Source organism: Thermaurantimonas sp. (assembly GCF_046299575.1).
Taxonomy (GTDB): Bacteria; Bacteroidota; Bacteroidia; order Flavobacteriales; family Schleiferiaceae; genus Thermaurantimonas.
In genome coordinates, this window is the sequence record NZ_JBKBHX010000008.1 from 57,179 (window position 1) to 172,521 (window position 115,343).

A 115,343-nucleotide genomic window follows, 5' to 3' on the forward strand; every position below is an offset into this window, starting at 1 on the left:
GGAGTTCGAGCATGATGTGGCCGGCGCGTATGTCTTTTTGCATGCGCTGATAGGCCTCTTGTACAAGAGCTTCGTTTACTGTGTTATCTACAAAGTAAGGCTTTGCCAGAGACGCTCTGTAGGTGTTAAACTCGTTTCGGTAGTTTTCTGAAGTGTCAAGGCCTTGAGTGCGAGCTTCTTTTACTTTGAGTTTAAAATCAATGTACATCCTGAGGTATTCCTCCGGACTTTTTGGATCGAGTTGCTGACCTATGTCTCTGTTTTTGCGATAGATGGCTAAAAATTCATCGGCATAAACCTGCTCATTGTCTATGGTAAAGAGTATTTTAGAAGAGTTTTTTTGTGAGAGTGCGGAAAAAGTGATACTTACAAACAAGAGTACTGTTGTAAGGAGTTTTTTTGTCATCTTTTTGCTTTTAAGTTTTGGCAAATATAGAACGATGGCTTTCTTATCGGCTGTAGTTGGGAGCTTCGCGGGTAATGATCACGTTGTGCGGATGACTCTCAGTGACACCGGCCTGTGTAATGCGCACGAAGCGTGCCGTCTTCTTTAGAGTATCTATGTCTTTAGCGCCACAGTAGCCCATACCTGCTCGTAAGCCGCCGATAAATTGATACACCACTTCAGAGACTTCCCCCTTGTAGGGTACTTGACCGACGATGCCTTCAGGCACCAATTTTTTCACATCGTCTTCTACATCCTGAAAGTAGCGGTCCTTAGAGCCTGATTGCATGGCTTCGATAGATCCCATGCCCCGGTAGGTTTTGTATTTTCTGCCTTCGTAAATGATGGTTTCTCCAGGGGCTTCTTTTGTACCGGCCAACATGGAGCCGAGCATTACGGAATCAGCGCCTGCGGCCAAGGCTTTAACTATGTCGCCTGTGTAGCGGATGCCGCCGTCGGCTATTACGGGCACATCGGTATCGGCAATGCTTTCTGCCACGTACATCACAGCGCTGAGCTGTGGAAATCCAACACCTGCCACAACGCGTGTGGTACAAATCGAACCGGGACCTATGCCTACTTTAACTGCATCAGCACCAGCATTTACCAGATAGCGAGCAGCCTCAGGGGTAGCAATATTTCCGACGACCGCATCCAGTTCCGGGTATTTTGACTTAACTTTTTTCAATGCCTCTACTACCCCCTTCGAATGTCCATGAGCTGTATCGATCACGATCGCGTCAACAAATGAGGCAACAAGAGCATCAACGCGCTCAAGTATGTCGGGCGTTACTCCCACAGCTGCAGCTACACGAAGGCGCCCGAGTTTATCCTTGCAAGAGTTGGGTTTTACTTTTAATTTATTCACATCTCGGTAAGTGATGAGTCCTACCAATACCCCTTCTTTATTTACTATGGGGAGCTTTTCAATTTTATGGTTTTGTAAGATAGATTCTGCTTCTTGTAGGCTTGTATTCTCGCCTGCAGTTACTAGCCTTTCGCGGGTCATCACCTCGCCCACCATTTTCGAGTCGTCGTTTTCAAAGCGAAGGTCCCTGTTGGTTAAGATACCAATCAAGTGCTTGTTTTCATCTACGATGGGTATGCCGCCAATTTTGTATTCGCTCATGATCTTTTTAGCCTCAAGAACAGTAGCATCAGGGCGTAGTGTAACCGGATCCACGATCATACCGCTCTCAGCCCGTTTTACTTTGCGCACTTCAATGGCTTGCTGCTCTATAGTCATGTTTTTATGCAGCACCCCGATACCTCCTTCCTGAGCTATTGCTATGGCCATAGACGATTCGGTCACAGTGTCCATAGCAGCACTTATGATCGGTATTTTCAGCTCTATGTTTCGTGTGAATCGCGTGGTAATATCAACTTCTCTAGGAAGTATTTCTGAATAGGCTGGTACGAGGAGAACGTCGTCATAAGTATAGCCCTCGTACAAAATTTTACCTAAGTCCATATGCTGCAACTAATAAAGTTGCGCACAAATGTACTGTTTTTAAGGAGTTCGTTTGGCTAATGCCTTTGATTAACTTTGCTTTAATTCGCTTATATCTATTTGTAACTCACTCAGTATTCAAATGATTGATTCAAAAATTGAAATTAATCCTTTGATTATCAGGTTTAAAATTTCTTAATAAAAAACTAAGATTCACGATCTTCTTTTATTTTATTGTTAAGAAAGCCGAATGACATCCGATTTTTAAAGTACTTTGTAGCAAATTTTCAATGTATGAAAAAAATTCTACTTGCGTTTTTTTCGCTCGTAACTTTTGGTGTAGTTGCTCAGCAACCAACGCCATTTAACCTTAGCACAGGTGCTTTCACCTTCAACCAATGGTCGGCCGCAGCTCCGGCAGGTACCTTCCCAAACAATATGATGTTTTACTTCAGCAATGACCCCACATCAGCTACTTACGACAGCACTGCTCCTGGAACTGGTGTGTGGAACTGTGCCTACAACCTGACAGCTCGCAACCGCATCAACGGTGGTGGCGACAGTGGAATCTTCTTCATAGCTACCGGCTCAGCCCTGTGGGACAATTGTGTAAGTGGTAATGCGGCAAGCACTCGCTTTGTGGGTAGCGCAGTGGCAGCTCTCAATGCCCTTGGCCGTGAAAACATCACAGTTACGTTCAAAGCTCAAACAGCCACACCGGGCGACGGCAATGGAAATGCCAGCAATCCGCGCGTATTTAGATTGAGATTACAGTATCGCCTGGATACTACTTCCAATTTCATCAATGTACCAGGTAATGCCTTCTATACCACTTCAACTGTAGCAGGCGACTCTGCCATCATCACGGCTACCTTGCCTGCGGCTTGCAACAATCAACCTCTCGTACAGGTGCGCTGGGTGTACTACCAATCAGCCGCCGGGGCAGGTGGTTCTCGGCCGCGTGTAAGGTTAGACGACATCACAATTACCAGCACTCCACAGGCAGGTCCTGGATTGCCAATTTATCCCATCTCTGCGCTCAAAGGTGTGAATGCCAATGGGGTAGCCGATTCGCTCAACGTATCATGCCGCATCGAAGGCCTTGTATCTGGCGGTAATCTCAGAACTCCCGCACAGGGCGGGGTTGAATTCTGGTTCATTAGCCCCAATAACGACGCAGGTTTGCTCGTTCGCCAGACCAACTACAATTCATATACCGTCACAGAAGGCGATTTCCTCAGAATCACCGGTACTGTAGGGCAATTCAACGGCTTAATACAATTTTCAGTTGACACCATCATCGTTTTGTCACAAAATAATCCACTTCCTAATCCAGCTGTAGTAACCAAACCAACTGAAGCTACAGAAGGCCGCCTGATTCGCATCGATAGCCTTCGCCTCGTAACGGGCACTACCTGGAACTCCTCAGGCTCCTTTAATGCCAGCGTGTACAATACCGTAAACGATACATTCATCCTTCGCATCAACGGAAACACTACTGCCTCAGGTACACCTCAGCCTACAGGCTTCTTCAACGTGATCGGCCACGGCAATCAGTTTGACAATACTTCACCCTTTACATCAGGTTATCAGATTCAGCCTCGCAGAGCTTCTGACATTACTACAGCTACACCTCCGCCTCCTCCTCCCACAGTTATTCCTACTTACAACATTGCTCAACTGCGCAGCGTAAATGCTCAGGGCGTACTCGACTCGTTGAATGTGTACTGCCGAATTGAAGGAATAGTTTCCGGTGGAAACCTCCTGAACCCCACCCAGCAAGGTGCACAGTTCTGGCTGGTCAATGACAACAACACTGCCGGCTGTATGGTGCGAAGAGTAGGTCCTGCACTCGGTTCTTTCGTGCCAGTCGAAGGTCAGCGCCTGCGCCTTGTTGGCAAGGTTACTCAGTTCAGAGGCCTATTCCAGTTTGAACCCGATTCTCTTACCATCCTCTCAACTGGAAATCAATTACCTGCACCTGCTATCGTTACACAAATAGGTGAAAATGAAGAGGGAAGAATTATTGAGCTTAAAAACTTGACATTAGTCGATCCTGCTCAATGGCAAACACCAAGTACCACTGGCCTCAACGTGCTGGTAACCAACGGTACTGATACCTTCCTCCTCCGCATTAATCAATGGACTACCCTCAACAACGAACCGGCCCCTGTAGGTACCTTCCATTTGAGGGGTCATGGTAGCCAGTTTACTGCTTCAGCCAATCCACCGTTTGTAGGCGGCTATCAAATACAGCCCCGTTACAAGGAAGACCTCATTCCTGCTGTCAATATCCCGCTGCCTAAGCTCACCATCAGCGAGGTGATGTTCAACTCCATCAGTACAAACTCAGATCTGAACGCTGATTGGTTCGAAATCAGAAACTACGGCAGTACTCCAGTGTCGCTCAACGGTTTCTCTTGGGACGACGACAAGCAGCGCGTAGGTGTTAATGTGTTCCCCAACGGTATAACCATAGCACCTAACGAAGCCATCGTAGTATGGGGAGGCTTGCAAGCAAACAGAAACGCCTTCGCTCAAATGTGGAAAATGCCAGCCAATGCTGTGCAAATCCTCTGCCGCGATCAATTTACAGGCACTGGCGGCTTCCCGGGTCTAGGCACAGCTGCTGATATGGTAGTGCTCTATGACAGCCTCGGCCGCGAAGTAAAAAAAGTAAGCTGGTCCAACGGTACACCAGGTTTCACTTTCAATTTTGACACTGCCGGCGTTAATTTGGGTCTATCAGTCAATGGCGTAAACGGTGCCTACACTTCACTCGACGGCGATGTGGGCAGCCCTGGCAACTATCCGGTATCCATTAAAGAGCTCACCCTCGAAATCGGCCGTATTTATCCCAACCCCGCCTCATCGCTTCTAAACATTGAATTTACTCAGCCCGCTCAGGTAGAGGTAATCAACCTGCAAGGTCAGAAGGTTGCCAATTTATCTGTAAGTGAAAGAGCTACTCTAAATGTTCAAAGCTGGCCTGCTGGTGTTTATGTGTTCAGAATAACCACAGCATCAGGTACCTACACCACACGTATTATGAAGAAGTAACTTTCAATAAGCCAATTCAAAAGCCGTCTCCTACAAGAGGCGGCTTTTTTATTTATTACTTCTTCGGCGCGCCCCTTACTTACCTCGCTTCGCAAAATCGTTTGAATTTACCCAGACAGGATGCTAATAGCCATCTTCGTCAGGGTCAGGTTTATCCAGATAAATCAGCTCTTGCTGATTTCGTCTGTGACTCTCCGCTCATATTCACCTTGTGGCCGGGGGGAAAACATTCGGCTGCCTCGTCTGCCCTGCTGGCCTTTGCAGATAAGGCAGCGATAGCTTGCTGGGCCATCCAGCCTCGCTCAATGTAACGCAGTACTCCACCAGCTGTGGCTCATATCCGATTCGATTTTTTATGCAGCTAAAGCCTTAGGAAGCGTGTGATATTTTCGAATCCAATTGTTTTTTCTACATCATTTACCAGACTGCACACCTTTTCCATTCAACCTCAAATAGCAAGAAAATCATTGCTCTGCAAAAAATACATGAACTTATCCCAATTACCACATTTAGCAAGTTTACGGGTATTTTCTTTTGCAGCGTACAACAGCCATGAAAGTAAGTAGCGCACTTTTTTTAGCGATCCATGCTTCAGCCATTCGGCAAAAGCACACTTTCGCAGCGCTGTTAATGATATGCATCTCTCTCTCTGCCTCTGCACAAGACCCAATTCTATCCCAGTTTTACATCAACCGACTTTACCTCAATCCTGCATATGCTGGTGTAAATCGCGACCTCACCATAGGCGTCGTAAATCGCCAGCAATGGACTAATTTACCTGGCCCACATAGCATTACACTCGCTACAGCCGATATCGGTTGCCCTACATCGGGCCTAGGTTTTGGCCTAAGACTTTTCGACCATATCGTTGGTCCGGCAGGCTACCACAAGACCGATTTTGCTACTTCCGTATCTGTAAATATACCTGGCTTCTTTAGCCGAAATTGGCCTTTTCGCCAAATGCGTAAGGCTAAATACCTGATAGGCGCCGGCCTTCAGTATGGCCTTGCTCAAAAGCGCATCGACTGGTCTAAGCTCGTCTTTTCTGACCAAATCGATCCCTTTCAAGGTATTGTATCGCCAACTTCAGTACTCAACATTGGAAACGACGTCTCAAACCTTACCCACGACCTTTCTGCAGGCATACTCTTTCGCGGTGAGCTCTCACGCGAGGGTTCTTTTTTTTCCCTTGGGTTCTCAGGTTTCCACCTCAACAGACCTCGGGAAACCATGATTGGTCTAGACCACAGAATCCCAACACGTTACACGGCCCATTTTTTTACCCATTTTTTACTTAGTTCACCCTATCGCAATCGCAATCAACACTACCTCTCACTCGGTTATGTACGCCATTGGCAAAGTACTCTGGCCAGCAATGCCGTTCATCTAAGTACAAATTTTGGTGATCACGTACTTGTTGGCTTAGGCTTGCGCTCAGAGCTATATCCGCTCGTCGATCGCCGTGTTGAATCTTTGATCTTCAACCTTGGCTATCAGTTTACAGGTTTTACCCTCACATACAGCTACGATATTGTACTCTCGGCCCTTGGCCCGCAGAATACGGCTGGCACCCACGAATTTGGCCTTGTTTATCGGTTTGAAAATGTCTATTTCTGTCGCGAACGCAGCATCCGCAAAAAAGCTCAGGCGCGCTGCCTATTGATCGACCGACAAACAAGAGGGGCATTTGACCTGTTTAATTTTTAGTACATTTTTGCTTTAATATAAACATTTTCTCATCGCTAATTAATTACTTTTGTCCATAACAGATTTTCAATATTGTAATAATATGCTTACAAATACAATTTTTTCATCAGCCGAAGCGATTGAACTTGAAAAAAAATATGGCGCTTACAATTACCATCCCATCCCCGTGGTGCTCGATCGCGGGCAGGGCGTGTTTGTATGGGATGTAGAAGGAAAGCGCTACTTCGACTTTCTTTCTGCCTACTCTGCTGTAAATCAAGGTCACTGCCACCCTAAAATTATAGACGCCCTCATCACACAAGCTCAAAAACTCACCCTTACTTCACGCGCTTTTTACAACAGTGTTTTGGGCAGATATGAAAAATACATGTGCGAGCTCTTTGGCTACCAACGCATACTGCCCATGAATACCGGCGTCGAAGGTGGTGAAACAGCCATAAAGCTCGCTAGAAAGTGGGCATATGAAGTAAAAAAAATACCTGAAAACAAAGCTGTTATTCTCTTTGCCGAAAACAACTTCTGGGGTAGAACCCTCGCTGCCATCAGCTCATCTACCGATCCTGAGAGCTTTACCAATTTTGGCCCTTACATGCCAGGTTTTAAAGTCATTCCTTACAATAACCTGGAGGCACTCGAAAAAGAACTGAGCAGCAATCCAAACATTGCCGCCTTCATGGTAGAGCCCATTCAGGGGGAGGCGGGTGTAGTGGTTCCTGATGAGGGTTATTTGGCTAGTGTTCGAAAATTATGTACACATTATAAAGTGCTCTTTATAGCCGATGAAGTGCAAACCGGCATTGGCCGCACAGGTCGTATGCTCGCAACTGATTACGAAAATGCTCGGCCTGATATCTTGATACTTGGCAAAGCTTTATCAGGTGGGGTGATGCCTGTATCAGCCGTTTTGGCTGATGATGAGGTGATGCTTACCATTCGCCCAGGCCAGCACGGTAGCACCTTTGGTGGAAATCCCCTTGCTTGCTCTGTGGCAATGGCAGCACTTGACGTGGTGGTCGAAGAAAACTTGCCTGACAACGCTTATCGCATGGGCATTATCTTTAGAGAAGAAATGGAAAAGATAAAAAACCTTCGCCCTGATCTAATAGCTACAGTACGCGGAAAAGGCCTGTTAAATGCAGTCGTAATAAACGATACTCCTAAAAGCAAAACAGCCTGGAACATTTGCTTGGCCCTTAAAGACCACGGTCTACTTGCAAAACCTACTCATGGAAATATCATCCGCTTTGCTCCACCACTTGTCATCAACGAAGAACAAATGCTGGAAGCAATCAGTATTTTGAGTAAAGTTTTCATGGAATTTCAAAAATGATTCAACTCGAAACCGACAGAAAACAATGGCTGGCTGCCAAGTTGAAGGTATCAATGTCTTTCGAAGATTATCTCAAAGACGTTGAAATACAAGTAAAAGAGGCAGGAACCTCAGGTCTAAATCAATCATCCGATTATGTCGAATACACCAAAATGGCCTACCAACGGATGACCCGATGGCTAAAAACGCTTAATCCAGGCCATTTCGTTTTTGACTTTACAGTTGAGAAAAAAATCACCATGCTCACCCTCACCGAGAGCTGGTGTGGCGATGCAGCTCATATTTCTCCGATACTCTACTACATCTCGTTACAAAATGGCCTTTCACTCCGCTTCCTCTATAGAGATCAGCACATCGACTTAATGGACGAATACCTTACTAACGGTAGCCGAAGTATTCCAAAAGTAATTTTTGTAGATGATCAGCTCAACGAAGTAGCTTCCTGGGGACCTAGGCCAGCTCATGCACAGGAACTGTACCTACGCCTAAAAGCGACTGGTGATGTTCAAAAAATTATTCACGGCTTGCAGATGTGGTATAACAAAGACAAAGGTGCTTGCACAAAAATGGAGATTGAAACCATAATCAGAAATCTCAACTAAGTTTAGCCAGATACTGATCTGGTTTTTCTAATTGATTAAGGTATTCAAATCCCTCCCTTTCCAGCACTTTCTTACGAAGAATAGAACGAATTACTGGAAGTGTACCAATTAAGAGAAGCGCATAAGCTTTACGGAGTGATGGGTAATTAAGAATACTGAGCAAAAGGTGTTTGAAAAATTTTTTATTGTTAGGTACATAAAAAAAATAAACGCGCGCCAGGCTGTAATGGTAATTGGCCATTCGAATTCGAAAAGAGGTTTTTTTGTTTTTTGGTCTGAATTCGGTTGTAACCGAGTGGGGTACGATGCGATATTTTACAAGTGCTACTGGCAGATTAACCGCTTTACCTTTTGCACATAAAACTTTCATTAATTCGTAATCAGCCAAATATTGATGCACAGCAGTGTTGTAACCGCCGACTTCTGCTGCAGCCTGCCGACTATATACTACCGAACTGTGCGTAAAGAGATTTTTCTGTTGAATCAATCTAGTAATAGTTAACCCGTCGGTGACTTTGGGTTCGATGTGCAAATGATTCCCATCCTTATCGATTATCTGCGCAAAAGAACCCACCAGGATGTACTCTGGGTGCTTTTCAAGATATTTAAGTTGAATCTCAAGTTTTAAAGGATTCCACACATCATCAGCGTCAATTATAGCTATCCAGCGACCACGAGCTTTTTCAAGCAAGTAATTTTTTGCCCTTGCAACCCCTGAGTTTTCAATTTTAAACGCCCGGATCCGACCGTCTGAATAGTGCCCGATTATTTCCCAAGAGGCATCGGTTGATCCATCATCTACTATTAAAAACTCAAAATTTTTATAACTCTGCCCGAGCACGCTTTCAATACATTCAGCCAAATAAGGCTGGGCATTATACACGCTGAGAATTACAGAAACTTCAGGATTCACGCTTTGGAAAAATGTTGTTTGAAGGCATGCGAAAGCCACCGCCAAGAGATTAGCACGTAAAGCATATCCATGATCGATCGGAAACCAGCTCCCCCCGCGGCTCCATAGTGTTTTATTGCGGCATAATTACCAGCAATCGATATAACCATCATTACAAAAAGCACTTTAAAGTGCAAATCGTCGCGTTTCAGGTGTATGAAGGCTTGATACACAATTAAATTTATGAAAACTCCTGCAACCAGTGAAGGAATAAACAGGTCAAACAGAGAGTAGGCGTGCAAAAAATCTTCACCAAAAAGCACCTTAAAGATTACGGGCGACATCATGTATAAAAAAGCAGATGCCAAGGAGGTAGCAAGTAAAATCCATTTTAAATACCGAAAAAATGTCTTTTTGTAAACATCAAAACCTTCTTTCATTTTTTTTGATAAATAAGGTAGAAGCGTCATTTGTACCGGATAAAACATCATGCTTTGTACGACCATAAACAACTTGTGAGCTGCACTAAATTGGCCGAGTTGAGCTGCGTTAATTAAGGTCCCGGCCCAGTACATTCCTGAGAGCGCATAGAACTTATTGGCCATACCTGCTGAGAAAATGTAAAATCCATTTTTAATATTCCGAATGATTAGCTTGAAACCCGGATAGTACACCCTGAGCTCAGGAATAAGCCGAAAGGCATACCAAAATGTGAGAATAGAAACTAACACATAGCCGATGGTGGTGCTTACAGCTACCAGATAGTAATCAGTTTCTCTTTTGACGAAAATAAAGAGAAGAAATGCGAAGATGAGTTTCAACCCCACATTTGCTAAAGCTACAACGCCCAATTTCTGAAGGCCCTGAAAATACCAATTTTGACTTAAGACAAAAGAAAATGTGATGAAATAGTAGCTTATTAAGGGTAATGTATACCCTCTGAGGGTACTACTTACTACAAGTAGTAGAGTAAAAAGTGCAGTGCTAGCTGCCCATAAAATCATTTTGCTCCAGAAGACCGTACTGAAAAGCCTGGAAACCAATATGGGGTTATGGCTTATTACTGCCATTCGACGCGTAGCGGTGATGTCGAAACTGTATTCTACCAGTTGAATAAAATACAAGACAATAGAATACGAAAATTCGAGCCAGCCAAATTTTTCCACGCCTACCACTCGACTTATGTAAGGAATGGTAATCAACGGAATCAAATAGTTAGCCGCTTGAGATAAGGTGATGTATGAAAAATTGCGAAACAAAACACCCGACATGGCGTCAAAGATACCATGCCGGGAGGGGGATATTAAGGTTGTTTTAAAAAGCTCAGTACTCAATCAATTTCCTTCTGAGCGTATTTCCTTCGATATCATCGATTTCAATTAAGTAAAACCCACTTTTAACGCTTGATAATTTTAATATGCCATCAGAAAATTCCCGGATTTCTAATACAATTTTACCTGAAGCATCCAACAATCGAAGAGATTGTATAGGACTTTTGTATTGTAAGAAAACTTCTGACATAGCTGGATTTGGATAGATGCGTAAGGCGCTTATCTCGTTATCATTTAAAGAAAGTCCTGACACAATCCAAGCATTTTTATTGTAAGTAAATTGGCAGCTGTCTTTGTAAAGAATCACAGAGATCTGAATGCTGCCAAATGCAGCAGGCATGCTGTAAGTGAAATTTCCAGTCACAGTTGATTGGATCAGAACACCACTAGTGGTATGTGTTATTGAAACAAGCATAGAATCAGCTGTGCCAATGGGTATTGTCAGATTAGTAGCAGGTACAAAAGTGTCTTGAACTGTAGTCAAAGGATTTGGCAAAGGCAAAATCTGATTGACCACGATAGAGTCGATTATTGCACAACTGCCACTTGAGTAAATTACTGTGTACACTCCTGGCTGAAATATTGAAACATTTGGCAGATTGGAGTATGGGTTCCCATTTAATAACCATTGAACTGCAATACCTGCTGACGGAGTTAGACTAATTTGAATTGTATCATTTCCGCACAGGGTAAAGGAGGCACCATTTATACCAGGTGATGATGCTAAAAAGGAATATTTAAAGTGTTTCGAATTGTTAGAAAGTGATGAATCATTAGAAAATACTGTAGCAAACAAACTGTCGCCATTGGAAATTGCAATAGGTGAATTAACAAGCGAAAATACATAATGTGATTCCGGAGCCACTGTTTCATACACTGTGCGATGAATGAATCCTGCAGGCGTATGCAATCTCGATAATATCGGGTAGTGATCCACTTTAGTGCTGTTAAAAACTACAGCTTCCGGACTATCAGCAGTTACAGGCTGGCATGTAGAATGATAGTTGATCGAGTCAATACGTATATCGTAGGGGGCATTTATCACTCGTATATCATCTATAAGCCATAGTCCATTCACAGCATTAGTACCTGAAATAATAAACCTCAATTGAATTCCAGTTTGATTGGGCAATGGAAGTCGGGCACTACGTCTGGCAGTATTCTTTAGTTTTGGTGAGGCTGCTAAAGACACGAAAGAGTTTCCGTCCATAGGACCATTAGACTGGTAGATGGTATTCCATTGTCCGTTTGAAAATGCCTGGATGTACATAGTCATTGTACCTGAAATAGGTGGTTGCACATACTCATTCCACTGCACGAGTGGCAACATGGCTCCCACCGTGCTAAATGAAGGAGTTGTAAGTATTGCACTATCGGTCCCCGATCCAAAAAAGCCACTTTGATATGCTGCAAATGGGGGTATAAATTGGCTCGCCACATTCTGGCTGATGGGGAAAGGATTGTTGAATCGCCATACTCTGTTGGTAAAAGGTGAGGAGTTTGACCAACCTACGGGAGGCTGAATGCTATCAGTAAAAGCGCAAAAATTTTCCTGAAAAAGCGTGGGGTAATCGCCATCGTAGGGAATAGTGTACACCAAACCCTGATTGCCGGCAATATAAATTCGATCTCGGTATTGATAGACAACCCTCATGGCTTGTGAAGTATTGAGGTTTACAGCCGCGCCATTACCGGCAGAGTCTGCCTGAAATGCAGCACCACCATTTCCTGCCAACAGGTAGCGCCAGGGTTTTAATAACTTACCGCCGTTGTAAAAAGTGGTTTGATTTACATTAACAGTTGTCCATGAGATACCGCCGTCTTTTGTTTTATATACTACGCCGTTTTGTCCGCAGATCATTCCATTTACATTGTCAAAAAAGTCAACTGACGAAAGTGTGCCAGTGAAAGGTCCGGTAATGGCGGTCCAAGTGAGCCCCTTGTCGGTCGAGCGATATACGATGCCCTGAACACCGCAAAGCACATAGGTATTATCAGTCACTTTAGCAATACTAAACGGTGATGCTGGTAGGTTATTCACTACAGTTGTCCAGGTGAGTCCGTAGTTATTCGACCGGATGACCACATTTCCACTGGCAGCTCCACCTCCTACAGCGATTACAACTGAGTCGTCTGCGACTACGTCAAGTAAGCCTGCTGATGTGCCGGATGTAATCGATGTCCATGTATTTCCATGATTGGTGCTGCGCAGCATTGTACCGCTTACTCCAACGACGATTCCGATGCTGTCTCCTGTAAATGCGATGGCACGTAATCCTGAGGTAGTAGGCGATGTTACTGTGTTCCACTGAGGAGTACAACCTGCGTTTCGTTTTATAATTATTCCATTATTGCCTACCATAAATAGTTCTCCTAGATTGTTTTCAGCAGCTCCCCAAAGTCCTTGTGTCGTTGGTGTTGGTTCATTTTGAACTTGTGCTCTGAGTAGTAATGTGAAAATCAGGAAAAGAGGTAATAGAATCTTTCTCATTTTTTATTTAGATTAATTCTAAACAAAGGAATTTCTCCTTTATTTTTTCAAAGTTAAGCAAATATTAAAAGGGTTTTTTCCATTATTTTATGAGATTTGGAAAATATTTGAGAATTTCAACCACAGTAGATCTTCTATCTGATGTGTTTGAGAGTTGAAGTTGATGCCGATTTTGTGGAGGTGATTGCCGGAGTCTTTCTGTAGAAGCTTTTGAGCACACTGTGCTTTTTTCAAGCCAGGTGGAAGCCATCCTTGTCAAGCTATTCAATCAGAATAACCCCTTCTGGTCCATTGTCATTTTGCTGCAATTTAATCAGTTCGCTAAACTTTACCGATGGGCTCTGACCAGTAAGTGAGTGGCCATAGCTCAGAACTATGCGATCGAGTTCGTGGTTGAGGGCTTTTGAGAGCAAAATCTCGCGATAGCCGATGCTGGCAAAGGGAATTTTAATGACCGGATACTCCTGAAAGTTCTACCTGTCGAAGATGAAAAGGCCCTCGAAGAGATCTCTTCTGCCCCGGAAGGGGTACTTAATGGCACTGAACAGAAATGACTTGCCAAACCTGCGCGGGCGTGAGGGGAAGTAATACTTGTGTAGGTGTAGAGCCTGTAGATGTATAATTTTTTGTCCATATACACCTTAGAATCGTCTAACTTCACTGAAGTCTAGAATGCTTATCAGGGATCGGGCGGAGTTCATTTCAGGAGGTTTTTTTGGAAAAGGTAGATTTATAGAATACTATGAGTTATCATAAGTAGCCTAAATAGTGAAAGTTCGTTTTTTGGAAATGTTTTGATCTAATGCTCGATTAATGTTTTTGCGAACGATATTTTATGCATGCATAATATTTTTTTGTCTATTTTTGACCTATTCTTAATCGACACTTCTCATTGCATATGAATACACCAAAAAACCGTTGGATTCGCAAAGTTGCCGTACTTGGCTCTGGTATAATGGGTTCTCGCATTGCCCTGCACCTTGCTAATGCAGGAATACCATCGTTGTTGCTGGATATTGTACCCAGAGAGCTCACTCCTGAAGAAGAGAAAAAAGGATTGACTCTACAAAGCCCGGAAGTCCGAAATCGAATTGTAAATCAAGCGTTAGCCACTGCAGTTAAGAGCAATCCTTCGCCAGTATATTCTCAGCGCTATGTGTCAAGAATAACAACAGGCAATTTTGAAGACGATTTTCCAAAAATCAAGGAGTGCGATTGGATTATTGAAGCTGTAGTAGAAAGACTTGATATAAAAAAGAGCATTTTTGACCAAGTAGAAAAATATCGCAAGCCGGGAAGTATCGTTAGTTCCAACACCTCAGGTATTCCTATTCACATAATGGCCGAAGGAAGAAGCGAAGATTTTAAGCGAAATTTTCTCGGCACACATTTTTTTAATCCTCCACGCTATTTACCTCTTTTAGAAATCATTCCAACCCCTTATACTGACCCGGCTATTACAGATTTTTTCCTACACTGGGGCGATCGTTATTTAGGTAAAACCACAGTACTGTGCAAGGATACGCCTGCATTTATAGCCAATAGAGTGGGAGTGTTTGGCATTATGGCGATTTTCCATGCCATTCGCGATATGGGCCTTACCGTTGAAGAGGTCGATAAACTTACTGGCCCAGTGCTCGGGCGACCAAAATCAGCTACCTTCCGCACTGCTGATGTAGTAGGTCTCGATACCCTGGTGCATGTAGCCAACGGCCTCTATCATGCTCTGCCTCATGACGAACAGCGTGAGCTCTTCCGTTTGCCCGACTTCATTCAGAAAATGATGGAAAACAAATGGCTGGGCGATAAAACTGGTCAGGGTTTTTACAAAAAAGTAAAGAATGCTGATGGTACTTCAATAATCCTAAGCCTCGATCTCAATACTTTAGAATACAGAGAACAGAAAAAAGCAAAATTCCCGACGCTGGAGCAGACGAAGACGATTGAAAACCTCGCTGATCGCTACAAGGTACTCATAGCCGGGCAGGACAAGGCGGGAGAGTTTTATCGAAAGTCGTTTGCAGCCTTGTTTTCGTATGTAGCACATCGCATTCCTGAAATATCTGACGAACTTTACCGTGTAGATGCAGCCATGCGCGCGGGCTTCGGATGGGAGCACGGTCCTTTCGAGATTTGGGATGCTCTCGGTATTCGAAAAGGTATTGAGCTCACTGAATCACAAGGTTACAAAGTGCCTCAATGGGTAAAAGATCTACCCGAAAAAGGAATAGACAAGTTTTATCAAACATCCGGAGGAACACAACAGTACTTTGACATACCGACTGCCTCTTTTAAAATCAGACCCGACCTCTCAGGAATCATCATTCTCGACCATCGTCGAAATACCTCTACCGTGTGGAGCAATTCCGAATGCTCAGTGATCGACCTTGGCGATGGGATTTTAAACATCGAGTTTCGCTCAAAAATGAATACCCTGGGATCAGGTGTTTTGGCAGGAATTAATAAAGGAATCGAACTTGCTGAGCGCGATTTTCGAGGGGTGGTCATTTCCAATCAGGGAGCGAACTTCTCTGTAGGCGCTAACCTTATGATGGTGTATATGATGGCAGTAGAGCAAGAATATGACGAGCTAAATTTTGCCATCAAATACTTTCAAGACACAGTGATGCGCGTGCGTTACAGCCAAATTCCAGTAGTAGTAGCTCCTCATGGAATGACCCTCGGCGGAGGTTGTGAACTGGTGCTGCATGCCGATGCTGTACAAGCAGCTGCCGAAACATATATGGGTCTTGTTGAATTTGGAGTAGGCGTGATACCTGGCGGAGGAGGCACAAAGGAGTTAACCCGTCGCAGCGCTTTGCGATACATTAAAGATGACATTGAATTGAATGTATTACGCGAATATTTTTACAAGATCGCGACAGCTAAAGTAGCCACTTCAGCTACTGAGGCTTTTGAATTTGGATTTTTGGTAGAGGGGCGCGATCGAATTTCGTTAAACAAAAACAGACTTATCTCAGATGCGAAAAATTTGGCCATTTCACTGGCTGAAAGTGGCTACGTAATGCCAACACGCGATAAGTTTAAAGTACTTGGCCGCTCAGCCTTGGGAATGTTTGCCGTAGGTATACATCAAATGGTTGAAGGCGGCTATGCCACAGAATACGAAGCCCATATGGCCAATAAACTGGCTTGGGTAATGGCTGGTGGCGACCTTTCAGAACCTGCTCAAGTGAGCGAACAATATCTACTAGATCTTGAGCGCGAAGCCTTCCTACATCTATGTACCCAGCGAAAGACCCTTGAGCGAATCCAACATATGCTCAATACAGGAAAACCTTTGAGAAATTAATTTCACTACTTTACAACTCAAACAAAAGCCGCAGACTTCCCTGCGGCTTTTTATTTGCAATTATCCCGAGATTTTTGCTGAGTTACTACCTTATTAAAAGCGAAATTTGTCAAACAATAGGGTATCGAGTTGAATAGAAATTTTTTTGATCTTAACCTGAAACTTAAAAACTTTCTTTCTAAACACAGTACTTTTTTTGTTATACTCTTAGGGGTAACTATCTTGGTGATTTTTAACCATTTAAACCAAAAAGAACTACCCGGTGCGACTACGTACATCGAGGTAAAGCAGCTTCCCAGGATCTACTTGGCCGATTCATCGAAACTAAAAGTTGAAATATTTCACCTCAATTCAAAAAATAAGAAGAACATTCCTCGAATACTCCAGGTAAATTTTCACTCGTTTAATTTTCATACCCCTTCCAATCGCTGGTATTTGACCAAAAACGATTTTCAGGAATTTCTGCGCGAGCATACTATAGTGCGCATTATACCTGATACTGTTTGGTTTAGCCCGTGGTTTTCAGCAGTAAAAAAATTACCGGTACGCCTTGACTTCGAAGTTCCTGAGCCCTTTGAATTAATAGATGCGCAAATTTACCCGGAACACATTCCACTTTTACATCGCGAAGCTAACGATTTGCAAGTTAAGGAAATACACTTGGGTACTCTTAAACTTAAGAGAGATAGAAGAATTCAAGAAGTGGAAATAAGGCTCAAACCTCACTTACCTGAGGGCACCGTTTCAAATGTGCAGATTATCAAAGTTTTAGCTGAAATCGGACAATGGAAACCTGAAAAAATAACCTTAAGGCGCCGATTAAATGGAACATATTATGATTTTTCCTTATCGTTCGAAACTCCGGTAACCGATCTTTTAGATCAATTAGACAAGTGTATATGGATTCGCCGTGTAGAGAACGTGGGTTTTAAGGCAGAATTACGCAATGGCAAAAAGTGCCGAAGAATTCGGAACTTAAAAATCTCATCAGTGAATGAAGTCAAGTGAGCGACTTCCATACTGTGTGGGCTTAACAGGTGGAATCGGAAGCGGAAAAACTACTGCTGCCCAACTGTTTCGGCATCTAGGAGTACCCGTTTATATAGCCGATGATGAGGCAAAAAGATTAATTGACTCAGACCCGGTTATTCGCAGAAATATCATTGCCCATTTTGGTACCGAGGCATATACTTCTTCAGGGCTTAATAGGCAGTATATAGCACAGAGGGTCTTTACAAATCCAGAAAAATTAGAATTGCTCAATTCACTTACACACCCAGCTGTGAAAGAGCATTTTAAAAAATGGATAACCCTCCAAAATGCGCTCTTTGTGATCAAGGAAGCTGCGATTCTTTTCGAGGCTGGCACCTATAGAGAATGCGATTTGATTATCAGTATCGTAGCTCCTGAAAACACACGTCTAGAGCGCATTCAAAGGCGGTCGGGTTTGAGCATAGAAGAAATCAAAAGCCGTATCGCGCGCCAATGGACAGATAAAAAGCGCCTTCAACTATCTGATTATGTGGTTTTAAATGATGGAAAACATTCACTTATAAAACAAATTTTACACATTTATGAAGATATTATCCGCCGAACAAATCCGGGAAGCAGACCGATATACTATTGAAAATGAGCCTATTGCTTCTATTGATTTAATGGAGAGGGCCATACACGCGTGGGTATCGGAGTATATACAATCGCCCTTTTTTGAATACAAAAAACCGATAACAGTACTCTGCGGCCCAGGTAACAATGGGGGTGATGGACTCGGTATAGCTCGAGCACTAAAAATTTTTCATCCTGTTTCGGTTTATGTTCTCCCCTCCGAAAAGTATTCTGCAGACAACACCATCAATCAAAAAAGAGCCCTGGAGGCGGGAATTGAACTATTTTCTATTCAAAAACCGGAAGATATCAAGGTAACAGGCGATGCTGTGATTGTGGATGCCCTTTATGGCAGTGGCTTGAGTCGACCTCTCGAGGGGTTAGCTGCCGAAGTTGTTCAATTCATTAATCGGCTGCCAAACAAAAAAATTGCCGTTGATATTCCCTCAGGCATGTTTGCCGACGATAACGACAACAACACATTAGATACAATCGTCTCGGCCGACTTGACAATAACCTTTCAATTGCCTAAACTTTCTTTTCTGATGATGCCCACGGGGCCTCTCGCAGGCGAATTGCGTATTGCTGACATTGGACTCCATCCTGAATTTTTAAAAAATGTACCGACAAATCACTATCTACTTGAAAAAAGTGATGCAGCTAAGCTCTACAAGCCACGCAGTGCTTGGATACACAAAGGTCAAGCCGGTAGAGCACTGTTGATTGGTGGCATTGGCCATACTTCCGGAGCTGCAATTTTGTCGGCTACGGCTGCTCTGCGGGCAGGCGTAGGGTTGCTCTATGTGGCCTGTGGAACGCGGGCTGCACAGGCATTGCCCATCGCGCGGCCTGAGGTTATTTCTTTTGACTTAAATGAACTAAATATCAACGACTTAATATCAGGCATTGAGCCTCATGCCCTTGCTATAGGACCGGGATTAGGTGCCAGTTCAGCAGCTGCCGAATTGCTTGATCAGATTTTGGAATACGACATTCCTACTGTGCTAGATGCAGATGCGCTCAATTTAATTGCCATGCATCGCTGGCAAAAACGAATTGGAAAACAGCATCTCATCACACCTCATCCGGGTGAAGCCACTAGGTTGTTTGGAAACAGTAAACCAATGGAATTTCATCGATCCTTGATAAGTTTTGTACAATCATCGGGCTGTACAGTAGTTTATAAAGGTAAATACTCGCGCACATACACTCCTGAGGGTAACGTTTACTTTAACCCCACCGGCAATGCCGGAATGGCTACTGCGGGTTCGGGCGATGTGCTCACCGGAATTTTATTGGCGCTTGTGGCTGGCGGATATTCTTTGGAAAATGCTGCAAAGCTCGGTGTGTACCTTCATGGGCTATCGGGCGATTTAGCATTGAAGTGGAGAGGCTGCGAAGAAGCTGTGCTCGCCAGTGATCTGTGCGAAAAGCTCGGAAATGCATTTGAAGTGTTGAAGAAGGAAGTTGAATAGTTAGTGTAAAATACAACATAATTTTGAAAATTGTGATTTTCCGTGACTATCGGACATTAGTAAGCCAACTTTTAATTTCTCATAGAAAAATTAATTTTCAATCTAACATTGTAGATTACAATACTAAGACTATCTTTGCAGCCCGATTGAAAAAAGGGTTATTTGCACTGAAATTTGTTAAAAGACTCCGATCAAATATTCGTAAATAAATGAAAAGAACATTTCAACCATCGAACCGCAAGCGTGTAAACAAGCACGGATTTCGCAAGCGCATGAGCACTGCAAACGGTCGCAGAGTATTGGCTGCCCGCAGGGCACGTGGCAGAAAGAAACTTACTGTATCTGACGAACCATATTACAAGGGTTAATGCATAGTATTGATGAAATAACAAAAGGTGTTGCCACACGGTAACACCTTTTTTTTTATCCTTTTTTTTAAACAGTATTATAAACATGCCAAAAGACACCAGTATAAAATCGGTACTCATTATAGGATCGGGACCTATTGTGATCGGTCAGGCTTGTGAATTTGATTACAGTGGATCGCAAGCAGCTCGCTCTCTGCGAGAAGAAGGCATAGAAGTAACGCTGATCAACAGCAATCCGGCCACAATTATGACCGATCCGGTTACGGCCGACCATGTTTACCTCTGGCCTCTAACGATTGAAAGTCTGGAAAAAATTCTGCAAGAGCGCAAGATCGATGCTGTATTGCCCACAATGGGAGGTCAAACTGCCTTAAATCTCTGTATTGAAGCCGATAAACAAGGCCTATGGCAGGAATATGGTGTCAGAATTATCGGTGTAGACATAGAAGCCATTCATATAACTGAAGATCGAGAGCGCTTTCGACAGTTTCTCGATCAACAAGGCATTCCATATGCCCCATCTAAAATTGCTACCTCTTATTTGAAAGGAAAGGAAATTGCCCAGGAATTTGGGTTTCCGCTCTGTATAAGACCCTCTTTCACGCTCGGCGGTTCAGGAGCATCTATTGTTTACCATAAAGAGGAATTCGACAGCTTACTGAAGCGCGGTTTGGAAGAGAGCCCTATACACGAGGTGCTGATCGATAAGGCTTTGATGGGTTGGAAGGAATTTGAGCTGGAGCTGCTGCGCGACAGCAACGACAATGTGGTAATCATCTGCTCTATTGAGAATTTCGATCCGATGGGGATTCACACGGGCGACTCGATCACTGTAGCTCCAGCTATGACGCTGAGCGACCGCACCTTTCAACGCATGCGCGATATGGCCATTAAGATGATGCGAAATCTGGGCAAGTTTGCTGGGGGATGTAACGTGCAATTTGCAGTAAGTCCGGATGAAAAAGAAGATATAGTAGCCATTGAGATTAATCCGCGGGTATCTCGTTCATCGGCTCTAGCCAGTAAAGCCACAGGCTATCCTATTGCTAAAATTGCCGCTAAACTGGCACTTGGATATCACTTGACAGAGCTGGCCAATCCCATTACAGGGGAAACATCAGCCTATTTCGAACCCACACTCGACTATGTTATTGTAAAAATACCCCGCTGGAACTTTGATAAATTCGAAGGAGCAGACCGTAGGCTTGGTCTGCAAATGAAGTCAGTAGGCGAAGTAATGGGCATAGGCCGTAGCTTTCAGGAAGCTCTGCATAAAGCGGCTCAATCGCTCGAAATTAAACGCAACGGATTGGGTGCTGACGGCAAAGGGCTTACCAATCAGGACCTTGTACTCGAAAAGCTGGCTAATCCAAGCTGGGACAGAATTTTTGTGATTTACGACGCTATACAGTTGGGCATTCCACTTCGCAAAATCCACGAAATCACTAAGATCGATATGTGGTTTTTGCGTGAAATCGAGGATCTTGCCAATACCCAGAGGCGTATCGAAGAACATACCCTCGAGTCTCTTCCACCTGAATTGCTATTTGAAGCAAAGCAAAAGGGTTTTGCTGACAGGCAAATTGCCCACATGCTGCACAGGCTCGAAAGTGAAGTGTTCAACAAACGAATAGAGTACGGCCTCAAGCGGGTATACAAACTTGTGGATACCTGTGCAGCTGAGTTTCCGGCAAAGACACCGTATTATTATTCCACTTTTGAGATGCCAGTGATGCGACCCGATGGCACACTGGAAGTAAAAAACGACAGCAAGGTATCAGACCGAAAGAAGGTGGTGGTGCTCGGCAGTGGCCCCAATCGCATTGGACAAGGAATCGAATTTGACTATTGCTGCGTGCACGGTGTACTGGCTGCCCGCGAGTGTGGCTACGAGACTATAATGATCAACTGCAACCCTGAAACTGTATCGACAGACTTCAATGTGTCTGACAAGCTTTATTTCGAGCCGGTTTTTTGGGAACACATTTACGAAATCATTCTGCACGAAAAGCCCATCGGAGTGATTGTACAGCTGGGTGGACAGACAGCCCTAAAACTAGCCGAAAAACTTCATCGGTACGGAATACCCATCATTGGTACCAGCTTCGAATCGCTCGACCTGGCTGAAGACCGCGGAAAGTTCTCGAACCTACTGAGAGAGCACAACATTCCTTATCCAAAGTTTGATGTAATTACTGACCCAGACCAGATCTACGAAGTGGCTGAGGAGCTTGGTTTTCCGCTGCTTGTGCGCCCCAGTTATGTATTGGGCGGACAGGGCATGAAGATCGTGATCAATATGGAAGAGCTCGAACACCATGTGGTGGAGCTGTTCAAAGACTTTCCGGGCAACAGAGTGCTGCTCGATCATTACCTGGATGGTGCAATCGAAGCTGAAGCCGATGCCATAGCCGATGGCGAAGATGTGTATATCATCGGAATAATGGAGCACATTGAGCCCTGTGGAATCCATTCGGGCGATAGCCATGCCGTACTGCCGCCTTTTAACCTCGGGCCGCTAATAATTGAGCAAATTCGAGAGCATACCATCACCATAGCAAAAGCGCTGAAAGTCAAAGGGCTAATCAATGTGCAGTTTGCTATCAAAAACGATGTCGTGTATGTGATCGAGGCCAATCCAAGGGCCAGCCGTACGGTACCATTTATTGCAAAGGCCTATGGCGAGCCTTATGTGAACTACGCAACGCGCTTTATGCTGGGTGAAAACAAAGTAAAAGACTTTGAATATAAACCTCAGCTGGATGGATATGCGATTAAGATACCAGTGTTTTCATTTAATAAATTCCCAAATGTAAACAAAGAGCTTGGGCCGCAGATGCGATCAACAGGTGAGGCAATACACTTCATTAAAAACCTGCGCGACCCAATGTTTAAGAAAGTGTATAGTGAACGAAACTTATATTTGAGCAGATAATTTATTTACTTAGGTCAATGCGCTTTTTTTTAATCTTACTTGTTCTAACATATTTAATTATAGTGGTGTATAGATATTTTGTTGGGCCTTTTTTAGAAGGTTATAACAAAAAGTCGTCATCTGCAGGTAAGAAATCACCGGCTGAAAAAATCAGAATCATCTACGACCCCGATCAATTGAAGCAGTCAAATAAGAACGTGGGGGAGTATGTAGATTATGAAGAAGTAAAAGATTAATGGCTGGCCCAGACGCAGCCAGCTATTTCTGTCTTGCCTTGGCAGGCCCGAAGCTTCCTATTTTAGCATTCAACGAGGTGTACGCCCAGGTAAGAAAGTGAAAAGAAAAACGGGGGCGCTTACGGCCCCCTTTATTATTCAAAGGTAAAAACGCTCTACTGAATTTGAACGCGTATGCCGGCCAGTACGCTAAAAGGCATGCCGGTACGCACGCCTTGAGGTAAGTTTGAAACGATTGCAAGATTGTTGAAGAGATTATTGATTAGGCCGGTAAAAGCTACTTTAGATGTTAGGTAGTAGTTTCCTGATAGATCGAAAAACCAGGTGCTGCGGACGGCGTTTATTTGGCTGAGGTCTGTGACCTGATTGGGAAAGATAAGCTCACCCTGCCCCGGCCTTACGCGCATAGACGATGTGTAGCGGGCGATGAGGGTAAAGTTCCAGCGATCGGGCTGTTCGATACCCACCATAGTAGTTAGGATGTGGGGGTTGATGAAGGGAATGATATCGTTTGCGTTGATTTGGCCTGTACCCCAGTCACCGCCCTCGTTGATGAAGGTTTCGCGGAAGCGAGAGTCGCTAAAGGTGTATGCGATGCGGCAGGGCAGCTGGTATGTTGATTTTGGGGTGAATAGGTACATCAGGTCAGTTTCTGCAGTAAATTCGAATCCAACAGTAGTGGCGCGGCCAGCGTTGTACAAATTGCCTGTACCCATGCCTCCGGTAGATGCGGCATCAGAGCCAAGAATGTTGATATAATCGTTGTAGAAGGCAGTTGCTACAAGTTGAATCCTTTCGCTGCTGATTCTATAGCCCAATTCATAGTTGATAGCTGTTTCTGCCTTGGCTTGTTGCACTGAGTCAATTCTGGGCGGGCCTGGAGGTGAAAAACCCTTGTAAACACCACCAAACAGGTGGCTGCCGAGGCCTGTTTGGTAATTAAATCCCACACCAGGTAATAAGACAGTAATGGAGTTGGAGGCTGTTTTGAGATTAGCACCTGTGCGGGCGTTGTCTTGCGTGCCGTAGTCGAACACTTGGAGTACTACATCTTCGATGCGTAGGCCTGCTGATACGAGGAGTCGGCCAATTTCAGCGTCATAGTTTACAAATCCAGAGAGGGCTTCTGCTTTTCGGATTTGATTTTCTGCATTACCGGTAACGCCTGCTTGAGTGAGGATGAGTTTTCCTTCGGTCATTTGGTAGATAGATCGGGTATTTCGACGGTCAGATTCGTCGGTATGGTATCTGATCCCGGCTGTAATTGTGTTTTTTACTTGGCCGAAGTCGAAGAGGTATTTTACTTGTGATTGAATGCCATTTGAGAGATACGTTCGGGGGGCACTTTGGTATTGAACCTGGCCATCGGCCTGGCCGGTGAGGATTTGATAGGGAATAGGAAAGGCTGATTGATTGTTAATGATGTTAAGCACCGATTGACCGCCGGCACTTGCTGCCCGACCCCATATGCGGTAGGTGTTGTTGCGATAAGCCTGAACGGTAATTAATACATCTTTTGAGGGCTGAATGGCGTAGTGAAGTGAGATGTGCTGGTGGTTCATGTCGAGCTTGTCGAGTTGTGAGGAAGCATACCGACGCAAGGGATTTGTCTTCCAATCTTGATAGGTGAGGCCCTGATAGGTTTCGTTGCTGTTTTCGGTCATTGCCTCAAATTTGAGCATTGCGGAATGGCGGATTTTTGCTTCTAATGGGCTCTCAAAGCGTATTTTACCCATGAAATCGCGACGCTCAAAGCCGGTATTGCCTCCGTTGTCGAGTTGCCGAAATCCATCGGTTGCCCATCGACCCGCGTCGAAAACGTAGGAGAAGTTTCCTTTGGTATCGCCTGCTGTAATGCGGAGCTGACTCGTATTAAAAGTACCATAGGTCGCTGTAAGGGTGGCTTTAAAATTGTCGGGGATGGAAGTAGACAGGAGATTGATAGCGCCACCTATGGTGTAAGGACCATATTTAATTTGGCTGCTGCCTTTCAGCACTTCTACACCTTCCATGCGCATAAAGGTAGGGAAGTAGTAGGCTGGAGGATCGGCGTAGGGCGTCGGTGCAATGAGGATGCCGTCTTCCATTAAAGTAATTTTACGGCTGCGGTCAACACTTGTGCCGCGCATACCGATGTTTGGCCGTAGGCCGAATCCCTCTTCATCGCGAATATTTACACCGGGTACTAAACGCAAAACCTTTGTAAAATCGGGTTGATTGAGTTTGAGAAGTCTTTCGGAAGAAATCTGCTCTCCCGAACCGGTAATGCGCTCCATGCGACTACCTATGATTGTTACTTCATTTAGATGGGTAGTATCGGGATCAGCATATAAGCTGATACCAGTAAGCATTAATCCGAAAAGATAGATTTTTTGCATTCTTATTTTTAATTAGAATAAATTTAGATAAGGCAAAAGTATTTAGAAAAATTCTAAACAAGGTTGACAAAAGTTATTTTTTTGCTCAACGTTGATTAAATATTGTTTAATAAGAAGTTAAGTGTTAAGAATAAATGTTTTGAAATAGTGAAAAAAGAAATATCGCTAAGTGAATGATTTTTAAATTGATACGCTTAATGTATTTTAAATAAAAAAGGAAGATGGGATTTTTGCGTAAATTTCAAGTTCAGGGTATGCTTTTAAGTATGGAGTTGAAATACAACTTTTAGGAAAGATTTATTAAAGTGGAAGGTTACTGGTCTTTAAAAGTTAGGTTAGGTGAATTACTTTTTATTGCTATTGGAGGCGAAAAGCAAAAAACAAAAAAGCCCGAAGTCGGGCTATGAAATCAATTTTTTCTGATTTTTTCGTCTTTTACAGATAGTTAATTTTCGAAACTATTAACTTCCTGATTTTCGGCTCCCCCTCCAGGGCTTGAACCTGGGACCCCCTGATTAACAGTCAGGTGCTCTAACCAACTGAGCTAAGGAGGAATGTTTTTTAAATTTCGGGCTGCAAATTTATGGGTGCAGATTTAAATAATACAAGACTTTTTCAAAAAATTTTGTTTGAAAAAATAAAAAGTCTTCTTTGTTAAATAGGATATTTCTTTTGAAACTTTAACTGCCACATTTGTTCAAATTACTCGAATGGACATTTACCTGCGCGACATAACATTTGGTTACAATGCTGATCGTAAGATTTTTGAAAATTTTTCAGCCCATTTTGAAAGCAAAAAGACTCATGTAGTTTTAGGAAAAAGCGGTAGTGGAAAGTCAACCCTCCTCAAGCTACTTGCAGGGGAACTTTTGCCCGAACATGGTACCATAGAAAGCAAAGGATGGGTATGGAAACAGCTGGAGGAGTCGCCAATACCGGGATTTAAGCATGTGGCATTTTTGAATCAAGAGTTTGACTTATTACCTTACAGCACAGTAAAAGAAAATATCCGCCGGCGTTTGCACGGATATAGTCCGCAGGAAGAAGAGGACATAATACGTGATGTGGCATTAAAGCTTGACATATCGGAAATACTTGAGCGCAGGGCGGTCGATGTATCAGGCGGTCAGAAACAGCGGGTGGCCTTTGCAGCTGCTCTTGCCAAACGACCTCAAGTGCTTCTGATGGATGAGCCGCTGAGCAACCAGGACTTTAAAAATGCTGAAAACATAAAAGATATTATTCAGTGGCTTCGCGGACATAAAACTCTTATCATCGCAACACACGAGGGCAGTGAGGCACTTCAATTAGCTGATTTCATCAGTGTACTTCACGATGGAAAAATCGTTCAGAAAGGTATACCGAGAAAAGTGTATGAGTCACCTGCTAATCAATACGTGGCCGGCTTACTCGGGCATTACAATCTGGTGCCGAGACAATGGTTAGCAAAGAATCTTGGCTTTCGAATAGGAGCAGAAGATTCTGAAAACGTTTTATTAAGGCCTCATAAACTCATCCTTAGCCGCACACACGGAATACCCTGTCGAGTGATACGGGCCGAATACTTTGGAATGTATTACTTAGTGCTTATCGAAGCAGATGGGTATTTGCTCTATGTGTATTATCCTCACAACCATTTTGAGCCCAATGAGCGTTGGAAAATAGCTCTTCATAGTCACTGAGTGACAATGCGCTGCGATTTTCGGAAGATGAGCTGCCAGCCTTTTCGAGATTTTTTGTAGTGCTCTTCGTAGCTTAGGGGTATAGAAATGTCTTTTCCGTCTAAGGTTACATGAAAGGTGCCCCGGCCTTTTACGATAGCCTTCATACCTTTTTCACGTACGGAAATTGATTGTATTTCTACTTGTCTGTAAATCAGCTTTCCTGACCGGATATTTTCGAGTACTTCGTCGCGCGATTCAATCCAGCCGTTGGAGTGGATGTACTGGAGCTTTGGGTGTAGGAGCATAGCAAGCGAGTCGAGATTGCGCTCGATCATCCAGCGGAATTTTACTGCGTGCAAGGTGGGCACATCGCCTTTAATTTGTGCCTTTAGCGATATGCTAAAAAGCCATGCCAGAAGTAAATAGTTGAAATTAGCGCAACTTTTCATTGGAATGGTGGCGATCATGGTCTCTCTTGGTTTTCTTGTCCATGCGACGTTCGAAGGCTGCTTGTAAGTCGGTACCGGTTTGATTGGCTAAACAAAGAACCACAAAGAGCACATCGGCAAGTTCTTCTCCCAGGTCTTTTTGTTTATCTGATTCTTTTTCGCTTTGCTCACCGTATCGGCGGGCTATGATACGAGCCACCTCGCCAACCTCTTCCGTGAGTTGAGCCATATTGGTCAATTCGTTGAAATAACGAACCCCGTGATTTTTAATCCATTGATTTACAATTTCTTGTAATTGAGAAATAGGTTTATCTACGTTCATAGATACTAAAGCACTTTCAGTGGGCGAAAGATACTTTTGATTCCTGCAAACCGTTTGGCGGTATCTGTTTAACCTACGGCCAAAATGCCTTTAGAGTAAAGTTCAGAATGCAAATCCATTTTCATCAGAATTTTTACTAAAAAAATTAACCCATCGACCTTTTGAATCATATTACTTCAAAAAAGTATTTTAAGAATTTTAGTGCATTTATACCTTAAAAACCTATTAAATGTTTCCTTTCTTTCATTCAGCTAAGTGTATTTTTGACACCCATTACATCACTTAAAATTCCCTTAATCCATGATTTATTTGGCTGAAAGCGGCTCTACAAAATGTGACGCCGTACTGCTCAACGACGACGGCTCTGTGTTTGAAGAGATAAGACACATGGGTTTTAATCCCTTCTTCCATTCAGCCGATGTGGTGCACACCGAAATGTCGAAAATTGATCTCATCAAGCAATATAAAGACGAGGTTAGTAAGGTGTATTTCTACGGAGCAGGTTGCTCGTCAAACTTCTACAAAGACATCATCGCTACAGGTTTGCGACGTGTGTTTCCAAATGCACATGTGCACGTTGACCACGATCTGGTTGCTGCTGCTTATTCAACGTATACCGGCAAGCCTGAAATCGCTTGCATCATTGGCACAGGATCAAACAGTTGCTACTTCGATGGCCAACAGATTTATGAAGAAGTACCTGCCTTAGCCTACATTCTCGGCGATGAGGGTAGTGCCAGTTGGCTTGGTAAAAAGCTACTTGCCATGTATTTGTACAAGCAGTTGCCAAAGGAGGTAGCTGACGACTTTTTCGAAACTTATCACTTGACTAAAGACGATATCTTTCGGAAGGTGTACAATGAGCCTCATGCCAATGTGTTTTTGGCTAGTTTCAGCGTATTTGTGCACAAGCACATTCACCAACCGATCTTTCAGCAAATGGTTAAAGAAGGCTTCGAACTCTTTCTTAAAACCCATGTGCTTTGCTTCAAAGATGCTCGTTCGCTCGAAATCAATTTTGTAGGTTCCGTGGCCTATCACTTCCGTCGTTATTTGCTCGAGGTAGCTGATGCTCTTGATCTGAAAATCAACAATATCATTCAAAAACCTTTAAAAGGTCTTATTCACTACCACATACACTATTTAAAAATTTTGGAAAAATCAGCCGTATGAAAAAAATTGCTGTGATTGCACATGACAAGCTCAAGCCCGTACTCTGTGATTTTCTCAAAGAGCGCAAAGACTGGCTCTGGGGTAAATCATTGGTCGCCACTGGCCGCACAGCCGACGCACTCGAAGCCAGTCAGCCCGGTCTGAACATTCTGCATGTAAACAAAGGCGAAAGCGGTGGCTACATCGAAATCACCCGTATGATCGAAAAAGGCGAAATCTCCTTCGTCATCTTCCTTCGCGACCCCTCCATCAAGCAATCCTATCATCAAGACATACAAAATCTGCTCGACGCCTGCGATTACCACAATGTACCCATCGCCACCAATACAGGGGCTGCAGAGCTCATCATTCTGGGCCTTATCAAAAAAGAAACTTCCCGTCGCGCATGATGAAGGAAATCAAGGCCTTTATCTTCGACCTCGACGGAGTGATCACTGACACGGCCAAATATCACTACAAAGCCTGGCGACGTATGGCCAACGAGCTGGGATTTGATTTCACCGAAGAGGAAAATGAGCAGCTAAAAGGTGTAGGCCGTATGGAGAGCTTGGAAAAAATCCTTCAATGGGGAGGAATCACTCTGCCCGAAGAGGAAAAAAAACGCCTGGCCGACCAGAAAAACCAATGGTATCTCGAATACATCCAGGACATTTCACCCAACGACCTGCTGCCAGGTGCCCGAGAGTTTCTGTTGGCTACACGCGATGCAGGTATTAAAAGCGCTCTCGGATCCGCGAGCAAAAATGCCATCCCCATTGTCGAAAAACTCGGCGTACTCCACTTCTTCGACGCTCTGATCGACGGCAATAAAGCCCCCAAATCAAAGCCCGATCCTCAAGTATTTCTGCTCGGGGCCGAAGCGCTCAACGCAAAACCCGAAGAATGCATCGTATTTGAAGATTCGCTGGCCGGAATTCAGGCCGCTAAAAACGGAGGAATGCATACCGTCGGCATCGGATACATGCTACCACCGGATGTAGCCGACTTTCACGCCGGCTCTCTGGAGTTTCTCACACCATCCATTGTAATCACCGAAGTTTTAAAACACTCTACATAAAAAACTCCCGCACACCATGCACAGAAAATACATCATCACCGACGAATGGAAAATCATCGAACGCGGTTTTGATCCCGCCCTACATCCCTGTTCTGAAAGCCTCTTTGCCCTTGGTAATGGTCGCATGGGCCAGCGTGCCAACTTCGAAGAACAATACACCGGCCGCACCATGCAGGGCAGCTACATCGCCGGCGTCTATTACCCAGACAAAACCCGTGTAGGCTGGTGGAAAAACGGCTACCCCGAATACTTCGCCAAAGTAATAAACTCCGTCAACTGGATAGGCATCGACATCTTGATCGACGGTCAGCCCCTCGACCTCGCCAAAGTAAAGGTCACAGACTTCTACCGCGAGCTCAATATGAAAGAAGGCTACCTACTCCGCCGGTTCACCGCTCACTTTGGCGACATGCAGCGCCTGGAGGTCGAGGCTCTGCGCTTTCTGTCCATGAAGCGCGACGAAATCGGAGCCATCCGCTATTCCATCACCCCAAAAGGCTTCTCGCCCACCATCACCTACACACCCTATCTCGACTTCGACGTGCACAACGAAGACTCCAATTACGGCGAAAAATTCTGGGACGAAGTCCACACCTCCGTCGCCTCCCAGAAAGCCATCAACGTAGCTTCCACCAAAAAGACCAATTTCCACGTAGCCGCAGCTATGCGCTATGAGCTGGAAGCTAACGGCCGACACATCACCCTCTATCCCGAAAATATCCGTCGTGAAAAGTATGTGGCCAACCGCTTCGAAATCAAAGCCGAAGACGGCACCACCTACACCCTCTACAAGTACGCAGCCATCACTTCATCCCTGAATTACCCGAAAGAAAAAATCGCCGAAGAAGCCGATCAAAAAGCCTCTGAAGCCATGCGCACAGGCTTCGATACCCTATTGCGCGAGCAGGCAGAGGCCTGGGCACGCATCTGGGAAACCTCTGACATCGTCATCGAGGGCGACCCCGAAGCCCAGCAAGGCATCCGCTTCAACATCTTCCAGCTCAACCAGACCTACACCGGCGAAGACCCCCGCCTCAACATCGGCCCCAAAGGGTTCACCGGCGAAAAATACGGAGGCGTCACCTACTGGGATACCGAAGCCTATTGCTTCCCCTTCTACCTCAGCACCCGCCGACCCGACGTAGCGCGCAACCTCCTCCTCTATCGCTACCGCCACCTGCCCAAAGCCATCGAAAACGCCCAAAAACTCGGCTTTACCGGCGGTGCAGCCCTCTACCCAATGGTGACCATCAACGGCGAAGAATGCCACAACGAATGGGAAATCACCTTCGAAGAAATCCACCGAAACGGCGCAATGGTCATCGCCATAAAGCGCTATGTCGAGTACACCGGCGACATCCGCTATCTGGCCGACTACGGCCTCGAAGTCATGATCGCCATCGCCCGCTTCTGGGCTCAGCGCTTCAACTGGAGCGAAGACAAGCAGCAGTACGTCATGCTCGGCGTCACCGGCCCCAACGAATACGAAAACAACATCAACAACAATTTCTACACCTCCTACATCGCCCGCTGGTGCATGCAATATACCCTGCACACCATCGAGCTGCTTCGCACCCACTACCCCGACCAGCTCCAACAAGTACTTCAAAAAACCAACTTCGACACCCAGAAAGAACCCACCCACTGGCAGCAAATCATCCAAAACATCTACTTCCCCTACTCCGACAAGTACCAGATCTACCTCCAGCAAGAGGGCTACCTCGACAAAGAGCAACGCCTGGCCTCAGAGCTGCCGCTCAGCGAGCGCCCCATCAATCAGCACTGGTCCTGGGACCGCATCCTCCGCTCCTGCTTCATCAAGCAAGCCGACACCCTTCAGGCATTCTACTTCTTCGAAGACGACTTCACCCACCAGGAGCACGAGCGCCACTTCGACTTTTACGAGCCGCGCACCGTACATGAGTCATCGCTCAGCCCCTGCGTACACGTCGTGCTCGCAGCCAAGCTCCGCAAAATCGACAAAGCCTACGAGCTCTACCTCCGCACCTCACGCCTCGACCTCGATGACTACAACAAAGAAGTCCACGAAGGCCTCCACATCACCTCCATGGCAGGCACCTGGATGAGCGTCGTCGAAGGCTTCGGCGGCATGCGCGTCCGCAACCAAAGGCTCTACTTCGACCCCGTACTGCCGCGCCACTGGCAGCGTCTGAGCTTTAAAATCATCTTCGACGGCCGCATCCTCGAGGTCAACACCACCCCCGAAGGCACCCACATCCACCGCCACACCGGCGAGCCCATCACCCTCACCCTCCACGGCCGCGAAATCACCGTATAGATTTCTTTCTTTTAGATTATTTGGGCGTGCCCCCTGACAAGGCGCTCAAAGCGCCTTCGTCAGGGGTCGGGCTATCCGCTCCTATTCGCCTTGCGCGTGGGCGCGGCACATCGGGCTGTGGTGGCTTCACCTGTCGCCTCCTCGCCCTGTGTGCCGCCTGCCCACCCGCAGCGGCTCATATCCGCTTCTATCCCTCACGCGGCACCGGCCTCTGGCCGATCCATTTTACATATAAGTAGACTTTTAAATCATACCTAAATCATTTTCGCTCTTTTGTTTAACATCAATCCTAAGAATCTATAAACCAATGAGACAGCTTCCAATACTGCATTATTTCATTTCCAGCTTTTTAAGTAGAATTTTGAGTAAATACTTATTGGGCTTGTCAATAGATATTAATTTCAGCATCTTATTGACCTTTTTCTTAAAAATCTATCGAAATGGTTAAGTGTAATCAATGTCAGTAAATTGAATCTCTGCGCTTGGTAGCCTATGAGCAAATAACCTATTTTCAACGGCTGAAATTTTTTTACTAAAGTCATTAGTAAGTATCACAAATTCAAATATTTAGAATCATGAGTATCGATAAAGAGGCCAAACTGAAAGCCCTGAAGCTGACGCTTGAGAAGATGGATAAGACCTACGGCAAAGGTGCTGTAATGCGCATGGGCGATGCGCCGGTTGAGCAGCTGGAAGTGATATCCACAGGCTCGATCGGACTCGATGTGGCTCTGGGTGTGGGGGGCTATCCGAAGGGTAGAATCGTTGAAATCTTTGGTCCGGAATCGTCAGGTAAGACGACATTGACCCTGCACGCTATAGCCGAGGTACAAAAGCAGGGCGGTATAGCGGCCTTTATCGATGCTGAGCACGCTTTTGACCGCTTTTATGCTGAAAAATTAGGCGTAAATACCGATGACCTGATTATATCTCAGCCTGACAACGGAGAGCAGGCTTTAGAAATAGCCGATAACCTCATTCGTTCGGGGGCCATTGATTTGATCGTAATTGATTCCGTGGCAGCCCTCACTCCTAAAAGCGAAATCGAAGGCGAAATGGGCGACTCAAAAGTAGGTTTACAAGCCCGTCTGATGTCACAAGCCTTGCGCAAATTGACCGCCACCATCAGCAAAACCAACTGCTGCTGCATCTTCATCAACCAGCTTCGCGAAAAAATCGGCGTAATGTTTGGCAACCCCGAAACGACCACCGGCGGTAATGCGTTAAAATTTTACGCTTCAGTGCGCATCGACATTCGCCGTAGCACACAAATCAAAGACGGAGAGAACATCACCGGTAACCGCGTGAAGGTTAAAGTGGTGAAAAATAAAGTGGCTCCACCCTTCCGCTTTGCTGAGTTTGACATCATGTATGGCGAAGGAATTTCTAAAGTGGGCGAAATCATTGACTTGGGTACTGACTTCGGCATTATTAAAAAGAGCGCGAGCTGGTACTCTTATGGCGATACACGCCTTGCCCAAGGACGCGATGCCGTAAAGCAACTTCTTATGGACAATCCTGAACTCTGTGAAGAACTAGAAGCCAAAGTTCGCCAGAAACTTAAAGAAATTCAGGAAGGTAAAGCTGAATAACAGTCACATAAAATCTCCTTACATGCTCGTACTTCAAGATATACGCGACCATAAAGACCGCATTGTTGCTGCACTGAAAAAACGCAATCTGGATGCTGATAGACTAATAAATCAAGTAATTGAGGCTGATGCCCGCAGGCGTGCTATTCAAACGGAACTCGATCAAAACCGCAATGAAGCAAACTCCATCGGAAAACAGGTAGGTCAGCTCCAGCGCGAAGGGCGCAAGGAAGAAGCACAGGTTCTTATGCAGCGCAGTGCTGTGCTCAAAGATTCCATAAAACAACTAACCGATCAGCTTCGCGAGGCCGAAGAGCACTTGCGTGAGCTGTTGCTCGCCATACCTAATGCGCCATCAGTTCTCGTAAAGCCCGGCAAATCAGCTGACGACAATGAGATCGTAGCATCATGGGGCGACCCGGCTGCTCTTCCTGACGACGCCTTGCCCCACTGGGAAATCGCCAGAAAACTCGACATCATCGACTTCGAACTCGGGGTGAAGGTGACAGGCAGCGGATTCCCGGTGTACAAAGGCAAAGGTGCGCGATTGCAAAGAGCTCTAATTAATTACTTTCTCGACTACAACACCCGGGCAGGCTATCAGGAAGTGCAGCCCCCACATTTTGTTAACGAAGCTTCGGGCTTCGGCACAGGTCAGTTGCCAGATAAAGAGGGGCAGATGTATTACATCGAAAAGGATCAGCTTTACGCTATTCCTACAGCTGAAGTGCCGGTGACTAACTTTTATCGCGATGTCATTCTTCAGGAGGGAGAGCTTCCTCACAAGCTCACAGCCTACACTCCTTGCTTTCGTCGGGAGGCAGGCTCATACGGTGCCCACGTACGAGGACTGAACAGATTGCACCAGTTTGATAAAGTGGAAATCGTCGCAATCAGCCATCCCGACCACTCCTACAACTTGCTTGATGAGATGGTAGAGCACGTGGCCGGACTGCTTCAGTCCCTCGGTCTAACGTACAGAATTCTGCGCTTGTGCGGAGGCGATATGGGTTTTGCCAGCGCGATGACCTATGACTTCGAGGTATGGTCAGCTGCTCAAAAGCGTTGGCTGGAGGTTAGTTCAGTTTCCAATTTTGAAAGCTTTCAGGCCAACCGCCTCCAGCTGCGTTTTAAAGATTCCGATGGTCGCAACCGACTCTGCCATACGCTTAACGGATCATCGCTGGCACTGCCCCGCGTAGTGGCCGCTCTGCTTGAAAACAACTTCGATGGCCAGCGCGTACACCTGCCTGAGATATTGCACAGCTACACGGGTTTTTCCGTCATAGGTTAATGTTATGCACCTATTGCTGGTGGGCCAGGGAATTGCAGGTAGTACCATAGCCCTGCAAGCCGAAAGATCGGGAATTCAAATTACAAACATCTCCCTCCCTCTGCTCAGCAATTCATCCCGGGTTGCTTCCGGACTTTGGAACCCTGTAGTGCTCAAGCGGATGACGCTGGTATGGCGTGCCGGTGAAATGCTCGACGCCCTGGAGCACTTTTATCCATGGGCTGAAGAGGTCACAGAGGCTTTTTTCTACCATCCAATGCCTATTTTCCGACTTTTTCACAGTGTGGCTGAAGTGAATGATTGGCAAGCCAAATCAGCCCAGCCGCTCTGGGACACGATACTTGAGCCAAATGTCGTCGAGCTGCCCGAATACATACAAGCGCCATATGGTGCCGGGCGGATGAAGCGCACCGGCTGGGTAGATACGCGTGCATATATGGAGGCCGTGCACAGGAAGTTGCAATTTCAGGAAAAGGTTTTTTTTGAAGAATTTCATTACGACCGGCTTAAAATACTTGATTCAGGAGTAGAATATGCCGGTATTCGGTACGATGGGGTCATCTTTGCCGACGGCATACACGGGTGGCAGCGCAATCCGTGGTTTCCACGCACCTTCATGCGCCCTACACGTGGCGATGTGCTTACTCTCAGCGATTTGCCTGACAGTTGGGATTTTGTATTGCACTTTAGCCACTTTGTACTACCCATCGATGCTGGCCGGTGGAAGTTGGGCGCTACATACGACTTCCGTCACCTTTCACCTCACCCCAATTTATTGATGGCTAAAGAAATGCTCAGGGATCTGAAAAAAATCGCCCAGGTGCAACCCGAAATAATAGAGCTCAACGCCGGCCTGCGCCCAAATACCAAAGACCGTCGCCCTTTAATCGGCTCACATCCTCAATATCCACAGCTCTATTTTATTAACGGTCTTGGCAGCCGTGGGATACTGATGGCTCCCAAATTGGCTGAGTGGCTTTTGGATTACATACTTCGTGGAAGTCCTATCCCAGCTGAAACAGATTTAAAAAGATGTTTTGACCAGAAGAAAAATTGATTGAGCAAAATATAGTAATTGCTTGCTTACTCAATCTGCTGTAATCTGGAAAAAAATCTCGCTCTACACGAATTACCTATCGGAATGAAGTACTTATCCGCACAGATAGTATCCTGATCCACCCTTCTGATGAATTTCATGGATACCATATAGCTTTTGTGAACGCGTACAAACAATTCTGGCAGGCAGCCGGTCATTTTTGTTGCCCAACGGATGGAAGGTACAGGTTGCACTGGAAGTATTCCGCTACATCAATGGTCAGGTTTTAGAAGGAATCGGATATACACCTGAAGTGGTTTTGCCCTTGGATGTTCAGCAACTCGTAAACACTGGAAAAGACAATCAACTGGACAAAGCAATCGATTTATTGAAATAATTAATTGAGTTGAGTATAAAAAAAGCCGCGTTCTTCACAACGCGGCTTTTTGTTTTGATGTTAAAACTCATATCATTTCTGTATCACCACTTTGCGGCTGAGGATTCCGGCGGTGGAGTGGATGCGCATCATGTAGGTGCCCGCCGGTAAGGAGTGCAGGTCAAGCCGCTCGTGATAGTGGCCGGCGGCACTCTTCCAGATGTCTCTGTAAACTGCCTTTCCTGTTAGGTCAAGAATTTCCACCGGCAGCTCAGCTACATCATCGCTGAAGGTCACCTCAAAGATTCCTGCATTTGGATTCGGATACACTTTTAGTCGGTTTTGTAGAGCTAATTCGTTGAGGCCGATGCTAAACTTCAGTGTATCGCACTTGGTGGCTGTACCGCAGGAGTTGAAGGCTGTCACACACACTGGATACACTCCGTTCTGCGGGAAGGTAAATGTGGGATTCTGCTGACTGCTGTTGCCTGCACTGCCAAAAGTCCAGTATACCGAATCTGCGTCAGTAAATGTACCGGTGAAGCTTACTGTGTAGTTGTTAGTTGTGAAGGTGAAATTAGCAGTAGGAGCATTTTTAATAGTAATATTCACCGGAGTACGAACGTCTGAACATGCTGACACTCCGAAGTGTATGTACCCGTTAAAGTTTCTCGGAGAGAAGGTTGATCCGAAGGGGTATGACTTGCCGATGCCTTCTTTCACATCAATACGCGGATGTGTTGCAAGGATGTTTCCTACTGCAGTACCATTGGTGTAATTTACGGATCCGCTTGTGCGGGTTACGTAAAATGCATGCGTACCTGGTTGCAATGTAATAGGTGTGGTAAACATCAGCTTGGTATTAGGACCAGCAACAGTTACGTTCACCGTGAAGGATTGAAGAAGTGTCCAGCCGGTGGCTGAATTTTCAAAACCTACATGTGTACCAGGGCGATGATAGATTTCAAAAGTAGTCTGGCCGGTTGTGTTTGGAGATACAGTAAACCCTGTAATAGCCAGTGGCGCACCTTTGATTTCAACATCAAACATATTACCGCTTTGAGAATTTCCTCCGGCTATTGTAGTCAGCAGGGAATCAGCAGAGGCTTGATATTTCAAATAATAGGTGGCCGATAAATTGGTGACAATAAGGGTATCGCTAAGCGAGATAGGTGTTCCCCCTGTTGGCACGTTATACCATTCATATCCTACGCCGGGTAGAGGCTTGGCGATCAGCTGGGCTGAGGTAGCACCTGCACAGGCCTGAGCAGGTAAAGCCTGTGGAGTAGGGGGTATAATGACTGAATTTCGAACGATTGAGTCGTTAGTCGGAACCTGATCACCTGTTAGATTCACATATGCTACAGCCTGAACTATTCCACCATTGGCTGTATTAATTGTTGCGACTGTAATGGTATCGGTACCATTTTTTGGAATGACATTGGTGTAAGTTCCGGTAATGTTTTGATTGATGTCACCGGTTAGCGTAAGTCCGTACGGCAAATTATTAATGGGCCCAAAACCATTGTTTTTCACTACAATACGAACCTGAGTATTTGTAGCACCACAAAAATTCGTATTAATTCCTAAAAGAGCCTGTATTTCTGCATCAAACTGAATCGGTGTACAAATCTGAACCGGACCTGTCCAGGCACTGAAACCATTGTTGCAAACCTCCCGAATGTAAGCGTGAAAACATACTCCTACTGGTAGGGAAGCGAGATTGTAAGATTTTGTGGTGATGTTGTTAATAAGAGTACCCTGAGCAGAGCCGGGTACAAATCCAACTGGACCCCATTCAATCTGAAAAGTATCTGCCGAAGATTGCCAGCTCAGGAAAGCTCCGGTGGGATAGACGCTATCGGCTTTAAAGGACCAGGCACCAGTACATGGTAGCGGTGCAAATTCGATAGCTCCGGGGTCAGGGTTTGTAGTGCGCGGTAAACCGTTAATGTCCGTTGGCACAATGGATAAAAGATTTGCTCCTATGTTATTGATAGCTCCAGATGTAGGAGTGTAATTTCCGGTGGCAGGGCTTACAAAGCTCGGATTTGCAAACACGGAATTTTGATCTTTTCCTGTAGCCTGCCAGTCGGCGAAAGTGTTAAGCGAAGTTCCGTGGAAAAATACACCTGTCATTATATCGCTGAAATATGCATTGTTGTTATAGGTAATACCCGTATTCGCTGTTGCTTGATAGACAAGGTGTTTGGTACCACCGTTAGTTCGAGTATTTACGAATAGATTATTCCGAACATCAACGCTGGTAAATGTGCCTGAGAAGTAAGCAACAGCATGTGTACCTGTTCCGGCGAACTTGGCATTTTCAATTACTATCGTGTTGTGATAAACGTCCCAGTGCTGGCTGCTTATCATGTAGAGAGCATAGATCAATCCACCGCCGTTCATATTGTATACCAGATTGTTAAATAAGCGGTTACGCTGACCGGCAGTGGTACTGCCACTGATGTAGATCGGATACATGGAGGCAGTGTTTGAAGCTGTCGTCGCTGTGTGAGAATCTCTTATTTTGTTGTTTGAGAAGCGACAGTTGTTCATCCATGATACGGTAAAAATGCCGTAAAAGGTCGTAACTGTAGTTCTGTTGGCTCTTGAAATATCGTTGTTGTGGAAAATCAGGGAATCTTGTCCTCTGATGTATGTACCGTAAACATAAAAATCTTCTATAAGGCAATTTTCAATGCGGTTGCCTATTGATAGTTCGTTATCTGCTGTTCCTCCGCCAAGACTAAGTCCGTAGTATCCACCGATGATTTGTGAATTTGTTATCTCAATGTAATCACCACCTTTACCAGTAGTGGTGGGCGATGATTCGCTTGTACCGATTATTACAGGGTTAAAGTTTGTAGATGTTGAACTCGTAGTTACTTCAAATCGGCATTTGTTGAATTTCAGTCTCAGTGAATTACCCGTAACAAACAAAGCAGTTCCAAACTGAGATGTAGTAGTACCAAGGCTTAGAACATTCAGGCTATCTACTTCTATAAAACGGCAGTTATTAAATGTAAGGGTTGAGCGCTGATTGGTGTTGGTGGATGTAAACTGAAGAATATTGCCGTTACCGTTAATCACAATTTTATTAGTGGCAGTGGTAGAAGTAATGTTATTAAATGTTACTTGCTCTATGTAAGGTCCTGAAAAAGGAACCACGTTTACCGTCACAGCTCCACAGACACCGGATGTTGAAATTGCATTGGCAAAGTCAGAAAAACTAGTAAAGTTTGTTGCAGATGGTAAAGCAAGGGCATTGATGGTATAAGTGCCTGATAATCCTCTTCTAACTCCTTGCAGTTGTATGGTGTTATTTGATGGATCTGTATCTACACCAGGCCCGCTTGCGGTGATAGTGGCTGTGATGTTGTAAATAGTAGTGCTGTTTATTGCAAATTTTCCCAGCGTAATATTGACAAAATTTCCTGTCGTCAGAAGTCCGGTCCAGGTTACAGGTGTTTGATTTACATTATTTATTGACCAACTGATGGTAAGAGTGGTAACTGAATCCTGTCCGATATTGATGGCTCTGACTACTACATCTGCTGAATCCCCACAAAGCGTTCCAGAGGGTTGAACAAAAGTTTGTAATCCAGGATTAGGTCCGGGAGGTGGATTAAATTCATAAACGCCTGGGTCAGGCAGGAAGGAACGTGGGAGAGAGTCGAAATCAAAAGGCACCTGGTTACCTAAATTCATTCCCAAAGAATTCAACTGAGGTGCCTGAGGTCTGAAATTGTTGTTGATGTTTACAAACTGAGGGTCGATAAATATGCTGTTTGAATCAGCACCGGCATTCTGAAAATCAGACAATGTATTAAATGCACTGCCCCTGAAAAATGTAGGCGCTGTCATTCCGATATTAGGGTTTTTGAAATACCCGTTGTTACTTGTTCTGATAGCGTTTGTATTGCTTGTAAGATATGTCAGGAATCGTTCGCCACTGCCAGGTCTGGAGAGATAAAGTAAATTGTTTCTAACCTCACAACCTGCTGTAGGAGTACCTGAAACCCAAATGAGACGTGTGGCGCTGGATGATGAAGAAGTGGCATTAAATACTATTGTGTTATGATAAATTTTGGTGTGATCGGTTGTACCTGATAGGTATATTCCATAATAAGTTCCATTGGTCTGAATGTCATAAATCAGGTTGTTCGCTATGATGTTTGGATTGGTTGCAGTACCGGCAGCCGTGGCGATCCATATCGGATAGGCTGTAAATGTGTTGGTATATGGAGCAGCTCCGTGAGCATTGAAAATACGGTTGTTAAAATATCTGACACCTGAGCCACTTGTGCCCTGATAAATTCCATAGAATGTACTTATTGTCGTTCGGGTAGGTCTGCTGATATCATTGCCAAATACTTCGAAATTGTCCTGGTTAAGGGCGTAAATTCCATAAATATAAAAATCTCGGATGTTATTTCGACGTATGATATTGCCGGTTGCGCGCAGTGTCGAAGAGCTTCCGGTGATCGAAATACCGTAATAGCCTCCGATGATGACGTTGTTTTCGATGATGTTGTTGTTTCCGTTATCACCAGTGCTGGTTGCGGATGTATTGTTACTTGAGAAAGCTATAGCAGCATAAGCAGTACTGGTAGAGGTTGTACTTGTAATGATAGAACACCTGCGAATTACATTCCAATTTGCCTGGGATCGGAATAAAATACTGAATCCTTGAGCACCACTATCACTGCGAATGGTGAGCGAGTCTATAATCATGTACTTGGTGCCGTTCAAGTCTAATGTTCCACGGTCATTGGTGTTGGGTGAGAAAAAGTTTAACACAGCACCATTTCCATTGATAGTTATGGTATTAGTGGCTGAAGCACCGTTAATATTTCCAAAAGCCACCTTTTCTAAGTAAGGACCTGAACCGGGAGCTACATTTACTACTACCGGACCGCAAACTCCCGCAGCATTCAATATATTGGCAAAGGCTGTAAAAGATTGAAAGTTGGTCCCACTTGTAGGCAAGGCCGAGTTAATGGTGAAGGTACCCGATATAGCTGCTGTTAATACTAAAGATAGTGTGTCGTTATCGTTGAATGGGTCAGCAACTCCGTTGGGATTCGACGTCCAGAATTTGAAGTTGTACGAAGTATTGGCCAAGAAATTCCAGGAACCAAGGAGTACTTGCCTTTGATTTGGTCCTGTACCGCCAACAGTGTCAAGAAACTGAGTCAATAGTACGGGTGTTTGCAAAACATTGTTTACAGACCAATTGACCGTTACGGAATCAATTTTATTTGTTCCAAAGTTTGCTACGCGTACCCTGATATTATGAACGCCGGGGCAGAATGCCTGTGGTGAATCTAATGCTGCAACACCTGCGTCGTTTGGTAAAGTAGGAGCAGAAATAATCTCCCATTCGCGGAAATTGGGGTTAGATTGCTGCCCAGGGCCGGTCATCTGAAAGGAGGTAATCCGAACTCGTGTGGTAGTTACTTTCGGAAAACTCACTTGATTGGAGCAGGCCGGAGGAAGGTTAGAGAAGGTATGGTGATTTACCCAGTTGCTGCCATCCCATCGTTGAATCAACCCCCCGGTAAGTAGTCTGGCATTATTCTGAGCGTGATGAATAATGAATTTATCGAATGTCTGAGGAGTCGTCCATTCAAACATAATCCAATCGACTCCTGGGGTTGATGTGGGAGGAGTAGAGGTAGGTATCCACATCTGCTGGGTGCCACAGGTGCCGAAGTTTAGGTCATTCAATGTGCTACAGGGTCCAGTATTACAGGTACTGGCTGAAGCAACAGCCAACGGGGCAATATTTATCTGAGCATTTGCTGTAATCAAGCTAATAGACGCTACAACAAATAGTAATACTTTTCTCCTTTGGGTTGCAGGTTTGTGTTCAATACAAACTTGTATTTTATTTCAATAATTCCTTAAAAAATTATAAAATGAAAAATCTTATAATAATTAAATTAATTTTCATAAAAAATACAAAAAAGTATTGATATTTTAAATATATTTAAAAAATTATAAATAAAATCGAAATGCATTAATCTTAACAATTTGGTAAAAAGGTGAAATTTTGAATTTTAAACTTAGATTTTTTTTCATGAAATGTCAAATGTGAATAAATAAGTTAAAAAAAAACCTGCCTTATTCACGGGCAGGTTATTATATGATAAAAATTTAAGTCGTCTTATAGAATGCTTTTGATGATAGACTCGAGCATTTCAATAGGTGGATTGACGGCTGCTATGTTTCCATTTTTATCCACTAAAATAGTGAAAGGAATGTTTTCGATACCAAACTCATTAACGATGCTTGAGTTCCAGCCCATGAGTTCACTTACGTGGTAAGGCCATTCGAGCTTATCGTCTTTAATGGCTTTTTGCCAGGCATCGCGCGGTGAGGGTTGGCTGGGTATACCGTCGAGCGAAACGCTGTATACAGTAAATCCTTTGTTTTTAAATTTTTTGTAAAGATCTACGATTTTTGGATTGTTAGCGCGGCATGGACGGCACCATGCAGCCCAGAAGTCAACGAGTATGGTTTTGCCTTTAAGAGATGAAAGTTTAATAACTTCACCGGCATCGTTGGCTAAGGCGATTTCGGGCATGGGATTGCCTTCTTTTATGCGGGCAGCATTTTCACGGCGCTTGCGCTCTACTTCGATCGCTTCTTTAATCTTTTGATTGCGATTGGCAAAGTAGATGGTGTGCATGTTGTTTGGATACTTGTTCTTTAAGCCTTCTTCTACTTTTTCAAAAAGCTCAAATTTCTCCATAGGGCTTATGAGTGGAAACTGGCCAAGGCTCTGGTAGAAAGCAAATATCACAGGCAATTTGTTGTAATATTTTTCAATAATGGCGTAAAGGGCATTTTGGTGCTCTTTCACGCGCTTTTCGTACATAGAGTCGAGTCTGGTGCGTATTTCGCTATTAAAAGTGCCTTCGCCTTCAGCTTTCGAGAGCTCTTGCTCGAGGCTGTCGATCAGTGCAAAGGATTTGAAGTTTTCTTCGTTGATCTGGTTGAGTATATCAACACCTTCTGAACCAGTAATTTTATCTGCCTCATAGTCAGCAGTAGCATCAGCTTTAATGGTGATGTAGTCGCCTGGCTCGAGGTAGAGGGGTATGCGCTTGCCTTGCAGTAGGTCGAGTACGTAAAAGCCTGGTTCAGACAATTTTATTTTGTACGTGAGGCGGCCTGAGGCTGGTATATCGAGCGAATCGATGGAAATGGCTTGTACTGTGTCGGCCAGCAGAATGGCAATTTTTCGGGTGTTTGCGATAGTCATGTTCAGCACTGCTTGCTCTTTTGGTGAAAAAAGGCTGCAGGCTACAGCGGAGACAGCTAATGCTAATGCTGCCAATAGTGATTTGATTTTCATTCGATTGGGTATTGATTATTTTTGGTTGTTTAACAGTTTCTGGAGAATGGCAGAAGCCAATTTAGGGTCGGCCTTGCCTTGAGTTCGCTTCATTACTTCGCCCATAAAAAGGCCGAGCAAACCGGTTTTTCCGGCCTTATATTGAGCGACCTTTTCTGGCATGGCTTCTAATACTTCTTTAGCTGTTAGAGCTAAGAGATCTTCGTTTCGCTCTTGAAGCAGGTTGTGCTCTCGGGCGAGTTGCTCAGGGTCGGCATCGGGATTTTCGATGAGTAGAGGAAAGAGTTTGCCTTGAGCCACGGAGTGGCTTACAAGCTCTGCATCGACCAGCTGAATCAGTTCAGTGAGTTTTTTGGGTGAGAGAGGGAAGGCTGTGATTGAGAGAGCTTTGTCGTTCAGAAACGAACGAACTGGACCAAGGATGTAATTGGCTATGTTTTTATAGCTTGAGCTATGTTTTGTACACTCCAGGTAGTACTGAGCTTCTTCTTTGAGTTCGCAGATTTGGGCAGCATCATAGTCAGAGAGTCCGTGCTGAGTAGTGAGTATTTCTTTCACTTCCCACGGCAGGGTGGGCATTGCGCTTCGCACAGATTGGATGAATTCTTCGGTAATCACTAATGGTGCAAGATCTGGCTCGGTGAAGTAGCGGTAGTCGTGGGCATCTTCTTTGGTACGCATCACGCTGGTGGTATTTTTTAAGGGGTCGTAGGTACGTGTTTCTTGGGTGAGGGTTTCGCCTCTTTCAAGGCACTCGACCTGACGGATGATTTCGTAGTCGATGGCTTTCTGCACGTTTCGGAAGGAGTTCATGTTTTTGATTTCCACTTTTGTTCCAAATGTGGTATCACCGATTTTGCGTACAGAGATGTTTACGTCGCAGCGCAGAGAGCCTTCTTCCATATTGCCGTCGGAGATGTCGAGGTAACGCACCAGTTTGCGCATTTCGGCCAGGTAGTTGTAGGCCTCTTGGCCATTTCTGAAGTCGGGTTTACTCACAATTTCTAGCAGTGGAGTACCGGCGCGGTTCAGATCAATGAGAGTGTAAAAGGGGTCGATATCGTGAATGCTCTTGCCTGAATCTTCTTCCATATGAATGCGGATAAGACCTACTTTTTTGTCCTTGCCATCGGCATCTTTGATCATTACATAGCCGCCTGTACAGATGGGTGTATCGTATTGAGATATTTGATATCCTTTTGGCAAGTCAGCATAAAAGTAATTCTTGCGGGCAAACTTGTTGAAGCGCGTAATTTCAGCATTGCAGGCAAGGCCAAGACGTATGGCGTATTCTACTGCTGCTCGGTTTAAAACGGGCAGTGTACCCGGATGGCCGAGGCTGATGGGGTTGACTTGCGTATTTGGTTTAGCACCGAAGGATATAGGGTCTGATGAGAATGCTTTGCTACAGGTCTTGAGCTGTACGTGAATTTCAAGACCGATGATGGCTTCGTATCCTTTATAAATCATTTACAACGAATCACAAAAAATTATGTGCAAAGATAGAAGGCTACACTGCTAAGCACACGTCTGAATAGACACACAGTACTTAAGAAAACATTAATAAAAAACCACCTCAAGGGGGTGAGGTGGTTTTGGCTGCCTGTACCTGAGGCCGGAATCGAACCGGCACACCTTGCGGTACACGATTTTGAGTCGTGCGCGTCTACCAGTTCCGCCACTCAGGCATCAAAATCGGGCTGCAAAAATAGGGCGTTATTTCTTTTTTCGCGAAAATTTTGTTATCAAAAGTGGTAACATTTGCTTTACCTTTGTTTTTCAAGAAAATAAATGATGAAAAAGATATTACATAGTTTTTTAGCATCTGTCTGTTTGCTTTTTACACAAGCGCAGTCTTTGCAGATTGTTAGTTTTGATTCGGTAGTGATGGGTAATGCTTTCAATAGCGATGATATTTACGCTAAAGCTGCAATTAAGAACGTTTCTTCGTCAGCTAAAGTAGTAAAGGTAAAGCGCTATTACAATGTAAATAATGCTTTGGTAGACAGCAATGCTATTTGCTGGGGTTTTTGTTTTGAGCCTAAGGTGAGTATAAGCCCAATTGGAATAAGTATTGCAGCCGGAGCTACCAACAGCGTTGATTTTTCAGGTCATGTGTACCCTGATAAGGATGGAGTGGCACGCTCAGGTCAGATAATGTATACTTTTTTTGTGGATGAGAGCCCTAATGACTCAGTATCTATTCTCGTTACATTTGAGGTGACTCCAACCTTTAGCGTCGCAAAGTTTCTAACTGGCAGTCGAATAGGTAGTCTTTATCCGAATCCTGCGAGTGAGTTTGTAGAATTGCTGTTGGAGCTTAAGGGGTACGAACAGGCTAAAATTGCTTTTACCGACATTACAGGAAGGATCGTTAAAGCTGTTCAGCTGTCGAGCGCTGAAGCTGTGCACAGAATCAGCGTGCAGGACCTTAAGCCCGGGGTATATCTCTACACAGTTTATATAAATGATAAGGCTGAAGTGACTCGACGATTGACTATACGTAGATAATTACAAATTTCGTTGATTAATCCTGCATGATTTATATCTGTAAGATATGTTGATTCAATTGTAGTCAATTGAATATCAAGAGTTTTTCAATTTAAGGGATTGACTTTTCTCAAAATCAAGGTTTTGAACCCTTCTTTCGAGGTTCTATGATTGCCAGATTGATCTTATAAATGGATAACTTTTTTACGACCGTAGTAAAAAGAATTGTACGGGATAAGAGAAATGTTCGCGTTTGAAGTCAGCTACTGCTTCCATCTCTGGGCAAGCCTGATCAGCTGACTCTCAGGCAGGCTGCAAGTGACACATCACTTATTTATAACTAAAGACTAAAGAGAGCCGTCTTTAGCTACTTTGCGAATGAGGGTGAATAGCTTGTCTTCGTCGCCGGGAATGTAGCCCGTGTGTTGCCAGAGCACTTCCCCTTTGCCATTGAGCAGAAAGGTGTGAGGGATGTTGTTGACGTTCATGGCACGACGTAAATCGGAATTTTCGTCGATGTAGATGTCGTATTCCCACATTTGGCCTTTGACAAAGGGCTTTACGCGGGTAGCATTACGGGGGTCGTCGATGGAGATGGCAATTAGCTTGACGCCGGTTTCGGCTTGCCACTCTTCATAAACTTCTTTAATGGCATTGAGCTCAGTGACGCAGGGTTTACACCATGTAGCCCAGAAGCTGAGTATAATGGGTGCATCGCCGTTTTGTATTACATCGGTAGATGTAACGGTTTGGCCGCTTAGGCTTTTAATTTCGACAGTAGGTATTTTTTTGAAGTTGCCGGATTGGGCGAAGGTTGTAATAGTAAAGCAAAAGACGATGGCTGAGAGAAGGTGTTTCATTTTTGATTAGGATATAGGATTTAGAACTACACTATATATGGTAATAGAGTTTGGATCGCGGCCGTAGTAGAGTTTTTCGATGGCTTCGAGTATGTCTTTAGCACGGAAGTAGGACGTGTGCAATTCGTTTTCGCCGGTAATTGTCCATTGGATGGTATAAGAATTTTCTTTCGTTCGATAGTTTTTTACGTAATCGAGCATTTTCACAAGGCAATCTTTTTTGTCAATGCCTTCGGTGCTGTGGAACAGGAAGCTTTGGTTATGACGAGGGTTGATGGTGATTACGTAGAGTTTTACGTGGCCATTGCGCTCTTTGTATTCGAAGATAATGCTGGTATTACCGAGATTCAGATAGCTTTCAATTTCTTTTTGTAACCTGGCTACTTCCAGATTGATGTCGTCCATAGTCAAAAGGGATTTTTTGAATTAAAACAACAAAAGTATGCCAAGAGAAAATACGAATAAGCCTGTGAGCATTATAAAAAATGAGTAGCCTATAAGGTCAGAGGCTTTAATACGGGTGATGTAGAGCAATGGAATTGCCCAGAAAGGCTGAAGCATATTGGTAAGCTGATCGCCGTAGGCAAAGCTGAGAATGGTTTTTTCAGGCGCTATGCCGAGCAGCGACCCTGCTTCGAGGATGATTGGACCTTGTACTGCCCATTGCCCTCCGCCACTGGGAATGAGTAAGTTAACAAGCGAGGAGCTTATAAATACGGTCAACGGGAAGAGATTTTGGTCAGCGAGCGATACAAACCACTGAGTAAGGTCATGTGTGAGGCCACTGTAGCGCAGCAGACCAATAATGCCGAAATAAAAGGGAAAGAGCAATAAAACGCCAGAAGCACTTTGCACAGCACGGTCGATGGAGAGCATGTATGCTCTAAGGCTGCCATGCAGCAAGAGACCTAAAGCCAGCAGAAGGGTTATAACTACATTGGGAGTAAAAAAATTAAGACTTGTTTCAATAGCAACTCTGCTAAACAGATAAAAGATAAGCAATGCAGCTGTGGTGATTGCGGGCCAGCGCTGAAATTCGAGCACTTCAGCCCCTGAGGCTTTTTCACCGTCAAGTTCAATGTCTGGTTGGAGTGGGGGAATGTTAAATGGAGTTGAATTCGTAGGAAAGCGAAGAGCCAAAAGTGCTATGAGAGCGAGTATGCTGATACTGGCTAAGAGTGTTATTAATGAATTATGTAGGCTGAAAATAGTGTCTGTCACAGCTACCGCATCCGGCAAAGAGACGTTTGCTGATACTAAGCTTTTGAGGTGTCCGCTCTCGGCTGCTTTTAGTGGAGCAGAGCCCGATAGCCCTCCATGCCAGATCATCATACCCGAGTAACCGGCTGCACCAAGCAGTGGATAGTTAAAGACAATCTGGCGTCGCTGCAGAGAGTGGCCCAAAAGGCGCACATAGATTGCACCAGCTACAAGTCCAAGGCCCCAGTTGAGCCACGATGCGGCCATTGATACAGTGCCGGCCAATATGGTTGCCTGCAAGCCCGAAGAAGGGACTTCAGCAATTTTTTTCAAGTATTGATACACTCGAGGGCTTATGGCTATAGAATAGCCAAAGACCAAAATCAGAATCATCTGTAGCGTAAAAATCATGAGATTGCCGTCCCAAAAACCCTTTTGCCAGTGTTCTAAAGTTGTGATGAAACCGCCTATATTTAGACCGTTATTGCTTAAAGCAGCAATAAAAGCTACCGCTGTAATGACAAATGCTAATCCGAACTGACCAGGTATTATTTTGTGAAAAAGCCTTTCAGCCAACACATTCGACCGCATCGTAGCTAGGATTTTTGTGTTAATTTTCTGCAAAACAAATTATTATCATGATTTAAAAAAAAAATTCATCGCTTCTTAATGCCACAAAAAGTAAATCGATGAAACCCTATCAAGCAGATATTGGCGAAATTTTCAGAGAATTTGGCACAAGTGAGCAAGGTTTATCTCATGCTGATGTAATTGAACGGTTAGAAAAATTTGGATACAACGAGTTGCCTGAGATGGATCGCGTACCAGCATGGAAGCGCTTTTTGGCCCAGTTTCACAACTCATTGATTTATGTGTTGCTGGCTTCTTCTGTACTTACTGCTTTGCTTCAAGATTGGCTCGATACTGGTATCATCTTAGGTGTGGTCGTCATCAATGCTATTGTGGGCTTTGCTCAGGAAGGCAAAGCCGAAAAGGCTCTTGAATCCATTCGAAAAATGGTGAAATACGAAGCTACTGTGGTGCGCGGAGGGCTGATTAAAAATGTAGATAGCAGGGAGTTAGTACCCGGCGATGTGGTGATACTGAAATCAGGCCAGCGGGCAACTGCAGATATTCGATTGTTTGAGAGCCACTCCCTGAAAATGGAAGAAGCAATTTTGACAGGCGAATCGGTGCCTGTAGAAAAGCACACACAACCTCTTGAGGGCGATATGCTGCCTGGCGATCAAAAAAATATGGTTTTTTCGGGCACTTATGCCACATTTGGCAGAGGTAAGGGGGTAGTAGTAGCTACAGGTGCTAACACGCAATTGGGCCAAATCAGCACTTTGCTCACTGATATTTCGAAAAGCACAACACCGTTACTTCAGAAAATTGAGGATTTTTCAAAAAAATTGTCCTTCTTTATACTGGCCACGTCTATTTTGTTTGGAGTCTTCTCCTGGTATCTACATCGCTTTGGGCTTCAAGACATCTTGGTTAATATAATTGGAATCATTGTAGCTGCCATACCCGAGGGTTTGCCTGCTATTATTACCATCACCCTTGCACTTGGGGTCCAACAGATGGCGCAGAACAAAGCGATAGTGCGCAAACTTCCTGCTGTAGAGACCTTAGGATCAGTAACCGATATCTGCTCAGATAAAACTGGCACACTTACCAAAAACGAAATGACCGTGTTAGAAGTAATCACTGATGCAGAAACCATTTCTTTCGACGGCTCAGGTTACGACATCAAGGGAGCTGTAACCGGCAATATTGACCATCCGGCGGTGCGTGATGCATTTCTAATTTTCGATCAATGCAACGATGCCCAAATTCGTTTTGAATCTGATCAGACAATTTTAAATGGAGATCCTACTGAACTTGCCCTGAAAGTTATGGTGCTAAAAGCTGGGATACATCTGCCGGCGTTAGAGCGTTTGGCCACTATTCCCTTCGAATCAGCCCACAAGTACATGGCCGTAAAAGTGAAAGATGGGGATTCCATTAAGCTGCTGGTAAAAGGGGCACCAGAAAAAATTTTAGCGCTTTCAAATCTTTCGGAAGAATCAAAGGCCAAACTCAGTGCGGTGTTTAATCAAAAAGCGTCAAATGGCTATCGGCTGATAGCAGCTGCATGGAAAGAACTAATGGACCAGAGTCGCACCCTCCCGGAGGGCGAAGTAGCAAATCTCATCTTTGCAGGTATTGCCTGCATCATTGACCCACCTCGGCCCGAAGCTGCAGAAGCGATTGCAAAATGCCATCAGGCGGGTATCACAATAAAAATGATTACCGGCGACCATATCGAAACTGCGGGAGCTATAGCTAAGAGCCTTGGCCTGAAAAATCCGGAGAGTAAAATCGACGGCCAAAGCCTTGAAAAACTCACTGATGAAGAATGGAAGAAAGTGGCAATGGAATACAACGTCTTTGCACGTACTACTCCATGGCACAAGCTCAAGCTGGTAGAGGCCCTGCAGTCACAGCAGAGAATCGTAGCCATGACAGGCGATGGCGTAAATGATGCCCCGGCACTTAAAAAAGCAGATATCGGTGTAGCTATGGGCATTAAAGGTACTCAAGTAACCAAAGATGTTGCGGACATTATACTCACCGATGACAACTTTGTGACGATCTCTAATGCAGTAAGATTGGGTAGAGGCATTTTTGATAACATCCGAAAAGCCATAATCTTTATACTGCCTACCAATGCTGCTGAGGCACTCTCGATTTTGGTGGCTCTTGTTGTAGGTGGCACCTTGCCAATATCAGCTCCCCAAATTTTATGGATAAACATGGTAACAGCGGTTACCCTGGCCATTTCACTCGCCTTCGAACCTGCTGAGGAGAATGTGATGAAACGTCCGCCTCGCAAACCCGCAAAACCTATCCTCGATGCCTATTTGGTGTGGCGTATCTTCTTTGTTGGAGCTGTGTTGGCTGCTATTGTCTATACCTTGTTTTACTATGCAATTTTTACGTACAATTCTCTTGAATTAGGACGTACTATAGCTGTTAATGCCTTGGTGGCTGGTGAATTATTCTATTTGCTCAACTGCAAACACATTCGACACAATGTATTCTCTAGGGATTTTTTCAACAACAAGCACGTTTTTAGAGCCATTGGCACATTAGTGCTCTTGCAAATTGCATTCACATACCTGCCCGTTTTTCAGAAAATATTTCGCACGGTGCCATTAGAAATGTATCACTTTGCCCTTGTTTCAGCCGGTGGTCTATTGTTGTTTTTAATTGTTGAGCTTGAAAAATTTATAGTAATTCGAGCATTTAGAATAGGAAAATAGTTTTCACAAAGCTTTTTCAGCTTGTTATTTACAATGTTGAAAAATAAGCTTTGAACCATTCAACAAATTGTAACTTATTTTGAAGCTGGGATATCCTTACAATGATAGATACTGAACGGCATAAAGGAAAACGCAGACTGCTACTCGATTCTTTAAGGGAAAAAGGTATCTGGTGCGAGCGAACACTCGAGGCAATGATGAAGGTGCCGCGCCACGTTTTCCTTGACTCGAGCCTTGAAGACCTTGCCTACAGCGACCAGGCACTGCCTATAGCTGCCGGGCAAACCATCAGCCAGCCATTCACAGTCGCTTTTCAAACGATGCACCTCGACATACAGGCAGGCGATAAAGTGCTCGAGATTGGTACAGGATCGGGTTATCAGGCTGCCGTTCTCTTTCACATGGGCGCTAAAGTCTTTACCATTGAGCGCCAACTTGAGTTGTTTAATTTTTCAAAACTCATTCTCACCAAACTTGGAATCAGATATACAGGGAAGTATGGTGATGGCAACGAAGGTATGCCGGCATATGCTCCATTTGACAAGATTATTGTAACAGCCGGTGCGTCGCGTATTCCTCCGCAACTCCTCCACCAGCTCAAGCCCGGTGGACGGCTCATCATTCCAATTGGCGAAGGCGTTCAAAAAATGACCTTGATATACAAAAAGTCTGATAAAATCTACACTGCAAAGGCGTTGGGCGATTTCAGGTTCGTACCTCTGTTAGAAGATAAAACTGTTTAATAGCCCCTTTTAATTTCATAAAGATAAGAATAGCAGCATGCTGAAAAGAAGGATACTGACCGCATTGAGCAATAGCCCTGCCTTCATCATTGTCATCATTCGAATTTTTCCTGAACCAAAAGCCACTGCATTGGGCGGGGTAGCAATCGGCAGCATAAATGCGCAGCTCGACGCCATTGCCACCGACATACCCGTGTAAAAAAAGATGCGCTTATCGCCGGAAGCCAAAGCCGCAACTACAGGCATCATCAGCCCTGTGAGTGCTACGTTTGACATAAATTCCGTAGAAAACACTGTAAAAGCTACTACTAATACTGTCAGCAACACTTTTGAAGACCCCGATTGCTTAAAAAAGTCGCTTATTATAGCTGAAAGTCCTGTTTTTTCGAACATTGACGCCATTGTGAGTCCGGCACCAAATAGCAAGAGAATACCCCAGGACAATTCTTTTGTGTCTTGCCATTCAAGCAATCTCGGGGATAATTTATTGCCTGATGGCAGCATGAACAGTACGACAGCACCAGCTATAGCTGTGGATGTGTCGTTTAGCACAGCTACTTCAATAAATGGAGCGATAAACCACAGCAAAGCAACGATCGAAAAAATAATCAAAACCCGCTTTTGAGCCCTATTCATCTTAGGTAGCCTTTTATAATCAGCCCTTATCCGTTCGCGAATTTCTTCTTTAAAAAGCTTTTTATCGCCAGGTACTAATATTATATATAAGATGATGAGCAACAGAACACTTAAAGGAAAACCAATTAAAAACCAGTCGATGAAACGGATGGTTTGATGAAACGTTTCATTGAAAAACCCTGAAAAAACAAGATTGGGAGGTGTACCTATTAAGGTAGCTATACCGCCGATGTTTGCCGAAAAAGCGATGGTTAAAAAAATTTTTTCTTCATCGCGATCTGCTATGGGCATTTGTGAACGAATAGTCGAAACAAGTGCAGTGGCTAATGGCAGCATCATAATAGCGGTGGCTGTGTTGCTCATCCACATGCTCAAAAAGTAAGAGGATAAGGTAATTGCCAAAAAAACCGATGGAAGATTCTTATTGAAATTTGACAAAAGCCACAAAGCAAGTCTTTTGTGAATGTCCCATTTCTCCACGGCCAAAGCCAACAAAAAGCCACCAAAAAACAGGTAAATCACAGGATTGGAGTAATTAGTTGTCACCTCTTTAAGTGATGCTACTCCAAACAGAGGTAAAACTACAATGGGTAGCAGAGCAGTGACGGAGTAATGTACCACTTGATTTGTCCACCATAGCAGCATCCATACAAATAAAGAAATAACCACTGACTGTGCGGAAGAAAGATGACCCTGAAGAAGGGCGTAAACAATACCAAAACCCAAAAAACCTGCCCAAATATTTAACAAATTCTTCATCGTAAAAGATAATAAATCAACATTGCAAGATTGCGCTAAAACCCTGATTTAAAAAAAGACAACCAATTTGTTTAGACTGATTTTAAATTGTAAAAGCCAAATTAAACCTGCAACGAAAAAAAATAGTTAAGAATATAAATTTGCCAGCAGAGTATTAATGTACCGAAAGACATTATGAAAATTATGAAAACAAGTTTTAACAGGCTCAATATGTTGCTGTTGGTAGCAATGATGCTGTGGAGTAGCCTGTCTTTGTTTGCACAAGACGGCGCAGCAAATTTGCCTGGCGATCCGGAGTTAGGAAAGAAGCTTTTTAATGCTCAGTGTGCCGCCTGTCATAAGCTTGATAAGAAGTTGGTAGGTCCGGCAATGGCTGGAGTGACAGAGCGCAGATCACAAGAGTGGCTTATCAAATGGATCAGAAACAACGCAGAACTTCGGGCAAGTGGCGATAGAGATGCGATAGCCATCTACGAAGAGTACAACAGATCAGCAATGCCCGCCTTCCCGTTGCTGTCAGATCAAGATATTCTCAACATTCTGGCATACACCATAGTTGGCGACAAGCCAGCTGCAGCTCCTGCCGCTGATCAGGGCGCGCCTGCAACTGGTGTGGCTCAGCCAAAAGAAGGATTAAACATTTGGGTATTGGTAGCCCTTTCCTCTTTCCTTCTTGTTTTGCTGCTCATTCTTGTTAAAGTTAAGAACACCCTTAAAGTTATAAAAGGTGAAGAACCCACCAGCGTTTTGGAGGATTTTTCAAAAGGTGTTCAAGTAGCGGTCAAGAATCAAAAGCTAATAGTTTTCCTCACCATTGTTGTCTCTGTATTTCTTTTAAAAGAGCTGTACTGGGGGCTGATGTCTATCGGTGTAGAGCAAGGATATATGCCAGAGCAGCCAATAGCCTTCTCTCACAAGATTCACGCCGGCGACAATGGCATTGATTGTAAGTATTGCCACTACGGTGCTGAAAAGGGCAAGCATTCGAATATTCCTTCAGCCATGCTGTGCATGAACTGCCATACATACATTCAAGAAGGTCCTAAATACGGTACAAAAGAGATCGATAAAATCTACGCGGCTGTAGGATTCGACAGAGAATCAAACTCTTACATTCCAGGCTACGAGCAAAAGCCTGTAAAATGGGTGCGCGTTCACAATCTTCCCGACCTTGCCTATTTTAATCACGCTCAGCATGTAAATGTTGCCGGGCTTGAATGCCAGACATGTCACGGACCCGTGCAGGAAATGGAGGTACTTTATCAATATTCAGAGCTCACTATGGGCTGGTGCATAAATTGTCACAGAGAAACAGAAATCAATGTTGAAAACGGTTACTACAAAGACTTACACGACAAGCTGAAGGAAAAATACAAGTCTAAAAAGGTAACCGCTGAAATGATTGGCGGTCTGGAATGTGGTAAGTGTCATTACTAAAAAATTTAAGGCTACATCATGGCATCTAATAAAAAGTACTGGAAATCAGAAGAAGAGCTTCATAATCCCTCACTTGTAGAAAATCTTGCGGCCAATGAATTTCCGAATAGCACAGAATCCCTCTTTGCCGCTTCAGAAAAATTGTTGAATGCTACAACCACCACAAGGCGTGACTTTTTAAAATATCTTGGTTTTAGTACCGCTGCTGCTACACTTGCTGCTTGTGAAGCGCCTGTGATTGAATCTATTCCCTACGTCACAGCTCCCGATAAACTCGTTCCGGGTATAGCTACATATTTTGCTTCGCTCTACGACGATGGAAATGACTATGCAGCTATACTGGTGAAAACCCGAGAGGGAAGACCTATAAAATTCGAACCCAATAAGGACGCCAAGATAAATTCAGGTACTAACGCCCGCGTGCAGGCGGCCGTACTCAACCTGTACGACGGCACACGTCTTAGAAATCCAAAAAAAGACGGCAACGACATCGATTGGGATCAGTTTGACAGAGAGATAGTTGATGGCATTAAAAAAGCCGCTGACGCCGGAAGGATCTTTGCATTAGTCACACCTACCATCAATAGCCCTGCTACCCGTTCTTTGATTGAAAAATACAGGAGCACATACAACAACTTTACACATATTGAAATTGATGCCTTTTCAGCATCAAAAGCTCTGGATGCATGGGAACAGGCAACTGGTGTTCGCAAGTTTCCGTTGTACCATCTCGACAAGGCTGATGTAGTTGTTTCTTTTGGCTGCGATTTTCTTAACGGAATTCATGGTCAGTCTGTGGAATCTGACTATGCTTCCAGAAGAATTCCTGGTCCAGAGATGTCAAAGCATATCCAGATCGAAGCCAACATGTCGCTAACCGGTGCTAATGCTGATAAGCGCATCAAACTTAAGGCTTCTGAAAACACAGCAGCATTACTTGCACTATACAATGCCATTGCAAAAAAATTAGGCGCTGAGAGCGTTAAAACCGTCTCTACATCCATTGACGGAGAAATAGGAAAAATTGCTGAACTTCTTGTTTCTAAAAAAGGTAAATCTTTAGTTTTAAACGGATACAACGACAAGGAAGCAGAAATGGTGGCCATAGCCATCAACATGCTGCTCGAAAACTTTGGATCTACACTTTCAAAGTCGCAATACAACAACCTCCGCACCGGAGATGACAAAAAGTTTATACAGCTGGTTGAAAATATGGAAAAAGGCCAGGTAGGTGCGGTGATTTTTGCTGGTGTAAATCCTGCTTATAACAAGATCAATGCAGGCAGGCTGAAAAACGCCTTGGCTAAGGTGCCGACTACAGTGTGCTTTGCTGATAAGATGCACGAGACTGCTTCAATAGTGCAGTATGTAGGCGCAGCCAATCACATGTGCGAATCTTGGGGCGATGGTTCACCATGTACCGGCATTACGCACTTTATGCAGCCTACCATAAACAATTTGTTCAATACCCGTCAGTGGCAGCAGTGCCTATTGAGCTGGCTGGGACAAGACCCAAATTACTACGCGTATCTCAAGTCTTTTTATTCAAACTACAATTTCAATGAAGTTCTGCACGACGGCTATTACATTTCCAGCGAAACGGCTTCAATCAATATCAATCTTTCTCCGGTTGCATTAGCATCAGTCGTTCTCCCAAAAGCCGCTTCTAACGGATTGGAATTAGTCGTTTACCAGAAAACATCACTTGGTACCGGCGAACTCGCCAACAACCCATGGCTTCAGGAAATGCCTGACCCCATCACGCGTGCATCTTGGGACAATTATGTGACTATGAGCCGCACAGATGCAGAAAAGTTGGGCGTTATTAACCGAAATGTTTCGAATGGTGCCCTTAATGGCAGTTATGTGACCTTAACATACGGCGATGTAAAACTTGAAAAAGTGCCTGTGATCATTCAGCCCGGTCAGGCCGAAGGCACAATCGGATTAGCCGTAGGTTATGGTCGCACAGGCATGGGCAAGGTGGCTGATGGTGTGGGAGTAAATGCCTATGCTCTGACTGGAACTGAGCATTATCTTACAGGTGTAATTATAGAAAAAGCTGAAGGCGAGCATGAATTTGCATGTGTGCAGCTACATCATACTATGATGGGCCGCAACATTGTAAAAGAAGTTTCTCTTGAAGATTACATCAATAAACCCGCTCAAGACGGAGGCAACGGTTGGAATGAAAAGCCAAAATTTGAAACTTATAAAGGCCCGTTAACTGCTAAAGAGACCAATCTCTGGACAGAATTTGACCATGAAACCGGTCATTTCTGGAACATGTCGATCGACCTAAACCTGTGTACAGGATGTGGTGCATGCGTTATCGCCTGTCATGCCGAAAATAATGTGCCCGTTGTAGGTAAAAAAGAGGTTCGGGTATCTCGCGACATGCACTGGCTGCGCATTGACAGATACTATTCGAGCGATATGACTGAGGAACTTGCAGAGGAGAAAGGTCTCTCTGCTATTAAGAAGTTTGAGGAAATGGAAAAACCCTCAGACAATCCTCAGGTAGTTTTCCAACCTGTGATGTGCCAGCACTGTAACCATGCACCTTGCGAAACCGTTTGCCCGGTAGCCGCCACAACCCACAGTGCCGAAGGTCTGAACCACATGACTTACAACAGATGTATAGGTACGCGCTACTGTGCTAACAACTGTCCGTATAAAGTTCGTCGCTTTAACTGGTTCTTGTACAGCGAAAATCCTGAACAATTTGAAATAAACTACGCAATGAACGACGATCTGGGTAAGATGGTACTCAATCCAGATGTTACCCTTCGTTCACGTGGTGTAATGGAGAAGTGCTCTTTCTGCATTCAAAGAATTCAGCTTGGCAAGCTGCAGGCAAAGAAAGAAGGCAGAAAAATTATGGACGGCGAAATTCAAACAGCTTGTATGAGCGCTTGCAGCACTGGTGCCATTGTATTTGGTGATGCCAACGACAAAGAAAGCCATGTAGCTGCACTCAAAGCTGATAAGAGAATGTACCACCTTCTCGAAGAGGTTGGAACCAATCCATCAGTCTTCTATCAGACTAAAGTCAGAAATCTTGTTTAACAATTGTAACGCGAAGAGGAAATATGCACTACGAATCATCCATTAGAGAACCTCTTATCTTAGGTGATAAGACCTATCACGATATTACAGTAGAGGTTGCTCGTCCAGTAGAAACGAAAGCTCCAAAATCCTGGTGGATCGTTTTTTCAATTTCTTTGTTTGCCTTCCTGTGGGGCGTCGGATGCATTCTCTACACCATTGGTACAGGTATCGGTGTATGGGGGCTCAATAAAACGGTAGGTTGGGCCTGGGACATCACCAACTTCGTATGGTGGGTTGGTATTGGTCACGCAGGTACGTTGATTTCTGCAGTTCTGTTGTTATTCCGCCAGAAATGGAGAATGTCTATTAACCGTTCAGCTGAGGCTATGACAATTTTTTCAGTCATACAGGCTGCGCTCTTCCCAGGAATCCACATGGGTAGAATATGGTTAGCCTATTTTGTATTCCCCATTCCTAACCAGTTTGGACCGCTCTGGGTGAATTTCAATTCACCACTTCTTTGGGATGTATTTGCAATTTCTACCTATTTTACAGTTTCGCTTGTCTTCTGGTACACAGGATTGATTCCAGATTTTGCGATGCTGAGAGATAGAGCTGTTCGTCCAGTTCAAAAGCATATTTACAGCATCCTGAGCTTCGGATGGGGCGGAACGGCAAAGAGCTGGCAACGTTTTGAGGAGGTTTCGCTTGTACTTGCCGGTCTTGCTACCCCTCTTGTGCTTTCAGTACACACCATAGTGTCTATGGACTTTGCCACCTCCGTAATTCCGGGTTGGCACACCACTATCTTCCCACCCTATTTCGTAGCCGGTGCTATTTTCTCAGGTTTTGCAATGGTGCAAACACTGCTCATCATTATGCGTAAGATGTTCAAAATGGAGCACTACATTACTATTCAGCATATCGAGCTCATGAACATCATCATAATGATCACAGGCTCTATCGTGGGTATAGCTTACATCACAGAGCTCTTTATCGCCTGGTACTCAGGGGTTGAATACGAACAATATGCCTTCTTAAACCGCGCTACCGGCCCTTATTGGTGGGCATATTGGAGCATGATGACATGCAATGTGATCTCTCCACAAGTAATGTGGTTCAAAAAAATCAGAACGAGCCTGATTGCTTCTTTCATCATTTCAATAGTTGTAAATATCGGGATGTGGTTTGAGCGCTTTGTAATTATTGTAACGTCTCTGCACAGAGACTACTTACCCTCCTCTTGGACCATGTTTAGCCCCACATTTGTCGATATTGGTATATTTATAGGCACAATTGGATTCTTTTTCGTTCTATTTTTATTATACGCCCGTACATTCCCCGTAATTGCTCAGGCAGAATTGAAAACTATTTTGAAATCTTCATCTGAAAAGTATAAAAAATCTCACCTGAAGTATGAGCACAGCCACACAGACACACACTAAAACAATCGTATCAGCTTTGTTTGACGATGACGATGTTCTGCTTCATGCCGTAAAAAAGCTGAGAGGCAAGGGCTATTACATCAGAGAAGCATATACACCCTTTCCAGTTCATGGCCTTGACCATGCCATGGGATTAAAGCCTACAAATATTGGTACAGCGGCCTTCTTTTATGGTTTAATGGGTTTGTCGCTGGCTATCTGGCTTACCTATTATACCATGATCCATGACTGGCCAATGAATATTGGTGGAAAGCCTAGTTTTACATGGGGCAAAAACATGCCAGCTTTTGTACCGGTAATGTTTGAGCTTACTGTGTTTTTCGCTTCGCATCTCATGGTGTGGACATTCTTTGCTGTAAATGGATTATTTCCCGGACGTAAAGCCATTAACCCAGATCCACGCACCACTGACGATAAATTTATGATTGAAGTGGAAGCTAATGGAGATACCGATGCAATTATTGAGCTTTTGAAAAATGAAGGTGCTATTGAAATCAATAAAAAGGAAGAAGAAACCAATGGAAATCACCACTAAAATGAGGACTGCACTCAAACTTTTGATTGCAGGTGGACTTTTAATAACTGTATCTTGTAAAAGAGATCCCTCTCAACCGGGGAGAGAATATATGCCAAACATGTACAGGGTGGCTTCTTACAAGACTTATGAACCAAATCCAAATTTTAAAGATAGCCTGGGTGCTCGCCCTATAGTGCATGGTACTGTTCCACGAGGCTATTTCGTGTACGACGCACCAAATACTCCCGAAGCCTATGAAGCCTCTTTAAAAATCACAGAGTTTCCAGAAAGATACAAGACTATTTCTGAAAAAGATTTTGAAGAAGGTAAAAGGCAATTTAATATTTATTGTGCTGTTTGTCATGGTGAAAAAGGCGATGGCAATGGAGTGCTTGTAGAAAAAGGCAAATTTGCAGGAGTACCTTCGTATTCATCAGCCAGCAGGCCCGGACTCACTCCTATGTCAATTTACCACGTAATTACCCACGGGAAAGGCGTCATGGGCTCTCACGCAGCTCAAGTATTGCCGCACGACCGCTGGAAAGTGGTTCACTATGTCTTACATCTTAGAAAAGAACTTGACAACAATAACTAATTCAAGGTCAAATGAATTTCAAATTACATCCTACCCTTCGCAATATTGGAATAGCTCTGCTTGTCGTAGGTATAATTTCACTGGTTTATGCCTTTGTTATTGCTGATTACAGTCATGCAACCCAACACGATGGCATAGCTCATGCAGCTGGTGATCACGCCAGTGAGCATACTGACCACAGTGCACATAACAAACCTTGGGCTGCACTCATGGTCAATACCTTCTTTTTCCTGGCAATATCATTAGGTGCTTTGTTCTTCCTGGCCATCCAATATGCTGCACAGGCTGGTTGGTCTGTTGGAATAAAAAGAGTCCTCGAGGCCATAGCTGGCTTTCTGCCGGTGCCAGGAATTGTAATGCTAATCATTGTAATATCTGGTGTACTTCTTCACAAGCACCACATTTGGCATTGGACTGCTGAAGGGATTTCTGATCCTAATAGCCCGAACTACGATGCTATAATTGCCGGAAAGACACCTTATCTGAATGCTCCTTTTTATTTATTCAGAACCGTAGTTTACATCGCTGGATGGTATATTTTCTTACATTTCCTGAAGAAAAATTCTTACCTCGGCGATCAATCAAACGATTGGAATTGGTGGCGCAAAAACTGGAAGTTGTCTGCCGGTTTCTTGGTATTCTTCGCAATTACTTCTTCTACATCAGCATGGGATTGGATCATGAGTATTGATACTCACTGGTTTAGTACACTTTTTGGCTGGTATGTATTTGCTGGTATGTTTGTAACTTCTGTTACCGTCGTTACACTTACGGTTCTGTACCTTAAAGGCCAAAATTACTTGAGTTGGGTGAATGAAAACCATCTACACGATTTGGCTAAATTCATGTTTGCTTTCTCTATTTTCTGGACCTATTTATGGTTTAGTCAATATATGCTCATATGGTATTCTAACATTCCTGAAGAAGTTACGTATTTCATGCCTCGATTCACTATATATAAAGTACCTTTTATCACCATGCTTGCTCTAAACTTCGTGTTCCCTATTCTCGTAATTATGTCGAGAACTACGAAGCGAATCGGAGCATTTGTTGTGATTGCGGGTATTTCAATTTTGATCGGTCATTGGCTTGATACTTTTAATATGATCATGCCCGGTACAGTTGGTGAAAACTACTCTTTTGGCATTGCCGAAATAGGAATCTTTTTAGGATACGCAGGCGCCTTTATTCTCGTGGTAGGTCGAAACCTTGAGAAAGCACCGCTGCTCATGAAGAATCACCCAATGCTGTTGGAAAGTAAACATCATCACATATAAAAATTAATTTTTGATAAAATGACGATACTTGCAATAATTACTGCTTTATTATTCATTCTAGTTATCTGGCAGCTTATCCGTATCAATGAATTATCTGCAGCAATTAAAAGAGAAGATGTAACAGGGCTCCCAGATCACAAAGAAAACGATACACAAGGCAAACTCTTACTGGGTTTTTTAGTGTTGTTTATGATAGGATTTGTTTACACAGTGGTAGAATGGGGACCACGTGTACTGCCTAAACCTGCTAGTGTTCATGGAGAAAAAACTGATTTTCTCTTTTACCTTTCTCTTGGTATCATTACTCTTGCCTTTTTGATTACTCAGCCATTGTTGTTTTATTTCTCCTACAAATATCGCGGAATCAAAGGGCAAAAGGCTTCTTATATGGAGCACAACAATAAACTCGAATTGATTTGGACCCTTGTACCCGGTTTCGTACTTGTAGTTCTGATTTCTTATGGTTTATCGACCTGGGTAAAAATTATGAACCCCAAGTTTGAGGAAGATCCGATAGTAATCGAACTCTACGCAAAGCAATTTGGCTGGACCGCTCGCATTGCAGGTGAAGATAATAAACTCGGCTATGCTAATGTGCGCTATATCGAAGACGTGAACATTTTGGGTATTGATAAAAATGACCCGAATGGCCTTGATGATATTGTTGTTCAAAACCTTATCAAAATACCGGTAAACAAGCCCATAAAGTTAAAAATGAGGTCTCAGGATGTAATCCATTCAGCTTATTTGCCTCACTTTAGAGTGCAGATGAACTGCGTTCCTGGCGCTGTTACCGAGTTTTCCTTTGTACCGAATAAAACAACTGCCGAAATGCGTCAGGATCCGAAAGTGATCAAGCAAATAGAGCATATCAACAAGTTGAGAGAATCCAGAGGTGAAGACAAATATGAATTCAACTACATTTTGCTCTGCAATAAAATTTGTGGATCTGCCCATTATAACATGCAGATGATCTTTGAAGTTGTTTCTGAAGACGAATACAAAAACTGGCTTAAAGAACAAAAGACTTTTGCTCAAAGTTTATAGTATAAAATTCTAAATATATTCCTATGGCTCATGAAGTTATGACACCCGAAGTAGCTCACCACGAGGAGCACCACCATCACAAGGAGACATTTCTGACAAAGTATGTCTTCTCCATGGATCACAAGATGATTGCCAAGCAATTCTTGATCACTGGCATAGTGATGGGGACAATCGGTATGCTGATGTCGATTTTATTCCGTTTACAGCTTGCCTGGCCAGAACAACCATTTCCTATACTAAAATTTTTCTTAGGCAAATGGGCCAGCGAAGGGGTAATGGATCCATCGATGTATCTCGCGCTGGTTACTATACATGGTACCATTATGGTATTCTTTGTATTGACTGCTGGTCTCAGTGGTACTTTTTCAAACCTTTTAATTCCGTTGCAAATCGGTGCAAGAGATATGGCCTCTGGCTTTCTGAACATGCTTTCTTACTGGTTCTTCTTTGCCAGTAGCCTTGTTATGGTCATTTCTCTTTTTGTACCTGATGGACCTGCAGCTGCAGGTTGGACTGTATATCCGCCATTAAGTGCTCTGCCGCAGGCTATGCCTGGTTCAGGTATGGGTATGACCTTATGGCTCGTATCGATGACTCTATTTATCGTATCATCTCTCCTGGGCGGTATTAATTACATTGTAACAGTGCTCAACATGAGAACAGAGGGTATGTCTATGACAAGATTACCTCTTACAATTTGGGCATTTTTTGTAACTGCTATCTTAGGCGTTCTCTCATTCCCTGTGTTGCTTTCTGCAGCTCTATTACTCCTTTTTGACAGAAGCCTTGGAACTAGCTTTTACTTGTCAGACATTATGATTCAGGGCGAGGTGCTTTCAAATACAGGTGGTAGTCCGATTTTGTATGAGCACTTGTTCTGGTTCCTCGGTCACCCTGAAGTTTACATAATCTTATTGCCAGCATTGGGTATCACTTCAGAAGTGATTTCTACCAACGCTCGTAAGCCCATCTTCGGATACAGAGCTATGGTGGGTTCAATAATGGCTATAGCCTTCCTTTCCTTCATTGTGTGGGGCCACCACATGTTTGTAACTGGTATGAATCCTTTCTTAGGTTCAGTATTCACCTTTACAACCCTTTTAATTGCAATTCCATCTGCAGTTAAAGCGTTTAACTACCTTACAACCCTGTGGAAAGGTAATCTGCAGTTTACACCAGCCATGTTGTTCTCTATTGGTCTGGTTTCAACTTTCATTACGGGTGGTTTAACTGGTATCATTTTAGGTAATTCTGCCCTGGACATCAACGTTCACGACACTTACTTTGTAGTGGCTCATTTCCACATCGTGATGGGTCTATCGGCCATCTTCGGAATGTTTGCCGGAATCTATCACTGGTTCCCCAAACTCTTTACCAGAATGATGAATCGTAAGCTTGGATACTGGCACTTCTGGCTAACATTTATTTCCGCCTATGGTGTGTTCTTCCCAATGCACTTCCTCGGAATGAGTGGTTTGCCAAGACGATATTACACTAATACTGCCTTCCCAATGTTTGATAATTTGGCAGATATAAATGTGGTAATATCTGTTTTTGCAATAATAGGTGGAATAGCTCAATTGATTTTCTTCTATAACTTCATTTACAGCGCCATCAGAGGTCCGAAAGCTCCTCAGAATCCCTGGAGATCAAACACACTGGAATGGACTGCCCCTGTAGAGCATATCCACGGCAACTGGCCTGGCGAAATTCCGAAAGTTCATCGCTGGGCGTATGACTACAGCAAGCCTGGTGCTCCGGAAGATTTTGTACCTCAAACAGTGCCGCTGAGCGAAGATGAGAAAAATACTTTCCATCATTAAGAAAGATTAAACGAACTTTAAACCCGCCTTGTGGCGGGTTTTTTTATTAAGAGATTTATGAACGAAGGAGAGTTAAAGAGTGCTTTACTAACAAAGGGTTTCAAAGGCGAAATATTTGATGATATTCTGCACAAAGTGCTATATGCTACAGATGCAAGCATCTACAAAGAATATCCATTAGCTGTGGTTTATCCGCGCGATGAGGAAGATGTAAAAATTCTTGTGGACACATGCAGAGAAAAAAATATCCCTATCATTCCTCGTACAGCAGGTACCTCACTGGCGGGACAGTGCGTCGGCAGTGGTGTTGTGGCCGATACATCGAGATATATGACCCGGGTGTTGGACTTTGATTTGCATATTGGAATTGTTAAAGTTCAACCCGGAGTAATACGCGATTCGCTCAATGAAATGCTCAAACCTTACGGCTGGTTTTTCGGCCCAAATACATCTACATCTAATAGATGTATGCTCGGTGGAATGGTCGCCAACAATTCTTCTGGCTCAACTTCGGTCAAGTATGGAGTAACGCGTGATAAAGTGTTGGCCATCAGAGGGGTGCTCTCTAATGGTGAGATTATAGAACTTTCGGAGGGTAAAGCTCCTCATTCAATCCTGAGCTCTATGCTCGAACTTCTTTCTGATTCAGCATTGGTAGACGCTGTTCAAAAAAATTACCCTAAAAAAACAATTCACCGCAGAAATACTGGATATGCTCTGGATGTTTTACTCGATCAAATCGACCTTGGGAAAAGAACAGATCGGCTAAACCTTGCAAAACTGATCTCAGGTTCAGAGGGCACATTACTGTTTATAACAGAAATTCTTCTGAAACTGGATCGGCTGCCGCCGAAAGAAGTTGCAGTGATTTGTGCGCATTTTTCTACCATCCGGCAGAGTATGGAGGCAGCCAGAGAAGTCATGAAAGTGAGCCCTTTTGCCTGTGAATTGGTTGACAAAATCATACTTGATTGCACGAAAGAAAATTTAGAACAACGAGAAAACCGATTTTTTATAGAAGGCGATCCTGAAGCGATTTTAGCAATAGAGCTGAGAGCTGATGAAATAAGTGCGCTGCAAAAAGCAGTAGAAACCACTATTGCGCACCTTAAAGAAGCAAATCTCGGCTATGCATTTCCGGTATTATGGAATGACGATACTCAAAAAATTTGGTCGTTGAGAGCTGCCGGCCTCGGCCTACTTTCAAACATCCCCGGACCGGCTAAGGCAATAGCTTGTATAGAAGATACAGCTGTAGACATAGAAGACCTGCCCGATTACATCGACGAATTTGACCAAATGATGGAAAAATTTGGCCAACGATCGGTGCATTACGCACATGCCGGGGCCGGGGAGATTCACTTAAGACCCATCCTCAATCTGCGAGATCCACAGGGATTTAAGCAGCTGCGGCAGATCAGTACAGAGTCAGCCAGATTGGTGAAAAAATACAATGGGTCCTTATCAGGAGAGCACGGAGATGGACGTGTGAGGGCCGAGTTTATTGAAGAGTTTTATGGTCCTCAGATATATCAGGCCTTTTTAAGAGTCAAGCAAATTTTTGATCCGCACAATTTGTTCAACCCCGGAAAAGTAGTGAATGCCCCGCCAATGGATACCTCCCTGCGCGAGGATCCAACAACGCCACTTCAGACCATCGACACCTTCTTTGATTACGGAAGGGAAGGAGGATTTCTGGCAGCTGTAGAAAAATGCAATGGGTCGGGAGACTGTCGAAAGCCCTTTTCGACCGGAGGCACGATGTGTCCTTCGTATCAAGCCACTCTCGATGAAAAAGATACAACCCGTGCGCGAGCAAACGCACTGCGCGAATTTGTTTCGGGTGCTGCTAATGGGCAGAAGGGTTTTGCACATCCTGAATTGAAAGAGGTGATGGACTTGTGCTTATCATGCAAGGGCTGTACGCGCGAATGCCCTAGTAATGTGGATATGGCATCTATGAAGAGCGAATGGCTCTATCAGTACCAGAAAGTACACGGCAAGTCATTGAGCACACTGTTTTTTGGTCATTTTGACCGTCTTGCTCGTTGGGCAGCCCTGTTACCAAGATTTTCAAATGCTCTGCTTGAAAATCGATTCATTGGAGATTTAATTAAGAGATCAGTTGGAATTGCAAAGGAAAGGAAATTACCCGCATTTGCTAAAATACCTTTCCACAGACAGATCAATGAAGCACTTCTGAAAAATCCACATGATCCTGTTGGTTCAGTTTATCTCTTTCTGGATGAATTTATCAATTACAATGAGCCGCACATTGGTAGTAAAGCTATTGAGTTGCTGCAGCAGCATGGGTATGAAGTAAAATTTGTGAAACACGCTTCGAGCGGAAGAGCTATGATCTCTAAGGGGTTACTACCGGAGGCTAGAAAAGTGGCGGAACAAAATGTGGAAATTTTCTCAGAGATTGTGTCTGAAAATGTGCCGCTGGTAGGCATAGAGCCATCGGCCATTTTATCGTTCAGAGATGAATATCCGAGGATAGTTCGCGTACAATTCAGGGAAAGAGCGAAAAGATTAGCTCAAAATGTTTTGCTGCTGGATGAATTTTTTGCCCGAGAGATCAAGTCAGGAAGATTGAAAAAACAGGACAAAGAGAAGGAGGTAAGAACGGTGCACGTACATGGGCATTGTCATCAGAAGGCGTTGAGCTCGCTGCGATATACGCGTGAGGTTCTGGAGTTTTTTGGTTATAAGGTAAAAATTATTCCAAGCGGATGCTGTGGAATGGCGGGCAGCTTTGGCTATGAAAAAGCGCATTACAAACTGAGCATGAAGATTGGTGAGATGGTTCTATTTCCTTATTTGCGCGGGTTAAAAGAAAAGGAGCTGGTGGTGGCGGTTGGAACTTCGTGCAGGCATCAAATTGACGATGGAGTGGGTAGAAAAGCGCTACATTGGGTTGAGATCCTGAAATGAGACATGCTTTGCGCAATCTGAGAATTTTGAGATGAGTTGAATATTGCTATGGAGGTGAATATGTAGACAGATGTTGGATATAAAGAAGAAGAATTGTAAAAGCGTGCTCGATTAGATCACAAACCAAAAGAACGCAGAGCTATCAGTAAGATTAAAACGATTTAAGCGAATAAATGCATAAATGTAGATGTCTCTATCACGAAGCTTTTCGGATAGAGTTTATTTCAGGAAAAATAAATCACTTCAACTTATGGTGCTACAATAAGACGATCTAATGAAGTATGATCAAAGACCGATTCGAGAGCGGAGGTGGTTGAAAAATTCATAGATTACTATGCCGGCGCATACAGAAATGTTGAGCGAATGCTTTGTACCGTATTGCGGCAATTCCAGGCAATAATCGCACCTGTCGATGGCTTCCTGACTTACTCCTAACACTTCGTGACCAAAGATGAGAGCAAACTTTTGATACTGAGCACAAAGGTTTGGTAAATCTGCAGGGGTAATGGAATCTGTGGCTTGTTCGACGGCTATAAGATTATAGTCTTCTTCTTTAAGAATCCTTATGGCATGAAGGATGTCGGGAATGTAAGCCCAAGTGACCGATTCGGTGGCGCCAAGGGCGGTTTTGTGAATTTCGCGATGGGGTGGTGTGGGGGTAGTACCGCAGAGCAGAATTTTTTCAATGCGATAGGCATCGGCTATTCGGAAGATGGAGCCTACATTGTGCATGGATCGCACACTGTCTAATACGATGGTCAGTGGTATTTTTGGAGCCTGTTTAAATGCATTTATATCTAGCCTGCCCAGGGCTTCGTTTGGAATCTTCTGCATATTAGAAACGCTGAAACATTGAGCAAAGGAGCTGACACCCCGCTGATGAAGCAATATTACAGCATCAAGGCAAAATACCCGGATGCGATATTGCTCTTTAGAATAGGTGATTTTTATGAGACGTTTGGCGAAGATGCCATAAAAACGGCACGAGCACTCGATATAGTGCTGACTAAGCGGTCGAACGGAGCAGCAGCTGAGGTAGAGTTAGCAGGTTTTCCACACCATTCGCTGGAGGTGTATCTGCCGCGACTGGTGCGTGCTGGCTATCGCGTGGCCGTGTGCGACCAACTGGAAGACCCCAAGCTGGCCAAAAAAATTGTGAAGCGGGGCGTAACTGAGCTTGTTACTCCGGGCCTTGCACTAAGCGATAATTTTTTGCCTTCGCGGTCAAACAATTTTTTGGCTTCAGTTGTGGCAGGTGAAGATGAAATTGGTCTGGCCCTGGTCGATATATCGACCGGAGAATTCTATTACGCTCAGGGCACCGGCAGCGATATAGAAAAAATTCTTTCATCGACAAAGCCCGGAGAAATCTTATATCCGAAAAAAGCCTATGAAAAACTGGAATCGCTGATTTTGCTGGTGGGCTTTCAATACGGTCTTGACGATTGGATCTATAGAGGTACCTATGCCGAGGAACAAGTGCTTAAGCAGTTCAAAGTAAGTACTTTAAAAGGCTTTGGCTTAGACCAATATCCTGCTGCTGCGCTGGCCGCCGGTGCTGCCCTGCACTATATGCGCGAAGCACAGCAGAAAGATCTATCCCACATTACGGCTATTCAGCGTATTGCGAATGAAGATCACCTTTGGCTTGATCGATTTACCTTTAGGAATTTGGAGATTTTTCAATCTCTGTCGTCCGATGGTACGAGTTTGCTCGATGTAATCGACCACACGCATACACCGATGGGTTCGCGCATGCTGAAGCGCTGGTTGTCGTTTCCGCTTAAAAACACAGACAAAATCAACGAGCGGCTCGATTTGGTAGAGTGGTTTGTACAACATGTGGATAGCGTTCGGCAGTTGGGAGAAAAACTTTCGAAGTTAATTGATATCGAGAGAATTGCTTCTAAGATTGCCACTCAGAAAGCCACTCCAAAAGAGCTGATGATCCTGGCTCGTAGCTTAGCAATAGCTGAAGAAATCACTTCTCTTCTTTGTGTGGATGGCGCAGCCACTCAACGTCTGGCCAGGCGAATGCCAGATACCTCTGGTATTCGTCATCTTTTGTTAAGCCGCCTGCACGAAGATGCTCCAGTAGCTTTGAACAAGGGCAACGTGATCAAAGAGGGTGTAGATGCGCAGCTCGATGAACTTCGAAAGCTGCGCGAAAATGCCCAGAACTTCTTGCTAGACCTGCAGCAGCGCGAAAGTGTAGCTACCGGGATATCGAACCTCAAAGTGGCTTTCAACAATGTGTTTGGCTACTACATCGAGGTGCGAAATACACATAAAGACAAAGTGCCTGCACATTGGATTCGCAAGCAAACACTGGTGAACGCAGAGCGATACATTACAGAGGAGCTGAAAATCTTTGAAGAAAAGATCCTGACAGCGGAGGAAAAAATCGTCACCATCGAATCTCGGCTATTTGCTGAGTTGCTCGAGCAACTGACACTTTCCTTACCGGCATTACAACAGTGTGCACGGGTGTTGGCAGAAACAGATATTTATGTGGCCCTGGCCCATTTGGCACTCGAAATGAATTATACCCGACCTCTGCTGACGGAGAACGAAGTGATTGATATAAAGGCGGGACGCCATCCGGTGATTGAGCAAAAACTGCCACCCGGTAAGGATTACATACCTAACGACGTGCTGCTCGACAAAGAAAAATGCCAGCTGATGATGATTACCGGACCGAATATGTCAGGTAAATCAGCCTTGCTTAGGCAAACGGCATTAATTTGTCTACTTGCACAGATTGGCAGCTTTGTCCCCGCTGAAAGTGCAGTACTTACGCCATTAGACAGAATTTTTGTGCGCGTAGGTGCTTCTGACAACATTTCACAGGGCGAGTCCACCTTTATGGTCGAAATGATAGAAACTTCGCTTATTCTCAACAATATATCCGAAAAATCCCTAATCTTACTCGACGAAATAGGACGAGGTACCAGTACCTACGACGGCATTTCAATCGCCTGGTCGATAGCACGTTACCTGCACGACCATCCGTTCAGGCCCTACACCATGTTTGCCACTCACTACCACGAAATGAATGAGATGGAGAGCCAATTTAAGCGCATTAAAAATTTTTCTATCAGCGTAAAAGAAGCAAAGAATACCATCGTATTTCTTCGCAAGCTGGTACCTGGGGGCAGCGAGCATTCTTTTGGAATTCACGTGGCGCAAATGGCCGGATTACCCGCGTTGGTTATTCAGCATGCCCGCCAGATGCTTGAAAAACTCGAAGAGCGGTCAAAAGAACAAAACAAACAGATGCCTCGAGAAATTCAACTTTCGCTTTTTCAATTAGAAGATACTGTTTTAGAAGAAATTCGCGCATCCCTACGCAACCTTGATCTGAATGCCATCACACCTATAGAAGCATTAATTAAGCTGAATGAAATAAAAAACATTGTGCTCAAAAAGTCATAGTGTAGAACTATTCTAAATAAAACCAATTAATAGGCTTCACGGGCGTTGAAAAGTACTTTTGACAATAAAACAAAAAAATCATGGACAACCTGAATATCATTGGAATAGACAAGCAAAAAGCAGAAGTTTTAGCTGAAAAACTCAACAAGTTGTTGGCTAATTACTCTGTTTTTTACATGAATGTACGCGGATATCACTGGAACATACGAGGTGAAAAGTTTTTTGAACTGCATCAGAAATTTGAGGAATTATATAACGATTTAATTCTAAAAATCGATGAAGTAGCTGAGCGCATTCTCACCCTTGGTCATACTCCATACCATTCGTATGCAACTATTTTAAATAATGCAATTGTACGGCCTCATGAAAATGTAACCGATGGCAGAGAGTGTGTAAAAGGAATACTTGATGCACTGAAAATACTCATCACCAGTCAGCGTGAACTGCTCGACCTCTCCGCTGATGCTAACGACGAAGGCACCATTGCGCTGATGAGTGATTACATTCGCGAGCAGGAAAAACTCAGCTGGATGTACTCAGCCTATCTCAACAAGCAATAACCCCCCAAAACACAAATAGACTATGGAAAACAATGACATCTTCGGCATAGTACGCGAGTTGCCCACGTCTTCGGGCACTGTTAAGTACTATTCTCTCAAAGCATTAGAGGAAGCAGGCCACAAAGTTTCTCATTTGCCGTATTCGATCCGAATCTTATTGGAAAATGCTCTACGCAATTACGACGACTTTGGCATCACTCGCGAGAATATCGAAACCATTCTCCACTGGCAACCCACACCGCCTGACAAGGAAATCCCATTCAAGCCTGGCCGTGTGTTGATGCAGGACTTTACAGGTGTTCCGGCAGTAGTCGATATTGCCTCCATCCGAGATGAAGTTGCCCGTCGCGGCAAGTCGCCTGATACAATAAACCCGCTCATTCCGGTCGATTTGGTTATTGACCACTCGGTGATTGTGGACTATTTCGGAACAAGCTATGCCTACAAGAAAAACGTAGAAGTAGAATACGAGCGCAACCGCGAGCGCTATCAGTTGCTTAAGTGGGCACAGAAGTCTTTCAAAAACTTCTCTGTAGTTCCTCCGGGCATGGGCATATGCCATCAAGTAAATCTGGAATACCTGGCCACTGGCGTAATCGTGCGCGACGGCGTAGCCTTCCCCGATACCTTAGTTGGTACAGACTCGCACACCCCAATGGTGAACGGTATTGGTGTAGTTGCATGGGGCGTGGGAGGTATAGAAGCAGAAGCTGCTTTGCTTGGTCAGCCGATTTATTTCATTACTCCTGAAGTTGTAGGCCTTAAACTTACCGGTAGCTTGCCTGTAGGTACCACTGCTACTGACCTGGTGCTTACTATCACCGAGCTTCTCCGTCGCCATAAGGTAGTCGGCAAATTTGTAGAAGTTTTTGGCCCAGGCCTTGCTAATCTCTCTGTACCCGACCGAGCTACGATCTCCAATATGTCGCCAGAGTTCGGCTGTACCATAACTTACTTCCCCATTGACGATCGCACGCTCGAATACATGCGAACCACCAACCGCAGCGTAGAAACAGTGAAGTTAGTGGAAGACTATTGCAAAGCTAATCTCCTCTGGCGCGACGACAACGCTCAAATCCAATACTCTCAACTCATTGAGCTAGACTTATCTACTATTGAGCCTACTGTTTCTGGACCGAAACGCCCGCAAGACAAAATCTTGCTCAAGGAATTTAAGAGTAAATTCATCTCACTTCTAGAGACCAATTATGGCCGAAAGTATCTGCCGGTAGAAGAGCGAGGTGAGATGGAGGTAGAAGATGCTGACGTAGCTGTAGCTGAGGAAGTAAAAACCCTTCGTACAGCTGCAGTTAGAATTGGTACTGAAACCGAACAAATCTCTGACGGCAGTGTGGTTATAGCCGCTATCACATCTTGCACCAATACTTCCAACCCCTCTGTAATGATAGGTGCAGGTATCCTCGCACGCAAAGCCCGTGAGCGCGGTCTGAACGTAAAGCCCTGGGTAAAGACTTCGCTGGCTCCCGGTTCGAAGGTGGTGACCGATTACCTCGAGCGCTCAGGTCTGCTCACCGACCTGGAAGCGCTTCGTTTCCATGTAGTAGGCTACGGCTGTACTTCTTGCATAGGAAACTCCGGCCCGCTCCCGGCACCAATAGCTAAAGCCATTGACGAGAATGACCTTGTAGTAGCTTCAGTACTCTCAGGCAACCGAAACTTTGAAGCCCGGGTACACCCTCAGGTCAAGATGAATTTCCTGATGTCGCCCATCCTGGTAGTAGCCTATGCTATTGCCGGAAGAGTGGACATCGACCTGATGAATGAACCCATAGGGTACGACCCCAATCTCGAGCCAGTCTACTTGCGCGACATCTGGCCATCAGAAGATGAAATCCGAGCTACCATTGCGCGCGTAATTACACCCGATGATTTCAAGCGCAGTTATTCTACCATCTTCGAAGGCGATGAGCAATGGCAAGCCCTCGATGCACCCACTGGTAAAACTTTCCAGTGGGATAGCTCATCAACCTACATCAAGGAAGCACCCTTCTTCAAAAACCTGCCCGATAAACCTTCTACTCCAACAGATATCGAAGGTGCACGCGTGCTCTTGTGGTTAGGTGATAGCGTTACTACCGACCATATTTCGCCCGCTGGTTCTTTTAAGGAAGATTCTGCCGCCGGCAGGTACCTCCTCTCTCGCGGAGTAGAGAAGAAGGACTTCAATTCATACGGTTCACGTCGCGGCAACGACGAAGTAATGGTGCGCGGTACTTTTGCCAATGTACGCATCAAAAACCGAATTGCAACGCGCGAAGGAGGATACTCAGTACATATACCCTCAGGTGTAGAAGACACAGTATACGATACTGCTATGCGTTACAAAGCTGAAAATACGCCTCTCATCGTGCTTGCTGGTAAAGAGTACGGTTCTGGTTCTTCGCGTGACTGGGCAGCTAAAGGCACCTATCTGCTCGGTATACGCGCTGTGATTGCCGAGAGCTACGAGCGCATCCACCGCTCAAACCTGGTTGGAATGGGAGTGATGCCACTTCAATTCCTCGACGGTCAAAATGCTGACTCCCTTGGCCTTACAGGTCGTGAAAGTTTTACTATATCTGGCATAACGGAGGGTCTTACACCGGGAAAACTCCTCACCGTAACGGCTACTGATCACACCGGAGCTCAAAAGACCTTCCAGGTCATTTGCCGTCTCGACTCAAAAATCGAAATCGCCTACTACACGCACGGAGGCATCCTTCAGTACGTACTCCGTCAGTTCTTGGCAAATTAATTCACCAATATTTTTCTAAATTTATGCCGCTTTGCGATGTTTCGCAAGGCGGTTTTTTATTTGGACATCTAATGCATTTTCCAGCTTGCGGTTTATGGCCGAGCCTATCTCATGAAGAGGGTCTTATGCCTACTTGCACCAGTAATTGATTGATTCTGCATTTTTTTTGTGTAGTAAGAATTTTAATCTTTTGATGCTAATTAAGTAAAGTTGTAAATAAGCTATTACCTACAAAAGAGTTTTAGTGCCTAATTCTGTCGATTGATCATCTGTTTTTTAAACATAAAACAATTAAGTAGCATCACCAACCATGCATCAATTTACTAAGTGAGTCAATGATACGCAATATATTGATTTATTTTTTTAATCAAATAGCCCAAAGCGCATTTGTTTAAAACTGCTGAGTTTTTAAATAAAAAAGGTGCCCGAAAAGTTTCGGACACCTTCTAAATTGTTAGCTTTTTACTTCAATTACATTACAACAAACTTACCTTTCATCATGCCGTAATGACCGGGGAAGGTGCAAATGAAGTCGTAGATTCCCTTTTCAGGAGCATCGAACTCAATAGTAGTTTCTTGACCACCGCCGATCATATCTGTTTTTACAATTACTTGATCTGCTTTGGCAGGGTCGATGTATCCGTTGTCTTTGTGGTTGATAGCTGCAGTTGCGAATTCAGCCACATCAGTACCTTGCTTTAGAAGTACCCAGTTGTGACCCATTGATTCAATAGGCAACTGACCTACGTGCTTGAGGGTGAGTTTTACTTTTTGACCTGCTTTCACATCAATTCGATCCAGGTTGTACTTCATTTGGTCGTTGGCCTCAATCACCACTTCTACCATTGTGGGTATTTCTTCCTGAACTGCTTGCTCTTCTTGAGCATTAGCTGCTTCCTTCTCTGCCCCTCCGCCACATGCAGCTGCTAGGGCTAAAAATAAAATGGCTAATCGGTTGGTCTTCATTTTTCGATATTCTATTTATGGATTTTTTATTTTCAACTTAGTTAGAGGCAATATGTTTAGGAATTTCACCAGTAAGACTGCGCAAAAATGCTACAATGGCATCTGTCTGTTCGTTACTTAGGTCACGACCTAACTGGGTTGTGGCCATAATGCGTACAGCTTTGCTAAGGTCGGCCACACTGCCGTCGTGGAAGTAAGGCCAAGTTTTCTCTACGTTGCGCAGTGAGGGAACTTTAAATACATACATATCTGCCTCATTCTTAGTAACAGCGTATCGACCTACATCTTGGCGCTCTGAGCCGGTGTATTCCCAGTAGGGGCCTTTTACCAAACCAAATTTTTGATACATGTGTCCACCCAGATTCACACCAGTATGACAAGTGATGCAACCGGTTTCAATAAAAGTCTTAAGACCTTCGCGCTGCTTAGCATCAAGTGCAGCGTAGTTTCCTTTAAGGTATTCATCAAAAGGTGAAGGGGTCAACAGTGATTTTTCGTATTCAGCTATAGCCAATGCAATATTGTGATATGTGATAGGATCTTTTTCGCCCGGAAAGGCAGCTTCAAACAAAGCTTTATATTCAGGAATAGCCTTAATTTTAGCAACAGCCTCTTTTTCGTTTCTCAGTCCCATTTCCACCGGATTTAGGATGGGGCCTTTGGCTTGCTCTACGAGATCAGCAGCTCTGCCATCCCAAAATTGGGCTATGTGCAAGCTTGCGTTATAAGAAGAGGGGCTATTGCGCTCGCCACGAGCTTTTTTGTCAAAACTTGGCGATGTAGGCTCGTTGTCGACACCATAGTTTGCTACTTGATGGCAGGTGTTGCAGCTCATTTGGTTGTTGGCTGAAAGAGCAGTTTCGTGGTACAGCTTTTCACCCAACTTGAACAATGGGGATTCTAAATCTACCTCGATTGATGGTAGAGGCTTGAAAATGTTTGAAGCAGTTTTCCAAAGGGTTGAATCTTCTGCGGTGAAGGCTGCTTCTGCTTCAGCAGCGCTCTCTTTTTCGGTTGACTGATTACAAGCCTGGCTTGTAATGAGAGCAGTGATCACTGCAGCTGATACGATTAGTGTGTGCTTTTTCATAGGCCTTATTGTTTTGAACAAAAGTAGTGAAGTTATATTTATTATAAAAATCTAACAATATTTATTTTTGATAGAAAAATACTATAAAAAAACATCACCTTTTTATCTGATGCAAATCATTTGCGAAGCTTACTGCTTGAGTACCTTTGTAAAGAAAATAAAAAATCAATGAACGTCTTAACAGCCAAGGACTTTGCGAGTGATCAGGAGGTAAGGTGGTGTCCTGGTTGCGGTGATTACTCCATATTAAAGCAAGTTCAGAGCGTACTTCCTGAAACAGGTTTGAGACCAGAAGAAATTGTCTTTGTAAGTGGTATTGGTTGCTCATCGCGCTTTCCCTATTACATGAATACCTATGGCATGCATGGTATACATGGCAGGGCTGCTACTATTGCAACCGGTCTGAAAATGACTCGCCCTGAGCTGAGCGTATGGATCATTACTGGTGATGGCGACGGCCTCTCCATCGGTGGAAATCACACTATGCATCTGCTTCGAAGAAATCTGGACGTTCAGGTTTTACTCTTTAACAACGAGATTTACGGACTTACAAAAGGACAATACTCGCCTACTTCAGAATTCGGAAAGAAGACAAAATCTTCACCTTTCGGCACTATTGATCATCCTGTGAATCCAATTGCATTGGCACTTGGTTCACAAGGCTCTTTTGTAGCTCGCACCATTGATAGAGATCCCCAGCACTTGCGCTATATACTGCGCGAGGCCATTGCTCACAAAGGCACATCCTTCATTGAAATCTACCAAAACTGCAATGTTTTCAACGACGGTGCTTTTGAAATTTTTTCAGATAAAACACACAAAGCTGAGAATACTATCAATCTTGTGCCTGGTCAACCATTGATCTTCGGTGTACATCAAGATAAAGGAATTCGTCTAGATGGATGCACACCTCAAATTGTCACATTAGGAGATAAATTTACTGCAGACGATCTTTGGATTCACGACCCAAAAGATTTGACAAAGGCATGGATATTGGCTAACTTTTTTGAGATGCCTGGCGATGAAAACTTCTTCCCACGACCTTTTGGAATTTTCTATCAAACCAGTCGCCCTACCTATGAGTCGCTGGCTAATGAACAAATCGCTCAGGCAAAGGCAACGAAAAAAGACCTTTCACTCGATAAGTTGATAGCCGGTTCACAAACCTGGGTGGTGAACTGAAATAACAATACATTGTGGATAACCCCAGCAGCCGCATAACTTGGGAATAGCGCTGTTTACCTTTCTTTGTATTGGTTAAAATGAAAAAGGTACTCAACAGCATCAGAGAGCTTATAAATCATCCTTCACTTGTATGGATGAAAAATCGATATGTGCTCTCAGGTGTTCTTTTTTTAATATGGATGCTTTTTTTAGATACCCATTCTCTTAAAATTCATTACAAACTTTATAAAGAAATACAGCAAACTCGAAGAGCCATCGATTTTTACAAATCAGAAATTGAAAAAGATAAAAAGCTGATTCAACAGCTGGAGAGCAATCCAGATATGCTTGAGCGCTTTGCCAGAGAACAGTACTACTTCAAAAAGCCAAATGAGGCGATTTTTATCGTAGAACTCAATGAGTAATTTTTGTAAGAAGTTTTTAAGTAATTGATTTTCATCATTATACTATTTTTGCCAAGCTATTAAAATACCAAGTAAAAATTCACATTAGAGAACTAACCATCCTCTATTTCTTATCGTTAATTAAAATGTATCTGACAAGATCTAGTTCCCATGTATTTAGAAGAAATCGCCCTGCCTTCAGTTGCTAAAATTTCTGATGCTGATTTTCAGAAGGTTATTAAGTCAGTAAATTTTTATGAATTGCCTTTAGATATTCGAATTTTATTAGAAGCATATAAAAATCAAGCAATTATAGGTGATAATCCTTATCCAAGGCCTGAGCGATATTCCATGGTAATGGAGACGTTGCTACACGATGCATGGGCTCGTCTCAAAGGCATGCCTAAAAGCGTTGCTCAAAAGGAATTTATCCGTCTGTTAAAATCTGTTCAGCACTGAACTTTCTGAGATTCTTCGACCATTGCCTGTACCTTATTAGCCCAGCTTATAGCTAATTTTAGTTGTTCTTGTTGTGTAAGATGGCTGTTGTCAAGTACAATAGCATCCTCTGTTTTTATCAATGGGCTATCAGCACGGGTAGTATCTAAGTGGTCGCGATGGTTCAGATTTTCTCTTACTTCTTCGATAGTGGTGTTGTATCCTTTATCTTGAAGCTCCTTCCAGCGTCTTAATACGCGTACATCCTCATCGGCGGTCATAAAAATTTTCAGCTCGGCATCGGGAAAAACCACAGAGCCAATATCTCTGCCGTCCATCACTACGCCACCGGTTTTTCCCATGCTTTTTTGCAAGTGTACCAAATGACGGCGTACTTCGGGAATTGCTGCTACTTCACTTACAATAGCGCTTACGGCAGTTGAGCGGATTTTATCCTCTACATTTCGACCATTTAAAAAAGTTTCGCTCTTTTTATTGTCTGGATTGAATTGGAAGGCTATGTGAATGTCGTTGAGTTTATTTATTAGTTCAGGACTTATTTGTCCGTCATTAACTAAATTATTTTCGAGGGCATACAAAGCTACAGCACGGTACATAGCCCCAGAATCAATGTAGTTTAATCCCAAAGCCACTGCCAGATCTTTGGCAAGTGTTGATTTGCCCGTCGATGAATATCCGTCGATAGCTATGGTGAGCTGTTTGGGATTCATGGATTTTTAGTCAGTGTGTATTCGTATTTAAAGTTGACCATTCCGAGATTTTCGACGTTTTCAGCCTGCTCAAAGGTGATTTTTAGTTGATTATCTGATTGTCTTGTCACCTGTACAACTATGGTGTTTGGGTTGCTTTCTCCTATCCGCACCATCTCAATTGAGTTCACCTCAGCTTTCGTAATTTGATAACTTGAGTTTTGCTGAGAGTAACTGTAGAGCTGATCCATTGTTTGCAGATTTTGGCCTGCTACTCGAATAGTAGTTTCAAATGTTCCTTGACCTTCGAAATGGAGGCGGTCAAAAGCTGCATTTATTACACAGTTTAATTCACCGTTTTTTATCGATCTGATCAACTCATATTCGACACCTGATAGGACTATGAGTGCTGAAGCCTTGTAAGTGGTTGATCTCCATGTGCCAGGTAAAAGTTCTTTGAGTGGTTTAATGGGCGGTTCGGGATCGGTTTTGCTCTTTTTTTTACAAGAAATGAAAGTTGCTATAAGTAGTGAAAAAAATAGATATTTTAAAGTATGAGACATTCGATTGAGTTTCAGCAAAGGTACAATTTTACAAGAGTATTCACAAGAAAAGAACATTCAACCGACTTTTGTATGTTTGTTGACAGATTTATTTTACGAAAATGATTAATTAAGGGAAAATAATTCCGCTAGGAATTGAGTTTGCTCTCGCTATGTCTTGAAAATTAATTTCTTTTAGAAACAACCATATTTGTAAGCTTACAATGGGAGATTAACTTTCCTTCAGTGTCGCGAACTTCGATCTCCCAAAGATGTGTGCTTCTCCCTAAGTGGATGGCTTTGGCAGTGGCAATGACTTTGCCTTCTGATATGGAGCGCAAGTGATTGCAGCTGATTTCGATGCCGTACACTTGCTGAGTATTGCGATCGATGTGTAAGGCTGAGGCTGCACTGCCCACGCTTTCGGCCAGAGCCGCCGTGGCACCACCGTGTAATACGCCATAGGGCTGATGCACTTGCGGGCCTACGGGCATTTCAGCTACCAAATAGTCTGTTCCTACATCAGTATATTGAATATTAAGCGTATCCATCAATGTAGTGCGTGGGCGCTCATTGAACTTGCGAAGCAATTCTTCCTTGCTGATCTCCATGTAATTGATTGATTTTTTTATTCATTACGTAAAACCAAAGCGGGGGAACGAGCGTAAGAAGCATCATTCCCGGGTACCCTGTGGGCATTTGTGGACTTTGATCGTAATGTTTCAAAATTTGATATTTACGGTAAGGGTTTTCATGGTGATCGCTGTGTCTAGAGAGTTCAAAGAGCACGCTTCGACCGATGATGTGATCAGAGTTCCACGAATGGGTCACGTTTACATCTTCATATCTGCGCTCGCTTACTTTTTTTCGAGCAAGTCCATAGTGTTCGATATAATTTACTGTTTCGAGCAGTAAAAATCCGGTAGAGGCTGAGAGGAGAAAAGCGATTAAAACAGTTTTACCAAAAAATACGTAGACGCATATTAAGAGAGCTGCCTGAACCAGCATGAGAATCAAGAAAAGATTGTGAACACTAAACACTGGTAATTTCTTCCGCTTTAGCCGCTCTTTTTCAATTTTGTATGCTGATATAATGCCCTGACTCACAGCTCGCAGCCAGAAGGTGTAAACCGGTTCGTTAAATCGGGCTGAAGAAGGATCGTGAGGTGTACCTACGTTCTTGTGATGTCCCAGGTTGTGCTCAATGAAAAAATGCGCATAAAGCGAGGTGGAAAGCAGCCCCATAGCGATTCGTTGCATCCATTTTTCGACTCTATGGCCCAACTCATGTCCTACGTTTATTCCCATTACACCGGTATGCACTCCAAAGGAGAGCGACCTGCCCCAAAAAGTGAGCTGTGATGGATCGACTGTTGCGATGTTGTGCAAAAAATATCCAAAAAGGGCGAATTGACTTGCTGCTGCTGCAAGAATAAAAAAATCAAAAAGATTGTCTTTAATCAAAATAGCTTCTTCGCTATCAGAAAAATTGGAAGGATCTGCCTGGAGTATTAATTCAAGTAGAGGAAGAACACCAAAGGCATAAATAACCGTGGCAAATGATAACCAGCCCTCCGTTTGAAATGCTAATACAGTAAACAAAGTGATGGTAAAAGAAAGCAGATATCGATACTTTCTCATAGGCAGATCTCTACATCTTCGTCAGTCATAAACATTACCTATGTGAGCAAGTTCACGCTTGTTGAGCAGTTTTATTTTTCGGCCTTTGTTTTCAATGAGATTTTCGTCTTTGAATTCTGAGAGCAGTCGAATCACAGTTTCTGTAGCTGTACCCACCATGTTAGCAATTTCTTCGCGTGTGATGCTTACGTTTAGACATCCGTCTTCATCAGTACCGAAGGAATTGTCGATAATCAGCAAAACTTCAGCAAGGCGTTCGCGTACTGACTTTTGGGCGAGATTGGTAATGATTTTACCGGCATCACCCAAATCTTTGCATGCTAACTTCATAAGGTCGAGCGTGAAGGCCGGATTGCTCTGAATGAAGTGAAAGAGCACGTGCTTTGGAATAAAACAGGCATGTGTTTCATCCATTGCATACACAGAGGCACTCACTGGTTCACCGCTAAGCAATGAGCGATATCCAATCAGGTCGCCCTCCTTTCCGAAGCGAATTATTTGCTCGCGCCCTTCAGAGCCCATTCGGGTTATTTTCACTTTTCCTTTGTGAATACAGTACACGCCATTATTGCGGCTGCCTTCTACCAATAGGGTTTGGCCTTTCTTGAAGAAGGCACACCCTTTTTCTCGCTCTACATAGTCTAATTCTCCATTGTGCAGCGAACGCAACTGTGAAATTTTGAATGTAACACACGAGTTACATGACAGCGGAATGTCTGATTTCATGGTGTGCAATTTATCATGACAAATATAGTAAACTTTTATGACTTTTGGGATGTTTTAATGAGCTTGGTCATACTTTACAAAGCCGTTTGAACAAACTTTTGCAGCCAATCGTAAAATAATGGCTGAAATCTGTTTCCATTGTGGAGAACCCATTGATAAAGAGCGAGTTGAGTATGACGGAAAGGCCTTTTGCTGTCATGGGTGTAAGGAGGTGTACCACATTTTAAAAGAGAATGCTCTTGAAGATTTTTACAAGCTGAATCCTTCCAGTGGAGTTAGTAAAAAAAGAGAAGCACAGAATAAAGATTTTTCTTATTTAGATAATCCTGAAATAGCTGATAAAATCCTACAATTTCGAGAAGGAGGTGTAGCTGTCGTACGCTGGAGTTTACCGCAGATTCACTGCAGCTCGTGCATTTGGCTGCTCGAGAATCTTCCGAAACTTAAGAAGGGAGTACTTTCGGTTGTAGTCAATTTCCCGAAAAGAACAGCCCAGATCACGTTTCGTGAGTCTGACATTTCATTAGCCGGATTGGCTGCACTGCTTGATCACATAGGATATCCGCCGGCTCTATCGCAAAGCAGTCTGACCGAAGGTCGTAAAGAGGAAAAATCGTTTGATCGCACATTGATTTATCAATTGGCGGTCGCCGGGTTTGCCTTCGGAAACATCATGCTCCTTTCCATACCGGAGTATCTTGGTATGAACAACATGGGTGATGAAAACTATGCATACTACTTCCGGTTTGTGAGTATGGCTTTGTCATTACCTGTTTTGCTGTATTCATCGCAGGAGTACTACAAAAGCGCATGGGCTGGTCTGCGCAGTGGAGTGATCAATATTGACGTACCGATAGTATTGGGCATTTTTATTATTTTCTTCAGAAGTTTATACGAGGTTTTTGTACTTCATGAGCCCGGCTTTTTTGATTCATTGGCCGGCTTATTGTTTTTTCTGCTTATCGGAAAATACTTTCAGCGCCGTACGTACGAACGCATGTCGTTTGACAGAGATTATTCTTTCTATTTTCCGATTGCGGTTACTCGAATATTGGCTGATGGTTCAAAAGAACAAATACCTATCAGCAAAATAGCTAAAGATGACCTCTTATTGATTCACAGTGATGAGTTGATTCCTGTGGATGCTGAGTTAGTAGAAGGTCGAGCGTATATTGACAACTCATTTGTCACCGGAGAGGCAATACCTGTAAGCAAAAATCCTGGCGATCGAATTTATGCCGGCGGACGACAGAAGGGTGAAAAGATTGTAATAAAAGCACTTAAACCCCTCGATCAGAGCTACCTCACGAGCATATGGAATCAACCAAACCACCGGAAAGGAATAAAAATCATCAAAGACCTTACCGATAAAATCAGCAAGCGCTTTACCATCTGGCTGCTGGCGGTTGCATTTCTTGGATTCTTAGCCTGGTTGCCCTTTAATGCTCATACGGCAATAAATGTACTCACCGCAGTTCTTATCGTTGCCTGCCCCTGTGCACTGGCGCTGGCAGCTCCCTTCGCTGAAAGCAATATGATGCTACACCTGGGCCGCAACGGCCTGTATCTGAAGGATGCACCCACCGTAGAACAGCTGGCCGATGTAGAGCACTTTGTCTTCGACAAAACGGGCACACTCACAGTAGCTTCCGAAGGGGAGGTTACCTATCAGGGCATGCCACTCACTGATGAAGAGGTAGTACTGGTGCATGCAGTAGTGTCCAATTCACTGCATCCGCTCAGCCGCATTTTGTCGAAAAGTCTGCACACTGGAAATGCTGAAATTACCGAATTTTCGGAAGAAAAAGGTTCCGGATTGCGAGGCGTGGTAAACGGTAATGTCCTGAAAATCGGAAGCCGAAACTTCGTGATACCTGATTCCGTACATTCAACGGATGAAGTCCAGAATTCCGAAGTACACATAGAAATCAACGGTCAGTATCGCGGCTGCTACACGATTCAAAACAAATACCGCGAAAACCTTCATCAGCTGTTTGAATCCCTTAAGGATAAACCCATAACCATACTCAGTGGCGACAACGACCGTGAGCTGCCCAACCTGAAAAAATTTCTTCCGGAGACGGCTGAAATACGTTTTTTTCAGAAACCGACTGATAAGCTGCAGTACATTGAAGATTTGGAGTCGAAAGGTATTAAAACCCTCATGGCAGGCGACGGTCTGAACGATGCCGGCGCTCTGATGCGCAGCCACATGGGTATCAGCGTGGCTGAAGATGTGTACACCTTCTCACCAGCTTGCGATGCCATACTCGAGGCATCACATCTCCACAAGCTGCCGAAATATGTAAAAGCGGCTAAATCGACTGTAAAAATTATTAAAGAAAGCTTTCTGATAAGCCTGCTGTACAATATCGGTGGCTTGAGCTTTGCCTTAGCTGGTATGCTTGAACCCATAGTATGTGCCATCTTGATGCCCATTAGCTCAATTTCTGTAGTAGTGTACGTGGTTTTGCGCACTCAGGCTGTGGCAAAAAGCATTTTTACATCTTCAATCAATCACCAGGACACTGTTTCGTATCAACCGATCAAAAGAGAAGCTCACCTGGAGGGTGTTCGATAGCAGGCTGATCTTTTTGGAAAATTCGCGCTGTAAGAGAACCTCTCAGATCTACTTTTTTGCCTTCTATGCGAAGCCAGCTTCCTTCTCTAAGGCCTATGACAGGCTGGGTGTTGAATTGATGAAATTCCAGTATGCGCTGTTCGCGCGTTTCACCCATATGAGTGCTGTCGAGCTGGGGATCGAGGTAATGCGGATTGATGTTAAACGACACAAATCCAAAAGCCTGAAAGCTAGGCGGATAGACAATAGGCATATCGTTGGTCGTTCCAATGGTCAAACCTGCCACATTCGAACCGGCACTGCTGCCCATGTAAGGCAAACCGGCGCGTACGGCCGAGGCAATGACGTCAAAGTGACCGGTGTCGTACAGTGTTTTAAGTAGCACAAATGTGTTTCCGCCTCCAATAAAAATTCCGTCGGCATCAGATATTTCATTTTTCGGGCTTTGAAGCTCATGTATGCCGATGACACTAATGGCCAGGGGTTCAAATCCCTTTCGGGCGACATCGGTGTAATCGTCCCAACTGATGCCGCCGGGTCGTGCATAGGGCACAAAAATTATTTTTTTTCCATTGTTGAAAAAATCTTTGAGTTCTTCTCTCAGATATTCCAAATATCCCTGACCGTATAAACGCGAGGTGCTCGCAAGTAGCAACTTCATATCTTGTGATATTTTCAGGTTCAAACATACATGAGGCTGCCCATATCAAGGCTTAAGGAGATTAACTATTCATAAAAGTATCATTGTTATTCAATTTAATAGTTATTTTTGTAATGAACACAATTTAATCGCCATTTGCCATGAAAAATTTACTTTTAGTGGCTTATGTATCCACCTACCTTTTGTGTGCACAATCAGGTACATACTTTCATTCCTTTCAGGCTCAATTCGGCGGTATGACACACTATCGAATTTCGGATATGATCTATGAAAATTCTAATTCATACATGTACGTATATAATCAGAAATATACAGCACCAAGATATCGGGAAATCAATCCGCTCTTTGTAATCTATGATAAAAATGGATTTTATAAAAATTCGTATTGGATTGATTTAAGCGGAGAAAACAAATATTAAAGTCTCGACTACTCGCTTCCAATCGATATAGAAAAAATGGATTTTCTCATGGCGTTTACAGATTATATAATCTACATATTCAGACGAAAATTTGGCGATAATAACAGTGTATTATGGGACATTAAATTTCCGTACTCAGTAAGCAGAATCTTTCTCAGTGATAAAATATTTGACAATACCGTAAAAATTCTTTTTTTAAACAATCAGAAGCAATTACTGCTTACGAGAGTTCATTTAAGCGATGGAAAAATGGATACTGTTGGTGATTTGTTTAATATGTATTTGAGTGCACATAAAAATAATTTCAGTGAGATTAGAAATTTTCTGGAAAATAATACATACTTATTCATTCAATTTATACGCAAAGACGGAACTCAATATGTGCTTAGCATAAATAAAAATTCACAGCAATCGAGAATATTCCCAAGCAATGACTTTGGCACGATGATATCATGTTCCGGAGATGCTACTTTATTATTTTCAAAGCAAGACAAAAAGAACCCGCATTTTCTTTCAATCCTGGACTTAAACACCAATTCTATTCACAAAATTGATTACAATAATTTTGATTCTTTGATGAGTTTTGTAGTATTATCAGGATTTGACGAAACAGATCATGTTTTCGAACTTAAAATTTCCACTCAAGGGGAATATTCGCATCTTTTTAATCACCTGGTGTATATTGATACAATTGGTAACATCTTAAAAAAATATACGTATAAAAATGATATAAATGCGAATTTTTGGTTTTATTCTTTGGCTATGAAAAAATTGAAATTGGAGCCTGCATTTATTGGTGTGATGTATGTCGCAGGCGGCAATCAGATTTTTAAAACCGATAGCTGTGGACAGATTGTCGCAAATTTGCCCAATTTTACACACACATTCACACAACCAAACTGTGGAAAATTTATACCTAAAACGAATAGCGATGATACAGCAAATTCATGGCAGTTTAGGTTTTATCCAAATCCCAACAGCGGCAGGTTTACCATACTTACACCCGAAGCTGGAATGCTGGACATATTATCTGCTACAGGCCATGTGATTCAGAGTTTTGAACTTTCAGGCCGGAGCAGTGAGCTAGAACTTCAGGGGCTTCGCCAGGGAGTATACTTAGTCCGATTCAGAAGCTCCAAAGGCAGAGTTCTTTCTTCAAAACTTATGATATATTGAAGTAATTATTTGCAATCTACTATTGTGGCTGCCCGTCGTAGGCGGTCATTTATAGCCGGCCCCAGTCCGTGCTCAGGAGCTTTCTGAGCGATAATCAATTGGATATGAGGATTCTCATCGAGTTCGCGTAAGTAAAAAAACAGGTTTGCAGCAGCTTCGGCATCTGATCCGTTTGGCGAGAGAATACGTTGCTCAGGATGTCCTAATACAGGAGTTGTAAAGAGCAGAAATGCAGTGTCCTCCCGGCCGATATTTCTGTGAAAAACCTCTTCCTTGTCGGTAAGAATGAGCTTTTTACATGGGGCATAGTGGCTCGAGAGCATCCCCGGCGCCCTCGGATTGTCTGTTGAGTGTGTTTGTACATCAGGTTTGTAACCCAGGGCCTCAGAAATATTGTCGATGGATATACCGCCCTTGCGTAAAATGCGAACCGGAGAGACAGTGCAATCGACTATGGTACTTTCAAGGCCAATCTGACAACGTCCTCCGTCGAGAATATATGGTACCTGATCGCCCAGCTGCCGAGCTACATGTTCAGCTGTGACCGGACTGATGTAGCCAAACGGATTGGCACTGGGTGCCGCAAGCGGTAGATTACACAACCGCAACAGTTGTTGGGCCATAGGATGTGCCGGCATGCGAATACCAACGGTACTGAGCCCTGATGTGACTATGTCGGGCACTGCATCCGACTTTTCGACGACAAGAGTAAGAGGTCCAGGCCAAAATCTATTGGCTAACACATAGAAACTCTCTGAAAGAGAGGACTTTGACAAAAGCTCAATTTGACTGAGATCAAAGATGTGAACTATGAGAGGATCAAATGTCGGCCGTTTTTTAATGGCGAAGATTTTAGCTACAGCTTGTGCATTTAGTGCATTACCTGCTAGACCGTACACCGTCTCGGTAGGCATGCCGATCACTTCGCCAGCTTGCAAAAGTGCTGCAGCTTTTTGAATATCCGTCCCGATCATTAGCGAATTCTATCGGCTGAACGCACTTTTTCCTCGTCTCTTAAGATAGCCTTATTGGCCAATGCTACCAATACGATGAAAACAAGGGGCATCCACATTCCGATATTCGAAACGTGAGCCAAGGTTTTCTGAACAGTGAGAAACGTGTATAGCATTTTGACAACAGCAATCATAGCCGTGAGGATAGCAATACGGCCAATGAAAACTTGAAGTTTCCGTTTTTTAAAAAGAAAAATGGATAAAAAAGCATCGATTGTGCTAATTAGAATTAAAATAAAAAAAAGCATGTCGTCTTTTGCATATACTACTTTTGAATCAGTTGCTGTCATAATTGGCAAGCCGCTCATCAACAGTATATTAGCTAAAACAGCAAGAGAAAGATAAACAGTTTGAATGCGTTGCCACATGTTTAAAATGAATTTTGTGCAAAGGTGCAGCAGATTTTTTTTGAAAATCGAAGTGGGGTTGTATTATTGCAGCATCTTTTGTGGAAGAATATTTCTTTAAACTTTCTTAATCTATTGACCCTCATTGGTCCTTAAGTGCTTTTTACCTTTCTTAACAAGATTTAAAATCTATCCAAATACATGACATTTACGGAAGATCGCCTTCAAGAGCTCAAACTAGTTGAATTGCAAGAAATAGCGGCTGCCATTGACATTCCAAAGTTTCGTTATTTGCGCAAGCCCGAATTGATTAAGGCCATACTCAGCAAGCAGAATGAATTTGAACGAACGACGATGGCCGAAACGGCTGAGACTACTGATATTGACAACGTCGAAACACAAACCACACAACCCGAAAAGAGACCAAGACGAGGCCGAAAAAGCCAGCTTGTAAAAGACCTGGAAGCAGAGCAGTTGGTAATGTCGGGAGTATTTGATCCTGAACCGGAGATACAGGCACCTGAGCTTCCTCTTTTTAGCGAGATTGTAGCTAAACCTGAAGAAACCGAAACTGTTACCCAAATTCTGCAGCCCACTGAAGACGGAACTGAGAAAGAGCTTTCAAATTCAAATTCCTTTATAGATCCCTCTACATCAAACGAATTACCTACGTCTACTCAACAACAACAGCCTAATGTAGAAGCCAGACGACAGCCTGATCAGCGCCCTCAGTACAGGCATGAGCGGCAAACTTTAGGTACAACGGAATACGACTTCGACGGCATCGTACAACACGAAGGCGTGCTGGAAATAATGAACGACGGATACGGCTTTTTGCGCTCCAGCGATTTTAATTACCTAAATTCACCTGACGACGTATATGTGTCTCAATCACAGATTCGCAGCTATGGTTTAAAAACCGGCGACACGATTTTGGGCTATGTAAAGCCGCCAAGAGAAGGAGAGAAATACTTCCCCTTGGTGAAAATCGAAGAAATCAATGGCCGTAAGCCTGACTATGTTCGCGATCGAGTATCCTTTGAGCATCTTACGCCTCTTTTTCCGACCGAAAAATTTAACCTCACCGGAAAAAATGCTACGCTCAGCACCCGCATTATTGATCTCTTTTCACCTATAGGCAAAGGTCAACGTGGACTAATTGTAGCGCAGCCTAAAACAGGTAAAACTACCTTGTTAAAGGAAATAGCAAACGTAATAGCAGCCAATCACCCAGAGTGTTACCTCATCATCTTACTCATCGATGAGCGACCCGAAGAAGTAACCGATATGGCGCGATCTGTAAATGCAGAAGTGATTTCCTCAACCTTCGACGAGCCGGCCGAGCGCCACACTAAAGTGGCTAACATAGTGCTTGAGAAGGCAAAGCGCATGGTAGAATGCGGCCACGATGTTGTGATTCTGCTCGACTCAATTACACGTCTGGCGCGCGCCTACAATACCGTTCAACCAGCTAGTGGCAAAGTACTCTCAGGTGGTGTTGATGCCCACGCATTGCACAAGCCCAAGCGCTTTTTCGGAGCAGCCCGCAACATTGAAAATGGAGGGTCGCTTACCATCATTGCCACAGCGCTGATCGATACTGGCTCTAAGATGGATGAGGTGATTTATGAAGAATTTAAAGGAACCGGAAACATGGAGATGCAGCTTGACCGCCGTATCGCCAATCGTCGAATATGGCCAGCCATCGACCTGATGGCCAGTGGCACGCGTCGTGAAGACCTGCTCCTTGAAAAAGATGTGCTTCAGCGCATGTGGATCCTGCGTCGTCATTTGAGCGATATGACACCAGTTGAGGCTATGGAATTTCTCCATGATCGCATTAGCCGCACTAAAGACAATGAGGAATTTCTCATCAGCATGAACAGTTGATTTTACACTAAAAGCACCTTAACATTTTTATAAACAAAAAATCCCGGCCTCAGACCGGGATTTTTAATTGAATAGCATATTTTAATTAGAAACTTCAAGCATTTTGGTTCTGCTTACTTCGCGTACGAAATAGTATTTTTTTCCATTAATGGTAGCCCCTTGTATTTTATATGGGAGCACTTGTACCAATTGTAAACCCGTGCCTACATCTTTCATATCATCAGCACTAAATTCACAAGAGGTTGCATTTCCAGGTCTGGTTTTTACTTTTCCTCCTATCTGAAACATAACTGAATCTGCACCTGTCACTGAAGCAACGTTAATAGTGCAACCGCTCTTTGACAAGGTTCCGGTTGTAGTAATTTGTCCGACTGTGGGCATCGATCCCGATATCGTGTGATTAAAGGCTTGTACTGCACTGCTGCCAGATACAGACCACTGAATCTGAGATCCATATTCGATACCGGTAGGGTTAGAGGCCGTCTGTTCATAAAAGTAATAGTTTTCCATTGCACCTGTTTGCTTTTTGAGTTTGTGGGTACCATCAACAGTTACTTCACCGGCATCCTGAAATTTGCCATTGGCATCCAGAAAATAGGCCGCAGCACCTCCAAATTCAATTTCTATATTTCCAACAGGAGTGCTTTGAGTATTAAAGAGCTTAAGATTTACCAATACTCCATTTGCGTCTGATGGCGTAGGTGTAGGGGTCGAATTCTGTTGCTGATCCGGATTTTCATTTTTATCATCCTTTTCGCAGCTCATGGCTTGTGTGAGCAGTAGTAAAATCAGCATTGCGCTTAAAAATTGAATTTTAGTTTTCATACTAATTTAATTTGAATTCAAATTTTTGATAAATACAAGCTATTAAAAAATAATACATATGTTGTAAAATAATGATAAAAAATTGAATATTAGATAATTAAATAAATTACATCATTTGTATTAGATAATGAAAATTTAGATTATAAAATTTTTGTCGAACAAAAATCACAAAAACATGAAAAATTCAGTACTTTCTCTGGTATTCGTAGCCAGCATAATCGCAGCTACCAGTTTACCATCGTCGGCTCAATATGCAGCCGGAGACAAACTCTTAAATGTAGGTGTAGGACTTGGCGCTTTTACATCTGGTAAATCTACCCTTCCACCGTTAAGTGTATCATATGAACATGGATTTACTGATAAGATATCTGCCGGCGGTATTCTGGGATATTCGGGCAGCACTTTCGATGGAGGATTTTACAAGGTAAATTACTCTTATATTATTGTAGGTGCAAGAGGTTCATACCATTTTTACCTGAACGACAATATTGATGCTTATGGAGGGGTTACTCTTGGTTATAATATTGTCAGTTCAAAGCTCGATCCCGACCCCGGTTTTCCGGTGGCTACTTCGAGTAGTGGCTTATTGTACGGATTTCACTTGGGTGGTAGGTACTACTTTACCGAAAAGTTAGGCGCATTTGCCGAACTCGGTTACGGTATTGCCTGGATTACTGTTGGATTAGCAGTTAAACTTTAGCACTTAAATCAACAAAAGGAATAAAGTTTAGATATTGGAAATATTAACAGGATTTGTAAAAAGCAAAAAGACCCTATGTATCAGACACATAGGGTCTTTTAATTTTTAAGCTATAACCTTTCAAGCAGCTAGAACCTTTGCCTTTGAAAGATCATCGATAGCGATGTTATACACCACTAGTCCAAATCCAATTTTATTTATAGCATCGGCTATGTTATAGAATAAATCAACAGCACTAGGCTGCCAGCCAAATGCGATATTGAGCCAGCCACCAGGCATACACATGTATCCAATTGGATAGATAGCCCAACCAACTAAAATAAACCATGATAATGTGCGGATACCTCTTATAATAGTGGGATTGTTCGTTTTTTCGGCCAGCTGTTTTACTTCGCCCATCCAGGCCAAGTATAAAATGTAAACGTATCCTAAGGTTGAAAGCACTCCATAAGTAACGGAATGACTTGTACTTCCTCCTTCCGGATTAAAGGCCTCGCCAATATATCCAAATACAAGCATCCATACGGCAGCGATGATTAATCGCCACATAAGTCCTTTAGTAGCTCCAGCTGGTTTGGTCAATAAATAAAATTCTACACACATCAGAGGTACAGTAAGTGTCCAATCGATGTAGCGCAAGGCTGTTGGATTGCTTCCCGTGCTGGCGTAGTAATCGCGCATGTAGTAGTAGTGTACGGCAGCAATACCAGTGATCAATCCAGATACCAGCAGCGAAGTTTTCCACTTCTCTGGTACTCTCGAACGCTCAAAAAAGAAAAAGACCGAAGCGGCAAACATTGACATGTAGCCGGTAAAGAAAGTGAAAGCCACCGGATCATCTACCGGAATGGTGACGACATCAAGTAAATTTGTTTTCATAATGTTTAACGTTTTATATGCAAACATTAAACATAAAAAATACTAAAAAAGTTTACTTGGGTAAAATAATTTCAATTGATAATTTTTAGAATATTGATATATAGATGATAAAATCAAATTTGCCACAATAAATAAGCTTAAATACTTTTATTCGGCTGTCGATGTTGTTTAATTATGAATGTCGATGTTGTTTAATTATGAATATTATATTTTTAAACAAAAAAAGCACCTGAAAATTCAGATGCTCTTCAATAGAGTGCCATACTGAAACGCCTTCGCCAGACTTTTGTCAGTTCATGTTGTTCACCTAAATGATGGAAAATGGCAATACAGGCTTTACGGGCCAACTCGTCGTGGGCGTGTTTGTCATACATTATGCTATCGACCAACTTACGGAGTGCCCCTTCAATGTCGTTTGATCTTAAGTGTGCAGCAGCTTCACTGAGCATATCGTCTACTTTTGTTTTTCCTTCGGGATTAAAAGTCATTAGACGTGCCAGTGCCTCAATGTCTTGTACCAGATCAGTATGAGCCCCCAGGTCTTTCCATTCACGTAAATGGTTTAATGCTTTCTGAGGTTCATGCCAAACTACAGATCTCAACCATAAAATTCTAGCTTCCTGATGTGACGGAAAGCGTGAAATAAATTCTTCCAAAAGTTTTTTGCCTTCTTGTTCGTTTACTGAACTTAAGCGCTGTGATAGAGCAGTCCATTCTTTTTTTTCGGGCGTGGGGATAAGTGATTCGATCCAGCGCTTTAGTTCGTGTTTTGGCAGTGCGCCTACCTGCTCGCCAATTACCTGACGATTGTAAAACATTTTCATCGTTGGGATACCCTGAATGTGGTATTTGTGCATAAACTCAGGCTGCTCGTCGGTATTCACCTTCACCAGCTGCCAAAGACCATTGGCTTCTCGGGCTAATTCTTCGATAATTGGCCCTAAGAATCGGCAAGGTCCACACCAAGGTGCCCAAAAGTCTACTAATACAGGTACTTGCTCACTTTTTTTCAGTATATCTACCTCTTCGTTCACCATAATTTGAAGCAACTTTTTTTGGGGTGCAAAGTTCAAAAAATCACTCTCTATTGAGATGTAATATACATCACTGGTAACTATTGTAAGAAATTTTGTATTTTTTCTTTAATTTGTTCTTGTTTTTTGATTTTATAGAAAATTAAATGGAGACAATAAAATTATAAAAAAAATCTACTTGTTTTTGTAAAACAATGAAATAGACGATTTTATATAAATTTTTATTCCTAAAAAAGATCAGTTGCCTGTGCAAGTAGTATTCCAAAATGCAAGTATCCTGTTTTCTATCCTTGAGTTATAAGGGAAAAATTTGTGAGACGCTTTATTTCTGTAATCAACTCTATCAATAATTTTATTAATCATAGAAAGCTCAAATAGAGCGATTTCGAGTGCATTGAAAAATGTTTTAACGATATTCAAATAAAATCTGAAACTGTTTCAACAGGTTTTGTTTTCAATCTTTGTTTTAGTTGTAAAATTTGATCAATCAATTCGCTTACAATCAACATACCATAACCTATGAAAATTTTTAAATTTTTCTTTTGTGTTCTACTGAGTTCACAGGTATTCGGTCAAACGATTGTTGATCTCTCGCCAGGGGCTGCTACCATTGGTACTACTACTACGGTGATAATCAGGGGCATTAATTCCAACTTTAAAAACGGGCAAACAGTTGCAGATTTTGGAGAAGGAATTTTGGTGCAAAACCCAATCAATGTACAAACGCCTACTATGGCAGCTGCTGTAATCACAGTACTTCAGACAGCAGCACCTGGTTTCAGAAATGTAACTGTGACCACTGGCAGCGAGGTAATTACTAAACCTAATGGTTTTGAGGTATTTACAATATCAGGAAATTTCAAGGCATTGCTTGAGATAGTCCCTTATGAAACCTACAACGCTGCTGATTTTGACGTAACCAATATTTCCAGCTTACCTATACTCTTTTTTGTTAACTTAATAAATGATAACCAAAGCAGGGAAGTAAACATCGAGGTATCACTTTCCACTCAAAACTATGGAAAAGTAGCCACGCTATCGGTCAAAAAAAATCTTCAACCCAATCAACAAGAACGAATTAGCAACCGAAATTTTGAAAAAATCACAATTAGTGGTAGCCAAGGTAGTGGGGGGTATGCTTTTGCTGATGAGGTTCGTCGATTAGGTCAATTCCCCCCGGACAATTATGAAGTAGAACTGGTTGTAAAAGACAAAGACGGTTCTGTAATATCTACAGACAAAGGCAACTCCGTGGTTTCAAATCCATTTTTTAATCCTGAACTGATCGCTCCGGGTAATGAATTTTGGATGAATCCAGCCATTATTTATACAGAATTTCCTCTTTTTCAGTGGTTTGGACAGAATGAACGCTATGATTTTGTCCTTTATAAAGTATTACCTGGCCAAACTGCCGAAGAAGTGGTTAGAAACATCCATGTATTTAAACAAGAAAATATTACCGGTAACAGCTTTCAATATCCAGCATATGCCGAGCAGCTTATAGACGGTCAGGTATATGCCTGGCAAATAACAGGTAAAGTAATTACCTCAAGAGGTGTAATTCAATTACCAAGTCAAGTCTTTCGATTTATCTATCAAAAGCCAGCCGATCAAACAGGTAGGGGGCGTCGTGTGGCGCGTATTGAGGTGGTCCCCTCACAAGCACAAATTCCAGCAGGCAGCCAGTTTCAGTTTGCCGTTAACATGTTTGATCAAGACAATTTACCCATTGGAAATCGACAACCACAATGGCGAGTAGTGCCTGCAAATATGGGTACTATCAATATAAACGGTGTTTTTACTGCTGGTATCAATAATGGTACAGCTGCCGTGATAGCGATGGACAGTGGCTTACAAGACTTCGCCACAGTTACAATTACCGGTGGTGCCGTATCTGGCGGAGGAGGACGCATACCCGACTGGAAGGTCGAATTACTCATGAAACAACTCTTTGGAATTCAAAACAGATAAGCAGTAAGCTCTTAAAAAAACCACAGCCTATGAAAAACTTTTTCAACTTCCTGGCGATATACCTGAGCGTATTATCATTTGTAACCAGCGTCTGCGCACAAGATAAACCTGCACAAGGGCAAGGCAACAATCCTAATGTGATTCAGCCTTTTGGAGTGCCAAAAAACCAAATTTTACTTGTGAGCAAACAAACCGGGCAGGCCACAACCCTTAACGGTCAATTCAAAAAACAAACAGACCAGTTTGAAAACGGAAAAGTAACCCTTAGAACAGAAGGACCTGTTACTATTCAGGTAAATCCATCTCAGGCCTCATTGAGCGACCCTGGCTCCATAGAGCTCAGTATCGGCACAAACCAGACCATAACCTGGCAAGGTACTTTGAGTGCAAAAGTAGCTGATGCTCCTGAGCCCGGGTTTTCTACCCCGGCCAAAATCACCGGAACTTATCAAATCGAATATGCCAAAACCCTGCAGCCCGGTGAATTTGCTGATTCTACATGGACAACCGTTGACGAAAACGGCAACACGCGCTATCACGGTCTCATACGCCAATCGGGTATGGAAGAAATGAATCTGACTGTGGTGAGCATGAAGGTGGATTTGCCCGAAATTTTGTGTTTGGGTGCTGCAGGATCAAAAGTGATCAATGCTGCACAGGCAGTTTATCCCCAAAATTTTCCTGGAGCCAATTATCGATGGAGGGCTCTTCATCCAAAAGTGCGGATAACCAATGCCCAAACTCTGACACCAACCATTACCTTGCTTGATACTTCTATCAAGAATGCACAAGTAGAACTCGAATACAGCATCGGAAATGTGAGTTATACCTACCGAAGTATAGTGAACAATTGTGAATGTCTTTGTACACCCATTGCCGGAAGCGTACTTGTCGGTCCTATAGAAATCGCAGTAAATGTGAATCCCATGACACCTGTACCAGATGCCAATGGACATTGTACCTATCAGGCTAATAATGCTGCAATGAGGCTAAAAATGGATGAAATGGGAGGAGTTGTACGTATGGCTGAGGTACAAGGTGTGACAGTCGGCATCAAAAGAGTTTGCGATACGCGTGCTGTGATCGGAGGGGTACTTTCCTGGGAAGGTAATGCAGAAGTGCCGGCATTGGAGTTTCAGTTGCCTACAGGCCAAAAAGTCAAAGCATTAGACTTGGCATTGAAAAAGTTTGCCTTAGAAGTAGATATCAACGGCAATCTGAAAGGCTCAGTACAGGTCAAGGCTACCAATCCCGAAGACAGAGACCTCTCAGCCGGCCGTGGAGTCATTCTTCTCAGAAAAGGAACAAATTCAACAGTTACCTTCAATTTTTCCAATACAAATTCTTTTACGGGTACCTGGAACTGGAGCGGAATTCAGGGCATTGCCATCGACATTGTTAAAAAAGATGGAAATCAGGATAAAGTAATTGCTGACTTTAAGGGCGACTTTTCAAATCAAGGAGTGTTGAAAGGCACTTTAAAAGCTAAACCAAATGCCAGGTACAAGACCAATGCCTTTACTGTATCACTTGATGAATTAAGTTTAGGACTTGAAGCCAGTATACCTGATGGCACCTTTCACTTGACCAATGGAAGTGGGAAAGCCACTGTTTCTGATCTGAAAGCTGTAAAAGGAACTTTTGTGCTTGTGCTGAACTTTCCTCAAGGGGGAGGTTGCAATGCAGAAGTACAAGCCAATAAGGTAAAAGCATTTTCGATGGATCTGGATGAGCTAAATGTAAATGCTGATTTTGATAGGTATTTTGACCTGACCAAAATTCAGGGCTCTTTAAAAGCAAAACATTCAAAATTCAATGCCAAAATCACTGTGGCAACCTTCTTAGTGGAAGAGGGTGGCCTTAAAGAATTTAACTGTAACGGAAAGGTTAAATATTCAAAATTTTCATTTGATCTGAACAAAGCTGAATACAAAGACGAAATACTAAAAATCAACGCAAGTGTTGAACTCAGTGCCACTGGAGTAAAAGCTGCGGCCAATATTCGGGATTTTACCATTGACCAGGCTGGCGAAATTGCCGTGGGCGGGGTATCAGGGCGTCTTAAACGAGGCTTCTGCGAACTCGAGGTAGATATGACCTTTAAAAACAATGGCTTTAAAGGCTCATTCAGAGGCGAGTTTGCTAAAATTGGCCTTGACGGATCACTGGACTACGGAGTTGTAGATGAGCCGGAGGAGTACCACTATGTTTACTTCAGTGTAGCAGCAAAAACACCTGGAATTCCTATAGGAAACACTGGGTTAAAACTCACACAAGTAGGAGGATCTGTGGGATATAATTACTCCTTTACAGGAATCGATGGACCGGGTCAGCCGCAGAAAGATACCTATTTGATAGGAATACTAGCCGGTATAAGCGATGTGGCTGAAATGTGTGAGGTGGTTGGCAAAATCGAATTAGCACTTACCACCGAAAACGCAACTGTTACTATAAAAGGTAATGTAAAAGTACTGAAAAATACACCCTATTTTAAAGGTGAAGTGGTAGCAGCTTATGCTATACCAGCTAATACCATAAGTGGCCACGTAGGGGCTGATTTGAATTTTCCAACAAATGGATCAATCCTTCAATCAAAGAATTTAAAAATTCATTACTTTTTCGGAAACAACCAGTTTAAAGCCAATGGAAACAACATGGGTGGTGATATGTTTGGTGGTTTGGTGAAACTTCACAACGGATATTTTAATCTGCAGGGCAATCTCGATGACGTTAACAGTTTTACAGGTAGTATCGGTGGCAAATTGACCTCTGAGTTTAATTACAGAGATTCATGGCTTAAGGGAGTGGTTACCTTTACAGCAAGACTCCAGCTGAACTCGCACGCAGATATGAACCTTGACATAAATGGTTTAAGTGGTAGTTTTGGTATTTATGTTCAAGGAATTGCGCAGGTTAGGGTAGAAACCTTCTTTTACGATTTTAATACAGGAGCCTCAGCTGAAGTGTGGGGAGATGCTTCGTACATGAACAACACCCTGACTGTTTCCGGAAGAGCAAGAATTACCTTGCCGGCAAGCATTCCTGGCTATGGAAACCAGATCGAAAGTCCAAATATTTCATTTTCTATTTAAAGAGCTTGACATGAAACAGTTGATTTTGCTCCTAATATTTTGCAAGAGCTTGATTTTGAGTGCACAAAATGAATCTTTCGTGCTTACAGCTGGGAGCCCCGATGGGCTACGCTGGTCATTTTTCTGGATGCCAAAAACAGTTCCAGCCAATTTAAACGGATTTATTTTAAAAAAACGCCGTGAAAAAGAGCGTCAATGGTCTGTTGTGGCAGGTCCAATATCGTTTGAACTTTCTTCAGCTAAGTCGTATGAAAATTTAGGTTTGACAAATGAAACGCTTTTGTCTTTTCGTGAAGAAATCGATTCGCTCTTTCAATCAGGCAAATTAAAGCAGATAGATAATTCTAAACTTGTAAGTGAGCTGCAAGATTCTGAAAAGTTACAGGAATTTAAATTTGGAATAAGCATTAACTACAATGTGGCAAGGGCAGCAGGTCTGGGTTGCGACGATTCAGATGTACAAATGGGCATAGCATACGAATACGGTCTGTTTCTGATGATTAATCAGAAGGAACAGAGTAGACCTGTTGCAACCTTTCGCCTCGTTGGCGGAGAAAAGTTTTTTTTCAATCGAATTTATGACTTTAATGTGCGACTGTTTACGAACAAAAGAAACGTGCAGTTGCTCTGGCGTGCCGATCAGCAAACTCTTAACCTTTTTGCACACAGAGGTTTTAATGTCTATCGGCGCAATGGTGATGAGTGGATCAAAATCAACCCAACACCTGTGATCCAACGTAATCCTGATGGATTTTACTCGGTTTACGATAGCAGCGCATCTCCCACAGAGGTCAATGAATATTCCATTCGCCTGATTTCCTTTTTTAATTTCGAAGACAGCGAAAACTTTTTTAAATACGATCCAAACGAGATCATTGAAACCTATGAAAAACCTGAAATACTTCAAATCATCGGGAATCTGTCTTATGACCAAGGTATTCTGCTAAATTTTAAAATAGCTGAAAGTGTTCAACGTCATATCGATCGCTTTGAAATATGGCGGGCATTGCCTCCTGGCCCTTTTACCAAGATAGGGGTGATCTCTGATCCAAATACCTATTCTTATAACGACAAAGGGCCATTAATACCGAAAGAATACTACGCATATCGGATCAAAGCAGTGTATAAAGACCAAACAGAGATCTCAAGCGACGAGGTAATGTTTTATTACTTGCCTAAAATCGTCCCACCACGCCCTAAAAATTTAAGAGCTACGGTGCGTACCCAAAACATGCGCACTTTCATTACACTCGAGTGGGAAAAGGGAAATCAACAAGACACCATTACTCAGGAATTTTACATATACGCATCTCACCCTCTGTCAAACGACCTTCGGTGGATCAATTTTGAAGAAGCAATTCGCGAAACCCGCTTCGTCTATGAAGTGCCTATGGATCAGGGAGCAACTTATCGCTTTTGTGTATCGTCTTTAGGTAAGTACATGTACGAAAGCGAACCAAGTGATACCATTACAGTAAAAGTGGCCTCGAAAGTGCTCCCGGTACCGATTATAAAGCGCTGGGAAGTAGACTCAAATACAGCCATGATTTATTGGGAATATCCAGATGTGTCTGATTTAAAGGGGTTTCGGATCTATCGCGATGGCATGCTAATCATTACAGAAAATGATTTATCCGCTGATAGGCGGTCATTTTACACAGGCCCAATGCGCTATTTTAGTCAGTACCGGTTTGAAATCGAAGCAATTAGTCACGACGGCATGGCGAGCATGCGATCTGTACCCGTTGAGATAGTAACAGAGAAGAAGAAAAAACAAGTTTCATCCAACTAACTGAGAATCGTTCATGCCGGCATCATGTAATTTATTGGCTTTTTGTCAGGTGCTATTTTGGGCAATTTTTGTTATTACCTCAATGAATGCTCAGGAGTTGAGATACCAAATTCTTGCACCCGAGCCTGAGGGGGTAGTGCCGGCAGAAAACCTGTTTGTGTCCATAATGCTGGATGACCAAAGAACTTTTGTACCCGGGAAAGTGCGCATTTTTCTAAATAAGAAACCCATCTATCCGGAAATAAAAATTCAACAACATACTTTGTCTTTTATTCACTACGAGCTCCTTCGCAATGGAAGAAACTATTTGAGGATTTTTTTTAAAGTACAAGGTTTATCTGGGTGGCAAGAGGTGGAGTGGCATTTTTTTGTAAATGAACGAACACCTGAGAATGCTAAGGAAGGCCAACGTAATAAAGAGTACTCATTTGGAGGCACAATATCTTTTGACAACAGAGAGCAGTTTCTTACAGGACCGGGCGCAGCGCTCAGGCAAGAACCACCTTTTACCCGCACGCTTACTGCCAATACGCGTTTGGTGCTCGATAGAGTAACGATACCCTTTCAAATGTTTGCTACCAGCGATAATCGACCTTTTCTTCAGAGCAGAAATTTTTTTCAAACTGGCTTACAAACCTCCTGGTTTGAAGCTTTGGTAGGAGATCTAAATCCGGCGTTTGACCGACTGGTGCTCTCAGGTGTGCGCATTACGGGCTTCAGCACTCATGTGAAGGTTGGGGGCTCAGGCCTGCACATAGTGCATGGCCAACTGAATAGACCCGTAGAAGGCCGGCTGGAGCGATGGGACGAAAAATTTGGGACAATTCCGCAGAATATGATAAACGATTCTCAATTGGTGGTGCCAGGCACTTACCAGAGGAATTTGACTGCCGTACGAATGTATGTAGGCAACAAAAAGAAAACTTGGATGCTGGCTTTGCAAGGTCTCAAAGCAAAAGACGATACTTCTTCAATTCAATATGGATTGGCTCCTAAAGACAATCTGGTAGGTGGTGCTGAATTTCAGGCCCGCCTCTTTCGTCGAAGGGTTCTCCTTCAATCAGGTATTTCACTCAGCGCCATAACCAACGATATTTCACTCGGGGTTTTATCAAACCAGGAACTCGATACCAATTACAATGTAAAACTTCCCTTCGATCCATCAGCATTTCAGCGGATTTTTGTAATAAATTCATCTACTAAGCCTACACAAATTTCCACAGATTTTGTCAGTTATTTTATTAACATTAATTGGAGTACAAGCTGGCACCAAATGACGGCTGATTACAGCCGTATTGGTCCACAGTATTTTTCTCTCAGCAATCCCTTTTTGAGAAACAATACAGATAATTTGCTCTTTCAAGAGCGATTGTTTTTGTTCAAGAAAAAACTCACCATCACAGGCATATATCAAGCTTATACAAATAATCTGAACAACGCCCTGCTTTCAACTTTAAAAACAGAAAACTATGGTGCTGGTGTACAAGTAAATATTTCGGCAAAATATCCGACTATTTTTTTTCAGTACAACCGACAAAGCCGTTTGAGTACAAGAAGTGTAATACCTGGTGCTGAGGTTGATGATTATCTCACAATGTTCAATGGCATCATTTCCTACAATGTACAGCGGGGCAGGTGGAATACAACGTTCAGACTAAGTGGATTTTTAAATGAAAGAACAGACCGTATTCGCCCTGGTTCGAGCAACACGTTTTACAATGTAATGATCGGCCTGGGCGAGCGATTCGGGAGCAGAACTTACCTGTCCTTGGATTTTGGTAAAACATTGCTATACAGTAATGTACAAGAAAAATTGAGTGATGTGAACGCTTTTAATGTAAACCTTTTGTACGACCTTATAGAAAACAAACTGCAGGTAAGTGCATCGGCGGGTAATAATCGATCGCTTTCATCGGCATGGAACTTACCACAGATTCGCAATTCGTTCATTATGAGAGTGAGATATGTGGTAGTTAAAGGGCTTACAATCGATCTGGAGGGTGGATGGCAGCCCTTTGAAGACCGAAACACACCCATTAACAATTATCAGGATGGCTACGCATATGCCCGGGTAAGCTATGACTTCTTTGTGTCGAACAGGTCGTTGGCCCGCTGACATATATTTCTATTTTGCTTTGTATTTGTCGTACAGTCCTTTGCCTTGGAGAATCAAGGGAATACACTTTTCAATCCTTCGCAATCGGGCCTCAGGTGTTTTAGGCTCGGCGAAATACAGCAGATATGCCTTTTGCCGGCCAGGTGTGAGTTGATAGAAGGCTTTTTTTAAGCCTGATACCGATTCAAGTTTTTGTGTGAATTCCTCTACTTCAGGTGGTGAATTTTGTTTGAAGGTGACTTTTTTTACGGAGCTCTCAAGTTGGATGGCCTGGGCTATCAGGTAAAGAATGTCTTCTCTATGCTGTTCAACCTGCGTCGTATCAGTAAATCGTATAACTCTGCCAACCTGTGTATTTTCACCTGGCTTTACAAGTAGACCTTTCGGGTCGTGAAGTAGAGCTCCTTTAAAAAAACTTAGCACGCAGTAATCTCTAAAAGCTCCAACGATTGCTACATTTTTGCCATTGTAGGTATAGCAGGGGGCATTCCACTTAATTTCTTCTTTTAAGGTGGTGCTTCGCAACAGGTTGATCAGTGCTAAAAGCACAGAATTGTGGATGATTACACTGCAATTTGCTGTATTCCAGCGTTCGCAACGACCACAGCCGCTTTGTAAATAGTGCGTTACGTTTTCAGGTTTGCGATTCATACAAAAAAAATCCCCCAAAGGTAAACTTGGGGGATTTGAAAGGATGTGTATTGGATTGCTATTGTTTAGAAACCTATTTTTAATCCGAAAGCTACACCTGCATTGGTAAAGGTACCGAGCATGTACTGTGCCTGAAGGTAAAAGATGCCGAGATTGATAAAAAGGCCACCGCCGTAGTTGATCATAGTGTTGTTTGTCTTGATGTCAACAGGATCTTGAAAATCAAGTTTGATCTGGTCTCTTATCGGGCCTGGAACACCTGTGAAATCTTCGAAATCATAGGTAAATCTACCGGATAGGAGCAACTCGTTGCTGTAAGTAATTCTCGAAATCTGTAGATAAGGTTTGATGATCCACAAGTATTTACCAATGGTGAGGTCAAAGGAGCGGGAAGTAGAATTGAAGGTAAACTTGTTGGGGTTTGGATTGTCCTGGATGGGGTTGTTGATAGCGATGTCTAACTTTTGGTAGCTAAAGCCTGCCTTGATTTCGAGCGGCAACTTAAACCAGCCGGCTATATCGTGAATTACGCCTATACCCAGTAATCCAATTTGACCTGTTTCCTGAATGTTTGTATTAGGGACATAACGAAGGGCTAAACCGGTATGTATTGGTGTCCAAATTCCGAGCTGTGCTCCAGCTGCTGGGGTGATTTGTATCGGCAGGTTTAGACCCTCAAGGGCATCGATATCCACAGTTACGTAATCGTTTTTAATCGGGTCGAAGAGGCGATTGCCATTGTCATCGGTTATGAAATAGCGCATGGTGTTTGTCGTCTGGCCGCCGGTGAGGGTAGGCAGAATGTTGTCGTTTGGATTTACCAGTTCGAAATTGACTTTGTTGAGCGTATTAAAGTCAAAGGACTTGTAAGTATCTGGCAGCAGGCTACCTGTGACGAAGGTAGAAATGTTGATGTTGAACTTTGCACCAGCTTTATGGGGTATTTGCCACATGAGGCCGTTTGCAGCACCGAAAGACTCGGTGAAAGGACGTAGGTATGCACCGAAGTAGCTGTTGAAATTTGTTTTAATTTCATTTGAAAGTCGCTGATTATCAAACGTCTGAGCATATGACTGTACGATGCACGACATCAGCATAAAAAGAAATAACTTTTTCATTTTACTTTATTTTTATTACAAATGTATTTTATCAAAATTCTTTAATTTATGATACAAATGATGTAAAAAATTATTTTTGTGTAGTTTCTGTAAATTTTGTTAAGTTTTGATCTTTTCTTATCGAAGGGTAAGAATTTTTAGATAGTTTTACTTTGAAATCGCCCGGGGAGAAGTGTTTATAAAAAAGGATATTTGAAGGGGGATTCAAAGAGGGAATAAATTTCGACTTAAATTGGTACCACGCTGGTTTTGAAAAGTATGCGGTTGGGTTTTTAAAATTATATTCTTTTTAGAAAAATTGCTTTTGAGAAGCGGAAAAGTTTAATAGCTTTGCAGCCCCTTTTCTAGAGAAAGTTCTTTGTAAACGACGGGATGTAGCGCAGTTGGTAGCGCACTACGTTCGGGACGTAGGGGTCGCTGGTTCGAGTCCAGTCATCCCGACTTTCTGCGGCTATGCCCCGGGCTGATGTGCTGCGTATTGTAAAGAGCTAAATTGCCCAAATAATATATTCCATCGGGATGTAGCGCAGTTGGTAGCGCACCTGGTTTGGGACCAGGGGGTCCCAGGTTCGAGTCCTGGTATCCCGACCTTGGTGAGTAGAAGAGGCGTTGGTTTTATGCCAATGCCTCTTTGTTTTGAAGAGGATGTTTCGGGATGTAGCTCAGGTGGTAGAGTACACGTCTGGGGGGCGTGTGGTCGCTGGTTCGAGTCCAGTCATCCCGACAAAAAATGTAAACTAATAGAGCAGGTGTGAAAGCCTGCTTTTTTTTTGTCTTTCAGGGAGAGCTTAATGGGGTTTTTGTGAGGAAGCCAAACGAAGCGAACAGCTCAAGAGAGATTAAGAAGGCGCGTGTGGGTACAATACACAATTAAGGCGGAGCTGAGCCGAATCAAAAACGTTAGGCGACCTCCAAAGTAGTCAGATACAGACAAAGATGCCACAGCATCTTGTCTGGACAAGCCCAGACGAAGTCAGCAATCGCTGCCTTTTCTGGACAAGCCTGAGAGGCTTGCCCATTTGAGTAAACTTCGAAGGGAACCCATAAAGGAAAAAAGTTCAGTTTTTTATGAGCTATGATTTTTGGTAAAAAAAACAGTAAGATTAAGGATGCCGAGATGAGTTTTCTGGGGCATCTGGAGCAGCTGAGGGTGCACATCATTCGCTCGGTGGTGGCTTCTGTGGTGGCCGCTTCCGTGGTATTTGGCTTTAAAAACTTTTTCTTTGATGTGGTGCTGCTCAGTCCGACCAAGGCGCAGTTTGTTACATATGAGCTTTTCTGCTCGGTTAGTAAGTTTTGGGGTGGCGAGGTGTTTTGTATGGAGGAAATGCCCTTTCGGATTGTGAATTTGAAAATGGCCGGGCAGTTTGCGATGCATTTATGGGTTTCGCTGGTGGGGGGTGTGATTTTGGCCTTTCCGTATATTGTGCTGCAAATATGGCTTTTTGTGGCACCGGGGTTGAAGCCTGAAGAAAGGAAATATGCCGGTGTTTTGATTGGGTCGAGCAGTATTTTGTTCTTTTTAGGGGTTTTGTTCGGATACTTTTTGATTGTTCCGCTTACGGTGCAGTTTCTGGGTACTTATCAGGTCAGTGATTCGGTGGCAAATCAGATCGATTTATCGTCGTACATCTCAACGGTAACGAGTGTACTGCTGGCATGTGGGGTGATGTTTCAGCTACCTGTGCTGGTGTATGTAGGTTCGAAACTTGGACTGCTTACCCCGGAGTGGATGCGAAAGTACCGCAAGCACGCCTTTGTGGTAGTGCTCATTGTGGCGGCTGTGATCACTCCGCCTGATGTAGCCAGTCAGATTTTGGTGACAATACCTGTAATGATCTTATATGAAATCAGCATCTTGATCGCCTCCCGAATATCAAAAAGACAAACGTTGCGGTAAGGTTGGTGAGAATATTTATCAACACCTATGGCTATAAAATGATTTTTTAGGACTTTTACTCAGCGAGCTTCGGGACGCTAAGATGTAAAAAACATTGACCTGCTATGGAACAAATCAGCCAGATAAAACTGCCTAAAAAGCAAGATGAGGCTAAAGACTTTTATTTGAGTCAAGGCAAAGTGCCTCCACACGACCTAGGGCTGGAAGAAGCTGTACTTGGCGCCCTTCTAATCGACAACAGAGCAATTGGAGAGGTGCTTGAAATCTTACAGCCTGAGCACTTCTATAATCCAAAGCACGGAATCATCTTCGAATGCGTCAAGGAGCTCTTTAGCCGTAGTGAGCCGGTGGATTTACTGACTGTAAGTGCTGAGCTGAAGAAGAACGGAAAGATTAAAGAAGTAGGGGGCGATGCATATCTGGTGTATTTGAGTCAGCGCGTGTTTTCGTCAGCACACGTTGAATATCATGCTCGAATCATATTAGAGAAGTACCTGCTGAGAGAAATCATATATATATCAGGGCAGTTAGAGAAAAAAGCTTTTTTGGATGAAACAGATCCGATCGAGCTGCTCGATGAAACGGAACAAAGGCTCTTTGAACTCACTGCAGGTAACCTTAAGCGAAACTTTACCACTGCTGGCGACCTGGTTAAGGATGCTTTGAAGCAGATGGAGGAGATTAGCAAAAAGGAGGGATTGAGCGGTGTACCGAGTGGCTTCAGAGCTCTTGACAGCATCACGGGTGGTTGGCAGCGTTCTGATTTGATCATTTTAGCCGCGCGACCATCGATGGGTAAAACGGCTTTTGTGCTTTCGCTGGCGCGCAACATGGCAATTGAAAACAACATTCCGGTTGCTTTCTTTTCACTGGAGATGTCGGCTGTGCAGTTGATTATGCGACTGATATCGTCTGAAACAGGGATCCCTAACCAAGCCTTGCGCAATGGTCGGCTAACTCCTGATCAATGGAACATGCTCTACACTAAGTCGAGCAAACTGGAAAAGGCACCTCTATTCATAGATGATACGCCGTCGATATCCATCTTTGACTTAAGGGCTAAATGTAGGAGGCTAAAGGCGATTCACGACATTCAATGCGTGATCATCGACTACCTACAGTTGATGACCGCTGGCAATCAGAAAAATGGTACTCGAGAGCAGGAAATTTCGAGCATTTCGCGAGCCCTGAAGGTCATAGCAAAGGAACTCAATATTCCGGTGATCGCTCTGGCACAGGTAAACAGAGCGGTGGAATCGCGTGGAGGCAGCGACAAGCGACCTATGCTGAGCGACCTGCGCGAATCGGGCGCCATAGAGCAAGATGCTGACATCGTCAGCTTCCTGTATCGACCTGAATACTACAAATACGAAACCTGGGAAGATGGTACGCCATGCGCCAACCAGGCGGAGTTGATCATTGCCAAGCACCGTAACGGTGCATTGAAAAATGTGCGCTTTCGCTTTGAAAATGAAACGACTTCTTTTGTTGAAATGGGCATACCCGGCGAAATGGACACCTCAGAGTATGGAGAAATTATCTTAGAATCTAAGTTGAACCGCGGAGGAGGCATCGCTGCAGACGATTCAGGAGGGCAGAGCAATATCCCAACGTTTATTCCCTTTGGCGGACCATCCTTTACGCCTTATAGAAATCCGGCAAGCGGAAGTACATTTGTAGATGACTTTGCCAGCGATTCGGACGAGGATGATACGCCGTTTTAATAACATCACTCTATTTGCGATTATTTGGTTAACATCTTCAACTGTCTGGGGAGACTATCTTCTCATCCCGATGGATGAACTCAGCCAAAGGAATCACTTAAAAAGCTATGGAATTGCATACTGGACGATAAAGAATCACACCCCAATTGAATGGCTTCTCAACTACAGAGGAGGCTCTTTTTTGATTCCAGCACGCGATGCTGTGGTGCGGGAGTGCAGAATCAGAGGGGTGTCGTTTGAAATACTGTCATCTGCTCAAGCCGAACAAATTCGAACAGAAATTTCGAGCCCGGCAGTAAATATGGATGTGGTGAAGCTGGAAGTAGTTCCGAAAATAGCCGTGTATACCCCTCCTGGTAGTCAGCCCTGGGACGACGCGGTGACGCTGGCTATGGAATATGCCGAGATTCCCTACGACAAAATTTACGACCGCGAAATTCTGGAAGGCAAGCTAAAAGACTACAACTGGATACACCTGCATCACGAAGACTTCACCGGACAATACGGTAAATTTTATGCCGCATACCGCAATGCTCCCTGGTATATCCGTCAAAAAAATGAGCTGGAGTCGCTGGCGCGAAGCCTGGGTTTTGCCAAGGTGTCGCAGCTGAAGCTCGCAGTAGTAGTAAAGCTGAAAGAATTTATTGAAAATGGAGGATACCTATTTGCCATGTGCTCAGCTACAGATTCATACGATATTGCTTTGGCTGCTGCTGGTATTGATATCTGCGAAAGCATGTTTGACGGTGATCCGGCAGAACCCAACTACAATTCCAAATTAAACTTTGGAAACACCTTGGCCTTTCGGAATTTTACTCTAAGTACAAACCCTTACGAATACGAATATTCGGATATAGACATGACCAATGTGCGCAGGGTAGAAGTGGAAAACGACTACTTCGGGCTTTTTGAATTCTCTGCCAAATGGGATGTGATCCCTACCATCCTAACCCAAAATCACACTCGTGTAATTAAGGGATTTATGGGACAAACTACGGCATTTAATCGAAAATTGATTAAACCGGGTATTGTCATTCTGGGAGAGAACAAACAGCTCAACGAAGTGCGCTATTTATATGGTGTACACGGCAAGGGATTTTTCACCTTCTATGGTGGGCATGATCCGGAAGACTATCAGCATCGGGTAGGCGATAAGCCTACGGATCTGGATGAGCACCCTAATTCTCCCGGTTATCGTCTAATACTCAACAACATACTGCTTCCGGCAGCTCAACGCAAAAAACAAAAGACTTAATGACCGACTATCTCAAGGGAAAAGTACTTTGGATCACCGGAGCCTCCTCAGGCATCGGTAAAGGTTTAGCATTGGAACTTAATAAAATTGGGAACTGTACTCTAATATTGAGTGCCAGAAGGCGCGAATTGCTCGAAGAGTTGGCCAAACAGTGCACACAGGTGAAGGTGCACACACTCCCGTTGGATTTAGAAGACTATGCAAAAGCCAGCCAATGGACTGAAGAGGCTGTAAAACTTGCCGGTCGAATCGATATTTTAATCAATAATGCGGGAATTGGTCAGTTAAGCAATTCGCTCGATACGCTCGACGAGGTTGAGGAAAAAATAATGCGCATCAACTACTTTGGTAACGTAGCACTTGCCAAGGCTGTAGCCCGCAGGATGATCGCACAAGGCGGTGGGCAGATCGTGGTAATATCCAGCGTTTTAGGTCAGTTTAGTCAGCCGAGATTGGCCACTTATGCCGCATCGAAACATGCTCTGTATGGTTATTATGAAGGCTTCAGAGAAGAAGTGCGGAAAAAGGGCATAAAAGTCCAGATCGTGAGTCCTGGATTTATAAATACTGAAGTCACGCTCAATTCGCTCAAAGGCGATGGCACTAGGCTTATGAAAAACAGTCCGGCTCAGGAAAAAGGGATGCGCACAGATGTATTCGCGCGCAAGCTCATCAAAGTGATGCAATCGGGCAATGAGCACGTTTACATCGGCGGTCCGGAAATCTTGGCAGCTTATTTTAAACGATGGTTTCCCAGGCTTTTCTATTGGCTGATGCGCAGGTTCGTTTTCAAAACTTAACAACACATCACTGCTCACTACCTGCATAGATTTGCACTTTAAATTTTACCAATGGCCGATACACAGGTATTGCTTCACTTTGATCGATTTGTCGATAAATTTTCGAAAGCAGAACTCATCGATATATACAGAAAAATCCTTTTGCCCCGCTTGATTGAGGAAAAAATGCTCATTTTGCTTCGGCAGGGCAGAATTTCCAAATGGTTCAGCGGATGGGGTCAGGAGGCTATTTCGGTAGGAGTAGCCTATGCAATGGAGAGCGATGAATATTTGCTGCCCATGCATCGCAATTTGGGGCTCTTCACCACTCGCGGAATTCCTTTACATCGGCTTTTTGCGCAGTTTCAAGGCAAGCCCCTGGGTTTTACCAATGGTAGAGATCGTTCATTTCACTTCGGCAGCAATGAACACCGCATCGTAGGGATGATCAGTCATCTTGGTCCTCAAATGGGCATTGCTGACGGGATTGCTTTGGGCAATGTACTGAAAGACAACAAAAAAGTAGTTGCCGTTTTCACCGGCGACGGTGGTGCCAGTGAAGGTGATTTTCACGAGTCTGTAAATGTGGCTGCCGTATGGAACTTGCCAGTCATTTTCGTGATCGAAAACAATCAATGGGGGTTAAGCACACCGAGCAGCGAGCAGTTTCGCTGTGCGCGTTTTTCTGACAAAGGCATTGGCTACGGTATTGAGGCCGAGACCATTGATGGGAATAACATTCTGGAAGTGATCGATGCTGTGCGCTACTGGAGACAAAAGCTCAGCCAGGGCAATGGCCCGGTATTACTGGAGTGCATTACCTTTCGCATGCGCGGCCATGAAGAGGCCTCTGGCACAAAGTACTATCCGTCAGGTATACAAGATGAGTGGGCAAAGAAAGACCCGGTAGCGCAGTACGAGCATTTTCTGTTGGAGGAGGGCGTGCTGACAGAGAAACTCGTAAACGAAATTCGTTCTGAGATCAAAGCACTCATCAACTCAGAGCTGGAAGTGGCTTTTTCAGCACCTAATGCTGCCTTCGACCGCGAAAAGGAATTGGCCGATGTTTATGCTTCGTTTGATTATAAAATCACTCACCCTACGGGTAATACTCGCGAGATGCGTTTGCTCGATGCCATCACTGATGCAATGGATCAGGCCATGCAGCGCCATCCCAATCTCATCTTGATGGGTCAAGACATTGCGGAATACGGCGGGGTATTTAAGGCTACAGAAGGCTTCGTACACAAATATGGCAAAGCCCGTGTACGCAATACTCCCCTGTGCGAAAGTGCCATAATAGGTGCGGGTCTGGGCCTATCAATCAATGGCTTTAAGGCCATGGTGGAAATGCAGTTTGCCGACTTTGTGACCGAAGGCTTTACACAAATCGTAAATAACCTTGCAAAAATCCACTACCGTTGGGGGCAGAATGCCGACGTAGTGGTACGTATGCCTACAGGAGCCGGCGTAGCCGCCGGACCGTTTCACAGCCAGAGCAATGAGTCTTGGTTTGCTCACGTTCCGGGTCTTAAAATTGTCTATCCAGCCTTTCCAGTTGATGCAAAGGGTCTGCTGCTCACCGCTTTCGAAGATCCTAATCCGGTCATGTTTTTCGAACATAAAGCGCTGTATCGCTCAGTAAGCGGTCAGGTGCCTGAGGGTTATTACACGTTACCCTTTGGGCAGGCCAATGTGGTATCAAAAGGCAAAGACCTTACACTGGTAACTTATGGCTTCGGAGTTCATTGGGCATTAGAATATAAAAAAAATCATCCTGAGTACAGCATTGAAATCATTGACTTGCGCACTCTTATACCCCTTGATGAAGAGACCATTTATCAATCCGTAAAAAAGACCGGTAGAGCACTGGTGCTTTACGAGGATACTTACACCGGAGCTTTTGGCGCTGAGATTGCAGCGCGCATCAGTGAATTTTGTTTTCGATGGCTCGATGCACCTGTAGGCAGAGTAGGTTCGTTAGATACACCTGTGCCGTTTAATTCAGTTCTCGAAGAGGGTTTTCTGGCCAAAAGCCAAATGGATGAAGCCATTCGTCGAGTGCTGGAGTTTTAAGATGGATCTTATTTTCCCCTGCCTTGCAGAACGATGACGATAGTGTAGAAGAGGATTTTAATGTCGTTCAACAGATTAGCGTTCTCCAAATACACCAAATCGTATTTAAGCCGTAGTATCATTTCATCCACATTTTCCGCATAACCAAACTTTACCATTCCCCATGAGGTAATTCCCGGTTTGAGTTTGTGAAGTTGGCGGTAGTAAGGGGCTTTTTTCACAATTTGATTGATGTAATATTCCCTTTCGGGTCTTGGGCCCACGACCGACATTTCACCTTTTAAAACATTGAGAAACTGGGGGAGCTCGTCGATTCTATATTTTCGCATGATGCGACCCCAGGGTGTAATGCGCGGATCGTCTTCGCAACTGAGTTGTGGGCCGTTTGTTTCTGCATCGGCGATCATTGACCGGAATTTGATAATTTTAAATTTTCGACCTTTGTAGCCAATGCGCTCTTGAACGAAGAAAATCGGCCCCGGTCCCGAAGCTTTTACCAATAACATCGAAAGGAGAAATACCGGAGAAAAAATCACTAAAACAAGGACTGACACCACAATATCAAACACACGCTTCACAAAAGCCTGAGTGGCGCTAAGCGGCTGCGTTGGTATTTCGACAAGAGGTTCACCATACGACTCGAGCTTTACCTTACCGCTGAGAATGTCGTATGTGTCAGGGATCATTTTAACCTTCACATCCTCATCTTCCAGCAGTGTGAGGATGTTTTGCACTTTTCCGTGCTCGCGCGATTCTACAGCTATGATGACTTCTTCTACATCGATTTCTCTAATTATACGTTCCAGATCCGTATAGTTGCCTAAATATTTTAAGCGCTTTTCGAGCAGAAATTTTATGTTGTTGTCTACACTTACAAAGCCTATAAATCGATGACCTGTTGAGAAGCTTTTACCGACAATATTATTGTATAAATCCACAGCATTTTGATTGCTGCCCACTATAATAGTATTGTAATAAATTTTGCCTTTTTGGATCTGGTGATTGGTTCGCGATGTAATGATGAATCGGAATAAATAAGTGAGTAAGAAATGGTAAGAGAAAAAGATGAAAAAAGATTTGTAATAATCTCGGTAATCTAATACAAAATCGTCGAGAAAGAAGAGAAAAAACAAGAGGATAGAGCCGAAAAGCGTTTGATTGAATGTTTGAAAAAATTCTCTAAGCCTCGAACGGCGAAAGATGTCGTTGTAAAAGCCTGAAATTTGGTAAATAGCAAGCCATATACCTGTAAATACGAGCGCTCCCAGTAAATAATTAATGTCGAAATTAAAAGAAGTATTGATTTGAAAAATACGAGTTTCGATGTATTTTTTTCGATAATAAAATAGTACGGAATACGATAAGATCGATGCTAGAGAATCGAAGGTTACATATATAGCTTTTTGGAAAAATTCTCTTCTTTTTCTTTCGCGTGAAATCATGCTAAAACTTCGATTCTACTGCAAATAGACCAATTTTAAATTGTCGATCAAAAATTCAGTGGATGGTGAATTAATTTCTGGTTTTACAGCGCCCAAAAAAATTTGATAGTCTAAAGCATTCGGATTACCTGATACTTCGGGTGTAAGATCGATGTATATCTTTCTCCATTCACCCGGTGTAGGGCGAATCTGCACTACAGGAGCTTGTACCACTCTATCAAATAAATTGGCGAAAATGCCTACTGTAAAGGGCTGATTACCGCTGAAATTCATTTCCAGATACACTTTACGCCCATTTTTTGGGAGCACATATCGATTCGATGTAGCGATTTCGACCAGTGTTTGCCCGGGCTTTAGAGCCACGCGGCCTGAGGCAATATTGATTTCCGGTTTCTGAGTGTTCTGAAAAATAGTATCGGGATGGGTGACTTTTACGATGTCGGTATCTGATTTTTCAGTGCGCTGCAGTGAAATACCCAATCCATCGAAGTCTTCGACGATGATCACTTTTGCATTCTCTCTGTAAAAAGCCTTAGGTATGGAATCCATGGTTGCTTCAAAGTAATACGACTTACCCGGTTGGAAGTTAAAAGTTTCATTTACTGGCTGCAGCATGCTGTACACATCGCGCATAGAGCGGATGCCATTAGCTGATATACCATAGCGCAATGTGATGGAGTGCTGACCTTCAACCGGAATAAGTACTCGAGCCGGAAGTTCATAAACGCCTAATTCTCTGTTCTCCAGCGTTACCCATACACTATTTATGCTGTGTGAGGCTGTTCCCTGGGTTACGTAATCGGTTATCATCTCTACATCAGGTATGTAGAGATATGCTGGTACGGGAGCTTTTTCAAAGGTACATGACAGGGAACTGATGATAAGGAATATTAAGAGTAGTAGTCTTAGCGTCATTGAATCATTGAAAGGTTTACACGTATTTTCTGAAGAATTTCATGTGCCACCTCAAGGGAGTTCACACCATCATCGAGCGTTACTTCTTCAGTTGTATTATTAGCAATCGAGTAATAGAACGTTCTCAGCTCTTCTTCTATTGCGTTTAGAGGCTTTATTTCCGGTTTAGTATATTCGAGTTC

89 protein-coding genes and 5 tRNA genes (2 of these 94 running past the window's edge) are annotated in these 115,343 nt (G+C 43.6%); 55 read left to right on the plus strand and 39 right to left on the minus strand.

Features of this window, described 5'->3' with window-relative positions; translation table 11 throughout:
* Together ACK4EX_RS10570 and guaB are read right to left on the minus strand one after the other, a co-directional pair.
* A protein-coding gene (locus ACK4EX_RS10570; RefSeq protein ID WP_409772582.1) for a peptidylprolyl isomerase crosses the window boundary here: on the minus strand, nucleotides 1-406 show its beginning. The gene continues 1,565 nt to the left of window position 1, outside the view; the window shows 406 of its 1,971 coding nt (coding positions 1-406); the start codon lies at nucleotides 404-406; its stop codon lies beyond the left edge, outside the window.
* A gap of 43 nt (nucleotides 407-449) precedes the next feature.
* Nucleotides 450-1,916 (minus strand): IMP dehydrogenase, encoded by a 1,467-nt coding sequence (gene guaB, locus ACK4EX_RS10575; protein WP_409772585.1) that lies wholly within the window; start codon nucleotides 1,914-1,916, stop codon nucleotides 450-452.
* A 273-nt stretch (nucleotides 1,917-2,189) separates the two neighbouring features.
* On the opposite strand from guaB, the gene ACK4EX_RS10580 reads away from it, so the two are divergent.
* The 4 genes from ACK4EX_RS10580 (at nucleotide 2,190) to ACK4EX_RS10595 (ending at nucleotide 8,594) form a co-directional block, all read left to right on the plus strand.
* On the plus strand, nucleotides 2,190-4,955 hold the full coding sequence (locus ACK4EX_RS10580) for a T9SS type A sorting domain-containing protein (RefSeq protein ID WP_409772588.1): 2,766 nt from the start codon (nucleotides 2,190-2,192) through the stop codon (nucleotides 4,953-4,955).
* Nucleotides 4,956-5,507: 552 nt separating this feature from the next.
* A complete protein-coding gene (locus ACK4EX_RS10585) occupies nucleotides 5,508-6,662 on the plus strand; it encodes a PorP/SprF family type IX secretion system membrane protein (protein WP_409772590.1) in 1,155 nt (384 codons plus the stop codon).
* An 82-nt stretch (nucleotides 6,663-6,744) separates the two neighbouring features.
* Nucleotides 6,745-7,992, plus strand: a complete 1,248-nt coding sequence (gene rocD, locus ACK4EX_RS10590) for an ornithine--oxo-acid transaminase (protein WP_409772592.1) — start codon at nucleotides 6,745-6,747, stop codon at nucleotides 7,990-7,992.
* Entirely contained in the window at nucleotides 7,989-8,594 is a 606-nt protein-coding gene (locus ACK4EX_RS10595) for a thioredoxin family protein (protein ID WP_409772594.1), read from the plus strand. The genes rocD and ACK4EX_RS10595 overlap by 4 nt, the downstream gene beginning before the upstream one ends.
* Here ACK4EX_RS10595 and ACK4EX_RS10600 read toward each other — a convergent pair.
* The 5 genes from ACK4EX_RS10600 to ACK4EX_RS10620 all read right to left on the minus strand — a co-directional run bounded on the left by ACK4EX_RS10600 (nucleotide 8,587) and on the right by ACK4EX_RS10620 (nucleotide 13,931).
* A complete protein-coding gene (locus ACK4EX_RS10600; protein ID WP_409772596.1) occupies nucleotides 8,587-9,507 on the minus strand; it encodes a glycosyltransferase family 2 protein in 921 nt (306 codons plus the stop codon). The two genes, ACK4EX_RS10595 and ACK4EX_RS10600, sit on opposite strands and share 8 nt — an antisense overlap.
* A complete protein-coding gene (locus ACK4EX_RS10605) occupies nucleotides 9,504-10,820 on the minus strand; it encodes an oligosaccharide flippase family protein (protein WP_409772599.1) in 1,317 nt (438 codons plus the stop codon). The genes ACK4EX_RS10600 and ACK4EX_RS10605 overlap by 4 nt, the downstream gene beginning before the upstream one ends.
* Nucleotides 10,810-13,308 (minus strand): YCF48-related protein, encoded by a 2,499-nt coding sequence (locus ACK4EX_RS10610; protein ID WP_409772600.1) that lies wholly within the window; start codon nucleotides 13,306-13,308, stop codon nucleotides 10,810-10,812. The genes ACK4EX_RS10605 and ACK4EX_RS10610 overlap by 11 nt, the downstream gene beginning before the upstream one ends.
* Before the next feature lie 260 nt (nucleotides 13,309-13,568).
* On the minus strand, nucleotides 13,569-13,721 hold the full coding sequence (locus tag ACK4EX_RS10615; protein ID WP_409772602.1) for a hypothetical protein: 153 nt from the start codon (nucleotides 13,719-13,721) through the stop codon (nucleotides 13,569-13,571).
* 60 nt (nucleotides 13,722-13,781) lie between these two features.
* A complete protein-coding gene (locus ACK4EX_RS10620) occupies nucleotides 13,782-13,931 on the minus strand; it encodes an AAA family ATPase (protein ID WP_409772759.1) in 150 nt (49 codons plus the stop codon).
* A 275-nt stretch (nucleotides 13,932-14,206) separates the two neighbouring features.
* On the opposite strand from ACK4EX_RS10620, the gene ACK4EX_RS10625 reads away from it, so the two are divergent.
* The 7 genes from ACK4EX_RS10625 (at nucleotide 14,207) to ACK4EX_RS10655 (ending at nucleotide 23,240) form a co-directional block, all read left to right on the plus strand.
* Complete coding sequence (locus ACK4EX_RS10625; RefSeq protein ID WP_409772604.1) at nucleotides 14,207-16,621, plus strand: 3-hydroxyacyl-CoA dehydrogenase/enoyl-CoA hydratase family protein; 2,415 nt, start codon at nucleotides 14,207-14,209, stop codon at nucleotides 16,619-16,621.
* 129 nt (nucleotides 16,622-16,750) lie between these two features.
* Nucleotides 16,751-17,629, plus strand: coding sequence for a hypothetical protein (locus ACK4EX_RS10630; RefSeq protein WP_409772607.1), 879 nt, complete (start codon nucleotides 16,751-16,753; stop codon nucleotides 17,627-17,629).
* Nucleotides 17,616-18,248, plus strand: a complete 633-nt coding sequence (gene coaE / locus ACK4EX_RS10635; RefSeq protein ID WP_409772609.1) for a dephospho-CoA kinase — start codon at nucleotides 17,616-17,618, stop codon at nucleotides 18,246-18,248. Before ACK4EX_RS10630 ends, coaE begins: the two co-directional genes overlap by 14 nt.
* Nucleotides 18,196-19,701, plus strand: coding sequence for an NAD(P)H-hydrate dehydratase (locus tag ACK4EX_RS10640; protein ID WP_409772612.1), 1,506 nt, complete (start codon nucleotides 18,196-18,198; stop codon nucleotides 19,699-19,701). Before coaE ends, ACK4EX_RS10640 begins: the two co-directional genes overlap by 53 nt.
* 209 nt (nucleotides 19,702-19,910) lie before the next feature.
* Entirely contained in the window at nucleotides 19,911-20,069 is a 159-nt protein-coding gene (gene rpmH, locus ACK4EX_RS10645; RefSeq protein ID WP_084180220.1) for a 50S ribosomal protein L34, read from the plus strand.
* A gap of 85 nt (nucleotides 20,070-20,154) precedes the next feature.
* Nucleotides 20,155-23,004, plus strand: a complete 2,850-nt coding sequence (gene carB / locus ACK4EX_RS10650) for a carbamoyl-phosphate synthase large subunit (protein WP_409772615.1) — start codon at nucleotides 20,155-20,157, stop codon at nucleotides 23,002-23,004.
* A 17-nt stretch (nucleotides 23,005-23,021) separates the two neighbouring features.
* Nucleotides 23,022-23,240, plus strand: a complete 219-nt coding sequence (locus tag ACK4EX_RS10655; protein ID WP_409772618.1) for a hypothetical protein — start codon at nucleotides 23,022-23,024, stop codon at nucleotides 23,238-23,240.
* A gap of 155 nt (nucleotides 23,241-23,395) precedes the next feature.
* Here ACK4EX_RS10655 and ACK4EX_RS10660 read toward each other — a convergent pair whose 3' ends face one another.
* A complete protein-coding gene (locus ACK4EX_RS10660) occupies nucleotides 23,396-25,618 on the minus strand; it encodes a TonB-dependent receptor family protein (protein ID WP_409772620.1) in 2,223 nt (740 codons plus the stop codon).
* A gap of 480 nt (nucleotides 25,619-26,098) precedes the next feature.
* Nucleotides 26,099-26,172 (minus strand) — tRNA-Asn (locus ACK4EX_RS10665).
* Between the two features lie 156 nt (nucleotides 26,173-26,328).
* Between ACK4EX_RS10665 and ACK4EX_RS10670 the strand changes: the two genes are divergently transcribed.
* Complete coding sequence (locus ACK4EX_RS10670; protein ID WP_409772622.1) at nucleotides 26,329-27,300, plus strand: ATP-binding cassette domain-containing protein; 972 nt, start codon at nucleotides 26,329-26,331, stop codon at nucleotides 27,298-27,300.
* Here ACK4EX_RS10670 and ACK4EX_RS10675 read toward each other — a convergent pair.
* Both ACK4EX_RS10675 and ACK4EX_RS10680 read right to left on the minus strand, forming a co-directional pair.
* Nucleotides 27,294-27,749 (minus strand): nuclear transport factor 2 family protein, encoded by a 456-nt coding sequence (locus ACK4EX_RS10675; protein WP_409772624.1) that lies wholly within the window; start codon nucleotides 27,747-27,749, stop codon nucleotides 27,294-27,296. The genes ACK4EX_RS10670 and ACK4EX_RS10675 overlap by 7 nt on opposite strands.
* A complete protein-coding gene (locus ACK4EX_RS10680; protein WP_409772627.1) occupies nucleotides 27,715-28,053 on the minus strand; it encodes a nucleotide pyrophosphohydrolase in 339 nt (112 codons plus the stop codon). Before ACK4EX_RS10680 ends, ACK4EX_RS10675 begins: the two co-directional genes overlap by 35 nt.
* 300 nt (nucleotides 28,054-28,353) lie before the next feature.
* Between ACK4EX_RS10680 and ACK4EX_RS10685 the strand changes: the two genes are divergently transcribed.
* The 7 genes from ACK4EX_RS10685 to ACK4EX_RS10715 all read left to right on the plus strand — a co-directional run bounded on the left by ACK4EX_RS10685 (nucleotide 28,354) and on the right by ACK4EX_RS10715 (nucleotide 36,525).
* The gene (locus ACK4EX_RS10685) at nucleotides 28,354-29,226 is read left to right on the plus strand and encodes a BadF/BadG/BcrA/BcrD ATPase family protein (protein ID WP_409772629.1); all 873 of its coding nucleotides are present in this window, start codon (nucleotides 28,354-28,356) and stop codon (nucleotides 29,224-29,226) included.
* Nucleotides 29,223-29,615, plus strand: a complete 393-nt coding sequence (locus ACK4EX_RS10690) for a methylglyoxal synthase (RefSeq protein WP_409772632.1) — start codon at nucleotides 29,223-29,225, stop codon at nucleotides 29,613-29,615. The genes ACK4EX_RS10685 and ACK4EX_RS10690 overlap by 4 nt, the downstream gene beginning before the upstream one ends.
* A complete protein-coding gene (gene pgmB / locus ACK4EX_RS10695; RefSeq protein WP_409772634.1) occupies nucleotides 29,615-30,283 on the plus strand; it encodes a beta-phosphoglucomutase in 669 nt (222 codons plus the stop codon). Before ACK4EX_RS10690 ends, pgmB begins: the two co-directional genes overlap by 1 nt.
* A 16-nt stretch (nucleotides 30,284-30,299) precedes the next feature.
* Nucleotides 30,300-32,582: a family 65 glycosyl hydrolase domain-containing protein gene (locus ACK4EX_RS10700; RefSeq protein ID WP_409772636.1), complete on the plus strand. Its 2,283-nt coding sequence runs from the start codon at nucleotides 30,300-30,302 to the stop codon at nucleotides 32,580-32,582.
* Between the two features lie 575 nt (nucleotides 32,583-33,157).
* Nucleotides 33,158-34,174, plus strand: coding sequence for a recombinase RecA (gene recA / locus ACK4EX_RS10705; RefSeq protein WP_409772638.1), 1,017 nt, complete (start codon nucleotides 33,158-33,160; stop codon nucleotides 34,172-34,174).
* Nucleotides 34,175-34,196: 22 nt separating this feature from the next.
* A complete protein-coding gene (gene serS / locus ACK4EX_RS10710; RefSeq protein WP_409772640.1) occupies nucleotides 34,197-35,468 on the plus strand; it encodes a serine--tRNA ligase in 1,272 nt (423 codons plus the stop codon).
* Nucleotides 35,469-35,472: 4 nt separating this feature from the next.
* Nucleotides 35,473-36,525 (plus strand): NAD(P)/FAD-dependent oxidoreductase, encoded by a 1,053-nt coding sequence (locus tag ACK4EX_RS10715; protein ID WP_409772642.1) that lies wholly within the window; start codon nucleotides 35,473-35,475, stop codon nucleotides 36,523-36,525.
* A 26-nt stretch (nucleotides 36,526-36,551) separates the two neighbouring features.
* Here the strand turns inward: ACK4EX_RS10715 and ACK4EX_RS10720 are convergent, their stop codons facing one another.
* On the minus strand, nucleotides 36,552-36,722 hold the full coding sequence (locus ACK4EX_RS10720) for a LytTR family transcriptional regulator DNA-binding domain-containing protein (protein ID WP_409772645.1): 171 nt from the start codon (nucleotides 36,720-36,722) through the stop codon (nucleotides 36,552-36,554).
* 2 nt (nucleotides 36,723-36,724) lie between these two features.
* Here ACK4EX_RS10720 and ACK4EX_RS10725 point away from each other — a divergent pair, with 2 nt between their 5' ends.
* On the plus strand, nucleotides 36,725-36,901 hold the full coding sequence (locus ACK4EX_RS10725) for a hypothetical protein (protein WP_409772647.1): 177 nt from the start codon (nucleotides 36,725-36,727) through the stop codon (nucleotides 36,899-36,901).
* A gap of 72 nt (nucleotides 36,902-36,973) precedes the next feature.
* Here ACK4EX_RS10725 and ACK4EX_RS10730 read toward each other — a convergent pair whose 3' ends face one another.
* The 4 genes from ACK4EX_RS10730 to ACK4EX_RS10745 form a co-directional block, all read right to left on the minus strand.
* Nucleotides 36,974-42,613, minus strand: a complete 5,640-nt coding sequence (locus tag ACK4EX_RS10730; RefSeq protein ID WP_409772649.1) for a T9SS type A sorting domain-containing protein — start codon at nucleotides 42,611-42,613, stop codon at nucleotides 36,974-36,976.
* Between the two features lie 439 nt (nucleotides 42,614-43,052).
* On the minus strand, nucleotides 43,053-44,246 hold the full coding sequence (locus ACK4EX_RS10735; RefSeq protein WP_409772651.1) for a TlpA family protein disulfide reductase: 1,194 nt from the start codon (nucleotides 44,244-44,246) through the stop codon (nucleotides 43,053-43,055).
* 15 nt (nucleotides 44,247-44,261) lie between these two features.
* The gene (gene gatB, locus ACK4EX_RS10740; protein ID WP_409772653.1) at nucleotides 44,262-45,716 is read right to left on the minus strand and encodes an Asp-tRNA(Asn)/Glu-tRNA(Gln) amidotransferase subunit GatB; all 1,455 of its coding nucleotides are present in this window, start codon (nucleotides 45,714-45,716) and stop codon (nucleotides 44,262-44,264) included.
* Nucleotides 45,717-45,852: 136 nt separating this feature from the next.
* Nucleotides 45,853-45,934 (minus strand) — tRNA-Leu (locus ACK4EX_RS10745).
* Nucleotides 45,935-46,103: 169 nt separating this feature from the next.
* Here ACK4EX_RS10745 and ACK4EX_RS10750 point away from each other — a divergent pair.
* Entirely contained in the window at nucleotides 46,104-46,757 is a 654-nt protein-coding gene (locus ACK4EX_RS10750) for a T9SS type A sorting domain-containing protein (RefSeq protein ID WP_409772655.1), read from the plus strand.
* A 326-nt stretch (nucleotides 46,758-47,083) separates the two neighbouring features.
* Here ACK4EX_RS10750 and ACK4EX_RS10755 read toward each other — a convergent pair whose 3' ends face one another.
* From ACK4EX_RS10755 to ACK4EX_RS10765, 3 genes are read right to left on the minus strand one after another with little or no spacing between them, the layout of a single operon-like run.
* Nucleotides 47,084-47,596 carry a TlpA family protein disulfide reductase gene (locus ACK4EX_RS10755; protein WP_409772657.1) on the minus strand — a complete coding sequence of 171 codons (513 nt, stop codon included), beginning with the start codon at nucleotides 47,594-47,596 and terminating at the stop codon, nucleotides 47,084-47,086.
* A gap of 6 nt (nucleotides 47,597-47,602) precedes the next feature.
* Entirely contained in the window at nucleotides 47,603-48,001 is a 399-nt protein-coding gene (locus tag ACK4EX_RS10760) for a hypothetical protein (RefSeq protein ID WP_409772659.1), read from the minus strand.
* Nucleotides 48,002-48,022: 21 nt separating this feature from the next.
* On the minus strand, nucleotides 48,023-49,387 hold the full coding sequence (locus ACK4EX_RS10765) for a TIGR00366 family protein (RefSeq protein WP_409772661.1): 1,365 nt from the start codon (nucleotides 49,385-49,387) through the stop codon (nucleotides 48,023-48,025).
* A gap of 98 nt (nucleotides 49,388-49,485) precedes the next feature.
* Between ACK4EX_RS10765 and ACK4EX_RS10770 the strand changes: the two genes are divergently transcribed.
* Entirely contained in the window at nucleotides 49,486-52,107 is a 2,622-nt protein-coding gene (locus tag ACK4EX_RS10770) for a cation-translocating P-type ATPase (protein WP_409772663.1), read from the plus strand.
* Nucleotides 52,108-52,208: 101 nt separating this feature from the next.
* Nucleotides 52,209-52,850 carry a protein-L-isoaspartate(D-aspartate) O-methyltransferase gene (locus ACK4EX_RS10775; RefSeq protein ID WP_409772665.1) on the plus strand — a complete coding sequence of 214 codons (642 nt, stop codon included), beginning with the start codon at nucleotides 52,209-52,211 and terminating at the stop codon, nucleotides 52,848-52,850.
* Nucleotides 52,851-52,865: 15 nt separating this feature from the next.
* On the opposite strand, the gene ACK4EX_RS10780 is transcribed toward ACK4EX_RS10775, so the two are convergent.
* A complete protein-coding gene (locus ACK4EX_RS10780) occupies nucleotides 52,866-54,245 on the minus strand; it encodes an SLC13 family permease (RefSeq protein WP_409772668.1) in 1,380 nt (459 codons plus the stop codon).
* A gap of 183 nt (nucleotides 54,246-54,428) precedes the next feature.
* Here ACK4EX_RS10780 and ACK4EX_RS10785 point away from each other — a divergent pair, with 183 nt between their 5' ends.
* Genes ACK4EX_RS10785 through ACK4EX_RS10825 form a run of 9 tightly spaced genes read left to right on the plus strand, consistent with a single transcriptional unit; the run spans nucleotide 54,429 to nucleotide 68,374 of the window.
* Nucleotides 54,429-55,682, plus strand: a complete 1,254-nt coding sequence (locus ACK4EX_RS10785; protein WP_307718667.1) for a c-type cytochrome — start codon at nucleotides 54,429-54,431, stop codon at nucleotides 55,680-55,682.
* 18 nt (nucleotides 55,683-55,700) lie between these two features.
* Entirely contained in the window at nucleotides 55,701-58,751 is a 3,051-nt protein-coding gene (locus ACK4EX_RS10790) for a TAT-variant-translocated molybdopterin oxidoreductase (protein ID WP_409772671.1), read from the plus strand.
* Nucleotides 58,752-58,774: 23 nt separating this feature from the next.
* Nucleotides 58,775-60,178 carry an NrfD/PsrC family molybdoenzyme membrane anchor subunit gene (gene nrfD, locus ACK4EX_RS10795; RefSeq protein WP_124397244.1) on the plus strand — a complete coding sequence of 468 codons (1,404 nt, stop codon included), beginning with the start codon at nucleotides 58,775-58,777 and terminating at the stop codon, nucleotides 60,176-60,178.
* Nucleotides 60,150-60,713, plus strand: a complete 564-nt coding sequence (locus ACK4EX_RS10800) for a DUF3341 domain-containing protein (RefSeq protein ID WP_409772674.1) — start codon at nucleotides 60,150-60,152, stop codon at nucleotides 60,711-60,713. Before nrfD ends, ACK4EX_RS10800 begins: the two co-directional genes overlap by 29 nt.
* A gap of 1 nt (nucleotide 60,714) precedes the next feature.
* A complete protein-coding gene (locus ACK4EX_RS10805; RefSeq protein ID WP_409772677.1) occupies nucleotides 60,715-61,290 on the plus strand; it encodes a c-type cytochrome in 576 nt (191 codons plus the stop codon).
* 11 nt (nucleotides 61,291-61,301) lie between these two features.
* Nucleotides 61,302-62,567: a quinol:cytochrome C oxidoreductase gene (locus ACK4EX_RS10810; protein WP_409772679.1), complete on the plus strand. Its 1,266-nt coding sequence runs from the start codon at nucleotides 61,302-61,304 to the stop codon at nucleotides 62,565-62,567.
* An 18-nt stretch (nucleotides 62,568-62,585) separates the two neighbouring features.
* Nucleotides 62,586-63,614 carry a cytochrome c oxidase subunit II gene (locus tag ACK4EX_RS10815; protein WP_409772681.1) on the plus strand — a complete coding sequence of 343 codons (1,029 nt, stop codon included), beginning with the start codon at nucleotides 62,586-62,588 and terminating at the stop codon, nucleotides 63,612-63,614.
* Between the two features lie 23 nt (nucleotides 63,615-63,637).
* Nucleotides 63,638-65,437 (plus strand): cbb3-type cytochrome c oxidase subunit I, encoded by a 1,800-nt coding sequence (locus ACK4EX_RS10820; protein ID WP_409772684.1) that lies wholly within the window; start codon nucleotides 63,638-63,640, stop codon nucleotides 65,435-65,437.
* 57 nt (nucleotides 65,438-65,494) lie between these two features.
* Nucleotides 65,495-68,374 (plus strand): FAD-binding and (Fe-S)-binding domain-containing protein, encoded by a 2,880-nt coding sequence (locus tag ACK4EX_RS10825; protein WP_409772686.1) that lies wholly within the window; start codon nucleotides 65,495-65,497, stop codon nucleotides 68,372-68,374.
* A 285-nt stretch (nucleotides 68,375-68,659) separates the two neighbouring features.
* Here ACK4EX_RS10825 and ACK4EX_RS10830 read toward each other — a convergent pair whose 3' ends face one another.
* Nucleotides 68,660-69,208 carry an RNA methyltransferase gene (locus tag ACK4EX_RS10830; RefSeq protein ID WP_409772688.1) on the minus strand — a complete coding sequence of 183 codons (549 nt, stop codon included), beginning with the start codon at nucleotides 69,206-69,208 and terminating at the stop codon, nucleotides 68,660-68,662.
* A 45-nt stretch (nucleotides 69,209-69,253) separates the two neighbouring features.
* Between ACK4EX_RS10830 and mutS the strand changes: the two genes are divergently transcribed.
* From mutS to acnA, 3 genes are all read left to right on the plus strand, one after another.
* Entirely contained in the window at nucleotides 69,254-71,809 is a 2,556-nt protein-coding gene (mutS, locus tag ACK4EX_RS10835; RefSeq protein WP_409772761.1) for a DNA mismatch repair protein MutS, read from the plus strand.
* 80 nt (nucleotides 71,810-71,889) lie between these two features.
* Nucleotides 71,890-72,369: a Dps family protein gene (locus tag ACK4EX_RS10840; protein WP_409772690.1), complete on the plus strand. Its 480-nt coding sequence runs from the start codon at nucleotides 71,890-71,892 to the stop codon at nucleotides 72,367-72,369.
* Nucleotides 72,370-72,391: 22 nt separating this feature from the next.
* The gene (gene acnA, locus ACK4EX_RS10845) at nucleotides 72,392-75,124 is read left to right on the plus strand and encodes an aconitate hydratase AcnA (RefSeq protein WP_409772693.1); all 2,733 of its coding nucleotides are present in this window, start codon (nucleotides 72,392-72,394) and stop codon (nucleotides 75,122-75,124) included.
* Nucleotides 75,125-75,595: 471 nt separating this feature from the next.
* Here the strand turns inward: acnA and ACK4EX_RS10850 are convergent, their stop codons facing one another.
* A complete protein-coding gene (locus tag ACK4EX_RS10850) occupies nucleotides 75,596-76,090 on the minus strand; it encodes a plastocyanin/azurin family copper-binding protein (protein ID WP_409772695.1) in 495 nt (164 codons plus the stop codon).
* A 37-nt stretch (nucleotides 76,091-76,127) separates the two neighbouring features.
* The gene (locus tag ACK4EX_RS10855) at nucleotides 76,128-77,180 is read right to left on the minus strand and encodes a cytochrome-c peroxidase (protein ID WP_409772697.1); all 1,053 of its coding nucleotides are present in this window, start codon (nucleotides 77,178-77,180) and stop codon (nucleotides 76,128-76,130) included.
* Nucleotides 77,181-77,348: 168 nt separating this feature from the next.
* Between ACK4EX_RS10855 and ACK4EX_RS10860 the strand changes: the two genes are divergently transcribed.
* From ACK4EX_RS10860 to ACK4EX_RS10870, 3 genes are all read left to right on the plus strand, one after another.
* Entirely contained in the window at nucleotides 77,349-78,362 is a 1,014-nt protein-coding gene (locus ACK4EX_RS10860; protein WP_409772699.1) for a 2-oxoacid:ferredoxin oxidoreductase subunit beta, read from the plus strand.
* An 80-nt stretch (nucleotides 78,363-78,442) separates the two neighbouring features.
* Entirely contained in the window at nucleotides 78,443-78,769 is a 327-nt protein-coding gene (locus tag ACK4EX_RS10865; protein WP_409772702.1) for an FtsB family cell division protein, read from the plus strand.
* Between the two features lie 150 nt (nucleotides 78,770-78,919).
* A complete protein-coding gene (locus tag ACK4EX_RS10870) occupies nucleotides 78,920-79,207 on the plus strand; it encodes an acyl-CoA-binding domain-containing protein (protein ID WP_409772704.1) in 288 nt (95 codons plus the stop codon).
* Here ACK4EX_RS10870 and cmk read toward each other — a convergent pair.
* The 5 genes from cmk to ACK4EX_RS10895 form a co-directional block, all read right to left on the minus strand.
* Nucleotides 79,198-79,917: a (d)CMP kinase gene (gene cmk / locus ACK4EX_RS10875; protein WP_409772707.1), complete on the minus strand. Its 720-nt coding sequence runs from the start codon at nucleotides 79,915-79,917 to the stop codon at nucleotides 79,198-79,200. The two genes, ACK4EX_RS10870 and cmk, sit on opposite strands and share 10 nt — an antisense overlap.
* Nucleotides 79,914-80,459 (minus strand): hypothetical protein, encoded by a 546-nt coding sequence (locus ACK4EX_RS10880; RefSeq protein ID WP_409772710.1) that lies wholly within the window; start codon nucleotides 80,457-80,459, stop codon nucleotides 79,914-79,916. The genes cmk and ACK4EX_RS10880 overlap by 4 nt, the downstream gene beginning before the upstream one ends.
* A gap of 164 nt (nucleotides 80,460-80,623) precedes the next feature.
* Nucleotides 80,624-81,049 carry a PaaI family thioesterase gene (locus ACK4EX_RS10885; protein WP_409772712.1) on the minus strand — a complete coding sequence of 142 codons (426 nt, stop codon included), beginning with the start codon at nucleotides 81,047-81,049 and terminating at the stop codon, nucleotides 80,624-80,626.
* A complete protein-coding gene (locus ACK4EX_RS10890) occupies nucleotides 81,009-82,079 on the minus strand; it encodes an alkane 1-monooxygenase (RefSeq protein ID WP_409772714.1) in 1,071 nt (356 codons plus the stop codon). The genes ACK4EX_RS10885 and ACK4EX_RS10890 overlap by 41 nt, the downstream gene beginning before the upstream one ends.
* A 21-nt stretch (nucleotides 82,080-82,100) precedes the next feature.
* Nucleotides 82,101-82,805 carry a Crp/Fnr family transcriptional regulator gene (locus ACK4EX_RS10895; protein WP_409772716.1) on the minus strand — a complete coding sequence of 235 codons (705 nt, stop codon included), beginning with the start codon at nucleotides 82,803-82,805 and terminating at the stop codon, nucleotides 82,101-82,103.
* A 118-nt stretch (nucleotides 82,806-82,923) separates the two neighbouring features.
* Here ACK4EX_RS10895 and ACK4EX_RS10900 point away from each other — a divergent pair, with 118 nt between their 5' ends.
* On the plus strand, nucleotides 82,924-85,386 hold the full coding sequence (locus tag ACK4EX_RS10900; protein WP_409772719.1) for a heavy metal translocating P-type ATPase: 2,463 nt from the start codon (nucleotides 82,924-82,926) through the stop codon (nucleotides 85,384-85,386).
* On the opposite strand, the gene pepE is transcribed toward ACK4EX_RS10900, so the two are convergent.
* The gene (gene pepE / locus ACK4EX_RS10905; protein WP_409772722.1) at nucleotides 85,352-86,047 is read right to left on the minus strand and encodes a dipeptidase PepE; all 696 of its coding nucleotides are present in this window, start codon (nucleotides 86,045-86,047) and stop codon (nucleotides 85,352-85,354) included. The two genes, ACK4EX_RS10900 and pepE, sit on opposite strands and share 35 nt — an antisense overlap.
* A 140-nt stretch (nucleotides 86,048-86,187) precedes the next feature.
* Between pepE and ACK4EX_RS10910 the strand changes: the two genes are divergently transcribed.
* Nucleotides 86,188-86,466, plus strand: a complete 279-nt coding sequence (locus tag ACK4EX_RS10910; RefSeq protein ID WP_409772724.1) for a hypothetical protein — start codon at nucleotides 86,188-86,190, stop codon at nucleotides 86,464-86,466.
* Between the two features lie 276 nt (nucleotides 86,467-86,742).
* Nucleotides 86,743-87,642 (plus strand): T9SS type A sorting domain-containing protein, encoded by a 900-nt coding sequence (locus ACK4EX_RS10915; RefSeq protein WP_409772764.1) that lies wholly within the window; start codon nucleotides 86,743-86,745, stop codon nucleotides 87,640-87,642.
* A 5-nt stretch (nucleotides 87,643-87,647) separates the two neighbouring features.
* On the opposite strand, the gene ACK4EX_RS10920 is transcribed toward ACK4EX_RS10915, so the two are convergent.
* Both ACK4EX_RS10920 and ACK4EX_RS10925 read right to left on the minus strand, forming a co-directional pair.
* Nucleotides 87,648-88,616, minus strand: a complete 969-nt coding sequence (locus ACK4EX_RS10920) for an L-threonylcarbamoyladenylate synthase (protein WP_409772726.1) — start codon at nucleotides 88,614-88,616, stop codon at nucleotides 87,648-87,650.
* Nucleotides 88,616-89,023: a DUF4293 domain-containing protein gene (locus tag ACK4EX_RS10925; protein ID WP_124397222.1), complete on the minus strand. Its 408-nt coding sequence runs from the start codon at nucleotides 89,021-89,023 to the stop codon at nucleotides 88,616-88,618. The genes ACK4EX_RS10920 and ACK4EX_RS10925 overlap by 1 nt, the downstream gene beginning before the upstream one ends.
* A 180-nt stretch (nucleotides 89,024-89,203) precedes the next feature.
* Here ACK4EX_RS10925 and rho point away from each other — a divergent pair, with 180 nt between their 5' ends.
* Nucleotides 89,204-90,892 carry a transcription termination factor Rho gene (gene rho, locus ACK4EX_RS10930; protein WP_124397221.1) on the plus strand — a complete coding sequence of 563 codons (1,689 nt, stop codon included), beginning with the start codon at nucleotides 89,204-89,206 and terminating at the stop codon, nucleotides 90,890-90,892.
* Between the two features lie 81 nt (nucleotides 90,893-90,973).
* Here the strand turns inward: rho and ACK4EX_RS10935 are convergent, their stop codons facing one another.
* Nucleotides 90,974-91,717 (minus strand): hypothetical protein, encoded by a 744-nt coding sequence (locus ACK4EX_RS10935; RefSeq protein WP_124397220.1) that lies wholly within the window; start codon nucleotides 91,715-91,717, stop codon nucleotides 90,974-90,976.
* A gap of 175 nt (nucleotides 91,718-91,892) precedes the next feature.
* Between ACK4EX_RS10935 and ACK4EX_RS10940 the strand changes: the two genes are divergently transcribed.
* Nucleotides 91,893-92,417 (plus strand): outer membrane beta-barrel protein, encoded by a 525-nt coding sequence (locus tag ACK4EX_RS10940; protein WP_124397219.1) that lies wholly within the window; start codon nucleotides 91,893-91,895, stop codon nucleotides 92,415-92,417.
* Nucleotides 92,418-92,537: 120 nt separating this feature from the next.
* Here ACK4EX_RS10940 and ACK4EX_RS10945 read toward each other — a convergent pair whose 3' ends face one another.
* A complete protein-coding gene (locus ACK4EX_RS10945) occupies nucleotides 92,538-93,296 on the minus strand; it encodes a bacteriorhodopsin-like (RefSeq protein WP_124397218.1) in 759 nt (252 codons plus the stop codon).
* A gap of 248 nt (nucleotides 93,297-93,544) precedes the next feature.
* On the minus strand, nucleotides 93,545-94,333 hold the full coding sequence (trxA, locus tag ACK4EX_RS10950) for a thioredoxin (RefSeq protein WP_124397217.1): 789 nt from the start codon (nucleotides 94,331-94,333) through the stop codon (nucleotides 93,545-93,547).
* Nucleotides 94,334-94,849: 516 nt separating this feature from the next.
* On the opposite strand from trxA, the gene ACK4EX_RS10955 reads away from it, so the two are divergent.
* The 4 genes from ACK4EX_RS10955 (at nucleotide 94,850) to ACK4EX_RS10970 (ending at nucleotide 103,301) form a co-directional block, all read left to right on the plus strand.
* The gene (locus tag ACK4EX_RS10955; RefSeq protein WP_124397216.1) at nucleotides 94,850-96,301 is read left to right on the plus strand and encodes a hypothetical protein; all 1,452 of its coding nucleotides are present in this window, start codon (nucleotides 94,850-94,852) and stop codon (nucleotides 96,299-96,301) included.
* 29 nt (nucleotides 96,302-96,330) lie between these two features.
* Complete coding sequence (locus ACK4EX_RS10960; RefSeq protein WP_277028833.1) at nucleotides 96,331-99,393, plus strand: hypothetical protein; 3,063 nt, start codon at nucleotides 96,331-96,333, stop codon at nucleotides 99,391-99,393.
* Nucleotides 99,394-99,472: 79 nt separating this feature from the next.
* Nucleotides 99,473-101,185 (plus strand): hypothetical protein, encoded by a 1,713-nt coding sequence (locus tag ACK4EX_RS10965; RefSeq protein ID WP_124397214.1) that lies wholly within the window; start codon nucleotides 99,473-99,475, stop codon nucleotides 101,183-101,185.
* 97 nt (nucleotides 101,186-101,282) lie between these two features.
* Nucleotides 101,283-103,301 (plus strand): hypothetical protein, encoded by a 2,019-nt coding sequence (locus ACK4EX_RS10970; RefSeq protein ID WP_148086783.1) that lies wholly within the window; start codon nucleotides 101,283-101,285, stop codon nucleotides 103,299-103,301.
* Nucleotides 103,302-103,310: 9 nt separating this feature from the next.
* Here the strand turns inward: ACK4EX_RS10970 and ACK4EX_RS10975 are convergent, their stop codons facing one another.
* Nucleotides 103,311-103,952: a YdeI/OmpD-associated family protein gene (locus ACK4EX_RS10975; RefSeq protein ID WP_124397212.1), complete on the minus strand. Its 642-nt coding sequence runs from the start codon at nucleotides 103,950-103,952 to the stop codon at nucleotides 103,311-103,313.
* A gap of 65 nt (nucleotides 103,953-104,017) precedes the next feature.
* On the minus strand, nucleotides 104,018-105,070 hold the full coding sequence (locus tag ACK4EX_RS10980) for a DUF6588 family protein (protein WP_124397211.1): 1,053 nt from the start codon (nucleotides 105,068-105,070) through the stop codon (nucleotides 104,018-104,020).
* Between the two features lie 368 nt (nucleotides 105,071-105,438).
* On the opposite strand from ACK4EX_RS10980, the gene ACK4EX_RS10985 reads away from it, so the two are divergent.
* The 8 genes from ACK4EX_RS10985 (at nucleotide 105,439) to ACK4EX_RS11020 (ending at nucleotide 112,804) form a co-directional block, all read left to right on the plus strand.
* Nucleotides 105,439-105,511, plus strand: a tRNA-Pro gene (locus tag ACK4EX_RS10985).
* Between the two features lie 74 nt (nucleotides 105,512-105,585).
* Nucleotides 105,586-105,658: transfer RNA gene (locus ACK4EX_RS10990), tRNA-Pro, on the plus strand.
* Nucleotides 105,659-105,721: 63 nt separating this feature from the next.
* Nucleotides 105,722-105,794 (plus strand) — tRNA-Pro (locus tag ACK4EX_RS10995).
* Nucleotides 105,795-106,145: 351 nt separating this feature from the next.
* Entirely contained in the window at nucleotides 106,146-106,970 is an 825-nt protein-coding gene (gene tatC / locus ACK4EX_RS11000; protein ID WP_409772733.1) for a twin-arginine translocase subunit TatC, read from the plus strand.
* 104 nt (nucleotides 106,971-107,074) lie between these two features.
* The gene (gene dnaB / locus ACK4EX_RS11005) at nucleotides 107,075-108,694 is read left to right on the plus strand and encodes a replicative DNA helicase (protein ID WP_409772735.1); all 1,620 of its coding nucleotides are present in this window, start codon (nucleotides 107,075-107,077) and stop codon (nucleotides 108,692-108,694) included.
* On the plus strand, nucleotides 108,651-109,949 hold the full coding sequence (locus tag ACK4EX_RS11010) for an asparagine synthetase B (RefSeq protein ID WP_371851057.1): 1,299 nt from the start codon (nucleotides 108,651-108,653) through the stop codon (nucleotides 109,947-109,949). The genes dnaB and ACK4EX_RS11010 overlap by 44 nt, the downstream gene beginning before the upstream one ends.
* Complete coding sequence (locus ACK4EX_RS11015; RefSeq protein ID WP_409772737.1) at nucleotides 109,949-110,749, plus strand: SDR family NAD(P)-dependent oxidoreductase; 801 nt, start codon at nucleotides 109,949-109,951, stop codon at nucleotides 110,747-110,749. Before ACK4EX_RS11010 ends, ACK4EX_RS11015 begins: the two co-directional genes overlap by 1 nt.
* A 51-nt stretch (nucleotides 110,750-110,800) precedes the next feature.
* Nucleotides 110,801-112,804 carry a thiamine pyrophosphate-dependent enzyme gene (locus tag ACK4EX_RS11020; protein WP_409772739.1) on the plus strand — a complete coding sequence of 668 codons (2,004 nt, stop codon included), beginning with the start codon at nucleotides 110,801-110,803 and terminating at the stop codon, nucleotides 112,802-112,804.
* A gap of 8 nt (nucleotides 112,805-112,812) precedes the next feature.
* Here ACK4EX_RS11020 and ACK4EX_RS11025 read toward each other — a convergent pair whose 3' ends face one another.
* The 3 genes in view from ACK4EX_RS11025 to ACK4EX_RS11035 are tightly spaced (at most 15 nt apart) and all read right to left on the minus strand, a layout consistent with a single transcriptional unit that may run on beyond the window.
* Nucleotides 112,813-114,246 (minus strand): sugar transferase, encoded by a 1,434-nt coding sequence (locus tag ACK4EX_RS11025; protein WP_409772741.1) that lies wholly within the window; start codon nucleotides 114,244-114,246, stop codon nucleotides 112,813-112,815.
* 15 nt (nucleotides 114,247-114,261) lie between these two features.
* Nucleotides 114,262-115,161: a hypothetical protein gene (locus ACK4EX_RS11030; RefSeq protein WP_409772743.1), complete on the minus strand. Its 900-nt coding sequence runs from the start codon at nucleotides 115,159-115,161 to the stop codon at nucleotides 114,262-114,264.
* Nucleotides 115,158-115,343 carry the 3' portion of a Gfo/Idh/MocA family protein gene (locus tag ACK4EX_RS11035; protein WP_409772745.1) on the minus strand. It continues 798 nt past the right edge of the window, so 186 of the gene's 984 nt are visible here — the last part of the coding sequence; its start codon lies beyond the right edge, outside the window — the gene reads right to left on this strand; it ends in the stop codon at nucleotides 115,158-115,160. The genes ACK4EX_RS11030 and ACK4EX_RS11035 overlap by 4 nt, the downstream gene beginning before the upstream one ends.

Bases quoted from the DNA above. Each gene is read 5' to 3' on its own strand.
- ACK4EX_RS10790 (WP_409772671.1), top strand. From the start codon at position 55,701: ATGGCATCTAATAAAAAGTACTGGAAATCAGAAGAAGAGCTTCATAAT.
- ACK4EX_RS10670 (WP_409772622.1), top strand. From the start codon at position 26,329: ATGGACATTTACCTGCGCGACATAACATTTGGTTACAATGCTGATCGT.
- ACK4EX_RS10940 (WP_124397219.1), top strand. From the start codon at position 91,893: ATGAAAAATTCAGTACTTTCTCTGGTATTCGTAGCCAGCATAATCGCA.
- ACK4EX_RS10700 (WP_409772636.1), top strand. From the start codon at position 30,300: ATGCACAGAAAATACATCATCACCGACGAATGGAAAATCATCGAACGC.
- ACK4EX_RS10915 (WP_409772764.1), top strand. From the start codon at position 86,743: ATGTATTTGAGTGCACATAAAAATAATTTCAGTGAGATTAGAAATTTT.
- ACK4EX_RS10770 (WP_409772663.1), top strand. From the start codon at position 49,486: ATGAAACCCTATCAAGCAGATATTGGCGAAATTTTCAGAGAATTTGGC.
- ACK4EX_RS10885 (WP_409772712.1), bottom strand. From the start codon at position 81,049: ATGGAGATCAGCAAGGAAGAATTGCTTCGCAAGTTCAATGAGCGCCCA.
- ACK4EX_RS10820 (WP_409772684.1), top strand. From the start codon at position 63,638: ATGGCTCATGAAGTTATGACACCCGAAGTAGCTCACCACGAGGAGCAC.
- ACK4EX_RS10585 (WP_409772590.1), top strand. From the start codon at position 5,508: ATGAAAGTAAGTAGCGCACTTTTTTTAGCGATCCATGCTTCAGCCATT.
- ACK4EX_RS10825 (WP_409772686.1), top strand. From the start codon at position 65,495: ATGAACGAAGGAGAGTTAAAGAGTGCTTTACTAACAAAGGGTTTCAAA.
- ACK4EX_RS10765 (WP_409772661.1), bottom strand. From the start codon at position 49,387: ATGCGGTCGAATGTGTTGGCTGAAAGGCTTTTTCACAAAATAATACCT.
- ACK4EX_RS10595 (WP_409772594.1), top strand. From the start codon at position 7,989: ATGATTCAACTCGAAACCGACAGAAAACAATGGCTGGCTGCCAAGTTG.
- ACK4EX_RS10680 (WP_409772627.1), bottom strand. From the start codon at position 28,053: ATGAACGTAGATAAACCTATTTCTCAATTACAAGAAATTGTAAATCAA.
- ACK4EX_RS10785 (WP_307718667.1), top strand. From the start codon at position 54,429: ATGAAAACAAGTTTTAACAGGCTCAATATGTTGCTGTTGGTAGCAATG.
- cmk (WP_409772707.1), bottom strand. From the start codon at position 79,917: ATGAATCCCAAACAGCTCACCATAGCTATCGACGGATATTCATCGACG.
- carB (WP_409772615.1), top strand. From the start codon at position 20,155: ATGCCAAAAGACACCAGTATAAAATCGGTACTCATTATAGGATCGGGA.
- ACK4EX_RS10840 (WP_409772690.1), top strand. From the start codon at position 71,890: ATGGACAACCTGAATATCATTGGAATAGACAAGCAAAAAGCAGAAGTT.
- trxA (WP_124397217.1), bottom strand. From the start codon at position 94,333: ATGGTGAACGAAGAGGTAGATATACTGAAAAAAAGTGAGCAAGTACCT.
- mutS (WP_409772761.1), top strand. From the start codon at position 69,254: ATGAAGCAATATTACAGCATCAAGGCAAAATACCCGGATGCGATATTG.
- ACK4EX_RS10715 (WP_409772642.1), top strand. From the start codon at position 35,473: ATGCACCTATTGCTGGTGGGCCAGGGAATTGCAGGTAGTACCATAGCC.
- ACK4EX_RS10830 (WP_409772688.1), bottom strand. From the start codon at position 69,208: ATGCAGAAGATTCCAAACGAAGCCCTGGGCAGGCTAGATATAAATGCA.
- serS (WP_409772640.1), top strand. From the start codon at position 34,197: ATGCTCGTACTTCAAGATATACGCGACCATAAAGACCGCATTGTTGCT.
- ACK4EX_RS10610 (WP_409772600.1), bottom strand. From the start codon at position 13,308: ATGAGAAAGATTCTATTACCTCTTTTCCTGATTTTCACATTACTACTC.
- ACK4EX_RS10805 (WP_409772677.1), top strand. From the start codon at position 60,715: ATGAGGACTGCACTCAAACTTTTGATTGCAGGTGGACTTTTAATAACT.
- ACK4EX_RS11015 (WP_409772737.1), top strand. From the start codon at position 109,949: ATGACCGACTATCTCAAGGGAAAAGTACTTTGGATCACCGGAGCCTCC.
- ACK4EX_RS10735 (WP_409772651.1), bottom strand. From the start codon at position 44,246: ATGAAAATCAAATCACTATTGGCAGCATTAGCATTAGCTGTCTCCGCT.
- ACK4EX_RS10975 (WP_124397212.1), bottom strand. From the start codon at position 103,952: ATGAATCGCAAACCTGAAAACGTAACGCACTATTTACAAAGCGGCTGT.
- coaE (WP_409772609.1), top strand. From the start codon at position 17,616: ATGAAGTCAAGTGAGCGACTTCCATACTGTGTGGGCTTAACAGGTGGA.
- ACK4EX_RS10880 (WP_409772710.1), bottom strand. From the start codon at position 80,459: ATGTCTCATACTTTAAAATATCTATTTTTTTCACTACTTATAGCAACT.
- ACK4EX_RS11010 (WP_371851057.1), top strand. From the start codon at position 108,651: ATGACTTTGCCAGCGATTCGGACGAGGATGATACGCCGTTTTAATAAC.
- ACK4EX_RS10625 (WP_409772604.1), top strand. From the start codon at position 14,207: ATGAATACACCAAAAAACCGTTGGATTCGCAAAGTTGCCGTACTTGGC.
- tatC (WP_409772733.1), top strand. From the start codon at position 106,146: ATGATTTTTGGTAAAAAAAACAGTAAGATTAAGGATGCCGAGATGAGT.
- ACK4EX_RS10760 (WP_409772659.1), bottom strand. From the start codon at position 48,001: ATGGACGACATCAATCTGGAAGTAGCCAGGTTACAAAAAGAAATTGAA.
- ACK4EX_RS10935 (WP_124397220.1), bottom strand. From the start codon at position 91,717: ATGAAAACTAAAATTCAATTTTTAAGCGCAATGCTGATTTTACTACTG.
- guaB (WP_409772585.1), bottom strand. From the start codon at position 1,916: ATGGACTTAGGTAAAATTTTGTACGAGGGCTATACTTATGACGACGTT.
- ACK4EX_RS10580 (WP_409772588.1), top strand. From the start codon at position 2,190: ATGAAAAAAATTCTACTTGCGTTTTTTTCGCTCGTAACTTTTGGTGTA.
- ACK4EX_RS10780 (WP_409772668.1), bottom strand. From the start codon at position 54,245: ATGAAGAATTTGTTAAATATTTGGGCAGGTTTTTTGGGTTTTGGTATT.
- ACK4EX_RS10655 (WP_409772618.1), top strand. From the start codon at position 23,022: ATGCGCTTTTTTTTAATCTTACTTGTTCTAACATATTTAATTATAGTG.
- ACK4EX_RS10895 (WP_409772716.1), bottom strand. From the start codon at position 82,805: ATGAAATCAGACATTCCGCTGTCATGTAACTCGTGTGTTACATTCAAA.
- rocD (WP_409772592.1), top strand. From the start codon at position 6,745: ATGCTTACAAATACAATTTTTTCATCAGCCGAAGCGATTGAACTTGAA.
- ACK4EX_RS10855 (WP_409772697.1), bottom strand. From the start codon at position 77,180: ATGAAAAAGCACACACTAATCGTATCAGCTGCAGTGATCACTGCTCTC.
- ACK4EX_RS10800 (WP_409772674.1), top strand. From the start codon at position 60,150: ATGAGCACAGCCACACAGACACACACTAAAACAATCGTATCAGCTTTG.
- ACK4EX_RS10865 (WP_409772702.1), top strand. From the start codon at position 78,443: ATGAAAAAGGTACTCAACAGCATCAGAGAGCTTATAAATCATCCTTCA.
- ACK4EX_RS10640 (WP_409772612.1), top strand. From the start codon at position 18,196: ATGAAGATATTATCCGCCGAACAAATCCGGGAAGCAGACCGATATACT.
- pgmB (WP_409772634.1), top strand. From the start codon at position 29,615: ATGAAGGAAATCAAGGCCTTTATCTTCGACCTCGACGGAGTGATCACT.
- pepE (WP_409772722.1), bottom strand. From the start codon at position 86,047: ATGAAGTTGCTACTTGCGAGCACCTCGCGTTTATACGGTCAGGGATAT.
- gatB (WP_409772653.1), bottom strand. From the start codon at position 45,716: ATGATTTATAAAGGATACGAAGCCATCATCGGTCTTGAAATTCACGTA.
- ACK4EX_RS10860 (WP_409772699.1), top strand. From the start codon at position 77,349: ATGAACGTCTTAACAGCCAAGGACTTTGCGAGTGATCAGGAGGTAAGG.
- ACK4EX_RS10945 (WP_124397218.1), bottom strand. From the start codon at position 93,296: ATGAAAACAAATTTACTTGATGTCGTCACCATTCCGGTAGATGATCCG.
- ACK4EX_RS10690 (WP_409772632.1), top strand. From the start codon at position 29,223: ATGAAAAAAATTGCTGTGATTGCACATGACAAGCTCAAGCCCGTACTC.
- ACK4EX_RS10720 (WP_409772645.1), bottom strand. From the start codon at position 36,722: ATGACCGGCTGCCTGCCAGAATTGTTTGTACGCGTTCACAAAAGCTAT.
- ACK4EX_RS10900 (WP_409772719.1), top strand. From the start codon at position 82,924: ATGGCTGAAATCTGTTTCCATTGTGGAGAACCCATTGATAAAGAGCGA.
- ACK4EX_RS10685 (WP_409772629.1), top strand. From the start codon at position 28,354: ATGATTTATTTGGCTGAAAGCGGCTCTACAAAATGTGACGCCGTACTG.
- ACK4EX_RS10910 (WP_409772724.1), top strand. From the start codon at position 86,188: ATGAAAAATTTACTTTTAGTGGCTTATGTATCCACCTACCTTTTGTGT.
- ACK4EX_RS10815 (WP_409772681.1), top strand. From the start codon at position 62,586: ATGACGATACTTGCAATAATTACTGCTTTATTATTCATTCTAGTTATC.
- ACK4EX_RS10920 (WP_409772726.1), bottom strand. From the start codon at position 88,616: ATGATCGGGACGGATATTCAAAAAGCTGCAGCACTTTTGCAAGCTGGC.
- ACK4EX_RS10660 (WP_409772620.1), bottom strand. From the start codon at position 25,618: ATGCAAAAAATCTATCTTTTCGGATTAATGCTTACTGGTATCAGCTTA.
- ACK4EX_RS10755 (WP_409772657.1), bottom strand. From the start codon at position 47,596: ATGAAACACCTTCTCTCAGCCATCGTCTTTTGCTTTACTATTACAACC.
- ACK4EX_RS10775 (WP_409772665.1), top strand. From the start codon at position 52,209: ATGATAGATACTGAACGGCATAAAGGAAAACGCAGACTGCTACTCGAT.
- ACK4EX_RS10955 (WP_124397216.1), top strand. From the start codon at position 94,850: ATGAAAATTTTTAAATTTTTCTTTTGTGTTCTACTGAGTTCACAGGTA.
- ACK4EX_RS10675 (WP_409772624.1), bottom strand. From the start codon at position 27,749: ATGATCGCCACCATTCCAATGAAAAGTTGCGCTAATTTCAACTATTTA.
- ACK4EX_RS10960 (WP_277028833.1), top strand. From the start codon at position 96,331: ATGAAAAACTTTTTCAACTTCCTGGCGATATACCTGAGCGTATTATCA.
- ACK4EX_RS10890 (WP_409772714.1), bottom strand. From the start codon at position 82,079: ATGAGAAAGTATCGATATCTGCTTTCTTTTACCATCACTTTGTTTACT.
- ACK4EX_RS11030 (WP_409772743.1), bottom strand. From the start codon at position 115,161: ATGACGCTAAGACTACTACTCTTAATATTCCTTATCATCAGTTCCCTG.
- ACK4EX_RS10810 (WP_409772679.1), top strand. From the start codon at position 61,302: ATGAATTTCAAATTACATCCTACCCTTCGCAATATTGGAATAGCTCTG.
- acnA (WP_409772693.1), top strand. From the start codon at position 72,392: ATGGAAAACAATGACATCTTCGGCATAGTACGCGAGTTGCCCACGTCT.
- rho (WP_124397221.1), top strand. From the start codon at position 89,204: ATGACATTTACGGAAGATCGCCTTCAAGAGCTCAAACTAGTTGAATTG.
- nrfD (WP_124397244.1), top strand. From the start codon at position 58,775: ATGCACTACGAATCATCCATTAGAGAACCTCTTATCTTAGGTGATAAG.
- ACK4EX_RS10980 (WP_124397211.1), bottom strand. From the start codon at position 105,070: ATGAAAAAGTTATTTCTTTTTATGCTGATGTCGTGCATCGTACAGTCA.
- recA (WP_409772638.1), top strand. From the start codon at position 33,158: ATGAGTATCGATAAAGAGGCCAAACTGAAAGCCCTGAAGCTGACGCTT.
- ACK4EX_RS10870 (WP_409772704.1), top strand. From the start codon at position 78,920: ATGTATTTAGAAGAAATCGCCCTGCCTTCAGTTGCTAAAATTTCTGAT.
- dnaB (WP_409772735.1), top strand. From the start codon at position 107,075: ATGGAACAAATCAGCCAGATAAAACTGCCTAAAAAGCAAGATGAGGCT.
- ACK4EX_RS11020 (WP_409772739.1), top strand. From the start codon at position 110,801: ATGGCCGATACACAGGTATTGCTTCACTTTGATCGATTTGTCGATAAA.
- rpmH (WP_084180220.1), top strand. From the start codon at position 19,911: ATGAAAAGAACATTTCAACCATCGAACCGCAAGCGTGTAAACAAGCAC.
- ACK4EX_RS10850 (WP_409772695.1), bottom strand. From the start codon at position 76,090: ATGAAGACCAACCGATTAGCCATTTTATTTTTAGCCCTAGCAGCTGCA.
- ACK4EX_RS10925 (WP_124397222.1), bottom strand. From the start codon at position 89,023: ATGTGGCAACGCATTCAAACTGTTTATCTTTCTCTTGCTGTTTTAGCT.
- ACK4EX_RS11025 (WP_409772741.1), bottom strand. From the start codon at position 114,246: ATGATTTCACGCGAAAGAAAAAGAAGAGAATTTTTCCAAAAAGCTATA.